110 protein-coding genes and 1 pseudogene are annotated in these 113200 nt (G+C 68.1%); 65 read left to right on the forward strand and 46 right to left on the reverse strand.

Going from position 1 to position 113200, the window contains the following annotated elements:
- Positions 1-94: 94 nt before the first annotated feature.
- The 7 genes from pyrR to pyrF all read left to right on the forward strand — a co-directional run bounded on the left by pyrR (position 95) and on the right by pyrF (position 9182).
- Positions 95-727 carry a bifunctional pyr operon transcriptional regulator/uracil phosphoribosyltransferase PyrR gene (gene pyrR, locus BJ987_RS17960; protein WP_245366023.1) on the forward strand — a complete coding sequence of 211 codons (633 nt, stop codon included), beginning with the start codon at positions 95-97 and terminating at the stop codon, positions 725-727.
- Between the two features lie 64 nt (positions 728-791).
- The gene (locus tag BJ987_RS17965) at positions 792-1748 is read left to right on the forward strand and encodes an aspartate carbamoyltransferase catalytic subunit (protein ID WP_209891232.1); all 957 of its coding nucleotides are present in this window, start codon (positions 792-794) and stop codon (positions 1746-1748) included.
- Positions 1749-1765: 17 nt separating this feature from the next.
- Complete coding sequence (locus BJ987_RS17970) at positions 1766-3130, forward strand: dihydroorotase (protein WP_245367185.1); 1365 nt, start codon at positions 1766-1768, stop codon at positions 3128-3130.
- Positions 3131-3625 carry a PH-like domain-containing protein gene (locus BJ987_RS17975; RefSeq protein ID WP_209891235.1) on the forward strand — a complete coding sequence of 165 codons (495 nt, stop codon included), beginning with the start codon at positions 3131-3133 and terminating at the stop codon, positions 3623-3625.
- Entirely contained in the window at positions 3622-4764 is a 1143-nt protein-coding gene (gene carA / locus BJ987_RS17980; protein WP_209891238.1) for a glutamine-hydrolyzing carbamoyl-phosphate synthase small subunit, read from the forward strand. The genes BJ987_RS17975 and carA overlap by 4 nt, the downstream gene beginning before the upstream one ends.
- Entirely contained in the window at positions 4764-8156 is a 3393-nt protein-coding gene (gene carB, locus BJ987_RS17985) for a carbamoyl-phosphate synthase large subunit (RefSeq protein WP_209891241.1), read from the forward strand. The genes carA and carB overlap by 1 nt, the downstream gene beginning before the upstream one ends.
- Before the next feature lie 201 nt (positions 8157-8357).
- Positions 8358-9182 carry an orotidine-5'-phosphate decarboxylase gene (gene pyrF / locus BJ987_RS17990; protein ID WP_209891244.1) on the forward strand — a complete coding sequence of 275 codons (825 nt, stop codon included), beginning with the start codon at positions 8358-8360 and terminating at the stop codon, positions 9180-9182.
- Positions 9183-9257: 75 nt separating this feature from the next.
- Here pyrF and BJ987_RS17995 read toward each other — a convergent pair whose 3' ends face one another.
- Complete coding sequence (locus tag BJ987_RS17995; protein WP_209891247.1) at positions 9258-9599, reverse strand: hypothetical protein; 342 nt, start codon at positions 9597-9599, stop codon at positions 9258-9260.
- Positions 9600-10039: 440 nt separating this feature from the next.
- Between BJ987_RS17995 and mihF the strand changes: the two genes are divergently transcribed.
- The 6 genes from mihF (at position 10040) to BJ987_RS37330 (ending at position 16658) form a co-directional block, all read left to right on the forward strand.
- On the forward strand, positions 10040-10363 hold the full coding sequence (gene mihF / locus BJ987_RS18000; RefSeq protein WP_209891251.1) for an integration host factor, actinobacterial type: 324 nt from the start codon (positions 10040-10042) through the stop codon (positions 10361-10363).
- Between the two features lie 8 nt (positions 10364-10371).
- Positions 10372-10953, forward strand: a complete 582-nt coding sequence (gene gmk / locus BJ987_RS18005) for a guanylate kinase (RefSeq protein WP_209891254.1) — start codon at positions 10372-10374, stop codon at positions 10951-10953.
- A 71-nt stretch (positions 10954-11024) separates the two neighbouring features.
- Positions 11025-11300 carry a DNA-directed RNA polymerase subunit omega gene (gene rpoZ, locus BJ987_RS18010; protein ID WP_194813991.1) on the forward strand — a complete coding sequence of 92 codons (276 nt, stop codon included), beginning with the start codon at positions 11025-11027 and terminating at the stop codon, positions 11298-11300.
- A 45-nt stretch (positions 11301-11345) separates the two neighbouring features.
- Positions 11346-12623 carry a bifunctional phosphopantothenoylcysteine decarboxylase/phosphopantothenate--cysteine ligase CoaBC gene (gene coaBC, locus BJ987_RS18015; protein ID WP_372446874.1) on the forward strand — a complete coding sequence of 426 codons (1278 nt, stop codon included), beginning with the start codon at positions 11346-11348 and terminating at the stop codon, positions 12621-12623.
- Between the two features lie 278 nt (positions 12624-12901).
- Entirely contained in the window at positions 12902-14116 is a 1215-nt protein-coding gene (gene metK / locus BJ987_RS18020; RefSeq protein WP_209891260.1) for a methionine adenosyltransferase, read from the forward strand.
- 22 nt (positions 14117-14138) lie between these two features.
- On the forward strand, positions 14139-16658 hold the full coding sequence (locus tag BJ987_RS37330; RefSeq protein WP_307869900.1) for a primosomal protein N' family DNA-binding protein: 2520 nt from the start codon (positions 14139-14141) through the stop codon (positions 16656-16658).
- Positions 16659-16793: 135 nt separating this feature from the next.
- On the opposite strand, the gene BJ987_RS18030 is transcribed toward BJ987_RS37330, so the two are convergent.
- Positions 16794-17600, reverse strand: coding sequence for a GNAT family N-acetyltransferase (locus BJ987_RS18030; RefSeq protein ID WP_209891263.1), 807 nt, complete (start codon positions 17598-17600; stop codon positions 16794-16796).
- A gap of 63 nt (positions 17601-17663) precedes the next feature.
- Here BJ987_RS18030 and BJ987_RS18035 point away from each other — a divergent pair, with 63 nt between their 5' ends.
- The 3 genes from BJ987_RS18035 (at position 17664) to BJ987_RS18045 (ending at position 23430) form a co-directional block, all read left to right on the forward strand.
- The gene (locus BJ987_RS18035; RefSeq protein WP_209891266.1) at positions 17664-19250 is read left to right on the forward strand and encodes an N-acyl-D-amino-acid deacylase family protein; all 1587 of its coding nucleotides are present in this window, start codon (positions 17664-17666) and stop codon (positions 19248-19250) included.
- A 99-nt stretch (positions 19251-19349) separates the two neighbouring features.
- The gene (locus tag BJ987_RS18040; protein ID WP_209891269.1) at positions 19350-20579 is read left to right on the forward strand and encodes a helix-turn-helix domain-containing protein; all 1230 of its coding nucleotides are present in this window, start codon (positions 19350-19352) and stop codon (positions 20577-20579) included.
- Positions 20580-20790: 211 nt separating this feature from the next.
- Positions 20791-23430: a KR domain-containing protein gene (locus BJ987_RS18045; protein ID WP_209891272.1), complete on the forward strand. Its 2640-nt coding sequence runs from the start codon at positions 20791-20793 to the stop codon at positions 23428-23430.
- Positions 23431-23540: 110 nt separating this feature from the next.
- Here the strand turns inward: BJ987_RS18045 and BJ987_RS18050 are convergent, their stop codons facing one another.
- Both BJ987_RS18050 and BJ987_RS18055 read right to left on the reverse strand, forming a co-directional pair.
- The gene (locus tag BJ987_RS18050) at positions 23541-23906 is read right to left on the reverse strand and encodes a hypothetical protein (RefSeq protein ID WP_209891275.1); all 366 of its coding nucleotides are present in this window, start codon (positions 23904-23906) and stop codon (positions 23541-23543) included.
- Positions 23907-23970: 64 nt separating this feature from the next.
- Entirely contained in the window at positions 23971-24804 is an 834-nt protein-coding gene (locus tag BJ987_RS18055) for an NAD(P)H-binding protein (protein WP_209891277.1), read from the reverse strand.
- A gap of 76 nt (positions 24805-24880) precedes the next feature.
- Between BJ987_RS18055 and BJ987_RS18060 the strand changes: the two genes are divergently transcribed.
- The 6 genes from BJ987_RS18060 to BJ987_RS18085 all read left to right on the forward strand — a co-directional run bounded on the left by BJ987_RS18060 (position 24881) and on the right by BJ987_RS18085 (position 31201).
- Positions 24881-25453 (forward strand): TetR/AcrR family transcriptional regulator, encoded by a 573-nt coding sequence (locus BJ987_RS18060; RefSeq protein ID WP_307869661.1) that lies wholly within the window; start codon positions 24881-24883, stop codon positions 25451-25453.
- A gap of 148 nt (positions 25454-25601) precedes the next feature.
- Positions 25602-26261, forward strand: a complete 660-nt coding sequence (locus tag BJ987_RS18065; RefSeq protein ID WP_209891279.1) for a PadR family transcriptional regulator — start codon at positions 25602-25604, stop codon at positions 26259-26261.
- Between the two features lie 192 nt (positions 26262-26453).
- Positions 26454-27413: an esterase/lipase family protein gene (locus BJ987_RS18070; RefSeq protein ID WP_209898644.1), complete on the forward strand. Its 960-nt coding sequence runs from the start codon at positions 26454-26456 to the stop codon at positions 27411-27413.
- A 200-nt stretch (positions 27414-27613) separates the two neighbouring features.
- Positions 27614-28180 carry a peptide deformylase gene (gene def, locus BJ987_RS18075; protein ID WP_209891282.1) on the forward strand — a complete coding sequence of 189 codons (567 nt, stop codon included), beginning with the start codon at positions 27614-27616 and terminating at the stop codon, positions 28178-28180.
- Positions 28180-29103, forward strand: a complete 924-nt coding sequence (gene fmt, locus BJ987_RS18080) for a methionyl-tRNA formyltransferase (protein ID WP_209891285.1) — start codon at positions 28180-28182, stop codon at positions 29101-29103. The genes def and fmt overlap by 1 nt, the downstream gene beginning before the upstream one ends.
- A 778-nt stretch (positions 29104-29881) precedes the next feature.
- A complete protein-coding gene (locus tag BJ987_RS18085; protein WP_209891288.1) occupies positions 29882-31201 on the forward strand; it encodes an RsmB/NOP family class I SAM-dependent RNA methyltransferase in 1320 nt (439 codons plus the stop codon).
- A 6-nt stretch (positions 31202-31207) separates the two neighbouring features.
- Here BJ987_RS18085 and BJ987_RS18090 read toward each other — a convergent pair whose 3' ends face one another.
- The gene (locus tag BJ987_RS18090) at positions 31208-31579 is read right to left on the reverse strand and encodes a VOC family protein (RefSeq protein WP_372446875.1); all 372 of its coding nucleotides are present in this window, start codon (positions 31577-31579) and stop codon (positions 31208-31210) included.
- A gap of 122 nt (positions 31580-31701) precedes the next feature.
- Between BJ987_RS18090 and BJ987_RS18095 the strand changes: the two genes are divergently transcribed.
- The gene (locus BJ987_RS18095; RefSeq protein ID WP_209898650.1) at positions 31702-32049 is read left to right on the forward strand and encodes an MmcQ/YjbR family DNA-binding protein; all 348 of its coding nucleotides are present in this window, start codon (positions 31702-31704) and stop codon (positions 32047-32049) included.
- On the opposite strand, the gene BJ987_RS18100 is transcribed toward BJ987_RS18095, so the two are convergent.
- Both BJ987_RS18100 and BJ987_RS18105 read right to left on the reverse strand, forming a co-directional pair.
- Positions 32050-32964, reverse strand: coding sequence for an RNA polymerase sigma factor SigF (locus BJ987_RS18100; RefSeq protein ID WP_209891291.1), 915 nt, complete (start codon positions 32962-32964; stop codon positions 32050-32052).
- On the reverse strand, positions 32964-33383 hold the full coding sequence (locus tag BJ987_RS18105; RefSeq protein WP_209891294.1) for an ATP-binding protein: 420 nt from the start codon (positions 33381-33383) through the stop codon (positions 32964-32966). The genes BJ987_RS18100 and BJ987_RS18105 overlap by 1 nt, the downstream gene beginning before the upstream one ends.
- Positions 33384-33518: 135 nt before the next feature.
- On the opposite strand from BJ987_RS18105, the gene rpe reads away from it, so the two are divergent.
- Positions 33519-34172, forward strand: coding sequence for a ribulose-phosphate 3-epimerase (gene rpe, locus BJ987_RS18110; protein ID WP_209898653.1), 654 nt, complete (start codon positions 33519-33521; stop codon positions 34170-34172).
- Between the two features lie 52 nt (positions 34173-34224).
- Here rpe and BJ987_RS18115 read toward each other — a convergent pair whose 3' ends face one another.
- Positions 34225-34698, reverse strand: coding sequence for a hypothetical protein (locus tag BJ987_RS18115; RefSeq protein ID WP_209891297.1), 474 nt, complete (start codon positions 34696-34698; stop codon positions 34225-34227).
- Between the two features lie 474 nt (positions 34699-35172).
- Here BJ987_RS18115 and BJ987_RS18120 point away from each other — a divergent pair, with 474 nt between their 5' ends.
- From BJ987_RS18120 to BJ987_RS18135, 4 genes are all read left to right on the forward strand, one after another.
- Positions 35173-35796 (forward strand): riboflavin synthase, encoded by a 624-nt coding sequence (locus tag BJ987_RS18120; protein ID WP_209891299.1) that lies wholly within the window; start codon positions 35173-35175, stop codon positions 35794-35796.
- A 93-nt stretch (positions 35797-35889) separates the two neighbouring features.
- Positions 35890-37134, forward strand: coding sequence for a bifunctional 3,4-dihydroxy-2-butanone-4-phosphate synthase/GTP cyclohydrolase II (locus BJ987_RS18125; RefSeq protein ID WP_209891301.1), 1245 nt, complete (start codon positions 35890-35892; stop codon positions 37132-37134).
- Positions 37135-37156: 22 nt separating this feature from the next.
- Positions 37157-37636, forward strand: coding sequence for a 6,7-dimethyl-8-ribityllumazine synthase (gene ribH, locus BJ987_RS18130; protein WP_209891303.1), 480 nt, complete (start codon positions 37157-37159; stop codon positions 37634-37636).
- 4 nt (positions 37637-37640) lie between these two features.
- Positions 37641-38132: a PH domain-containing protein gene (locus BJ987_RS18135; protein ID WP_209891305.1), complete on the forward strand. Its 492-nt coding sequence runs from the start codon at positions 37641-37643 to the stop codon at positions 38130-38132.
- On the opposite strand, the gene ggt is transcribed toward BJ987_RS18135, so the two are convergent.
- The gene (gene ggt, locus BJ987_RS18140; protein WP_209891308.1) at positions 38129-40075 is read right to left on the reverse strand and encodes a gamma-glutamyltransferase; all 1947 of its coding nucleotides are present in this window, start codon (positions 40073-40075) and stop codon (positions 38129-38131) included. The two genes, BJ987_RS18135 and ggt, sit on opposite strands and share 4 nt — an antisense overlap.
- A gap of 219 nt (positions 40076-40294) precedes the next feature.
- Between ggt and uvrC the strand changes: the two genes are divergently transcribed.
- The 7 genes from uvrC (at position 40295) to tpiA (ending at position 48787) form a co-directional block, all read left to right on the forward strand.
- Positions 40295-42409: an excinuclease ABC subunit UvrC gene (gene uvrC / locus BJ987_RS18145; protein WP_209891309.1), complete on the forward strand. Its 2115-nt coding sequence runs from the start codon at positions 40295-40297 to the stop codon at positions 42407-42409.
- A 94-nt stretch (positions 42410-42503) separates the two neighbouring features.
- On the forward strand, positions 42504-43469 hold the full coding sequence (gene rapZ, locus BJ987_RS18150) for an RNase adapter RapZ (protein ID WP_209891312.1): 966 nt from the start codon (positions 42504-42506) through the stop codon (positions 43467-43469).
- Complete coding sequence (locus tag BJ987_RS18155; protein ID WP_209891314.1) at positions 43466-44512, forward strand: gluconeogenesis factor YvcK family protein; 1047 nt, start codon at positions 43466-43468, stop codon at positions 44510-44512. The genes rapZ and BJ987_RS18155 overlap by 4 nt, the downstream gene beginning before the upstream one ends.
- Positions 44509-45486, forward strand: a complete 978-nt coding sequence (gene whiA / locus BJ987_RS18160) for a DNA-binding protein WhiA (protein ID WP_209891317.1) — start codon at positions 44509-44511, stop codon at positions 45484-45486. The genes BJ987_RS18155 and whiA overlap by 4 nt, the downstream gene beginning before the upstream one ends.
- 273 nt (positions 45487-45759) lie before the next feature.
- Positions 45760-46779 carry a type I glyceraldehyde-3-phosphate dehydrogenase gene (gene gap, locus BJ987_RS18165; RefSeq protein ID WP_209891320.1) on the forward strand — a complete coding sequence of 340 codons (1020 nt, stop codon included), beginning with the start codon at positions 45760-45762 and terminating at the stop codon, positions 46777-46779.
- 4 nt (positions 46780-46783) lie between these two features.
- A complete protein-coding gene (locus BJ987_RS18170) occupies positions 46784-47998 on the forward strand; it encodes a phosphoglycerate kinase (protein WP_209891323.1) in 1215 nt (404 codons plus the stop codon).
- 3 nt (positions 47999-48001) lie between these two features.
- The gene (gene tpiA / locus BJ987_RS18175; RefSeq protein WP_209891326.1) at positions 48002-48787 is read left to right on the forward strand and encodes a triose-phosphate isomerase; all 786 of its coding nucleotides are present in this window, start codon (positions 48002-48004) and stop codon (positions 48785-48787) included.
- A 72-nt stretch (positions 48788-48859) separates the two neighbouring features.
- On the opposite strand, the gene BJ987_RS18180 is transcribed toward tpiA, so the two are convergent.
- Together BJ987_RS18180 and BJ987_RS18185 are read right to left on the reverse strand one after the other, a co-directional pair.
- Complete coding sequence (locus BJ987_RS18180; protein WP_209891329.1) at positions 48860-49678, reverse strand: META domain-containing protein; 819 nt, start codon at positions 49676-49678, stop codon at positions 48860-48862.
- 113 nt (positions 49679-49791) lie between these two features.
- Positions 49792-51204 carry a lipase family protein gene (locus BJ987_RS18185; protein WP_209891331.1) on the reverse strand — a complete coding sequence of 471 codons (1413 nt, stop codon included), beginning with the start codon at positions 51202-51204 and terminating at the stop codon, positions 49792-49794.
- 185 nt (positions 51205-51389) lie between these two features.
- Between BJ987_RS18185 and BJ987_RS18190 the strand changes: the two genes are divergently transcribed.
- Both BJ987_RS18190 and BJ987_RS18195 read left to right on the forward strand, forming a co-directional pair.
- Positions 51390-52055: a TetR/AcrR family transcriptional regulator gene (locus BJ987_RS18190; RefSeq protein WP_209891335.1), complete on the forward strand. Its 666-nt coding sequence runs from the start codon at positions 51390-51392 to the stop codon at positions 52053-52055.
- Between the two features lie 10 nt (positions 52056-52065).
- The gene (locus BJ987_RS18195) at positions 52066-52629 is read left to right on the forward strand and encodes a DUF3841 domain-containing protein (RefSeq protein WP_209891338.1); all 564 of its coding nucleotides are present in this window, start codon (positions 52066-52068) and stop codon (positions 52627-52629) included.
- A gap of 113 nt (positions 52630-52742) precedes the next feature.
- On the opposite strand, the gene BJ987_RS18200 is transcribed toward BJ987_RS18195, so the two are convergent.
- Positions 52743-53153 carry a hypothetical protein gene (locus BJ987_RS18200; protein ID WP_209891341.1) on the reverse strand — a complete coding sequence of 137 codons (411 nt, stop codon included), beginning with the start codon at positions 53151-53153 and terminating at the stop codon, positions 52743-52745.
- A gap of 82 nt (positions 53154-53235) precedes the next feature.
- On the reverse strand, positions 53236-53532 hold the full coding sequence (locus BJ987_RS18205) for a hypothetical protein (RefSeq protein WP_209891344.1): 297 nt from the start codon (positions 53530-53532) through the stop codon (positions 53236-53238).
- A 101-nt stretch (positions 53533-53633) separates the two neighbouring features.
- Between BJ987_RS18205 and BJ987_RS18210 the strand changes: the two genes are divergently transcribed.
- Together BJ987_RS18210 and secG are read left to right on the forward strand one after the other, a co-directional pair.
- A complete protein-coding gene (locus tag BJ987_RS18210) occupies positions 53634-55268 on the forward strand; it encodes an MFS transporter (protein WP_209891347.1) in 1635 nt (544 codons plus the stop codon).
- A 59-nt stretch (positions 55269-55327) separates the two neighbouring features.
- A complete protein-coding gene (gene secG / locus BJ987_RS18215) occupies positions 55328-55561 on the forward strand; it encodes a preprotein translocase subunit SecG (protein WP_209891350.1) in 234 nt (77 codons plus the stop codon).
- On the opposite strand, the gene BJ987_RS18220 is transcribed toward secG, so the two are convergent.
- The gene (locus tag BJ987_RS18220) at positions 55548-56225 is read right to left on the reverse strand and encodes a class I SAM-dependent methyltransferase (RefSeq protein ID WP_209891352.1); all 678 of its coding nucleotides are present in this window, start codon (positions 56223-56225) and stop codon (positions 55548-55550) included. The two genes, secG and BJ987_RS18220, sit on opposite strands and share 14 nt — an antisense overlap.
- Before the next feature lie 104 nt (positions 56226-56329).
- Positions 56330-57178, reverse strand: coding sequence for an SDR family NAD(P)-dependent oxidoreductase (locus BJ987_RS18225; RefSeq protein WP_209891354.1), 849 nt, complete (start codon positions 57176-57178; stop codon positions 56330-56332).
- A 53-nt stretch (positions 57179-57231) separates the two neighbouring features.
- On the opposite strand from BJ987_RS18225, the gene BJ987_RS18230 reads away from it, so the two are divergent.
- Positions 57232-58218, forward strand: a complete 987-nt coding sequence (locus tag BJ987_RS18230; RefSeq protein ID WP_307869662.1) for an alpha/beta fold hydrolase — start codon at positions 57232-57234, stop codon at positions 58216-58218.
- A 74-nt stretch (positions 58219-58292) separates the two neighbouring features.
- Positions 58293-58892 carry a DUF7691 family protein gene (locus BJ987_RS18235; RefSeq protein WP_209891360.1) on the forward strand — a complete coding sequence of 200 codons (600 nt, stop codon included), beginning with the start codon at positions 58293-58295 and terminating at the stop codon, positions 58890-58892.
- Positions 58893-58901: 9 nt separating this feature from the next.
- Here the strand turns inward: BJ987_RS18235 and BJ987_RS18240 are convergent, their stop codons facing one another.
- The 7 genes from BJ987_RS18240 to tkt all read right to left on the reverse strand — a co-directional run bounded on the left by BJ987_RS18240 (position 58902) and on the right by tkt (position 68456).
- The gene (locus tag BJ987_RS18240; protein WP_209891364.1) at positions 58902-59375 is read right to left on the reverse strand and encodes an SRPBCC family protein; all 474 of its coding nucleotides are present in this window, start codon (positions 59373-59375) and stop codon (positions 58902-58904) included.
- A 20-nt stretch (positions 59376-59395) separates the two neighbouring features.
- Complete coding sequence (locus BJ987_RS18245) at positions 59396-61861, reverse strand: thiamine pyrophosphate-dependent enzyme (protein ID WP_209891366.1); 2466 nt, start codon at positions 61859-61861, stop codon at positions 59396-59398.
- 114 nt (positions 61862-61975) lie between these two features.
- Positions 61976-62719, reverse strand: a complete 744-nt coding sequence (gene pgl, locus BJ987_RS18250) for a 6-phosphogluconolactonase (RefSeq protein WP_209891369.1) — start codon at positions 62717-62719, stop codon at positions 61976-61978.
- A complete protein-coding gene (gene opcA, locus BJ987_RS18255) occupies positions 62712-63620 on the reverse strand; it encodes a glucose-6-phosphate dehydrogenase assembly protein OpcA (RefSeq protein WP_209891372.1) in 909 nt (302 codons plus the stop codon). The genes pgl and opcA overlap by 8 nt, the downstream gene beginning before the upstream one ends.
- The gene (gene zwf / locus BJ987_RS18260; RefSeq protein ID WP_209891375.1) at positions 63617-65173 is read right to left on the reverse strand and encodes a glucose-6-phosphate dehydrogenase; all 1557 of its coding nucleotides are present in this window, start codon (positions 65171-65173) and stop codon (positions 63617-63619) included. The genes opcA and zwf overlap by 4 nt, the downstream gene beginning before the upstream one ends.
- A gap of 5 nt (positions 65174-65178) precedes the next feature.
- Positions 65179-66309 (reverse strand): transaldolase, encoded by a 1131-nt coding sequence (tal, locus tag BJ987_RS18265; RefSeq protein ID WP_209891378.1) that lies wholly within the window; start codon positions 66307-66309, stop codon positions 65179-65181.
- Between the two features lie 5 nt (positions 66310-66314).
- The gene (gene tkt / locus BJ987_RS18270) at positions 66315-68456 is read right to left on the reverse strand and encodes a transketolase (RefSeq protein ID WP_209891381.1); all 2142 of its coding nucleotides are present in this window, start codon (positions 68454-68456) and stop codon (positions 66315-66317) included.
- Between the two features lie 464 nt (positions 68457-68920).
- Between tkt and BJ987_RS18275 the strand changes: the two genes are divergently transcribed.
- The gene (locus tag BJ987_RS18275; protein WP_245367207.1) at positions 68921-69841 is read left to right on the forward strand and encodes a heme o synthase; all 921 of its coding nucleotides are present in this window, start codon (positions 68921-68923) and stop codon (positions 69839-69841) included.
- A 55-nt stretch (positions 69842-69896) separates the two neighbouring features.
- Positions 69897-70280 carry a nuclear transport factor 2 family protein gene (locus BJ987_RS18280; protein ID WP_209891385.1) on the forward strand — a complete coding sequence of 128 codons (384 nt, stop codon included), beginning with the start codon at positions 69897-69899 and terminating at the stop codon, positions 70278-70280.
- 6 nt (positions 70281-70286) lie between these two features.
- Here the strand turns inward: BJ987_RS18280 and BJ987_RS18285 are convergent, their stop codons facing one another.
- Positions 70287-71252, reverse strand: a complete 966-nt coding sequence (locus BJ987_RS18285) for a quinone oxidoreductase family protein (RefSeq protein ID WP_209898659.1) — start codon at positions 71250-71252, stop codon at positions 70287-70289.
- An 83-nt stretch (positions 71253-71335) separates the two neighbouring features.
- Between BJ987_RS18285 and BJ987_RS18290 the strand changes: the two genes are divergently transcribed.
- The gene (locus tag BJ987_RS18290) at positions 71336-71683 is read left to right on the forward strand and encodes a hypothetical protein (RefSeq protein WP_209891389.1); all 348 of its coding nucleotides are present in this window, start codon (positions 71336-71338) and stop codon (positions 71681-71683) included.
- A 176-nt stretch (positions 71684-71859) separates the two neighbouring features.
- On the opposite strand, the gene BJ987_RS18295 is transcribed toward BJ987_RS18290, so the two are convergent.
- From BJ987_RS18295 to mptB, 4 genes are all read right to left on the reverse strand, one after another.
- On the reverse strand, positions 71860-72828 hold the full coding sequence (locus BJ987_RS18295; RefSeq protein ID WP_209891391.1) for a COX15/CtaA family protein: 969 nt from the start codon (positions 72826-72828) through the stop codon (positions 71860-71862).
- A 67-nt stretch (positions 72829-72895) separates the two neighbouring features.
- The gene (locus tag BJ987_RS18300; RefSeq protein WP_209891394.1) at positions 72896-73717 is read right to left on the reverse strand and encodes an ABC transporter permease; all 822 of its coding nucleotides are present in this window, start codon (positions 73715-73717) and stop codon (positions 72896-72898) included.
- A complete protein-coding gene (locus BJ987_RS18305) occupies positions 73714-74643 on the reverse strand; it encodes an ABC transporter ATP-binding protein (RefSeq protein ID WP_209891398.1) in 930 nt (309 codons plus the stop codon). Before BJ987_RS18305 ends, BJ987_RS18300 begins: the two co-directional genes overlap by 4 nt.
- Before the next feature lie 73 nt (positions 74644-74716).
- On the reverse strand, positions 74717-76402 hold the full coding sequence (mptB, locus tag BJ987_RS18310) for a polyprenol phosphomannose-dependent alpha 1,6 mannosyltransferase MptB (RefSeq protein WP_307869663.1): 1686 nt from the start codon (positions 76400-76402) through the stop codon (positions 74717-74719).
- A gap of 82 nt (positions 76403-76484) precedes the next feature.
- Here mptB and BJ987_RS18315 point away from each other — a divergent pair, with 82 nt between their 5' ends.
- The 11 genes from BJ987_RS18315 (at position 76485) to BJ987_RS18365 (ending at position 86088) form a co-directional block, all read left to right on the forward strand.
- On the forward strand, positions 76485-77069 hold the full coding sequence (locus BJ987_RS18315) for a TetR/AcrR family transcriptional regulator (RefSeq protein WP_209891404.1): 585 nt from the start codon (positions 76485-76487) through the stop codon (positions 77067-77069).
- Between the two features lie 121 nt (positions 77070-77190).
- Positions 77191-78210, forward strand: a complete 1020-nt coding sequence (locus BJ987_RS18320) for a zinc-dependent alcohol dehydrogenase (protein WP_209891407.1) — start codon at positions 77191-77193, stop codon at positions 78208-78210.
- Positions 78211-78561: 351 nt separating this feature from the next.
- Positions 78562-79368: a helix-turn-helix transcriptional regulator gene (locus BJ987_RS18325; RefSeq protein WP_281070377.1), complete on the forward strand. Its 807-nt coding sequence runs from the start codon at positions 78562-78564 to the stop codon at positions 79366-79368.
- Positions 79365-80801, forward strand: a complete 1437-nt coding sequence (gene sufB / locus BJ987_RS18330; RefSeq protein WP_209891410.1) for a Fe-S cluster assembly protein SufB — start codon at positions 79365-79367, stop codon at positions 80799-80801. Before BJ987_RS18325 ends, sufB begins: the two co-directional genes overlap by 4 nt.
- Positions 80801-82006, forward strand: coding sequence for a Fe-S cluster assembly protein SufD (sufD, locus tag BJ987_RS18335; protein WP_209891413.1), 1206 nt, complete (start codon positions 80801-80803; stop codon positions 82004-82006). Before sufB ends, sufD begins: the two co-directional genes overlap by 1 nt.
- A gap of 38 nt (positions 82007-82044) precedes the next feature.
- Positions 82045-82812, forward strand: coding sequence for a Fe-S cluster assembly ATPase SufC (sufC, locus tag BJ987_RS18340; RefSeq protein ID WP_209891416.1), 768 nt, complete (start codon positions 82045-82047; stop codon positions 82810-82812).
- Position 82813: 1 nt separating this feature from the next.
- The gene (locus tag BJ987_RS18345) at positions 82814-84088 is read left to right on the forward strand and encodes a cysteine desulfurase (RefSeq protein WP_209891419.1); all 1275 of its coding nucleotides are present in this window, start codon (positions 82814-82816) and stop codon (positions 84086-84088) included.
- 23 nt (positions 84089-84111) lie between these two features.
- Entirely contained in the window at positions 84112-84609 is a 498-nt protein-coding gene (sufU, locus tag BJ987_RS18350; protein ID WP_209891422.1) for a Fe-S cluster assembly sulfur transfer protein SufU, read from the forward strand.
- Positions 84606-84983 carry a metal-sulfur cluster assembly factor gene (locus tag BJ987_RS18355; protein WP_209891425.1) on the forward strand — a complete coding sequence of 126 codons (378 nt, stop codon included), beginning with the start codon at positions 84606-84608 and terminating at the stop codon, positions 84981-84983. Before sufU ends, BJ987_RS18355 begins: the two co-directional genes overlap by 4 nt.
- A gap of 85 nt (positions 84984-85068) precedes the next feature.
- The gene (locus tag BJ987_RS18360) at positions 85069-85488 is read left to right on the forward strand and encodes a DUF4189 domain-containing protein (protein WP_307869901.1); all 420 of its coding nucleotides are present in this window, start codon (positions 85069-85071) and stop codon (positions 85486-85488) included.
- Between the two features lie 102 nt (positions 85489-85590).
- Positions 85591-86088: a DUF4189 domain-containing protein gene (locus tag BJ987_RS18365; protein WP_209891431.1), complete on the forward strand. Its 498-nt coding sequence runs from the start codon at positions 85591-85593 to the stop codon at positions 86086-86088.
- 62 nt (positions 86089-86150) lie between these two features.
- Here BJ987_RS18365 and BJ987_RS18370 read toward each other — a convergent pair whose 3' ends face one another.
- From BJ987_RS18370 to BJ987_RS18380, 3 genes are read right to left on the reverse strand one after another with little or no spacing between them, the layout of a single operon-like run.
- A complete protein-coding gene (locus BJ987_RS18370; RefSeq protein WP_209891434.1) occupies positions 86151-86813 on the reverse strand; it encodes a methionine ABC transporter permease in 663 nt (220 codons plus the stop codon).
- Between the two features lie 2 nt (positions 86814-86815).
- Positions 86816-87832 carry a methionine ABC transporter ATP-binding protein gene (locus BJ987_RS18375; protein WP_209891437.1) on the reverse strand — a complete coding sequence of 339 codons (1017 nt, stop codon included), beginning with the start codon at positions 87830-87832 and terminating at the stop codon, positions 86816-86818.
- Entirely contained in the window at positions 87829-88701 is an 873-nt protein-coding gene (locus BJ987_RS18380; protein WP_209891440.1) for a MetQ/NlpA family ABC transporter substrate-binding protein, read from the reverse strand. Before BJ987_RS18380 ends, BJ987_RS18375 begins: the two co-directional genes overlap by 4 nt.
- A gap of 131 nt (positions 88702-88832) precedes the next feature.
- On the opposite strand from BJ987_RS18380, the gene BJ987_RS18385 reads away from it, so the two are divergent.
- Together BJ987_RS18385 and BJ987_RS18390 are read left to right on the forward strand one after the other, a co-directional pair.
- Entirely contained in the window at positions 88833-89696 is an 864-nt protein-coding gene (locus BJ987_RS18385) for a MetQ/NlpA family ABC transporter substrate-binding protein (protein WP_209891444.1), read from the forward strand.
- 62 nt (positions 89697-89758) lie between these two features.
- Positions 89759-90382 carry a hypothetical protein gene (locus BJ987_RS18390; RefSeq protein ID WP_307869664.1) on the forward strand — a complete coding sequence of 208 codons (624 nt, stop codon included), beginning with the start codon at positions 89759-89761 and terminating at the stop codon, positions 90380-90382.
- Positions 90383-90411: 29 nt separating this feature from the next.
- Here the strand turns inward: BJ987_RS18390 and BJ987_RS18395 are convergent.
- Positions 90412-91161 (reverse strand): annotated as a pseudogene (locus tag BJ987_RS18395) (helix-turn-helix domain-containing protein); the annotation flags it as partial.
- Between the two features lie 88 nt (positions 91162-91249).
- Between BJ987_RS18395 and BJ987_RS18400 the strand changes: the two are divergent.
- Positions 91250-91651: a nuclear transport factor 2 family protein gene (locus tag BJ987_RS18400; RefSeq protein WP_209891450.1), complete on the forward strand. Its 402-nt coding sequence runs from the start codon at positions 91250-91252 to the stop codon at positions 91649-91651.
- 6 nt (positions 91652-91657) lie between these two features.
- Here the strand turns inward: BJ987_RS18400 and BJ987_RS18405 are convergent, their stop codons facing one another.
- Positions 91658-92215, reverse strand: a complete 558-nt coding sequence (locus BJ987_RS18405; RefSeq protein WP_209891452.1) for a GNAT family N-acetyltransferase — start codon at positions 92213-92215, stop codon at positions 91658-91660.
- 67 nt (positions 92216-92282) lie between these two features.
- Positions 92283-93230, reverse strand: a complete 948-nt coding sequence (ku, locus tag BJ987_RS18410) for a non-homologous end joining protein Ku (RefSeq protein ID WP_209891455.1) — start codon at positions 93228-93230, stop codon at positions 92283-92285.
- A 146-nt stretch (positions 93231-93376) separates the two neighbouring features.
- Here ku and BJ987_RS18415 point away from each other — a divergent pair, with 146 nt between their 5' ends.
- Complete coding sequence (locus BJ987_RS18415; RefSeq protein WP_209891458.1) at positions 93377-94228, forward strand: hypothetical protein; 852 nt, start codon at positions 93377-93379, stop codon at positions 94226-94228.
- Here BJ987_RS18415 and BJ987_RS18420 read toward each other — a convergent pair.
- The 8 genes from BJ987_RS18420 to BJ987_RS18455 form a co-directional block, all read right to left on the reverse strand.
- Entirely contained in the window at positions 94225-95295 is a 1071-nt protein-coding gene (locus BJ987_RS18420) for a lycopene cyclase family protein (protein WP_245366027.1), read from the reverse strand. The two genes, BJ987_RS18415 and BJ987_RS18420, sit on opposite strands and share 4 nt — an antisense overlap.
- A 19-nt stretch (positions 95296-95314) precedes the next feature.
- Entirely contained in the window at positions 95315-96079 is a 765-nt protein-coding gene (locus BJ987_RS18425; RefSeq protein WP_209891461.1) for an SDR family oxidoreductase, read from the reverse strand.
- Between the two features lie 121 nt (positions 96080-96200).
- On the reverse strand, positions 96201-96650 hold the full coding sequence (locus tag BJ987_RS18430; RefSeq protein ID WP_209891464.1) for a VOC family protein: 450 nt from the start codon (positions 96648-96650) through the stop codon (positions 96201-96203).
- A gap of 23 nt (positions 96651-96673) precedes the next feature.
- The gene (locus BJ987_RS18435) at positions 96674-97906 is read right to left on the reverse strand and encodes an FAD-dependent monooxygenase (protein WP_209891467.1); all 1233 of its coding nucleotides are present in this window, start codon (positions 97904-97906) and stop codon (positions 96674-96676) included.
- Between the two features lie 136 nt (positions 97907-98042).
- On the reverse strand, positions 98043-98999 hold the full coding sequence (locus BJ987_RS18440; protein WP_209891470.1) for a TetR/AcrR family transcriptional regulator C-terminal domain-containing protein: 957 nt from the start codon (positions 98997-98999) through the stop codon (positions 98043-98045).
- 130 nt (positions 99000-99129) lie between these two features.
- Positions 99130-100710, reverse strand: a complete 1581-nt coding sequence (locus BJ987_RS18445; RefSeq protein ID WP_209891473.1) for a multicopper oxidase family protein — start codon at positions 100708-100710, stop codon at positions 99130-99132.
- Positions 100707-101093, reverse strand: a complete 387-nt coding sequence (locus BJ987_RS18450; protein ID WP_209891476.1) for a hypothetical protein — start codon at positions 101091-101093, stop codon at positions 100707-100709. The genes BJ987_RS18445 and BJ987_RS18450 overlap by 4 nt, the downstream gene beginning before the upstream one ends.
- A gap of 3 nt (positions 101094-101096) precedes the next feature.
- Complete coding sequence (locus BJ987_RS18455) at positions 101097-102215, reverse strand: amidohydrolase family protein (RefSeq protein WP_209891479.1); 1119 nt, start codon at positions 102213-102215, stop codon at positions 101097-101099.
- Between the two features lie 183 nt (positions 102216-102398).
- Here BJ987_RS18455 and sigJ point away from each other — a divergent pair, with 183 nt between their 5' ends.
- Positions 102399-103316 carry an RNA polymerase sigma factor SigJ gene (gene sigJ / locus BJ987_RS18460; RefSeq protein WP_209891482.1) on the forward strand — a complete coding sequence of 306 codons (918 nt, stop codon included), beginning with the start codon at positions 102399-102401 and terminating at the stop codon, positions 103314-103316.
- On the opposite strand, the gene BJ987_RS18465 is transcribed toward sigJ, so the two are convergent.
- Positions 103274-104185 (reverse strand): endonuclease/exonuclease/phosphatase family protein, encoded by a 912-nt coding sequence (locus BJ987_RS18465; RefSeq protein WP_209891485.1) that lies wholly within the window; start codon positions 104183-104185, stop codon positions 103274-103276. The genes sigJ and BJ987_RS18465 overlap by 43 nt on opposite strands.
- A gap of 1 nt (position 104186) precedes the next feature.
- Positions 104187-105410: an NAD(P)/FAD-dependent oxidoreductase gene (locus tag BJ987_RS18470; protein ID WP_209891488.1), complete on the reverse strand. Its 1224-nt coding sequence runs from the start codon at positions 105408-105410 to the stop codon at positions 104187-104189.
- A gap of 99 nt (positions 105411-105509) precedes the next feature.
- On the opposite strand from BJ987_RS18470, the gene BJ987_RS18475 reads away from it, so the two are divergent.
- The 3 genes from BJ987_RS18475 (at position 105510) to BJ987_RS18485 (ending at position 108421) form a co-directional block, all read left to right on the forward strand.
- On the forward strand, positions 105510-106379 hold the full coding sequence (locus tag BJ987_RS18475) for a LysR family transcriptional regulator (RefSeq protein WP_209891492.1): 870 nt from the start codon (positions 105510-105512) through the stop codon (positions 106377-106379).
- 88 nt (positions 106380-106467) lie between these two features.
- A complete protein-coding gene (locus tag BJ987_RS18480) occupies positions 106468-107454 on the forward strand; it encodes an RNA polymerase subunit sigma-70 (protein ID WP_209891494.1) in 987 nt (328 codons plus the stop codon).
- 100 nt (positions 107455-107554) lie between these two features.
- Positions 107555-108421, forward strand: a complete 867-nt coding sequence (locus BJ987_RS18485) for an SDR family NAD(P)-dependent oxidoreductase (RefSeq protein WP_209891496.1) — start codon at positions 107555-107557, stop codon at positions 108419-108421.
- Between the two features lie 48 nt (positions 108422-108469).
- On the opposite strand, the gene BJ987_RS18490 is transcribed toward BJ987_RS18485, so the two are convergent.
- A complete protein-coding gene (locus BJ987_RS18490) occupies positions 108470-108856 on the reverse strand; it encodes a DUF6223 family protein (RefSeq protein ID WP_209891498.1) in 387 nt (128 codons plus the stop codon).
- A gap of 188 nt (positions 108857-109044) precedes the next feature.
- Here BJ987_RS18490 and BJ987_RS18495 point away from each other — a divergent pair, with 188 nt between their 5' ends.
- Together BJ987_RS18495 and BJ987_RS18500 are read left to right on the forward strand one after the other, a co-directional pair.
- Positions 109045-110145 (forward strand): sensor histidine kinase, encoded by a 1101-nt coding sequence (locus BJ987_RS18495; RefSeq protein WP_209891500.1) that lies wholly within the window; start codon positions 109045-109047, stop codon positions 110143-110145.
- The gene (locus tag BJ987_RS18500; protein WP_209891504.1) at positions 110142-110804 is read left to right on the forward strand and encodes a response regulator; all 663 of its coding nucleotides are present in this window, start codon (positions 110142-110144) and stop codon (positions 110802-110804) included. The genes BJ987_RS18495 and BJ987_RS18500 overlap by 4 nt, the downstream gene beginning before the upstream one ends.
- 7 nt (positions 110805-110811) lie before the next feature.
- Here BJ987_RS18500 and BJ987_RS18505 read toward each other — a convergent pair whose 3' ends face one another.
- Positions 110812-112017, reverse strand: coding sequence for a glycosyltransferase (locus BJ987_RS18505; RefSeq protein ID WP_209891507.1), 1206 nt, complete (start codon positions 112015-112017; stop codon positions 110812-110814).
- Between the two features lie 133 nt (positions 112018-112150).
- On the reverse strand, positions 112151-113107 hold the full coding sequence (locus BJ987_RS18510) for an alpha/beta fold hydrolase (protein WP_209891510.1): 957 nt from the start codon (positions 113105-113107) through the stop codon (positions 112151-112153).
- Between the last annotated feature and the right edge of the window lie 93 nt (positions 113108-113200).

Below are 113200 nucleotides of genomic sequence, written 5' to 3' on the forward strand. Positions count from 1 at the left end.
TGCCTGGTTAAGGCCCAGATTGGGGCGCTGTTAGGCTGCTAGCCGTAAGACATCCTTTAACGGACCGTTCAGTGAGGCGGGGAAGGAGGTCGGCATGGCTGTCCCTGGAGATCGGGCCGCCAAGTCCGGCGAGCAATCGCAACGGCATACCCCCGAGTGGGTGGCGACGGGGCGCGAGCTACTGTCGCCGTCTGACGTGAGTCGGACCATCGCGCGTATCGCGCATCAGATCATCGAAAAGACCGCCCTGGATTCCGACGATCCCGGCGCCCCGCGTGTGGTGCTGATCGGCATTCCCACGCGCGGCACCACCCTGGCGGCGCGGCTGACCGAGAAGATCGAGGAATTCTCCGGTGTCCGCCCGGCGCTCGGTTCGCTCGACATCACCCTCTACCGCGACGATCTGCGGACCCGCCCGCATCGCCCGCTGGAGCGCACCTCGGTACCCGAGGGCGGCATCGAGGACGCGCTGGTCGTGCTCGTCGACGACGTGCTGTTCTCCGGCCGCACCGTGCGTTCGGCCCTGGACGGCCTGCGCGACCTGGGCCGCCCCCGCTCGGTCCAGCTGGCGGTGCTGATCGACCGCGGCCACCGCGAACTCCCGATCCGCGCCGATTTCGTGGGCAAGAACGTGCCCACCTCCCGCTCGGAAGACATTTCGGTCCTGCTCACCGAACACGACGGCCGCGACGGCGTCTACCTGCGTCAGGAGGCTGAGGCCCAGTGAGGGAGCGTAGCGACGCAGTGCAGCCGTGGCGCACGCCGGAACTGAGCGTCAGCGAGGTGGAGGCGTGAGGCATCTTCTGAGCGTTACCGCTTTGGATCGTGCCGCCGCGGTCGCACTCCTGGACGAAGCCGAACGCTTCGAGCAGGCGCTGCTGGGCCGCGAAGTGCACAAGCTGCCCACGTTGCGCGGCCGCACCGTGATGACGGTGTTCTACGAGAACTCCACGCGCACCCGCGTGTCCTTCGAGGTGGCCGGTAAGTGGATGAGCGCGGACGTGATCAACGTCAGCGCCAGTTCGTCCTCGGTCTCCAAGGGTGAATCGCTGCGCGACACCGCGTTGACCTTGCACGCGGCGGGCGCGGACGCGCTGATCGTCCGGCATCCGGCTTCGGGTGCGGCCCATCAGATCGCCCGCTGGATGGACGCCTGGGCGGCGCAGGAAAACCGCCAGGGTCCCGCGATCATCAACGCCGGTGACGGTATGCACGAGCACCCGACCCAGGCGCTGCTGGACGCGCTCACCCTGCGTCAGCGGCTCGGTGACCTGGAGGGCAAGCGGGTCGTGATCGTCGGCGACATCCTGCACAGCCGGGTCGCCCGCTCGAATGTCTTCCTGCTCGGCACGCTCGGCGCCGAGGTGACCCTGGTCGCGCCGCGCACACTGCTGCCGATCGGCGTCGAATCCTGGCCCTGCCGTGTCGCGAACTCGCTCGACGCGGAACTGCCGGGCGCCGACGCGGTGATGATGCTGCGCGTCCAGCAGGAGCGGATGAACGGCGGGTTCTTCCCGTCGCCGCGCGAGTACTCGGTCAACTACGGCCTCAGCGAACGCCGGATGGCGATGCTCGACGAGCACACCGTGGTCCTGCACCCGGGTCCGATGCTGCGCGGCATGGAAATCGCCCCCGCCGTTGCGGATTCGGCGCGGGCGGCGATTCTGCAACAGGTCACCAACGGTGTGCACATGCGCATGGCGGTGCTGTTCCGCCTGCTGGTCGGCACCCAGGAGGCAGTCGCATGACTCAGAAAGGCGGCCCGATGGAACTGCTGCTCAGGGGCGTTCGGCCCTACGGCGAGGGTGACCCGGTCGACGTGCTGGTTCGCGACGGCGTGATCGCCGAGATCGGCACCGGCCTCACCACCGACGCCGAGGTCATCGACGCCCAGGGCCAGATCCTGCTGCCCGGTTTCGTCGACCTGCACACGCATCTGCGCGAACCCGGTCGCGAGGACACCGAGACGATCGAAACCGGTTCCGCCGCAGCGGCTCTCGGTGGCTACACCGCGGTGTTCGCGATGGCCAACACCAGCCCGGTCGCCGACTCGCACGTCGTCACCGATCATGTGTGGCGGCGCGGTCAGGAAGTCGGGCTGGTCGACGTCTATCCGGTCGGCGCGGTCACGGTCGGTTTGCGGGGCAAGCAACTCGCGGAAATGGGCACCATGGCCGCGGGTGTCGGTCAGGTCCGGATGTTCTCCGACGACGGCCACTGCGTCTACGACCCGCTGATCATGCGCCGCGCCCTGGAATACGCGACCTCCCTGGGCGTACTCATCGCTCAGCACGCGGAGGAGCCACGCCTCACCGAGGGCGCGGTGGCGCACGAGGGCCCGACCGCCGCCAGACTCGGCCTGGCCGGGTGGCCGCGCGCCGCGGAGGAGTCCATCGTGGCCCGCGACGCCCTGCTCGCCCGCGACGCGAACGCGCGCGTGCACATCTGCCACGCCTCCACCGCGGGCACCGTGGAGCTGGTGAAATGGGCCAAGTCCCAGGGTATTTCGATCACCGCCGAGGTCACGCCGCACCATCTGCTGCTCGACGATTCGCGCCTGGAAACCTACGACGCGGTCAACAAGGTCAACCCGCCACTGCGCGAGGCCTCCGATGCCGCCGCCCTGCGCCAGGCCCTGGCCGACGGTGTCATCGACTGTGTCGCCACCGACCACGCCCCGCATGCCGAACAGGACAAGTGCTGCGAGTTCTCCGCGGCCCGCCCCGGCATGCTGGGCCTGGAGACGGCGCTGTCGATCATCGTGTCGACCATGGTCGAGCCCGGCCTGCTGGACTGGCGCGGTGTCGCGCGGGTGATGAGCGAGCAGCCCGCGGCGATCGTCGGTCTGGACGAGCACGGCCGTCCGATCGAGGTGGGCGAGCCCGCCAACCTCACCCTGATCGACCCGGACGCGAGCTGGACGGTGCGGGCGAAGGAACTCGCCAGCATCTCCAACAACACGCCGTTCGAGGACATGACCTTCCCGGCGAAGGTGACGGCGACGCTGTTGCGCGGCCGGGTCACCGCACGTGATGGCAAGCCCGCGACGCGAGTTCAGGGCCCGGATGCGGTAGCGCGGCGCGACCACGCGGGGTCCGACGCGCGTCGCCGATCAGACGGAGTGGGCTAGATGGAGAGAACGCTGTGGGTCATCGGCTGCCTGGCGCTGTTCGCGCTGGCGCTGTGGCTGATGTACCGGAGCTGGCGGAAGCGGGCCGCCCGCCAAGCCGAACGCATCGGTGAACTGCCGCGGGTCCCCGCCGACCTCGGCGCGCAGGTGCTGGAACCGACCACCGGCCTCTACCTGGGCAGTACCTTCGCGCCCAGCTGGCAGGACCGGATCGCGGTCGGCGACCTGGGTTTCCGCGCCACCGCGGAACTGACCCGGTTCGACAAGGGAATCCTGCTCGAACGCGGCGGCGCCACGGCGCTCTGGATTCCGCAGGAGTCCATCACCGCGGTGCGGACCGAGCGCGGTCACGCGGGCAAGGTAATGACGGAAGATGGTGTGCTGGTAATTCGCTGGAAGCTGCCGACCGGAACCGAGATCGATACCGGTTTCCGAGGAGACGACAAGACGGTGTACCCGGCGTGGGCCAGGAAATCGACGGGAGACGACGAGTGACGAAGACAGAATCTGCCGCTCTCGTGCTGGAGGACGGTCGCGTGTTCCGCGGCACGGCCTACGGCGCGCTGGGCGAAACCCTGGGCGAGGCGGTGTTCTGCACCGCGATGACCGGCTACCAGGAGACCTTGACCGACCCCAGTTACCACCGCCAGATCGTGGTGGCCACGGCCCCGCAGATCGGCAACACCGGCTGGAACGGCGAGGACGACGAGTCCGGCAAGATCTGGGTCGCCGGTTATGTCGTGCGTGACCCGGCCCGCCGGGCCTCCAACTGGCGCGCGACCACCACGCTGCCCGAGGAAATGCGGCGTCAGAACGTGGTCGGCATCGCGGGCGTCGACACCCGCGCCCTGGTCCGCCACCTGCGCAGCCGCGGGTCGATGAAGGCGGGCATCTTCTCCGGCCCCGCCCTGGCCGACGCCGACCAGCTGATCTCGCGCGTCACCGGCCAGCCCTCGATGCTCGGCGCGGACCTGGCCGAGGAGGTCAGCACCGACGAGATCTACACCATCGAGGCCGGCGGGGCGGTGGGCGGGAAAGGCACTGCCGATCACCGCTTCACCGTCGTGGCGGTCGACCTGGGCATCAAGACCAACACCCCGCGCATGTTCGCCGAGCGCGGCATGCGGGTGCATGTGGTCCCGTCCAACACCACCCTGGATCAGATCAAGGAACTGCGCCCGGACGGCGTCTTCCTGTCCAACGGTCCGGGCGACCCGGCCACTCAGGACGGCGCGGTCGCGCTCACCCAGGGCGTTCTCTCCGAGGGCCTGCCGCTGTTCGGCATCTGCTTCGGCAACCAGATCCTGGGCCGGGCGCTGGGCCGTGACACCTACAAGATGAAGTTCGGCCACCGCGGCATCAACATCCCGGTCGTCGAGCACCGCACCGGCCGCATCTCGATCACCGCGCAGAACCACGGCTTCGCCCTGGAAGGCGAGCGGGGCGAGCAGTTCGACACCCCGTTCGGCAAGGCCGAGATCAGCCATGTCTGCGCCAACGACGGCACCGTCGAGGGCGTGCAGCTGGTAGCGGGCCGCGCGTTCTCCGTGCAGTACCACCCGGAGGCCGCCGCCGGCCCCCACGACGCCGCTTATCTCTTCGACCGTTTCGCCGGTCTCATGGAAGGAGCCTGATGCCCCGCCGCGAGGATCTGAAGCACATCCTGGTGATCGGCTCGGGCCCGATCGTCATCGGCCAGGCCTGCGAGTTCGACTACTCCGGGACCCAGGCGTGCCGCGTGCTCAAGGCCGAGGGCCTGCGCGTGTCGCTGGTCAACTCGAACCCGGCGACCATCATGACCGATCCCGAGTTCGCCGACTCGACCTATGTCGAGCCGATCACCTGGGAGTTCGTCGAGAAGGTCATCGCCAAGGAGCGCCCGGACGCGATCCTGGCCACCCTGGGCGGGCAGACCGCGCTCAATTGCGCGGTCGCACTGCACGAGCACGGTGTGCTGGAGAAGTACAACGTCGAGCTGATCGGCGCCGACTTCGAAGCCATCCAGCGGGGTGAGGATCGGCAGAAGTTCAAGGACATCGTCGCCAAGGTCGGCGGCGAATCCGCGCGCTCCAAGGTCTGCTTCACCATGGACGAGGTCCGCGAAACCGTCGCCGACCTCGGCTTCCCGGTGGTCGTGCGCCCCTCGTTCACCATGGGTGGGCTCGGTTCGGGCATGGCCTACAACCACGAGGATCTCGATCGCATCGCCGGCGGCGGCTTGGCCGCCTCGCCCACCGCGAACGTGCTGATCGAGGAATCCATCCTGGGCTGGAAGGAATTCGAGCTCGAGCTCATGCGCGACCGCAACGACAACGTGGTCATCGTCTGCTCGATCGAGAACGTCGACCCGATGGGCGTGCACACCGGCGACTCGGTCACCGTCGCCCCTGCCATGACCCTCACCGACCGTGAATACCAAAAGATGCGCGATCTGGGCATCGCCATCCTGCGCGAGGTCGGCGTCGACACCGGCGGCTGCAACATCCAGTTCGCGGTGGACCCGGCCGACGGCCGCCTGATCGTCATCGAGATGAACCCGCGCGTCTCGCGCTCGTCCGCCCTGGCTTCCAAGGCGACGGGTTTCCCGATCGCCAAGATCGCCGCGAAGCTGGCCATCGGCTACACCCTGGACGAGATCGTCAACGACATCACCAAGGAAACCCCGGCCTGCTTCGAGCCCACGCTCGACTATGTGGTCGTGAAGGCGCCGCGGTTCGCGTTCGAGAAGTTTCCGGGCGCCGACGCGACGCTGACCACCACCATGAAGTCGGTCGGCGAGGCGATGTCGCTGGGCCGCAACTTCACCGAGGCGCTCGGCAAGGTGCTGCGCTCGCTGGAGACCAAGGCCACGGGCTTCTGGACCCAGGACGACGCGCAGTGGGCTCCGGTCGCTGGGGGGACGGCAGGAGGCGTAGCCGACGGGGCGGGTGAGCACGGCGATGTCCGCGCGGCGATCGAGAAGATCCTCGACGACCTGCGCACCCCCACCGAAGGCCGGATCTACCAGGTCGAACGGGCCCTGCGCTACGGCGCGAGCATCGAGGAGGTCGCCAAGGCCTCCGGTATCGACCCGTGGTTCGTCGCCGAGGTCGCGGGCTTGGTGGAGTTGCGCCAGGAGATCCTCGACGCCCCTGTGCTGGACGAGGAACTGCTGCGCCGCGCCAAGCACTACGGCCTGTCCGATCGTCAATTGGCCGCGCTGCGACCGGAATTGGCGGGGGAGACCGGTGTGCGCGCGCTACGCCACCGCCTCGGTGTGCGTCCGGTGTACAAGACCGTCGACACCTGTGCCGCCGAGTTCGAGGCCAAGACCCCGTACCACTACTCGGCCTATGAGCTCGACCCCGCCGCGGAATCCGAGGTGGCGCCGCAGCGGGAGCGGGACAAGGTGCTGATCCTGGGTTCCGGCCCGAACCGGATCGGGCAGGGCATCGAGTTCGACTACTCCTGTGTGCACGCGGCGCTGACGCTGTCGGACGCCGGGTACGAGACCGTGATGGTCAACTGCAACCCGGAGACCGTCTCCACCGACTACGACACCGCGGACCGTCTCTACTTCGAGCCGCTGACCTTCGAGGACGTGCTCGAGGTCTACCACGCGGAATGCGAATCGGGCACGGTCGCGGGCGTGATCGTCCAGCTCGGCGGCCAGACCCCGCTCGGGCTCGCGCAGCAACTGACCGACGCCGGCGTCCCCGTGGTCGGTACCAGCGCCGCCGCCATCGACCTGGCCGAGGACCGCGGCGAGTTCGGCGACGTGCTGGTGGCCGCGGGCCTGCCCGCCCCGAAGTACGGCACGGCCACCACTTTCCCGCAGGCCAAGAAGATCGCCAACGAGATCGGCTACCCGGTGCTGGTGCGCCCGTCCTACGTCCTGGGCGGCCGCGGCATGGAGATCGTCTACGACGAGAAGTCGCTGGAGGGCTATATCTCCCGTGCGACCGAGATCAGCCCGGATCGCCCGGTGCTGATCGACCGGTTCCTGGAAGACGCCATCGAGATCGATGTCGACGCGCTGTGCGACGGCGACGAGGTCTACCTCGGCGGCGTGATGGAGCACATCGAGGAGGCCGGTATCCACTCCGGTGACTCGGCCTGCGCATTGCCCCCGATCACCCTGGGCCGCAGCGATATCGAGGCCGTCCGCCGCTCCACGGTGGCGCTGGCCAAGGGCATCGGCGTCAAGGGCCTACTGAACGTGCAGTACGCGCTCAAGGACGACGTGCTCTACGTGCTCGAGGCGAATCCCCGTGCCAGCCGGACGGTTCCGTTCGTCTCCAAGGCCACCGCGGTCCCGCTGGCCAAGGCGGCGGCCCGAATCACCATGGGCGCCACCATCGCCGAGCTGCGCAAAGAAGGCATGCTGCCGCCCGAGGGCGACGGCGGGCACGTCCCGTTCGACGCGCCGGTCGCGGTCAAGGAAGCGGTGCTGCCCTTCCACCGCTTCAAGCGTGCCGACGGCAGCGGCGTCGATTCGCTGCTCTCCCCGGAGATGAAGTCCACCGGTGAGGTCATGGGCATCGACGCCGACTTCGGCACCGCCTTCGCCAAATCGCAGGCCGCGGCCTACGGTTCGCTGCCCACCGAGGGCACGATGTTCGTCTCCATCGCCAACCGGGACAAGCGCGCCATGGTGTTCCCGGTGAAGCGCCTGCACGACCTGGGTTTCCGCATCCTCGCCACCGAGGGCACCGCGGAGATGCTGCGCCGCAACGGCATTCCGTGCGAGCAGGTGCGCAAGCACTCGGACCCGGAGATCGCGGCGGACGCGGAAGGCGGCACTCAGCCGACCATCGTGGAGATGATCCGCGACGGTGCGATCGACATGGTGTTCAACACCCCGTACGGCAACTCCGGTCCCCGCGTGGACGGTTACGAGATCCGCACCGCCGCGGTGGGCGCGAACATCCCGTGCATCACCACGGTGCAGGGTGCGGCCGCGGCCGTGCAGGGCATCGAGGCCGGCATCAACGGCGGTATCGGTGTGCGTTCCCTGCAAGAACTGCACTCCAAGCTGCGGGGCTGAAATGTTGGCAGCGCCTGCGGCGCTGCGTGTTCGCGGCCATTGATGTCTCGCTTCCGAGCGGTCGAGACTCGCGCCTTCGGCGCGTGCGCTTCGACCGCTCGGAAGCGAGACGGCCGCGAACGGTCGGTCGTAAGGCTCCCTCCGTGGGGCACGGTTGCGCGTGAAGTGATGTGCTGGTAATCGGTCTGATTCAGGAGAACCATGGCTACCTTTGGATACCGCTTGCAACAGGCGATGCGGCAGTTCGGCCCGGTCTGCGTCGGTATCGATCCGCATCCGCCGCTGTTGCGGTCCTGGGGTCTGACCGATGATGTGGACGGGCTCGCGAAGTTCACCGAGCTGTGCGTGGACGCCTTCATCGGCACCGTCGCGCTGGTCAAACCGCAGGTGGCGTTCTTCGAGGCCTATGGTTCCGCCGGCGTCGCCGTGCTCGAACACGCCATCGCGGATCTGCGCGACGCGGGCACCCTGGTGCTGGCCGACGCCAAACGCGGCGATATCGGCTCCACCATGGACGCCTACGCTCGCGCGTGGCTCGGCAACGGCCCGCTCGGCGCGGACTCACTGACTGTGTCGCCGTATCTCGGATTCGGTTCGCTGGCACCGGCGCTGGAGCTGGCCGAGCACAACGGTCGCGGCTTGTTCGTGCTGGCCGCGACCTCCAATCCCGAAGGGGCGCAAGTGCAGGGGGCGCGGGGTGCGGATGGCCGCAGCATCGCCCAGACCATTGTCGACGAGTGCGCGCAGCGCAACGCGGGCCGGGACATGGGTTCGGTCGGGGTCGTCGTCGGCGCGACGCTCACCGAGGCGCCGGATCTGTCCGCGCTGAACGGACCGATTCTCATGCCCGGCGTCGGCGCGCAGGGCGGTGGCGCGGAGTCGATTCGGGCGCTCGTGCCCGAATCGGTGCTGCCGCTGGTGGTGCCGAATGTATCCCGGGAAGTCCTGCGCGACGGTCCCACCGTCGCGTCGCTGCGCGCCAAAGTGAGTGCGCTGCAAGAGGATTTCGCTTTCCTGCGCGGGTAACCCGCGCGCAGTGCCCCCGTACCGGCCTCTGACGGCGTCCAGAACGAGTTCTGGACGCCGTCAGAGGTTTGTGACCTAGAGCCGGAAGATTCGCCCGCCGGAGCCCCACCCGGCGCTGGACCAGTTCGGGCCGAAACAGCCGACGGTCCCGGCCTGGCCGACCGGCAGATCCTGGCGCACCGTGTAGGGGCCGAGCGCCGGCGGGTTGAGGCTGTAGCCGAAGCAGTCGACCTCCAGCCGGTACATGCCTTCGCCGCCCTTGCAGACGCCGTTGTAGGCGAAGCCCGCGTTCATCGAGCCTTCGCATCCGTCGGGCCCTGGCGCGGCACTTGCCGTGCCGGGCGCGAGGCCGGTCAGTGCGGCCGCCATGAGCGGAGCCGCGAGGTACAGGGGGAGGGTTCGTGCCGTGATACGCAATGGAATTCCGATCGTTGGATGAACCGATGACTTGTGATGTGGACCGTATCGAGAAGCCCGGACGTTACATCGGCCCCGTGGACAAGTGTTCGATCCGACACGCGGGTGAAAGCGGCGACACGCGGAAAAATTCGAGAAACTTCCTGGTCGCGCGCGTGACGGTTTGCTACGCGGCCGAAACCGGGCGTCGCAACTATCCCGCTAACCCGGCTTGTCCATGAAAACCCGCTGGTACCAATGCTTTTCGGCGTTCTGCCAGCAAGATCGCCAGCGTGACCGGGGCGTCCTTCGCATCCACGCGCGCACACCCTTACGACATCGGCGAATCATGCGCTGACCTGGGGGGTGGGTTCGCAATCGCGGGCGGACGTGGGTACGGTCGCTGAGACTGCCGGGTTACTGGCAGGAGTTGATGCAATAAACGATGAGACGGAGGAACCGTGGCCCTTCCCCAGCTGACTGACGAGCAGCGCGCCGCTGCTTTGGAGAAGGCGGCTGCCGCTCGCCGCGCTCGGGCGGAGCTCAAGGAGCGCTTGAAGCGCGGCGGCACCGACCTGAAGAGCGTCCTCAAGGATGCCGAGACCGATGAGATTCTCGGCAAGATGAAGGTGTCGGCTCTGCTCGAGGCCCTGCCGAAGGTGGGCAAGGTCAAGGCTGCCGAAATCATGAGCGAGCTGGAGATCGCCCCCACGCGGCGTCTGCGCGGGCTGGGCGACCGGCAGCGCAAGGCGCTGCTGCAGCGATTCGACTTCGACGCCTCCTGATTACCAGGGTGATCGAACACACGCGGAAGGGTCGACTGGTTGTACTGGTCGGCCCCTCGGCCGTGGGTAAGTCCACGGTCGTGCGGTGCGTGCGGGAACGTCTGCCGCAACTGGTCTTCAGTGTGTCCGCGACTACCCGGGCCCCCCGGCCCGGGGAGGTCGACGGCCGCGACTACCGGTTCGTGTCCCGAGCCGAGTTCGACGCCATGATCGAGGCGGGCGAATTGCTCGAATGGGCGGACATCCATGGCGGGTTGCAGCGTTCGGGCACCCCGGCGGCCCCGGTACGGGAGGCCATGACAGCGGGATTGCCCGTACTCGTGGAGGTCGACCTGGAAGGCGCGCGCTCGGTGCGCAAGGCGATCCCCGAGGCGACACTGGTGTTCCTCGCCCCGCCGAGCTGGGATGAACTGGTCTCCCGGCTCGTGTCGCGCGGCACCGAGACACCGGAGGTCATCGAGCGCAGGCTCAGCACGGCGCGGATCGAGATGGCCGCCTGTGACGAGTTCGACATAGTCATCGTGAACGACGAGGTGACCAGCGCCTGCGAGCAGTTGGTATCCTTGTTCGTTAGCACAAATTCGAGATAGGCTCCGCCCTTTCGCGTGACCGCTCGAAGAACCCGCCGATTTCCATCGACTACCTCCCAGGAGCCTCCCTAGTGAGCGACACCAAAGTTGTGCCCGCGTACGACACTCCGATCGGCCTGACCAACCCGCCGATCGACGAGCTGCTCGAGCGCACGTCGTCCAAGTACGCCCTGGTCATCTACGCGGCCAAGCGCGCGCGTCAGATCAACGACTACTACAACCAGCTCGGTGACGGCATCCTCGAATACGTCGGCCCGCTCGTCGAGCCGGGTCTGCAGGAGAAGCCGCTCTCGGTCGCCATGCGCGAGATCCACTCCGATCTGCTCGAGCACTCCGAAGGCGAATAGCCTCCCAGAAGATCGTGTCCGTTGATCAGGCAGCCGGAGGGGCCATTGTCTACAGCATCGCGTAGCGATTCGGTGAGAGGCGGTGGCCAGGAAACGGGTGGGCCACGCATCGTCGTCGGAGTCGGCGGCGGAATCGCCGCGTACAAGGCGTGCGCGCTGGTCCGGCGGTTCACCGAGACCGGCCATCAGGTCCGGGTGATCCCCACCGCCTCGGCGCTGGAATTCGTCGGCAAGGCGACCTTCGAGGCGTTGTCCGGGAACCCGGTGCACACCGATGTCTTCAGCGATGTGCCCGAGGTTCCGCACGTGCGGCTCGGCCAGGAGGCGGATCTCGTGGTGATCGCCCCGGCCACCGCCGACCTGATGGCTCGTGCCGCGCAGGGCCGCGCCGACGACCTGCTCACCGCCACCCTGCTCACGGCGCGCTGCCCGATCCTGTTCGCGCCCGCGATGCACACCGAGATGTGGGAGCATCCCGCGACCCAGGAGAACGTCGCCACCTTGCGCAAGCACGGCGCGATCGTCATGGAGCCCGCGCACGGGCGGCTCACCGGCGCCGACACCGGCGCCGGGCGGCTACCCGAGCCCGAGGAGATCTTCGCGCTGGCCTCGCTGCTGCAGGAACGCGCCGACGCCATTCCGCGTGATCTCGAAGGCCGTCGCGTGGTGATCACCGCGGGCGGTACCCGGGAACCGCTGGATCCGGTGCGTTTTCTCGGCAATCGCAGCTCCGGCAAGCAGGGATACGCGCTCGCGCGCGTGGCCGCCCAGCGCGGCGCGCAGGTGACGCTGATCGCGGGCAACACGATCGAGATGGCGGCGCCCGCGGCCGTCGAACTGGTGCACGTGACCACCGCCGAACAGCTCAAGACCGCCGTCGACAAGCACGCCGTCGGCGCGGACGCGGTGATCATGGCGGCGGCGGTGGCCGATTTCCGGCCGACCAGCGTGGCCGCGGCCAAGATCAAGAAGGGCGCCGGCGAGCCCGACGTCATCGAGCTCACCAAGACCGAGGACATCCTGGCCGGTCTGGTGCAGGCACGCCGCGACGGCCGGCTGACCGATACCGCGATCGTCGGATTCGCCGCCGAGACCGGCGACGAACACGGCGACGTGCTCACCCACGCGCGAGCCAAGCTGGCGCGCAAGGGCTGCGACCTGCTCGTGGTCAACGCCGTCGGCGAGGGCAAGGCGTTCGAGGTGGACACCAACGACGGCTGGCTACTCGGGGCCGACGGTACGGAACAGGCTCTCGACCATGGTTCCAAGGCGCTGCTGGCGAGCCGGGTGCTGGACGCCCTCGGCCCGCTGCTACGGAAGTAGGCGCGGATGTTGTCGAGATACCAGCGATGTCGATGTTGCCCCTGCGAACGTCGTTGACTCGCTGAGCAATTAACGATCTGTGGCCGAGCCCGGCGCGATCGATACGAACGCGGCAAATGCTGCGCCGGAGACGACGGTTCACCGAATAGTCTCCTGACAGCGGTCCGACCTGGATCGCCGTGTCGATGGTTTGGAATAGTCTGAGAAGGATTGCGGTGTGCGAGCATCGCTGAATCGCCGTGATCCGAATACGACCCGTTGAGGGAGAGGGAACAACTGTGCGCACGACTGGCAGCCGCCTATTCACCAGTGAGTCCGTGACCGAAGGTCATCCGGACAAGATCTGTGACGCCATCAGCGATTCCATCCTCGACGCGTTGCTCGCCGAGGATCCCCGCAGTCGCGTCGCGGTGGAAACCCTGGTGACCACCGGACAGGTTCACGTCGCGGGCGAGGTCACCACCTCCGCCTACGCCGACATCCCGCACATCGTGCGCGAGAAGATCCTGGAGATCGGATACGACTCCTCCGCAAAGGGTTTCGACGGGAACTCCTGCGGCGTCAATATCGCCATCGGCGCGCAGTCGCCGGATATCGCCCAGGGCGTGGACACCTCGCACGAGGCGCGCGTCGGCGGCTCCGATGACGAGATCGAGAAGCAGGGCGCGGGCGATCAAGGCCTGATGTTCGGCTACGCCACCACCGACACCCCCGAATTGATGCCGCTGCCGATCGCGCTCGCGCACCGGCTGTCCCGGCGCCTGACCGAGGTGCGCAAGTCGGGCGTGCTGCCGTACTTGCGTCCGGACGGCAAGACCCAGGTCACCATCGAATACGACGGCGACAAGCCGGTCCGCCTGGACACCGTCGTCGTGTCGACCCAGCACGCCGCCGATATCGACCTGGACAATCTGCTCGCGCCCGATATCCGGGAAAAGGTGCTGGAGTCCGTGCTGGCCGACCTGGAACTGCCGAATCCGCTGGACACCGCCGAGGTACGCCTGCTGGTCAACCCGACCGGCAAGTTCGTCCTCGGTGGCCCGATGGGTGACGCGGGCCTGACCGGCCGCAAGATCATCGTCGACACCTACGGCGGCATGGCCCGCCACGGCGGCGGCGCGTTCTCCGGTAAGGACCCGTCGAAGGTGGACCGCTCGGCCGCCTACGCCATGCGCTGGGTCGCCAAGAACGTCGTCGCGGCCGGGTTGTCCGAGCGCGTCGAGGTGCAGGTCGCCTACGCCATCGGCAAGGCGGCTCCGGTCGGTTTGTTCGTCGAGACCTTCGGCACCGAGAAGATCGACCCGAGCAAGATCTCGGCCGCCATCGCCGAGGTTTTCGATCTGCGCCCGGGCGCGATCATCCGCGATCTGGATCTGCTGCGCCCGATCTACGCACCCACCGCGGCCTACGGTCACTTCGGCCGTACCGACGTGGATCTGCCGTGGGAGCGGACCGATCGCGCGGAGAAGCTGCGCGCCGCCGCCGGACTCTAAAAACACAGGCCGCGTGGACGAGATCGCGGATACGACAACGACAACAGCGGGACCCCCGATCGCTCGGGTGCTCCCGCTGTTGTCGCCTGCCCATCTGGATCGAGACTTCGATTACCTGGTGCCGCCGGAGTTCGACGAGATCGCGCAACCGGGAGTGCGGGTGCGGCTGCGGTTCGCGGGCCGCCTCGTGGACGGCTATCTGCTGGAGCGTCTCGAGAAGTCCGAGCACACAGGCAAACTCGTCAAACTCGAACGGGTGGTCTCGCCCGAGCGCGTCCTCACCCCGGAGATCCTGCGCCTCGCGGTCGCTGTAGCGGCCCGATACGCGGGTACCCGCGCCGACGTTCTGCGCCTTGCCATCCCACCGCGGCACGCGGGCGCGGAGACCGGCAAGAAGCCGAAGGCCGGGAAGAAGGCCGCTGCGGCAGCGCCCGTGAATCTGGATGCGGACGATGCCGGAGATGCTGCCGAGCCCACGGAATCGCGCGGTGCGGCAGCGGATTTCGGCGGGGCTGAAGCACATTCCGGTCTGCCTGCGCGCAGTACTTGGGCGGCAAAACCGGAATCCGCGGGCAGGCCGGAGAGTAGTGCGTCGGGGGTCGGGCAAGAACCTGCGGGCAGGCCGGAGAATGCGTCGGGGGTCGGGCAGGAACCTGCGGGCAGGCCGGACAGTGCGTCGGGGGTCCGGCAAGAACCCGTGGGCAGGCCGGACAGTGTGTCGGGGGTCCGGCAAGAACCCGTGGGCAGGCCGGACAGTGTGTCGGGGGTCCGGCAAGAACCCGTGGGCAGGCCGGAGAGTGCGTCGGGGGTCCGACACGAACCTGCGGGCAGACCGGACAGTGCGCTCGAGGCCCGGCATGAACCCGCGAGCATGTCAGAGACAGGGCCTGAGCGCGTAGCGGCACAGCCTTCGGGTGATCCAGAGCAGCCGACACTCGCGGCAATAGATCCCGCTGCCTGGAGCCGGTACGCGCATGGCGAGGCGTTCGTTTCGGCGCTGAGCCGGGGCAAGGGGGTGCGGGCCGCGTGGCAGGCGTTGCCGGGGGAGGATTGGGCGGCGCGACTGGCCGAGCTGGCGGCGACGGTGGTGGCGACCGGACGCACTGCGCTGCTGTTGGTGCCGGATCAGCGGGATCTGGATCGGTTGCTCGCCGAATGTGTTCGCCTGGTGGGGGATTCGGCGGTAGGCCTGTCCGCGGGATTGGGGCCCTCGGCGCGGTATCGGCGGTGGCTGTCGGTGCTGCGGGGGACCGCGCGGATCGTGGTGGGCACCCGGGCCGCTGTCTTCGCACCGGCGCGGGACCTCGGGCTGATCGCGATATGGGATGACGGCGACGACACCTACGCCGAGCCGCGCGCGCCGTATCCGCATGCGCGGGAAGTGGCGATGCTGCGGGCACACGAGAGCGGAGTGGCGTTCGTGGCCGCCGGTTTCGCCCGGACCGCGGAGATCCAGGCGGTGGTGGACTCCGGCTGGGCCCATGACCTGGTCGCCGATCGCGACGTGTTGCGGGCGGCCACGCCCCGGATCAGCGCGCCCGGTGACAGTGACTGGGCGCTGGAGCGCGATCCGATCGCCAACGCGATCCGCATCCCGGGTATCGCGTTCGCGGCGGCCCGAGCCGCCTTGAAGGAAGGCGCGGCGGTCCTGGTGCAGGTACCGCGCCGCGGCTATGTCCCCGCCCTGTCGTGTGCCAAATGCCGCACGCCCGCCCGCTGCCGGCACTGCAATGGGCCGTTGGCGTTACCGCAGGGACCGCGCGCCGACGAAGCGCACAGTCCGAGCTGTCGCTGGTGCGGCATCGTCGAAGCCGCCTACCGATGCCCGGCCTGTGCTTCGCGGGCCTTGCGCGCGGTGGTGATCGGCGCGGTGCGCACCGCGGAAGAACTCGGCCGGGCATTCCCCGGGGTGCCGATCCGCGGTTCCGGCGGCGGCACCGTCCTCGATACGCTCGAGCCCGGACCCCAAGTCGTGGTGGCCACCGTCGGGGCCGAACCGCTGATCCGCGGCGGCTATGCGGTGGCGTTGCTGCTCGATGGCTGGGCGCTGCTCGGCCGCGCGGATCTGCGCGCCGCCGAGGACGCGCTGCGCCGCTGGATGGCCGCCGCCGCCCTGGTTCGCGCCCGGGGTCAGGTGATCGTGATGGCCGAACCCGCCGTCCCGACGGTGCAGGCGCTGATCCGCTGGGATCCGATCGGGCACGCCCGGCTCGAGGTCGAGGGCCGCACCGAGGTCGGGTTCCCGCCCGCCGTGCGGCTGGCCGCCGTCGACGGCACCACCGAATCGATCGCCGAATTGCTCTCCAACGCAGAGCTTCCCGATGATGTGCAGGTCCTCGGCCCGGTCCCGCTGCCGCCCGGCGCGCGCAAACCCTTCTCCAGCGGCGACGATCCCGCCGAAGTCGAGCGCATGCTCTTGCGCGTGCACCGTCGCTCGGGCGCCGCTCTCGCGAAAGCGCTCACCACCGCGCAGGCCGTGCGCAGTACCCATCGTTCCGAAGCACCGTTGCGCGTGCAGATCGATCCCATCGATATCGGCTGAGGGTTTGCTGCCGTCCGGCGCGAGCCGGTCAGCTGGCCATGCGCCGGAAAACCCGCGTACCGTTGGTGTTTCGAACACGTCGTGGACGCGATCGGGGGCGATGCGACATGGCTGATTCCGGGCGGCTGCCGGTACTCACAGGGGATAAGTGTGGCCCGCGGTGAGTGGGCCGCAGACGAGTCGATAGACCGCCCGCCCGTCACCGGTCCGCCGGCAGGAAACCGCCCGATACCCGCCGGCCATCAGGTCGCGCACGATCGCGCACAGGTCGTGATGCAGTGCGGGGGTGGCGGAGCGGTATTCCCAGTCCTCCGGGATGGCGAGCAGCATCGAGTCGAAGTCGACGATGTGGTCGGGGACCGGGGCGCCGAGCACGAGTCCGGTCGGGGGTTGGGGCCAGTGCCGAGCGGGTGCGTCCAGATCCCAGCGGGCGACGATGCGGTGGGTCGGGAAGCCGCGGTCGCGTCCGGTGTCCTCGACGCCATACATGTTGTCGATGAATTCGTAACCGCAGGCCCCGATGACATCGAGGTAGAAGTGCGCGTTGGCGGCGCGCAGCGGATCGTAGGCCCAGTAGATTCGTTGCAGCCCACGGCGTATCGCGATAGCACGCACCTGGTGCATGAGGGTGCGCCCGATGCCGGAGTTCTGGCAATCCGGCCGCACCACAAGCAATTCCATGTAGTGGTAGGCCCGTTGCGCGTCGAGGTGCCCGATCGGGGCGCGGCCCGGAAAACCGTAGCTGAAGCCGACCAATTCCCCGTCCAGGTAGGCTCCGACAGCAATTCCGCCGTTACGGACCAGCGACACGAGCAGGCGCGGACTGGGCGCGGGATCGGCGGTACAGAGCCGAAAGACCTGGCGGTAAAGGGCAATTGGATCGCGCATGGTGTCGGCGCTGGTCAGTTCGCTGACCAGTACCTGCCGGACTACCGTGGTCACCCCCTCACCGTACCCACCTTGCCCGGCAATGGGCCACCCCCAACAGCTTCCAGTTTCCAGGGCGTGACCAACCGCCAAACTGTCGGCAATAACGTGACATTCGATGTCCTGGTGCGTGGCGGCATCGTCTTCGACGGCACCGGAAGGCCCGGCTATCGAGCCGATATCGGGATCGCCGACGGCCGGATCCGCGACATCGGCGACCTGGGAGCCGCGCGGGCCAGGGCGGAGGTGGACGCGACGCGGCGCTACGTCCTGCCGGGTTTCATCGATGCGCACGTCCACGGCGAGAACGCGGTACTGGACCCGCAGGTCCAGCTCGCGGCGCTGCGCCAAGGGGTGACGACATTCGTGCTGGGCCAGGACGGTCTGTCCTTCGCCCCGGCCTCGCCGGCCGCATTGCGCTGGGTCGCACGCTATTTCGCCGCGGTCAACGGGCCTGCACCCACCCTGGCGGCCTACTCGGGCAACGGTGTGACGGTCGCGGAGTTAATGGCCTGCTATCAGCACACCACCGCGATCAACACCGCGTATCTGGTGCCGCACGGGACGGTTCGCTACAGCGTCATGGGTGGTTCGCCGCTACCTCCGGACGCGGAGCAGCTGGCCGCGATGGTCGCGCTCACCGAGCAGGGCCTGGAACAGGGCGCGGTGGGTGTTTCTTCCGGATTGGGTTATCTCCCAGGGCGTTTCGCGGACGCGGAGGAGCTGGGTGCGGTCTGCGTACCGGCGGCGCGGCGGGGTCTGCCGTATGTCACGCACATGCGCACCTACGGCGACGCCGCCGACAAAGGCATGTCGGAGGCGTGTGCGGTCGGCCGGATCAGTGGTGCCGCCGTGCACATTTCGCACTACCACGGGCCGGGGGAGATGCTGGCGGGACTGGTCGATACCGCGCGTGCGACCGGACAAGATGTCACCTTCGACACCTATCCGTATCTCCGCGGTTGCAGCATTCTGGCCAAAATGCTGCCGGATTGGCTGGCCACCGCCGATTTGGACGGCACCCTCGAGGCGCTGTCGGATCGTGCCGTCCGGGAACTGCTCGACACCCAGATCGACGACAGTCTCTGGTCCGCGTTCATTCTCGCCCACGTCCCGGCCGCCCGATATCGGTGGGCCGAAGGCTTACCGCTCGACCGCGCGGCGGCGTGGGCCGGTGTTCGTCCCGCCGTGTTCTGTGCGGACGTGCTGGTCGAGTCGGGGCTGGATGTGGGCATCGTTTTCGACTATCCGGAACGCGCGCTGGAGGATTCGGTGCGCTGCCTGCTGCGTCACGAAGCCCACATGGGCGGTTCGGACGGCATCTACCTGGGCGGTCGGCCGCACCCGCGGGGTTACGGCGCGTTCGCGCGGATGCTCGCCCGGCATTGCCGCGAACTCGGCGACTGGACCTGGGCACAGGCCGGCGAGCACCTGGCCGCTCGTCCGGCCGCGCGGTTCCGCCTCACCGACCGGGGTGTCCTGGTTCGTGGCAAGGCCGCGGACCTCGTGGTCGTCGACCCGCACACCGTGCGGGACCGCGCCACCTACGCCGCGCCGCGCGAACCGGCCACCGGGATCGACGACGTGATCGTGGGTGGGGTGCCGGTGCTCGCGGGCGGGCGGCGCACCGGGCGATTACCGGGCACGGTGCTGTGCGCGTGCTGAAAGCTCAACGAGGCGAACGTGTTTCGGATACCGTTGGCCACAAGTCCCGCCCAGCCGAGGCGCTCAGCCGTCCTGGGCGCCCGCGAGGAAGGACTTGACGTGGCAACCACCGGGCGGCCGCTCACCGTCGGCGAGCGGATCGAGATCCGGCGGCGCAGACTCGGGCTTTCTCGCCGGGTCGTAGCGCAGTTGGCCGGTCGCAGCGAGGAATGGCTGCGGCAGATCGAGCGCGGGCATCGCGAACTCGACAGCATCGCCGCGCTCTACCGCATGGCCGAAGTGCTGCACCTGGATGACCCGACCGCGCTGCTCGGGCATCCCACCTCGAGCCGGTCGGCCGCGCGGGACATCGCGCCCGCGCTGACCTCGCTGAACCACGCGATCATGGATCACCCGACCGCGCGGGCGTTCGGGGTCGAAACCCCCGGGCCGCCACCGCCGCCGGAGCAGGTGCGCGCCGCGCTCGAACAGTGCTGGAGCTCCTGGCTCGGCGCACCCGACCGCTACACCCGCCTCACCACCCAGCTGCCCCTGGTGCTGCGATCCGCGCGTTCGCTGCGGGCGGCGACCCGGACCACCGCGAGCGGGTCGGCGCACGACGCGGGCCTGCTGCTGGCCGAGTCCTATCACCTGGCCCGCTTCCTGCTCACCCGCGTCGGTGACTACCACCTCGCGTGGCTGGTGGCCGACCGCCCGGTCGGCATCTTCGCCGATGCGAAGCAGCCGATCCTGGTCGCGGTCAGCGCCTGGCATGTCGCCGCGGCGCTGAACAATCTCGGATATCACGCCGAATGCCGGGATTACGCGCTGGCCGCCGCGCGCCGGCTGGCGTCGGTGCGCGCGGGCCGGTCGGTGCTCGGCGCGTTGCAGCTGGTCGCGGCGTACGGCGCGGCGGGCGTAGGTGATTCGATCGGCAGCCAGGATTTGGTGACGGCCGCGAGGGAGACCGCGGCCGGGCTGGACCCCGAAGCTCCGGAGCGGCGCGACGTCTGGTTCGGGGTCGCCGAGGTAGCCATCGCCGAGATCGATATCGCGGTGCGGCTCGGCCGGCTCAGCGACGCGGTGCGCCTGGCCGCGCAGGTGGAATTGGCCGACACCGCCTCGATCGAACAGCGAGTCCGCTACTACACCACCATCGCGCACGTCTACGGGCTGCTCGGTGACGACACCTCCGCGGTGGTCGCTCTGCAACGGGCTTGTCAAGCCTGCCCGGAGGACATCCGCTACGACTGGCTGGTGCACCGGACCCTGCAACGGTTGTCCCGTCGCGACCACCATCTGGTGCGCCGCGAGCTCACCGCGCTGCTCTCGGTCGCCGGGCTGGCCTGAGCCGCCGCCGCGCACCCCAACTTTTGTTGGATCGCGAATACCACGCGGTTTTGGACCCGAGTAAACGTCCAGCGCGACATCGCTTTCCGGCGGTCGAATGGCCGCCCGGCGATGTGGTGAACACGGCGGTGCGCGGAATTTATGGTCGGTCCACCCGACACCGGCACTGTGCCGGATGCCGCACCCACCCCGTCGAGGAACGGATGGACCGATGACCACACCGCAGACCGATTCCGCCGCCGAGCCCTTACCTCCGTTCAGCGGTGCTGCCGCCGCACCGGCGGAGTTCGTGCCACCCACACTCGGCGTCGCCACTCAGCCGCGCCCGGATCGGCTGGAATGGCCGTGTACGTTCGACCGCCGGCACCGATACCTGCTCGGCCATCTCGTCGCCGGTCTGCCGGTGCTGTCCGGCGCGGCCTATCTCGAGCTGTGGCACGCCGCCGCCCGGGAGCTGTCGGGCGCCGAGGAGATCACGTTGCGCGACATCCGTTTTCGTCAGCTGCTGTCGCTGTCCGCACTGGGCACGGGCCCGGTCACCCTGCGGATGGTCGCGCAGGCCGAACAGTACGCGTGGCGGTTGCTGGCCGTCGGCCCCGACGAGAGCGTGCTCGCGCAGGCCCGAGCCGATGACACCGCGCCCGGCACAGTGCCGCCCGCTCTCGCCCAGGCGCGGGCGCGTTGCCCGCGCCGCCGAGACGGGGGACGGTTCTACGACCAGCACCATCTGGCCGGTAATCAGTGGATCGGCGCGTTCCGTCGAATCGCCGAAATCTGGTACGGACAAGGCGAAACGGTGTCCCGGCTCCGCGGCGCGTCGGCCGGACACGCCGCCGTACCCGCGCTGGACGCCTGCCTGCAAACGATGCACACCCTCCTGCCGACCGCCGCCGACATCCCGATGATGCTGACAAGCATCGACGCGGTACGCCTCCGGGCCGCCCCGCTACGTCCGCAGTGGTGCTGGACGCGCGCCGTGCGCAACGACGACACCGGATTCGCCGGTGACATCACGGTGTACGACGGAAACGGCGCTGCCATCGCCGAACTCACCGGCGTGCGCGTCGGTCCCGGACACGGCCGCCGCACCATCCCACGGCCGCCCGCTCGCGAAACACCCCTGCGAGCGCTGCCATTCCATCCCCGCAGTGCCGCGGCTACCGACAGTGCCGCGGTTGTCGACAGTGGGGCGGTTATCGACAGTGGGGCGAGTGCCCGCAATGCGGCTGCTACTGGCAGTGCGGCGGTTGCCCGCAGTGCGGTGGGTACTGGCAATGCCGCTGCTACTGGCAATGCTGCGGCTGCTCGCAGTGTGGCTTCTTCTGGCAGTCTGTCTGCTGCTGGCAGTGCGGCGGCGACCCACAACGCCGAATCGCATATCGGGTTCAAGCCTGCGATCGCCGAATTCGGGACCGCCTGGCAGACAGTCGAACTGGGCAGTGGTGTGCAGGGTGAACCGGGCCGGGTATTGATCCGGCAGAGTGGGACCGAGCTCGATGCGGCAGTCATCGAGGCGCTGCGCCGCGCCGGTCATCAGGTCTTTCCCGTGGCGCCGCATGCCGGGACGGCCGAGATCCGCGCCGACCTCGGACCGGATCGGTCGCTGCGCGCGGTGCTGAACATCGCCGCCTTGGGCTCGGGGACGAACGCCGATTCCTCGGCCCGCGAAGTCTTGGCGACCTCGGTCGGGTTGTGTGCCGGTGCGCTGGCGACCGCGCGAGCCACGCCCGCGGGTGTACCCACGATCCTGGTGACCCGAGGTGCTCGATCGGCGGGGCCCGATCCACGTTGCGCGGCGCCGTGGCAGGCCGCGCTCTGGGGCTTCGGTCCGGTGCTCGGTCGTGATCAGCGGCGCGATGTAGTCCTGGTCGATCTGCCCGAAAGTGGGGAAACCCCGGCGGCCGAGGCGGCCGGGCTGGCCGCCGTGGCCCGGGCCGCGACCACCGAAACCCGGCTGGCGCTGCGCCGGAACCGCTGGTGGGCGCCACGTCTGGTCCCCCTCGACCGCGCTTACCGCCCGGACCCCGAGTCGATCTGCCGCGCCATCCGATCCGGGGTCACCTATGTGATCACCGGCGGACTCGACGGCGCCGGGGGACACTGCGCGCAATGGTTGATCGATCGCGGCGCGCGGTCACTGCTCCTGATCGGACCCGGGCTGGCCGAAGCCGAAGTGCCCCAGCGCCTTCGGCGTCCCGGGGTGACGATCGAACAGCACACGGCCGACATCGCCGACGAACATGCCGTCGCCCGGATACTGCACGCCGCCGATCGCCACTCGGCGCCGATCGCCGGGGTCGTGCACGCCGCGGCCCCGCTGGAGCTGAGTGGCGCCGACCCGACCCCCGCGGCCATCGAACGCGCACTGCGCGCGAAAGTAGCCGGTGGCTGGGCGCTGCATCGGCTACTCTCCGCCCGGACCTTGGATTTCTTCGTCCTGCTCGCTCCGCCCGCCGTCCGTTCGACGCAACACCCGGGCGCCGAAGCCGCATCCAATGCCTTCCTGGATGCCCTCGCCGACCACCGCCGCGCCCTGGGTCTCCCTGCGGCAGTGGTCAATTGGAGCACCGGGGGTCACCCCACCCCGGCCCCGCCCACCAGCGCCCACATCGACTTGGAGAACTATCTCCTGCGCCAACTCGCCCGCATGCTCGGCGCGGCCGTGGAAACCCTCGACCGCCACAGCCCCCTGATCACCATGGGAATGACCTCCCTGCACGCGGTCGACCTGTGCAACCACCTCCGCCGAGACCACGGCCTCGACCTCACCCTGCCCGACCTGCTCGACGCCGCGAACGTAGCCGAGCTGGCCCTACGTCTCATCACCGGCGCACTGAGTGGCGTGGCATGAGCGTCGTCTGGTCGGATCCGGCGGGAGCGATGCTTGGGATCCGGGAAGCGCCTACCCCCGGGATCCGGCGAAAGCCGTGCTTCCGGGTACCCGCAGGATTCGGCTCGGTCTTACGCAGCCACGACGGGATTGCCCTGCCAGTCGCATTCGTCCGGCAACTGTCCGGGCTCCGTGCACCAGGTGATGAATTCCGCGACGTTGCCCGGGCGTATCTCTCCGGGAAGTCCGAACGCTGGGCACCGATAGCTACGACCCGGTTGGGTGGTTCCCCGGAACTCCGGTCCGCGGACGAAGACGTGCCGGGCTTCCTCCGCTTGCGCCAAGACGTAGCTGACGAGGACACGTTTGTCGGTCGAAACGACCCTGAGTGTGGGTGCGCCCGGTGCGTCATAGTTGTCTCTGTCCTGGGTGACCCACCACAGGTACTCGCGGCCGCCGACCACGATCCTGCGCCGCCCCTTCTTGCTGATTGCCATGGGCTCACGCTAGAGCGCGAGTGTTGCTGTGCGCATCAGGTTTTCGCGGGGCGTGCGGCCGGACTCAGCGGAAGGCGGGCAGGTTGCGGGCAGCCCAGACGGCGTAGCGGTGCGGTGCTCGGCCGAGGACCCGCTCGATGTCGGGGCTGATCTGAAGTTCCTCGGCGGTGGGTGCGCCGAGGATGGACAGGGTGGTGTCGGCTACCTCCGGCGGCATGAATGCCAGCATTTGGGCACGCGCTTGCTCCGGCGTCTGGTCGACGAAAGACACTGTCTCGCCGAGGAGTTCGCTGAGTGCGCGGGTGCGGTCGCGGGGTGATTCCGGTTCCGGGCCGGTCAGCACATAGGTGTGGCCGGTGTGGCCGTCCTCCAGCAGAGCGGCCGCGGCCATGGCGGCGATGTCCTCCGGATCGACGAAGGGGATGGCGACGTCGCCGAAGGGAGCGGCGACCACCCGCCGCTCGCGGACCGACTCGGCCCAGGCGAGGGTGTTGGATTGGAATCCACTGGGGCGCAGGATCGTCCACTCGAGCCCCGAATTCCGCACCGCCATCTCGACGGACTTGCCGAATTGCCCGTGCGAGGCGCTGCCGGGCCGGGTGCCGACGCCCTGGGAAGACAGCAGGACTACCCGCCGCACACCGGAATCCTTTGCGGCGGTGAGGATCGCGGGCACATCGGCGGCGAACGAGCCGGGGGCGAAGAGCAGGAACAGTTTCTCCGCGCCGGCGAGGGGGAGGGTGCCGAGGTCGGTCACGTCGGCGCTGACGCCCTGGGCGTTCGCCGGGAGATCCGTGGGCAGGGTGCGCGCGACCGCCGTCACCTTGTCGCCAGCCTCGGCCAGCATCCGCACCAGCGGCCGTCCTACGTTTCCGGTCGCTCCGGTCACAACGATCATTGTTCGAACTCCTGAGTTAGTTGACTGACTAACAAGAAGCTAGCCGACGTTCGACGTGTTGTCTACAGTTAGTTGGGTGACCAACTCAGTGGCCGGCACCAAGCCCGGTAAGCGGGAGCGACTGATCGAGGCCGCCGTGCGCGTGTTCTACGAGCGGGGCGTGGAGAAGACGACCATCGCCGATATCGCGCGGGTGGCCGATGTCCCGGTCGGCAATGTGTACTACTACTTCAAGACGAAAGACCAGCTCATCGAGGCCGCGATCGGCGCGCACGCCCGCACGCTGGACCAGCTGACCGCGGAGCTGAATCGTCTTGATTCCCCGCGGGATCGACTGAAGCGGCTGATCGACGGCTGGGTCGAGGAGCGGGAGCTGGCGGCCCGGTACGGATGCCCGTTCGGTTCGCTGACGGCGGAACTGCACAAGCGGGACGATCCGCTCGAAGGCCGGGCCAGCGAGGTGATGCGCGCGCTGGTCGATTGGGCCGCAGGGCAGTTCGACGCCATGGGCCGCGCCGACGCCGAGCAGCTCGCGATCGCGCTCATCGCCTCCTATCAGGGTATTTCGCTGCTCACCAACGCGTTCCGCGATCCGGATCTGATGGTCGCCGAGGGTAGGCGACTCCAGGGCTGGATCGACTCGCTCTGATCCGCATCACCCATCGAGGCGCGTCCCCCAGCGGGGGGCGCGCCTTTTGTCGTGTGGACGGGAATTCTCAGCGCGGACCTTGCGTTGGATAGATTGCCGATATATCGTCGATAGCATGAGATACACACGAAAGCCTGAGGAGGCAATCATGGGAAACACCGAACACAGCGAAAACAGCGGCTTCGGCCGACGTGCTCGCCGGCATCGCCCCGGAGGCGGCGAATTCGGCCCCGAGCTGCACATGCACGCCCGGCACGGGCGGCGCGGCTTCGGTCCGGAATTCGGCCCCGGCGGCTTCGGTCCCGGTTTCGGCCCGCACTTCGGGCGTGGCCGTGGCCGCGGTGGTCGCGGCCGGCGCGGTGATGTCCGCGCCGCGGTCTTGCTGCTGCTCACCGAACGCCCGATGCACGGTTACGAGTTGATCCAGCAGATCCGCGAACGCAGCGAGGATGTCTGGCGTCCGAGCCCGGGCTCCATCTACCCCGCGCTCGCGCAGCTGGAGGACGAGGGCCTGGTGCTCATCGAGAAGGTGGCCGGTCGCAAGACCGCGCAACTGACCGAAGCCGGCACCACCTACGTCAGCGAAAACCGGGACGAGCTCGGCGATCCCTGGGCCGACGTCAAAGGCGACGTGGGCGATCAGGCGATCGATCTGCGAGCCCTGATCGGTCAACTGATGGGCGCGGCGGCGCAGGTGGCGGCGGCCGGCACCCCTGAGCAGGCGGCCAAGGCGGCCGAGGTACTCACCGAAGCGCGCCGGGCGCTGTACCGGATTCTGGCCGAGGACGACAGCCCCGAAAAGTCTTAGGCATGAATTAGTGCGCGAGCGCAGGCATTTCGGCCGAGTTCGTTAAATAATTGGGGAATGGAACAGCCTGAGGGCACGTGGGGTTGGGGTAAGTCACAACCGGGTCACAGATCCGAGGGGCCTGGCCCCGCGATACGGGAGGTGCGGGGGTCCACCTCCAGAGCGTGGGCTCGGTTCGTGCTGGCCGCCGTCATGGCCGGAGCCGGAATACTCGGCTCCGGCCTGGCGCCCGCCACCGCCGAGCCGGACCCGATAGCCGATGTGGCCCTTTACCGTTCACCGGACGTGCCGACCGTCCCCGGCCCGGTGCAATCCGATCACCTGGCAGCCGCCATCTACCAGAAGACGCATCCCAGCTCGGTGCCGTTGGGCGTCAACGACTTCGAATGTGTCCCGAGCGCCGCGCAGCCCCGGCCGGTCGTGCTGGCGCACGGCACCGATTCCAGTGCCTACTCGGACTATTCGGCCATCGGCCCCAAACTGGTCGCCTCCGGTCTCTGTGTCTTCGCGCTGAATTACGGTGGCGCGCCGGGTGCGAACACCTACGGCACCGAGGATCTGCGCGTCAGCGCCCGCCAGCTCGGCGAATTCGTCGACATGGTGCTGGCGGCGACGCACGCGACCCAGGTCGACCTGGTCGGGTTCTCCCAGGGCGCCAACGTGACTCGCTACTGGGTGAACCAACTCGGCGGCGCGCCGAAGGTCGGCCAGTGGGTCGGCCTGGCCTCGCCCACCTACGGCGGCGTGATGTACGGACTGGTGCCCGTGGTACAGGCGATCGGCATTCTCGACGTGTTCGTCAAGGTCACGTCGCTGGCGGCGGTGCAGCAGGTGCAGGGTTCACCGGTGATGACCGAGCTCAACGCGGGCGGCGACACCGTGCCCGGCCCGCGGTACGTGACCATCGGCAGCCGCGTGGACGAAATGATCCAGCCGTTCGACAATATCGCGCTACGCGGCGCGGGCGCTCGCAACCTCGTCCTGCAGGACCTGTGCCCCAGCGATCTGACCGGGCACTTCCACCTGGTCTACGACCCGTTCGTGCAGGATCTGCTGGTGCAGGTGCTGAATCCGGCCGGCCCCGCGCCGGTGTGCCGCTCGGTGCCGCTGGGCACCGGTATACCGCAGGTGATCATCGCCGGTAACTCGTGATTCGGGCGGCCGGGCGGAGGTAATGGACACCCCGCCCGGACCGCACCCGAGTTCTACCAGTTCCGCCGCCTCGGATCCGGGACATCCGGCAAGTTCGGCATCGGGCAGCGATTCGCCGCGGGTGGCGGTCGGGCGACGGGCGGACCGGTGCCGCTCTCTAGAATGGGACGACCGTATCCACCAGTTTTCCGGGAGCCGCCGTGACCATTCAGCCCGTTCGCCTGTTCGGCGATCCCATTCTGCGCGCCCGTGCGGCGGAGGTCACCGAATTCGATCGGGAGCTGCGCCAGCTCGTCGAGGACCTGACCGACACCATGTACGACGACGGTGGGGTGGGGATGGCCGCGCCGCAGATCGGCGTCGGTTTGCGGGTGTTCGTCTACGACACCGGTGACGCGCAGGGGCACGTGGTGAACCCGGTGTACACCGTCGAAGGCGACGAGGAACAGGTCGGCCCGGAAGGATGCCTGTCGATTCCCGGTGTGCGCTACGACGTGCGGCGGGCGCTGCGCGTGCGGGTGTCGGGGGTGGATATGAAGGGCAAGCCGGTCGAGTTCGACGCGACCGATCTGCTGTCGCGCTGTGTGCAGCACGAGAACGACCATCTGGACGGCGTGCTGTTCATCGACCGCCTTGACCCGGCCGACCGTAAGGAAGCGATGCGCACCATTCGGGAATCGGATTGGTTCACCGCCGGCATCACTGTTCGCGCGTCCCGGGGTGCGGGCGAGGCCGCGAAGCCGAGCCCGTTCGGGCGTGGTCGCTGATGCGCGTCGTCTTCGCGGGTACGCCCGACCCGGCGGTGCCGTCGCTGCGCCGGCTCATCGATTCGGCTCGGCACGAAGTGGTCGCCGTGGTCACCCGGCCCGACGCGGTCGCCGGCCGCGGCCGCAAGGTGCAGCGGTCGCCGGTGGGGCAGCTGGCCGACCAGCACGGCATCCGCGTGCTCACCCCGCGCCGCCCGTCCGAACCCGAATTCATCGACCAGCTCACCGAATTGGCGCCCGATTGCTGCCCGGTCGTCGCCTATGGTGCGCTGCTGCCGCAGCGGGTGCTCGATATTCCCCGCTTCGGCTGGATCAACCTGCATTTCTCGCTGCTGCCCGCCTGGCGGGGCGCGGCGCCGGTGCAGGCCGCGATCGACGCCGGTGACGAGTTCACCGGCGCGTCCACCTTCCAGATCGAGGCGGGTTTGGACACCGGCCCGGTCTTCGGGGTGGTGACGGAGAAGATCCAGGTCACCGATACCGCCGGCGCCCTGCTCGCACGACTCGCCGACAGCGGCGCGCGCCTGCTCGAAACCACTCTCGACGGTGTGGAAGACGGTGCGCTGCATGCGGTTCCGCAACCGAACGAGGGCGTCTCCTACGCCCCCAAGGTGGTCGCGGAGGACGGGCGCGTCCGCTGGGACCAGCCGGCCCTGAATATCAGCCGCCGCATTCGTGCCGTCACGCCGGCGCCCGGCGCCTGGACTGAAATCGGCGGCACGCGCCTCAAACTCGGCCCGGTGGAAATGGTCGAGGAGGAACTGCCGGCCCGCACCGTCGAAGTCCGCAAGACCGGCGTTTTCGTCGGCACGGCCACCACCGCGGTTCGCCTCGATCAGGTGCAGCCCCAGGGCAAGCGCATGATGGCGGCCCTCGACTGGGCCCGCGGCGCGCGACTGCAACCCGGCGCGGTGTTCGAGTGAAGAATCTGACCCCGGGCGCAGCTGCTTCGGCAGTCATGCCGGAACCGAGCAACAGCGAGGAGCGAGGCATGCCGAAGAGCAACGAGCCGATCATGGCCACGGGCGCGTCGGCGCCCGCACCGGGATCGAACGACAGCGAGGTGCGGGTTTGAGCGCCGAGGATCGTCGGCGGGCTCGCGAGCGGAACAACGCCGCCACCAGCGGGGACGACGGCAAACGCGGTGCGCGCGGAAACGCGGGCCCGCGCAAGGCGGCCGGATCCTTCGATCGTGGACCGGACAACTCGGCGGGTGGCCGGCCGCGGCGGGCGGGTGGCCCGGGTACTGGGCAAACGGATTCGCCGGCACGGGACCGGGCGCGAACGGGGAGTGGACGAGCCAACCGTTCCGACTCGGCAGCGCAGACCGGTGCACGCGCTGGCGCCGGGCGGTCGGACGTGCAGGGGCCGAAGTCTGGTGCGCGGGAGGGTAATCAGTCTGCCGGGCCGCAGAGCGAGGGCCGGACCGGGACGGGACGGTCCGGCGGTTCGAAAGCCGGTGCCGCGTCAAAATTCGGTGCGCCGAAATCTGGGGCCGCGTCGAAATCCGGTGCGCCGAAATCTGGGGCCGCGCCAAAATCCGATGCGCCGAAATCTGGGGCCGCGTCGAAATCCGGTGCGTCGAAATCCGGCGCCGCGTCGAAAGCAGGTGCGTCGAAAGCGGGTGCCGCGCCGAAATCCGCTGCCGCACCTAAGGATCGACCGAATTCGCAGCCAGGCAACCGCAGCGGGGTAGATCCGGTGCGTCTGGTCGCGCGGGATGTCCTGCGCGCCGTCCGCGAACGCGACGCATACGCGAACCTGGTCTTGCCGGCTCTGTTGCGGGAACGCGGCATTTCGGGTCGAGACGCGGCGCTGGCGACCGAACTCACGTACGGCGCGTGCCGATCCCTCGGCCTGCTCGACGCCGTCATCGAGGCCGGTTCCGGCCGTCCGGTCGACGAGATCGACGGCGGACTACTGGATGTGTTGCGGCTGGGCGTATATCAGCTGCTGCGTACCCGGATCGGCGCGCATGCCGCCGTGGACACCTCGGTGGCGATGGCCCGCAACGAATTCGGCCAGGGCCGTTCCGGTTTCGTGAACGCCGTACTGCGCCGGGCGGGGGAGAAGACCGCCGAGCAGTGGGTCGAGCAGCTGGCTCCCGCGGATCCGGTGGGGCGCTTGGCTTTCGAGTTCGCGCATCCGGTGTGGATCGCGCAGGCCTTCGCGGACGCGCTCGGTGTGCGGGCCGGAGAGCTGGGTGAGCTGCTGGCGGCCGACGACGCCCGGCCGCTGGTGCACCTGGTGGCGCGTCCGGGCGAGATCACCGCGGAGGAACTCGCTCTCGTCACCGGCGGGGCGGAGGGGAAATGGTCGCCGTACGCGGTGTATCTCGACGGCGGCGACCCGGGAAGGCTCGAGCCGGTGCGGGACGGGCTCGCGGGCGTGCAGGACGAGGGCAGCCAGCTGGTGGCGCTCAGCCTGACTCGCGCCCCGCTCGACGGCCCCGACGGCGGCCGATGGCTGGATCTGTGCGCGGGGCCGGGCGGCAAGGCGGCGTTCCTGGGCGCGCTCGCCGCGATCGACCGCTTTCGAGTCGACGCGGTGGAACCCTCGGAGCATCGCGCCGAACTCGTCCGCAAGTCCACCAAGGACCTTCCGGTCCAGGTGCACGTCGTCGACGGTCGCGACAGCGGACTGACTCCCGGGTACGACCGCGTGCTGGTCGACGCACCGTGCACCGGCCTGGGCGCGCTGCGTCGCCGCCCGGAGGCCCGGTGGCGGCGCACTCCCGCCGACGTCCGTGAACTGGTTGTCCTGCAACGCGAATTGCTCGCCGCCGCATGGGATCTCGTACGCCCCGGCGGCGTGGTGCTCTACTCGACCTGCTCGCCGCACCTGGCCGAAACGGTGTCCGTCGTCGGCGATTTCGTCCGCCGTTCGGCCGCGATCCAGCTCGACACCCGGGCCCTGCTCCCCGGCGTCACCGATATCGGCGACGGCCCGGGCGTACAGCTGTGGCCGCACCGGCACGGCACCGACGCCATGTTCATGGCCGCTTTGCGGAAACCGCTGTAACAGCGGCTAAGTGTGCGGCTGGAACAGCTCCACCGGGTTGCCCGAGGGGTCGTCGGCGACGATCTGTTTGCCACCGTTGCCGACGATCACCTCGCTGCGGAAGCCGACGCCTGCGGCGATCAGCTCCTTGACGTAACTGTCGAGATCGTCGACCTGGAGCTGGAAACGGTTCCAGCCGCCGGGCGCGGGCAGCCTGCCGTCCGGCATCGGCTGGCCCGCGCCTCCGGCTCCGGGCTGGTTGAGCATCAGCCGCAGGTCGCCGCGCGTAAGCATGGCGAAGGCCGGTGCGGGATGCGTGGCGACTTCGAAGCCGAGAATTTCGTAGAAGCGGATCGCCGCGTCGACATCCTCGACGATGTAGCGCATGGTCGCGGTCACGGGGACCTCCCTCGTCGCAGTCCTGATACGCCCGATGCTTCCACTTCGGCGCGGGCATCGGAAGGCGCATCCGGTTCCGAATGTCCAAGCCGGGCGGCCCGGCCGGGGGCAAACTGTGCGGTATGGGTATGACGTGGCAGGACGTCGTCGAGTTGGCCGTCGAGCTGCCGGAGGTGCGTGAATCCACCTGGTGGCGCAGTCCCGCGCTGAAAGTAGGCAAGAAGGGGTTCGCGCGGCTGCGGGACGAAGCCGAGGGCGGGCTGGTGTTGCAGTGCGAGATGGTGGAGAAGGAGGCGCTCCTGGCGTCGGGCGACCCGGCCTTCTACACCACCCCGCACTACGACGGGTATCCGTTCATCCTGATCGACCTCGACCGGGTCGCGCCGGACCAGCTTCGCGAACTCTTGGACGCCGCCTGGTGGCTGGCGGCCCCGGCGAAACTCCGGAAGCAGCGCGAACAGTCGAGGTGACTACTCCCGTTCCGACAGCTCCCGCAGGCGGGCCAAGGTCTTGGTCAGAATCCGGGAGACGTGCATCTGGGAGATGCCCATCTGCTTGGCGATCTGGGTCTGGGTCATCGACTCGAAGAAGCGCATGGTGAGGATGCGGCGTTCCCGCTCCGGCAGCCCCGCCAGCAGCGGCCGGATCGCCACGTACTCCTCCACCCGTTCGAACTGCCCTTCCTCCTCGCCGAGGGTGTCCAGCAGCGACGCGTCGGTGTCGCGGCCGAGGGAGGCCGCGTCGATCGAGCTCGGCTGGTAGGCGTTGCCCGCGATCACCGCCTGGGTGACCTCGTCGGGATCGACATCGAGGTGCGCGGCGATCTCCTTGGCGGTCGGCGAGCGCCCCAGCGTCTGGGAGAGCGCGTCGATCGCCGCGCCGATGCGCAGGTGAGTTTCCTTGACGCGCCGCGGGACTCGCATGGCCCAGGTGTTGTCCCGGAAATATCTGCGGACCTCGCCCATGATGGTCGGCACCGCGAAGGACAGGAAGTTGGAACCGCGGCTGGGGTCGAAGCGGTCCACCGCGTGCACCAGACCGACGCGGGCGACCTGCGTCAGATCGTCGAAAGGCTCACCGCGGCCGCTGAATTTGCGGGCGATGTGGTCGGCGAGCGGTATGCAGCGACTGATCAGTTCGTCGCGGATCGCGGTGTGTTTCGGGGTGCCCGCGGTCGCGGCGGCGAGCCGCTCGAACAGCGCGCCGAGATCGTCATATCCGGAGGTCGAACCGACCTCCTCGACGATCTCGGTGTCCTCCTCGGCGTCCCCGGGCTCCGGTTCCGGTTCCTCGGGCGCGGCCTGGGCCGCCGGTTCGGGTTTGTCGCTGGTGCCGGGCTGGGCGTTCTCGCGTTCGGGGTCGAACACAGTCTCCTCTTCCGCCACTACGCCTTCCCTCGGACCCGACGGAACTCCACCGTCGTCGGATATCCGGAGGCCGCCGAGTCGAAGGGGTCTTGCGTCGCCTGCACCGAATCGGTGAGGGTGCGTAGCACATGCCAGCCGAAGCTGCGCTGGTCCGGCAACCCCTCGGCCGCCGCGATCCCGCTGACCCGCACCAGTAGCTCGGTGTCACCGATGGTGAACCGGCAGTGCAGGCTGGAGCCCGGCTTCGCGACCGCGATCAGCGTCGAACACACCTCGTCGACGGCCAACCGGATGTCGGCGACCTCGTCCAGCGTGAATTCGCTGAGCAGCACGAGAGTTTCGGCGAGCCCGCGCACGATGGGCAGCTGCGTGACCGACGCGGCCACCCGAATCTCCACCGGGGAGCTGGTCCCCTGTTCCGCCGAAATATTGATCACCCTGAGAAGGCTACCCATTCCCGTGCCGCACAATCACACTTTGCCTGGTCTGGAGGCACGTTCGGGTCGCGGGACCGGCCCTCGGTACACTCCGGCGTTGTGTCCACACCGACGTTTTCGCGACCGGCCGAGCCGATGATCGCCCCCTCCATCCTGTCCGCCGACTTCGCTCGTCTCGCGGACGAGACCCGGGCCGTCGCGACCGCCGACTGGTTGCACGTCGATGTGATGGACGCGCACTTCGTGCCGAATCTGACGCTCGGTCTCCCGGTGGTGCAGAGCCTGTTGAAGGCGACCGACATCCCCCTGGACTGCCATCTGATGATCGAGGATCCGGGCCGGTGGGCGCCGCCGTACGCCGAGGCGGGCGCGCACAATGTCACCTTTCACGCCGAGGCGACCGACGATCCGATCGCGGTGGCGCGCGATATCCGCGCGGCGGGCGCCAAGGCCGGGCTCTCGGTGAAGCCGAACACCCCGATCGAGCCGTACCTGGAGATCCTGAAGAGTTTCGACACGCTGCTGGTGATGAGTGTGGAGCCCGGTTTCGGCGGGCAGTCGTTCATCCCGCACGTGCTGGAGAAGGCGCGCGTCGTGCGCAATCTGGTCGATTCCGGCGAGCTGCGGTTGATCGTGGAGATCGACGGCGGCATCAACGCCGACACCATCGAGCAGGCGGCGGAGGCGGGAATCGATTGTTTCGTCGCGGGTTCGGCGGTCTACAACACGGCCGATCCGGGTGCGACGGTCGAGACACTGCGGCGTCAGGCCGCGGCACACCGGTCGTGAACGCCGAATAGTGTTCGGGCGCTGAACTATTCAGCGCCCGGTCTTCGAAAGCTCAGTTGTAGTGCGGTTTCCGGCGGGTGCCGAGCGCCCGCGTGGCTTCGATGACCGCCTCGATGGGCGGCAGTGCGGTCGGATACTCGGGTTGCTGGACCCAGACGCGATAGCCGGTGCGTTCGTCCTCGGGGGAGGGCAGCACCACCTGGCTGCCGATGCAGGCGACCGTGGCGTAGAGCCGGAACAGTTCGGCGGAGACGTGCGCGGTGAGCGTCTCGGCGTGGGCCGGACCGGTGATGAAGGTCCACCGTCTGGCCCGGGGGTGGTGCACGACAGGCGCGGCAAGCTGGGCCTGGATCAACCGCTGCTGGACCTGTTCGCCCAACTCCGACGGCATGGTGATGGCGCCGTATTGCCGGCCGATGTGCAGCAGGATGTGCCGCGAGGCCGGATCGATCGAGGCCGGCATCTGAAATTCGCTGCGATACTGATCGCAGCGAATTTCCAGCGTCGCGTCGAGAAGAGTGGTCACGCAACACCCCCGAGGTGTGATGGATTTACCATGAAGGATCCGCTTCCAACTGCTGGTAGAAGGCCGTTCGTGCCTGGATCGAGAACGAGAATTGAACGGTCGGAATCAGGTACATAACAATATTGCATCCATTTCCGTCTGGATGCAAGGGAAATGCGTAGGCGTGTTTTCTGGTGGGTACCAGCAGGATTCGCTCCTGGGGGGCGATGGTCTTGATTGGTTCGTGATGCGCGGGAATTCTGGGCAGTCTGTTTAATTCACAGCGGTAAACGCCTGGCAATTACGTATCGCTGTACAGAAACTCGGGGCTGTTGCCGGTCTCGCGGTTGGTTCCGGTCCCGGCGCACCGCTGGACGGAACCGCGCTGCTCGCCTACGACCCCGCGTCGTTACCCTGGGTGCGAGCGTGGGAATAGCAGTCGTCTCCGGCTTGTTCCGCCCACCGACACACGAACGCGACCAGGGAGTGCAGCGCATGTTCACAGGCATCGTCGAGGAGCTTGGCGAGATCGTCGCCACCGAGCCGCTGGCCGACGCCGCGCGCCTCACCATCCGGGGCAAGCTCGTCACCTCCGATGCCGGTCACGGCGACTCCATCGCGGTCAACGGCGTCTGCCTGACCGTCGTCGAGGTGATCGACGGCGACAGCTTCACCGTCGACGTCATGCAGGAGACGCTGAACCGCTCCAGCATCGGCGGCCTCGGCGCCGGGTCGCGGGTCAACCTGGAACGCGCCGCCGCGCTGAACAGCCGCCTCGGCGGCCACCTGGTCCAGGGCCACGTCGACGGCACGGGCACCGTGCTCGCCCGCACGCCCTCGGAGAACTGGGAGGTCGTGCGCATTTCGCTGCCCGACGCGATCGCTCGCTACGTGGTGGAGAAGGGCTCGATCACCGTCGACGGAATTTCACTGACCGTCTCCGGGCTCGGCATCTCCGACGAGCCCGCCGCGGACGGCAATCGCGACTGGTTCGAGGTCTCGCTGATCCCGACCACCTTGGCCATGACCAACCTCGGCGCCGCTGCTGTGGGCACCAAGATCAATCTCGAAGTCGACGTGATCGCGAAATATGTCGAGCGATTGCAGCAGCGGGGTTGAGCGCGGGACCCACACAGGAGGGGCCGGGAACACGCAGCATCGCGGGCGCTGCAAAATAGACACCGCACTTCTTCGATATGGAGCACAGCTGACGTGACCAGGTTCGACACCATCGAGCGCGCCGTCGCCGACATCGCCGCCGGAAAGGCCGTCGTCGTCGTCGACGACGAGGACCGCGAGAACGAGGGCGACCTCATCTTCGCGGCCGAAAAGGCCACCCCCGAGCTGGTCGCCTTCATGATCCGCTACACCTCCGGTTACATCTGCGTGCCGCTCACCGGTGACGACTGCGACCGCCTCGGCCTGCCGCCGATGTACGCGCAGAACCAGGACAAGCACGGCACCGCCTACACGGTGTCCGTCGACGCGCGCGAGGGCATCACCACCGGCATCTCCGGCGCCGACCGCGCCACCACCATGCGCCTGCTGGCCGACCCGGACGCCAAGGCCGACGACCTGACCCGGCCCGGTCACGTTGTTCCCCTGCGCGCCAAGGAAGGCGGCGTGCTGCGCCGCCCCGGTCACACCGAAGCCGCCGTGGACCTGTCCCGGATGGCGGGCTTGCGCCCGGCCGGTGTCATCTGCGAGATCGTCAGCCAAAAGGACGAGGGCCACATGGCCCGCACCGAAGAGCTACGGATCTTCGCCGACGAGCACGATCTGGCGCTGATCTCCATCGCCGACATGATCGCCTGGCGGCGTAAGCACGAGAAGCAGGTCGTCCGGGTCGCCGAGGCCCGTATCCCGACCGCGCACGGCGCGTTCCGCGCCGTCGGTTACCAGAGCATCTACGACGACGTCGAGCATGTCGCGCTGGTGCGCGGCGACATCAGCGACGGCGAGGACGTGCTGGTCCGCGTGCACTCGGAATGCCTCACCGGCGACGTCTTCGGTTCGCTGCGCTGCGACTGCGGTCCGCAGCTGGACGCCGCGCTGGAAATGGTGGCGAACGAGGGCCGCGGTGTGGTGCTGTACATGCGCGGGCACGAGGGCCGCGGCATCGGCCTGATGCACAAGCTGCAGGCCTACCAGCTGCAGGACTCCGGCCGGGACACCGTCGACGCCAATCTCGACCTCGGCCTGCCGGCCGACGCGCGCGACTACGGCACCGGCGCGCAGATCCTGGTCGACCTCGGCATCCGCTCCATGCGCCTGCTCACCAACAACCCGGCCAAGCGCGTCGGTCTGGACGGGTACGGTCTGCGGATCACCGAGCGCGTCCCGATGCCGTTGCGCGCCAACGCCGAAAACCTCCGTTACCTGCGCACCAAGCGGGACCGGATGGGGCACGACCTGATCGGCCTGGACGAGCTCGACCTCGGTGAGACGGCACAGTGACTTTCTCGAAAGGCGGATTGCGATGAGCGGCACCGGCGTACCCAGTTTCGAACTCGCGGATGCCAAGGACCTCCGGCTCGGCATCGTCGCGTCGCGCTGGCACACCAAGATCTGCGACACCCTGGTGGCGAACGCCGAGCGAGTGGCCCGCGAAGCCGGCGTCCAGCATGTGACCACGGTGCGCTGCGCGGGTGCGATGGAGCTGCCGGTCGTCGCCCAGGAACTGGCGCGCACCCATGACGCGGTGGTCGCGCTCGGCGTCGTGATCCGTGGCGGCACACCGCATTTCGAGTACGTGTGTGACGCGGTCACCGCCGGGCTGACCCGCGTTTCACTGGACGCGGCGACTCCGGTCACCAACGGTGTGCTCACCACCAACACCGAGGAACAGGCACTCGACCGCGCCGGTCTCCCCGGTTCCGTCGAGGACAAGGGCGAGCAGGCCGCCCAGGCCGCGCTGGACGCCGCGCTCACCTTGCGCGCGCTACGAGAGTCGTTCTGAGCCGATGCCGGTCGTGCGTATGTGGCGTCGTGAGCAACCGGCCGCGGCCGCGCCGGAGTGGGATCTCGAGGTGCGTCCGCGTCGCTCGGTCCGCACCGCGTGGGTCTGCGCGACCGTGCTGGTCGTGGTCTTCACCATCGGCGGAGTCTGGCTGCGCTCCGGCTCCACCGGCGTGAACTTCCGGACCGTCGATCAGTTCGCCATGATCGGCGTCGGTCTGCTCCTGGCGGCCGGTGTCCTGATGCTGACCCGCCCACGGCTGCGGGTGGGCCCGCGGGGCGTCTCGGTCCGGAATGTCCTCGGCGACAACCTTTTCCGCTGGGAGCACATCCTCGGCGTCTCGTTCCCCGACCGGAAATCGTGGGCCCGCCTCGTACTCGTCGACGACGAGTACGTACCACTGCTCGCCATCCGCGCCAACGACAAGGCGCACGCCGCGCAGGCGATGGATCGCCTGCGCGAGCTCGGTGCGCAGTACACCGCCGAGAAGCCCTAGCGGGTATCGCCGAAGACCGCTCCCTCGCGACGCGGGTCGGCGCCGCCGATCCAGCCGCCGGCCGGGTCGAGTTTCAGGGTGCTGAGCCCGCTGACCTGGGGTGTCACCGATACCTGGTGGCCCATTTCGCGCAGGCGGATGACCAGCGGGTCGTTGTCGCCCTTGTTCGTGGCGTTGATGGCCGGGTGCTCCCCGCCGATGCCGGTGGACGTGCTGTTGCCCGCGCCGAAGGAGACCGCCGAGACCGCCTGTTGCGGATCCATGCCCCAATCCAGCAGTCCGACCAGGGTTTTGACGACGAACTGGATGATCACCGAGCCGCCGGGGGAGCCGGTGATGTGGGTCAGCGCACCGCGGGTGCCGTCGGGGGCGCGGTCGAAGACCAGGGTCGGGGCCATCGAACTGCGCGGACGCTTGTTCGGCTGGATGCGGTTGGCGACCGGCGCTCCGTCGGCGCCGAGCGGATCGGCGGCGAAGTCGGTGAGCTGGTTGTTGAGTACGAAACCGTCGACGACGTGGAACGAGCCGAAGGCCGATTCGACGGTGGTGGTCAGCGCCGCCGCGTTCCCGAATTTGTCGACCACGGAGATATGGCTGGTGCCGTGCTCGGGCGGCTGCTGGCCGACCCCGAGCGGGACCGGGCCGAAATCGCCCGGCTGGGCGGTGCCCATGCTGCGACTCGGGTTGATCAAGCCGGCGCGCTGCTTCAGGTAGTTCTTGTCGATCAGGGTCTGCATCGAGCCGCCGGGCAGCGGGATGAAGTCCTCGTCGGCGACATATTTGTTGCGATCGGCGTAGGCCAGCCGCTCGGCCTCCGAGATGAGATGCACCGCTTCGGCTTTCGGCTTGCCGCCGTTGGCGTCGAGTGCGTCGGGCTTCAGCGCGGCCAGGTCGAAGTTCTCCAAGATACCCAGGGTCGCGGCGACGGTGCTGCCGCCCGAGGACGGCGCGGGCATGCCGCAGATCTCGTGGGCCCGGTAGCCCGAGCACAGCGCGGTCCGCTTCTTCGGCTGGTATCCGGCAAGATCGGCCAGGGTGATCTGGCCTCCGGTCCGGCCACCCGCGGTGGAAGCGGTGGCGTCGACGATGGCCTGCGCGATGGCGCCGGTGTAGAACGCGTCCGCGCCCTCGGTCGCGACGGCGCTCAATGTCTTCGACATCCCCGGGTTGGTCAGCAGGGTGTCGGCCTTCTTCGGTGACCCGTCCGCGTTCAGGAAGTACGCCTTGGCCGCCTCGTCGGTGGCCAGATCTTTGGCGGACTCGGCGATCTGGCCCGCGAGGCGCGGACTGATCTCGAAGCCCCGGTCCGCCAATCCGATTGCCGGATCGAACAACTCGCGCCACGCCGTCTTTCCATGCTCGCGGTGCGCGAGCTCCAGCATCCGCAGAATCCCGGGTACGCCGATGGAACGGCCACTGGCCCGGGTGTTCGGTTTGGGCTCGGTACGGTCCTCGTCGCTGACCCACCGCAGGTAATTCTCGGTGGCGGCCGCCGGGGCGACCTCGCGCCCGTCATACGCCTCGATGTTCTTGCTCGCGGCGTCGTAGTACAGCAGGAATCCGCCGCCGCCGATCCCGGAGGCCTGCGGTTCCACCAGCCCGAGCACGGCCTGCGCGGCGATCAGCGCGTCCGCCGCCGTCCCGCCCTTGTTCAGCACCTCACACGCGGCCTTGGTGGAGATCGGGTTGGCCGTCGACACCGCGTAGGTCTTGGTCCGCACGGCTGTCATCCCGGACCGATATCCGGACGCGATCTCCGGATTCGTCGCGATATTCGTCGACCCGGTTCCGCTCGCCGGGGCCGCCGTGACGGGGGTTCCATTCGGCGATTCCCCACATGGCCCGGCGGCCTGTGCGTCATCCCCCGAACACCCGGTGACGATCCCGACTACAAGTGTCAACGCCGCCCCAGCGCCAACCCACTTACCACGTGTGCGCTTCATGCACGGACTGTATCGCCGATCACCGACAGCCGTGCGGGATCGCAGCCAAACGACCTCCGGCACAACCACTCTCCCGAGCCTGCGCAGGCGCTGGCTTGTGCTGGTCAGCGGGGCGAGCCGAACGCCTTCCGTTGGCCGCTGTCGAGATCGTCCCGGCCGCTTTCGCCGGTGCGAACCTGGGCGGCGGAGGCTGTCGGTGGCACTCGATAGGCTGTTCGGGTGGCAGATCCAGCGACGTACCGGCCCGGGCCGGGGACGATTCCCGTCGAGCCCGGGGTGTACAAGTTCCGGGACGCACATCGGCGGGTCATCTATGTCGGCAAGGCGAAGAGCCTGCGCAGCAGGCTGAATTCGTACTTCGCCGATGTGGCGTCGTTGCATCCGCGCACCCGGCAGATGGTCACCACGGCGGCCAGCGTCGAGTGGACGGTCGTTTCCACCGAGGTGGAGGCGCTGCAGCTGGAATACAACTGGATCAAGGAGTTCGATCCGCGCTTCAACGTGCGGTACCGGGACGACAAGTCGTATCCGGTGCTCGCGGTCACCCTCAACGAGGAGTTCCCGCGGTTGTTCGTCTATCGCGGTGCGCGGAAGAAGGGCGTGCGTTATTTCGGGCCGTACGCGCACGCCTGGGCCATTCGCGAGACCTTGGATCTGCTGTTGCGGGTGTTCCCGGCCCGCACCTGCTCGAACGGGGTCTTCAAGCGGCACAACCAGATCGGGCGGCCCTGCCTGCTGGGGTATATCGACAAGTGCGCGGCGCCGTGCGTCGGGCGGGTCAGCGCCGACGAGCATCGCCGGATCGTGGAGGATTTCTGCGACTTCCTGGCGGGCCGCACCGACCGCATGGTCCGGGAGCTGGAACGTCGCATGCAGGACGCGGCCGAGGATCTCGATTTCGAGAACGCCGCACGCCTGCGGGACGACGTGCAGGCCCTGCGCCGCGCGCTGGAGAAGCAGGCGGTGGTGCTCGGCGACGGCACCGACGCCGATGTGATCGCCTTCGCGACCGATGAGCTCCAGGTCTCGGTGCAGATCTTCCACGTCCGCGACGGCCGGGTGCGCGGTCAGCGCGGCTGGGTGGTCGACAAATCCGGCGATGCCGTCGACGCGCCCGAGGCCGGCGGCGAGATGGCGGCCCTGGTCGAGCAGTTCCTCACCCAGTTCTACGGCGAGCAGGTCGCGGTGGCCGAACAGTCGGCCGAGGAGCAGACGACCGTGGTGCCGCGCGAGGTGCTGGTCCCCGAGTTGCCCGCCGACGCCGAACAGATCCAGGAGTGGCTGAGCAAACTGCGCGGTTCCGGCGTCAAGCTGCGGGTGCCCCAGCGCGGAGACAAGAAGGCCCTCGCCGAAACCGTGCAGCGCAACGCGATGGAAGCGCTGGCCCAGCACAAACTCAAGCGCGCCGGCGATCTGACCTCGAGATCGGCCGCGCTGCAAGACATTCAAGACGCCTTGGAACTCGACACCGCGCCGCTGCGGATCGAATGCGTCGACATCAGCCATGTCCAGGGCACCGATGTCGTGGCGTCGCTGGTGGTGTTCGAGGACGGTCTGCCCCGCAAGTCCGAGTACCGGCACTTCACGATCAAGGAGGCGGCAGGGGAGGGGCGTTCCGACGACGTCGGCAGCATCCGGGAGGTGACCAGGCGGCGGTTCTGGCGGCTCCGCAAGGAACGCGAAGAGCTGGCGGCCGCCGAATCGCAGGCGGCGTCGAGGGTTCCCGGCGACGACGAACTCGCGAACCCCGATACGAGCGCGTTCGAAATCGATGAGGACGGCCTGGACGGCACCCTCGATCCGGACGATCTCAACCCGCCGCCCGGCATCGATCCCCGCACCGGCCGTCCCCGCAAGTTCGCCTACCCGCCCAACCTCTATGTCGTCGACGGCGGCGCCCCCCAGGTCGCCGCCGCGGCCGAGGCGCTCGACGATCTGGGTATCACCGATGTCGCCGTGATCGGCCTGGCCAAGCGCCTCGAAGAGGTCTGGGTGCCGGGCGAAGCCGACCCGGTGATCATGCCCCGCAACAGTGAGGCCCTGTTCCTGTTGCAACGCGTCCGTGACGAGGCGCACCGCTTCGCCATCACCTTCCACCGCAGCAAACGGTCCCGCCGGATGACGGCCTCCGCGCTGGATTCGGTCCGGGGCCTCGGTCAGTCCCGTCGCACGGCCCTGGTCACCCATTTCGGGTCGGTCGCCAAACTCAAGGAGGCAACGATCGAGCAGATCACCGAGGTCCCCGGGATCGGCGTCGCGACCGCGAAAGCGGTGCTCGCGGCCCTCAACGCGGACCAAACGGACACGACACGCGTGCCGGCGAGCGAGAATTGATGAATTCCGTGTCGCGTACGTTGTGTGTCTGCGCCCGATACGAGATCCGGTACGGGATGATCGAGAGGCAACCCAGACACAGATCCGGTAGGACATGACACGCGTCGAATCGAACAGCACTGCGGGCGGCCCCCGGTCGGCCGCCGATTCCGCCGTGCCCACCGCCGGTTCGCAGCAGGTCGAGGTCGTCATCGTGACCGGTTTGTCCGGTGCCGGCCGCGGGACAGCGGCCCGGGTGCTGGAGGACCTGGGCTGGTACGTCACCGACAACCTGCCGCCGGAGCTGATCGGCCGCATGGTCGAACTCGGCGCCTCCGCCGACCCCCCGATCCGCCGGTTGGCCCTGGTCATGGACGTGCGCAGTCGCTTCTTCACCGGTAATCTCTCGGTCGTCACCGAACAGCTGCGGGCGCGCGGCGTGCGCACCCGCATCCTGTTCCTGGAAGCCTCCGACGACGTCCTGATCCGCCGTTTCGGTTTCGCCCGCCGTCGTCATCCGCTGCAGAGCGAGAGCTCGGACGGCACGCTGTCCGCGGGCATCGCCGCCGAACGGATTCGCCTGTCGACCGTGAAAACCGCGGCCGACCTGGTCATCGATACATCGGAATTGTCGATCCATCAATTGCATCGCAAGCTCGAGGAGGCCTACGGCGGCGGTACACCCGCCGCATTGCAGCTGACCGTGCAGTCCTTCGGCTTCAAGTACGGGGTTCCGCTGGACGCAGACATGGTGTTGGATGTGCGTTTTCTACCCAATCCGCATTGGATACCGGAACTTCGGGAACATTCGGGACAGGAAGCGGTGGTCAGCGAGTACGTGCTGTCGCGCCCCGGCGCGGCCGACTATCTGCGTACGGCGCACCACCTGGTCGACCTGACGACGAACGGTTACCGCCAAGAGGGGAAGCGATACATGACGGTGGCAGTGGGCTGCACCGGAGGCAAGCACCGCAGCGTGGCGATAGCCGAGGCGCTCGGCGAACTGATGGGCGCGCAATTCGACGAGTCGGGCGAATCCGACGTCGTGCGCGTGGTGCATCGGGATCTGGGGCGCGAATGACAGGGTGGGAATCCAATCCCGCCATCGTGGCGCTCGGCGGCGGGCACGGACTGTATGCGACTTTGACCGCGGTGCGGCGGCTGACCCGCAAGATCTGCGCGGTGGTCACCGTGGCCGACGACGGTGGTTCCTCCGGCCGGCTACGCGCCGAGCTAGGTGTGCTACCCCCGGGTGATCTGCGAATGGCGTTGGCCGCCTTGACCGCTGACCCGGACAGCGTCTGGACTCGGACGATTCAGCACCGTTTCGGCGGCACCGGCGCGCTGGCCGGTCACTCGGTCGGGAACCTGATCCTCGCGGGCCTCACCGAGGTGCTCGGCAACCCGGTGGACGCGCTCGACGAACTGGGGAAGATGCTGAAGGTGACCGGCCGGGTCCTGCCGATGTCACCCATCGCCCTGGATATCGAAGCGGATGTGTCCGGGCTGGAAGCGGATCCGCGCGTGAGCCGCTGTATCCGCGGCCAGGTCGCGGTCGCCACCACGCCGGGCAAAGTGCGTCGCGTGCGTTTGATCCCCTCGGATCCGCCCGCCAGCCCGGAGGCCACCTCGGCCATCGAACACGCGGATGTCGTTGTGCTGGGCCCGGGTTCGTGGTTCACCAGCGTGATCCCGCATGTGCTGGTCCCCGAATTGCGTGACGCGCTGGTCTATACCCGTGCGCGCAAGGTGCTGGTGCTGAATCTGGCCGCGGAACCGGGCGAGACGGCGGGGTTCTCCGCCGAACGTCATCTGCATGTATTGTCCCAGCACGCACCGGAATTCGTGGTCGACGAGGTTTTGGTCGATTCGGGCTCGGTGCCGGAAGGCCGGGAGCGTGAACATGTGGCCAGGGCAGCCGAGCAGTTGCGGGCGCGAGTAACCTTTTCCGATGTCGCCGAAGCGGGAACCGACCGGCATCACCCCGGAAAGCTCGCCGCCGCACTGGATCAGCTGATCCGGCAACCTCGGCCGCAAAAGGCAGGGCTTCGAGTCGAAGGACGGCACATGGGCGCGGATGTGCGGTCCGGGTTGGGTGGAAAGGAGCGCGTCTCGTGGCAATGACAGCCGAGGTTAAAGACGAGCTGAGCAGGCTCACGGTTTCCCAGGTGAGTTCCCGCAAGGCCGAACTGTCCGCGCTGCTACGTTTCGCCGGAGGCCTGCACATCGTCGGCGGCCGGGTGATCGTGGAAGCCGAAGTCGATATGGGCTCCATCGCACGACGGCTCCGCCGGGAAATCTTCGAGCTCTACGGCTACGGCTCCGACGTGCACGTGCTCGGTGCGGGCGGTCTGCGTAAGACCTCCCGCTACGTGGTGCGCGTGTCCAAGGAGGGCGAGGCGCTGGCGCGCCAGACCGGTCTGCTCGATGTCCGTGGCCGGCCGGTGCGCGGACTGCCCGCCCAGGTGGTCGGCGGCAGCATCGCCGACGCCGAAGCCGCTTGGCGCGGAGCGTTTCTGGCACACGGCTCGCTCACCGAGCCCGGTCGTTCCTCGGCGCTCGAGGTCAGCTGCCCCGGTCCCGAGGCGGCGCTCGCGCTCGTCGGCGCGGCCCGGCGGCTCGGTATCACCGCCAAGGCGCGCGAGGTGCGCGGTACCGACCGCGTCGTGGTGCGGGACGGCGAGGCCATCGGCGCGTTGCTGACGCGCATGGGCGCGCAGGACACCAGGCTCACCTGGGAGGAGCGTCGCATGCGCCGCGAGGTGCGCGCGACCGCGAACCGGCTGGCCAATTTCGACGACGCCAACCTGCGCCGTTCGGCCCGCGCGGCGGTCGCCGCGGCGGCCCGCGTGGAGCGTGCGCTGGACATCCTCGGCGACGACGTGCCCGACCATCTCGCCGCGGCGGGCAAACTGCGCGTCCAGCACCGCCAGGCATCCCTGGAGGAGCTGGGCCAGCTCGCCGACCCGCCGATGACGAAAGACGCTGTCGCGGGCCGTATCCGACGCCTCCTGTCGATGGCCGACCGCCGCGCCAAGGAGCTGGGTGTCCCGGACACCGAATCCGCCGTCACCGCCGAGCTGCTAGACGAGGCCTGAGAGAAGAGACAAATCCCCGCCGCTCGGGTCGGAAGCCGGAGCAGCGGGGATTTCGTCTACCTCGCAAAACCCTGAAATGCCCTATGCTGACCGCACTCCCGGCCCCGTCCGGAGGGAGCCCGACGACCGACCCGTTCGTGGCCCGTCTCGCTGCCGAGCGGCCGAAGCGCATGCGCCGTAGGCGCGAGTCTCGGCCGCTCGGCAGCGAGACATAATGGGCCACGAACACCCAGCGCCGCAGGCGCTGGAAATTAGACACAGAGGAGCGATAACGTGACTGTCCGGGTAGGCATCAACGGCTTCGGTCGTATCGGACGTAATTTCTTCCGCGCGGTGGAGGCGCAGAAGGCGCTCGGCACCACCGACATCGAGATCGTCGCGGTCAACGACCTCACCGACAACGCGACCCTCGCCACCTTGCTGAAGTACGACTCGATCCTCGGCCGCCTGCCGCAGGATGTCTCGCTCGACGGCGACGACACCATCGTGGTCGGCGATCAGCGGATCAAGGCACTGGCCATCAAGGAAGGCCCGGCCGCGCTGCCCTGGGGCGACCTGGGCGTCGATGTGGTCGTCGAGTCGACCGGCATCTTCACCGACGCGACCAAGGCGAAGGGCCACCTGGCGGCCGGCGCCAAGAAGGTCATCATCTCCGCGCCCGCCAAGGGCGAGGATCTGACCGTGGTCATGGGCGTCAACGACAGCCAGTACGACGGCAGCCAGAACATCATCTCCAACGCCTCGTGCACCACCAACTGCCTGGGCCCGCTGGCGAAGGTGCTGAACGACACCTTCGGCATCGAGCGTGGTCTGATGACCACCATCCACGCCTACACGCAGGATCAGAACCTGCAGGACGGCCCGCACAGCGACCTGCGTCGCGCCCGCGCCGCCGCCCTGAACATCGTGCCGACCGGCACCGGCGCCGCCAAGGCCATCGGCCTGGTACTGCCCGAACTGCAGGGCAAGCTGGACGGTTACGCGCTGCGTGTCCCGGTCCCCACGGGGTCGGTCACCGATCTCACCGTGACGCTGTCCAAGGCGGCCTCGATCGAGGCGATCAACGCCGCGTACCAGGCCGCCGCCGAGGGCGCGCTGAAGGGTTTCCTGAAGTACAACGTGGACCCGATCGTGTCCAGCGACATCGTCACCGACCCGCACTCCTGCATCTACGACGCGCCGCTGACCAAGGTCATCGACGATCAGGTGAAGGTGGTCGGCTGGTACGACAACGAGTGGGGCTACTCGAACCGTCTCGCCGATCTCATCGGCCTCGTCGGCAAGTCGCTCTGAACGCATGGCTGTCAAGACTCTTCAGGACCTGCTGAACGAGGGCGTCGAAGGCCGGGGCGTGCTGGTGCGCTCCGACCTGAACGTGCCGCTCGACGACAATGGCGTGATCACCGATCCGGGCCGCATCATCGCCTCGGCGCCGACCCTGCGCGCGCTCGCCGAGGCGGGCGCCAAGGTCGTGGTGACAGCGCATCTGGGCCGCCCCAAGGGCGCTCCGGATCCGAAGCTGTCGCTCGCGCCGGTGGCCGCTCGGCTGAGCGAGGAACTGGGCCGCAATGTCCAGTTGGCCGGCGATGTGGTGGGCCAGGACGCGCTCGCGCGTTCCGAGGGCCTTACCGACGGTGACGTGCTGCTGCTGGAGAACATCCGCTTCGATGCCCGGGAGACCAGCAAGGACGACGCCGACCGGCTGAAGCTGGCGCGTGCGCTGGTGGAGTTGGTCGGTGACGACGGCGCGTTCGTCTCCGACGGTTTCGGTGTGGTGCACCGCAAGCAGGCCTCGGTGTACGACGTGGCGACACTGCTGCCGCATTACGCCGGTGGCCTGGTCGCGGCGGAGGTGGAAGTGCTGCGGAAGCTCACTACCGACACCGAGCGCCCGTACGCGGTCGTGCTCGGCGGCTCCAAGGTTTCGGACAAGCTGGCCGTCATCGAGGCGTTGGCCCCCAAGGTCGACACCCTGGTGATCGGCGGCGGCATGTGCTTCACCTTCCTTGCGGCACAGGGTCTTTCGGTCGGCTCCTCGCTGTTGCAGGAGGAGATGATCGAGACCTGCAAGAAGCTGCTGGACGAGTGGGCCGATGTCATCCACCTGCCGCGCGACATCGTGGTGGCGGACAAGTTCGCCGCGGACGCCGACTCGAAGGTGGTGCCCGCCAACGAGATTCCGGATGGCTGGATGGGCCTGGACGTGGGCCCGGAGTCGGCGGACCGCTTCGCGGCGCTGCTGACCGAGGCGCGCACGGTGTTCTGGAACGGCCCGATGGGCGTGTTCGAGTTCGAGAACTTCGCCGCCGGTACCCGCGGTGTCGCCGAGGCGATCGTGAAGGCCACCGAAAAGGGTGCGTTCACGGTGGTCGGCGGCGGTGACTCGGCCGCGGCCGTGCGCGCGCTGAACCTGCCCGACGACGGCTTCTCACATATCTCGACCGGTGGTGGCGCTTCTCTGGAATACCTGGAAGGCAAAGAGCTGCCCGGTATTTCGGTGCTGGAGGACTGATTCATGGCACGTAAACCGCTTATCGCGGGCAACTGGAAGATGAACCTCAATCACCTCGAGGCCATCGCCCTGGTGCAGAAGATCGCCTTCGCGCTGCCGGAGAAGTATTTCGCCAAGGTCGACGTGGCGGTCATCCCGCCGTTCACCGACATCCGTAGCGTGCAGACCCTCGTCGAGGGCGACAAGCTGCTGCTCACCTATGGTGCGCAGGATGTCTCGGTGCACGAGTCGGGCGCCTACACCGGCGAGATCAGCGGCGCCATGCTGGCCAAGCTGGGCTGCAGTTTCGCCGTCGTCGGCCATTCCGAGCGCCGGCAGTACCACAGCGAGGACGACGCCACGGTGCTGGCGAAGGCCAAGCAGGCACTCAAGCACGGGATCACTCCGATCGTGTGCATCGGCGAGGGACTCAACATTCGCGAGGCGGGCACGCATGTCGAGTACAACCTCGAGCAGTTGCGTGGTTCGCTGAAAGGCCTGACGGCCGAGGAGATCTCGAAGGTCGTCATCGCCTACGAGCCGGTCTGGGCTATCGGCACCGGCAAGGTCGCCTCGGCCGCCGACGCACAGGAAGTGTGCGGTGCGATCCGCAAGGAACTGGCCGAGTTGGCTTCCGCGGAGGTCGCGGCCGGTGTGCGCGTGCTCTACGGCGGTTCGGTGAACGCCAAGAATGTCGGTGAGCTGGTCGGCCAGACCGATATCGACGGCGCGCTCGTCGGTGGCGCTTCGCTCAAGGGTGACGAGTTCGCCACCCTGTCCGCGATCGCCGCGGGTGGCCCGCTGCCCTGATCGGTGATTGCCGCAATCGGCCCGGTACCGCCCGCGGTACCGGGCCGCTGTGCTTGCCGGCCGCCGATCGCGCTATTCCGCGCGGAGGGTGAGCCCGTGGCCGTTGGGATTCCTCAGGGTGAGCGTGCCGGCGTCGATGGTGGCGGTCATCGTGCCGGTCACCACTTTGAGCACGCCGGTCTCCACTTCCATCACGTCGGGCTGGCACACCATCTTGGTGGTACCGAGATCGTCGATGGTGATCGTGGTCTCGGTGCCGGTCTTCGTGATCGGAGCCTTGGCGGCCAGCTTGTTGCAGCCGGTGCTGCCGGAGACGCCGCTGTCCCGGAAGGTCAGGGTCGGCTTGGACTCGGCGATCGCGACCGAACTGATCCGGGCGTCCGGCGTGAGCAGTTCGGTGACGCGCCAGACGGTGCCCTCCAGGGGCCGGTCCGGGTCCGCGATCTTCTTGTCGAGCAGGGTGACGGTTTGCTCCTGATTCTTCAGCGTCAGGGTGTTGTCTTTCAGCTCCCAGGTGGGTCCGGAGCTCAGCAGTGCGGTCATCCATTCGTCGGCGCGGCCGCGGTCGCCCTCGCAACCGATCAGCGTGGTCGCCAGCTGACCGACCGCCAGGATGTGATCGTCGAGGGTGACCGGGGCCGAGCCGGTATTGCAGCCCGCGGTCGCGCTGACGCGGTCGCCGGTGAAGGTGAGAGAAAGCGGTCCGCCGCCGGGGATCTGCGGACCCTTGACCTCTTTGGAGATGTAGGTATGACCCAACGGTGTCGCCGGACTCGCCGGGGTGGTCGTTGTGGTCGTCGGGTCGGTGCTGCCGCTGCCGCCGCTGTCACACGCGGCCGCGGCGCAGGCGAGCAGCAGGATCGGAACGTATCGCACGAATTTGGCCGACATGTGCGCGATCGTACCGAGGTCGTCTCGATCGAGTCGGCGGCGCGCTGCGTACCCGGTCGAGCCGAAGTGCCGGAAAGCCCCGGGGCGGGGTTTGTTCCGGCACTCCCGCGCGATCAGATCGGCATGCCCAAGGCCGAGGCGAGCGTCTGACCGATGGCGGCGACGAAGGCGGCGAGCGCGCCGGGATCGGTCAGCTGGGTCGGCACGTCCCGGTTGCTGCACCCGGCGGGCGCGGGCACGCCGTTGAGCCGGTCGTTGAGCCACAGGACGGCCGATCCTGCACCCGCCACGGCCGCGATACCGTGCTCACTGAGCAGCTCCCGGGTGTAGAAAACGCTGGCGTTCGGGTCTTTGCAGTAGGTGTCGTAGGTGCGGTTGACCGCGTTCACCGGCATCACCTCGTCCAGTGGCGCTTCGTAGATATAGAGCGGGGCGCGCGGGGTGCCGCGGTGGCCCAGGGTCAGCTCGTCGAGCACGTGCTGGATCTCTGGCGCGCGCATCGGGTCACCGGGGTAATCGAACAGGCCCTTGATGTTGACGAACGGGAATCCGGCGAATTGCAGTGCCACACACTGGCCTTCGTGCACCACCCGGACCGCTTTGCCCAGTGGGTTCATATAGCGGTCGATGAAGGCATTGATCTCCGGGTATTCCCGCGCGACGCCGAACAGTCCGCCCAGGACCGCCCCACCGAAGGTGGAGGTGCCGTTGTTGTAGTCGATCGCCATGCGAATATCCGCGAGCAGACCACCGGCCGCGGACCCGACCAGGTTCAATTCCGGGGCGTAGTCGGCGTGCAATTCGGCGGCGTGCGCGGTCGGGATGGCGCCGCCGGAGTAGCCCCACAGGGTGGTCCGCGTGGCTGTCCCAGGCAGATCGGCCGGTGCGAAGTTCTGGGCCGCGCGGATACCGTCGAGAGTGATGCGCGCGCCCAGGGGACCGGCCGCGTAGGCGGCGTTGGGACCCTGATGGTCCGGGACGACGACTGCGTGTCCCAGTTGCAGCATGGCCTGGACTTCGACGAATTCCGCGCCGATCACCGGATTCAGCGGGTTCGGCAGCGAACCCATCTGCAGCGTGTACGACGGAGCGCAGTTGATCGAGAGCGAATCCTCGGCGAACTGGAACGAGACCAGGCCGCGCTGTCCGCTCGGCGCCGGGCGGTGCGGCACGATGATGGTCGCGACCGCGGGGATCGGCTCGCCGCGAGTGTTGGTGCTGCGGTAGGAGACCTGCCAGGCATTGGTGTTGAGCGGGATGAGCCAGAAGTTGGCCAGATTGACCTGCCGGGCCGAGAAGATCTCGCCCGGCCGGGCGGCGGCGACCCGGGCGGGATCCGGATTGTAGAAGGCCGGATCCAGGTAGGGCGGCGCAGGCGGCATCGGGAAGGGCAATGCCGGGGCTACCGGGACTGGTTGCGCGACAGCGTTATTCGTTAGGGCCGGATTGATCGCGATGGTCAGGCCCGCGGCCATGGCCAGGCAGATTTTGGTGACCTGCCGTCCCCGTGCGGTGGTCGTTCTCATGCAGATACTCCTCGACGAATCCGCCGGGCTGGCCGTGCTCAGCGCCACACCACGCGGGCATCCCAAAAAGGGAGTGACTATTTCCTAACTGGCGTCTCAGACTGTAAAGTGCTGGTATGCCCTGTGTCAACGGTCACCGGACCCGGCTTTTGCCGCCGCCGGAGCGCCGGGCAGGATGATCAGCCATGACCCCGAGCGCCGAGCGCGCGCAATCCGCGGAGCGCCCACCGGCCGGCTCCGCACGTCCGCGCCGCACCCAGTCCGAACGCCGGGCCGCCACCGTGGCCAAGCTCATGGACGCCACGATCGCCGCCATCGGCGAGGTCGGCTACCAGCGGGCCACGGTGCAGGAGATCTGCGGCCGCGCCGAGCTTTCCGTGGGTGCGATGTTCCGGCAGTTCGACAGCCGCCTCGACCTGATCGTGCGCACCTCCGAGGAAATCATCTCCCGGCAGATCGCGGGCTTCGGCGCGGTCATGGAACAGCTTGGCAGCCAAGCGGATTCGCTGGACACCGCGCTGCGTTTCCTGCGCGACGCGCAAGCCGGCAACCTCACCCACGCGTTGCGCGAGATCTACCTGGCCGCGCGATCGGACGCCGAACTGCGCACCCGCATCGCGCCGAATGTCGAGAACTACTACGAGCGCATCGTTTCCGAGGTGGAACGGACCCGGGTACTCGCCCGCTTCCCGGAGGACAAGCGCGAACCACTGTTCTTCCTTGTGCTGCACCTATTTTCCGGTCAGGCCGTAGTGCGCGGCGTAATCCCGAACCCGGCGATGGACGATGCCGTACTGGCGCTCATCGAGGACCTGCTCGTCACCTACGCCGAAAAGCACACCGGCGCATAGGCTCACCAGGATGAGACTGTGGACACTGCAGGCGCCGGAAGTCGTCCGGGCACTGCGGTCCGCCGGCAGCTATCAGGCCGATTGGGAGCTGGTGATTCCGAATTGGCGCCCCGCATTCCAGGACATGGTCGAGGAAATGCGCCGCCGCGGCATCGATTGTGCCGCGGCACCGCCGATCTGGTGCTGGCGCGGACGGGCCCGGCAGCGCCGCGCCGTGCGGTCGACAGCGAACTCGCTACTCGGAGACCATGAATGGGCGCACGGCCGGTGGCTGCTCACCCTGGACGTGCCGGACAAGCAGATCCTGGCAACCTCCTACGCGGCGTGGAACGACTACCTCGGTTTCCGCGGCGGCTACGCCACCGACCTCGTCGAGGGCCCGCACCGCATGGACTGGACAACGCGCCTCCATTCCCCTTGGGACGCCATGCAATACACGATTCCGGAGCTCCGCCTGGATTGGCTGGTCCGCGCCCGCGCCTACCCGCCCGATACCGCGACAACGGCACGGATCCTGGCCGACCCCTACTGCCGGGAGATTTTCGAACGGCAGAGGGCACCTGAACTGATCTGACACCCGGCCGGGAAGCTGGCCGGGTAGGTGCGTGGAGGGCAGCGGCCCGGACGTAGCCGTAGGGATTGACCGCATTGGGGTGAGGACTGACCGCTGTGGGCCGAGCGATTCGGTCAGGGGAGTACGTCGACGATGACGCGGGGGTCGAGCTCGCGGAGCTTGTCGGGGCGGTCGGTGAGGCAGGACCAGCCGCGGTTGACCGCTTCCAGGGTGACGTGGCCGGCGGTGACCATGGTGTCCGCGTCGCGGCGGCCGAGCAGGGTCGCGCCCACCTGTCTACTCGCGGGACCATCCAATCCGCGGATGACGGTATTCGGTAGGTCCAGCAGCGCGGACAGAATGTCGTGGCGGCGCACCGGGATCAGGGCGCGGGCCGCGATCAGCGCCGTCACCGGCACGAGCAAGGTGTTGCCCGCCTCCGACGTCGTCCACACCACGGATTGGGCGTACATCACCCGGTGCGCCCAAGCGGTCAGGGCCGCGGTGTCGAAAACAACGCCACTGAGTTCACTACGGTCCGTCACGACTCCGCCCCGCTAGCGCTCGGCCGACTCGAAACTGCCTTGTATGCCGCCCCCGCGGCTGTGATCCCCCGGTCGGAGGTTCTCACGCGGCACCGGGACGGCGCTCGTCGAATTCCTTCTGCGATAACGGAGGCAGGCCCTGCATCGCTCGGGCGCGGTTGATCATCTCCAGTGGCGGCGGGCCGCCGATCACCTCTTCGACTTTGGCGAGCGCTTCGACCCGATCGAGCTCGGCGCGATCCATTCGCGCCTTCACCGAATCCGCCACATACGCGGAGACAGAACTGATCTGACCGCGTGCTCGCCAAAGATCCAGTGTGGCCGCAATTTCCTCGGGAAGGGTGATCGTCACCTTCCGGGTTTTGCGCTCCGCCGTCATGGCGCGATTCTAACGGTGACATGCCGCTGAGCGGGGCGGTTGTGCCGAGTTGATCGAGCGGTTCACCCCGGTGTTCGCGGGCGGTCGCCGGCTCCGGCGATATGCTCACCCGAGTGACCACTGCCGACGCGACGACTCCCATTTCCACCTGGGCACCCCTGCAGTCGCGGATCTACAGGTCACTGTGGATCGCGCAGCTGGTTTCCAACCTCGGCACCTGGATGCAGACCGTCGGTGCGCAGTGGATTCTGGTCGACGAGCCGAACGCGGCGGCGCTGGTGTCGTTCGTGCAGACCGCGATCACATTGCCGGTGATGATGCTGGCGATTCCGTCCGGAGTGATCGCCGATCTGGTGGACCGGCGCCGGCTGCTGCTCGGGGCGCAGTCGGCGATGGCGGTGCTGGCCGCGGTGCTGGCGGTGACGACGGCGACCGGGCACACCACACCGGGCGTCCTGCTGACGTTGTTGTTCCTGATCGGCTGCGGTCAGGCGCTGACCGGTCCGGCGTGGCAGGCGATCCAGCCGGAATTGGTTGTGCGCGAGCAGATTCCGTCGGCCGCCGCGCTGGGCAGCATGAACATCAATATCGGCCGGGCAGTGGGGCCCGCGCTGGCCGGTGTGCTGGTGTCGCTGTCCGGGCCGACGCTGGTGTTCGCGCTCAACGCGGTCTCCTTCGTCGGGATCGTGGCGGCGCTCGCGGTATGGAAGCGACCGGCGACCGCCCGCAAACTGCCGACCGAACGCCCGCTGGCGGCGTTGCAGGCGGGGACCCGATTCATCCGGGCCGCCCCCGCGATCCGGCGGGTGCTGCTGCGGTCGATCCTGTTCATCGCGCCGGCCAGCGCGTTGTGGGCGTTGCTGCCGGTGATCGCGCGCGCGGAACTGGGGCTGTCCTCAGCGGGCTACGGCCTCATGCTCGGCGCGCTCGGCGTCGGGGCGGTGCTGGGCGCGCTCGGTCTGTCCCGAATCCGGGCGCTGTTGACGCCGACGCAACGGTTGACCGCGGCGGCGGTGCTGTTCGGTCTCGCCTCGGCCGGTTCGGCGGTGCTGCCCCGCTGGATGCAGGCCGCCGGCTTGGACGCGCTGTGCGTCCCGGTGGTGCTGCTGCTTCTCGTGGGCGCGGGCCTGGCCTGGCTGCTGGCGATGTCGACCATGAACGCGACCATGCAGCTGCTGTTGCCCGGCTGGGTGCGGGCCCGCGGGTTGTCGGTGTATCTGCTCGTGTTCATGGGCGGGCAGGCCCTCGGGTCGCTGGTCTGGGGTCTGGTCGCGAACGCCCTCGGGGCGGTGTCCGCGCTGGTCATCGCCGCCGTGCTGCTCGCGTGCAGCGCGATCAGCAGCGTGTGGTTGCCGATCCGGCACAACGCCGAGGAACTGGATCTGACCCCCTCCGCGCACTGGCCCGAGCCGGAACTGGTGATCGAGCCCGAACCCGAGGACGGACCGGTCCTGGTCCTGCGCAGCTACGACGTGCCCGCGGAGAACGCCGACGACTTCCTCGCCGCGATGGTGTTCGTGGGGCGGTCCCGGCAGCGCACGGGCGCGATGGAGTGGCGGCTGTACCGCGATGTCGGCGTGCTCGACCGATACGTGGAGGCGTTCGTGGTGCGATCCTGGGCCGAGCACATGCATCAGCACCAGGAGCGGCTCACCGCCAACGACTACCTGCGCGAGCAGGAGGTGTCGCGCTACACCGTCGGTGTGGATCGCATCACCCACCTGGTAGCCGTGTGACCACACGATTCCGCCGGGTCGATTAGGGGCTGGGGGCGGCACCCCATACACTGATCGCCATGCGGATGTTCCTGGATATCCTCCTTATCGTCACCAGCGTGCTGCTGGTGCTGTTGGTGCTGCTGCACCGCGCCAAGGGTGGAGGCCTGTCCAGCCTTTTCGGTGGCGGCGTGCAATCGAGCCTGTCCGGCTCCACCGTCGTCGAGAAGAACCTCGACCGGTTGACCATCTTCACCGGCCTGATCTGGTTGATCGCCATCCTGGGCATCGGCCTGGAGATCAAGTTCGCCTGAGTTCGGTTTCCGAGGTTCGGCGCTGTGCCGTTCTGAGTACAGCCCACTGGTAGTGCATCGATCCGCCGTCCCGCCAGGTCAGCCACTCTTCCAGGGTTCCGTGGCGCGCTAGCGTGGTGCGGAGGGTGTCGTCGGTCCGGATACTGAAGAATCGCGCCGGGCCGTGTGCGGAGCTGTCGTCCCAGTGGTACTCGCCGCCGGTCTCGTTGCCCCATAATCCGATCGCGAGCGGAGCGCCGGGTCGTAGTACTCGGATGATCTCCGCCAGCGCCGCATCCAAGTCCCCATCGGCGACGTGCAGCAGGGTGCTCATCGTCCACCCCGCTCCGAAGGTCGCATCCTCGAACGGCAGGTCCAGCACCGAAGCCACTCGGACGTCCAGGCCGAGCGAACGGGCGATCACGGCGCTCTGCGGGGCCAGGTCGACGCCGGTGTAGGCGAGTCCGGCCGCCGCGAAGACCGCGCCGTCCCGCCCCGGCCCCGCGCCGACTTCGAGCACGCTGTCCACCTCTTCGCGCAGCAGCAGGTCCACGAACTTCGTCCGCCGCGCTACCCGAGCAGTCGGCAGCGCGCGATCCGCGCGCTCGTGCAACTCGTTGTCGTAGTACGCGACCAGCTCGGCTTCTCGTCGCGCCCTGGGTGATTCGTCCATAGCGTCGATCATGCAGCGTGACGTACCTTCTCCCGCCGGTACACACACTTCCCGATCGACAAGACAGTGGTTCTGCGCGAAGGCGGCTCGTCGTACTCGTTGTGCGTTTCGTTTGCTCAGTCGGCGCGGGGCACGCGCCCGTCGACGTCTGTGAAGGAGTATGCCTCGGCGAGATCGGCTACCCGGAAGGCGTTGCCGCTGCGCGCCTTCCGATTCGGATCGGCGGCGAGGGCGACGACCGCGCGGCCGGGAAAGCGCGGGGTTTCGGCGTCGGCCAGGTCGTAGGTGCCTTCGCCGGGGAGCGTGACGAGGCGTTTGCCGTCGGCGTCGGCCGGAACGAGTTGCAGCAGTTCGGTATCCACGATGCCGGGCCAGAGGGAGACGACCGTGACGCCGGTGTCGGCGAGGTTGTGCGACATGTCGGCGGTGAGCCGGTCGAGGGCGGTCTTCGCGACGCCGTAGACGGCGTTGTGCATATAGCGCTCCGCGCCCGGGGACGAGATGTTGACGATCAGGCCCGCCGCCTCGATCAGCAGCGGCGCGGCGAAATAGCTTGCGGCATAGTGGGATCTGACTCCGATATCGAAGGTCTCGTCCCATGCCTTGGGCGGTACCTCCCAGAACGGTTTGCCGAGCCAGCGGGCGGCGGCGGGGGAGTTGTAGACGTTGTTGACCAGGACGTCGAGCTTGCCGTGGTCCTTCTGAACCTGGTCGAACAGTTCGCGCACGGCGTCGTCGTCGCGATGATCGCAGACGACCGGAACTCCGGTGCCGCCGAGTTCGCCGATCTGCGCGGCGGTTTCGGCCACCGTGCCGGGGAGCCGGCCCGCGGTCGCTGTGCGGCCGGTGACGTACACCGTGGCGCCCGCCGCCCCCAGTTCCAGGGCGATGCCCTTGCCGATGCCGCGACTGGCTCCGGTGACCACCGCGATTTTTCCGTCGAGCCTTTGCGCTATTCCACTCACGACTCCGAGACACTACCGTGAAAATGAGAACACGTTCTAGGTTTGGAGGCAGCGTGGTTGCAGAGCAGGGGCCGGCGCATCGGTTCGTGGAAACCGAGGGTGGGCGATTGCATATCGCCGAACAGGGCGAAGGGCATCCGGTGGTCTTCTGTCACGGGTTCCCGCATACCTGGTACATGTGGCACCGGCAACTCCCGGCCGTCGCGGCGGCCGGATATCGCGCCATCGCACCGGACCTGCGTGGTTATGGCCGCACGGAAGTCCCGGATGACCCGGACGCCTACACCAATCAGGCGGTCATCGGAGATCTGCTCGCGCTGCTCGACGACATCGGCGCTGACAAGGCGGTGTTCGTCGGCTTGGACTTCGGCGCGCAGTTGGTGTGGGAGCTGTCGTTGCGGGCGCCGGAGCGGGTCCACGGCATCATCGTGCTGAACAATCCGTTCGCGCCCCGCCCGCCCAAGGCGCCGTCGGAGTTGTGGGCGCGGGCGGCGAAACGGCATTTCCTGCATCTGGACTACTTCCAGCGGCCCGGTGTCGCCGACGCCGAGTTGGCGGCGAACCCGAAGGCGTTCCTGGAACGTGTCTACTTCTCCCTCAGCGCCGACTATCACTACCTCGACACCTGGCAGCATCCGGCCGAGGGCACCGGGTACCTCGACGTGCTCCCGCAAGCTCCGGCGCTGCCGTGGCGCTGGCTGGCGGAAAGCGATATCGACACTCTCGCAGCCGAATTCGATCGCACCGGCTTCACCGGCGGCTTGAATTGGTACCGTGCCCTGGACCGCAACTGGGAACTCACCGCCGACTACGCCGACGCGAAAGTCACCGTCCCGGCCTACTTCATGTACGGCGACCGCGATCCCGACATGGAAGGCTTCAGCGGCCGAGATCCATTGGGCACCATGCAGGCGCACGTGCCACACCTGCGTGCGGTCACCAAGATCTCCGACGCCGGCCACCTGGTCCAGCTGGAACGCACCGACGAGGTGAACGCGCTGCTCGTCGGTCACCTCCGGGAGTTGTTCGAACCCGCCTAGCGGCCGTGGAATCGGCTGTAGCTCATAAGGTTTCGATAAGCGAATCTGTCGGTCGCCCCGGATACTGTCGCGCCATGAGTTACAGCCTGAGCCTCTACCTGGTCGATCTCGACAAAGTCCGGTCCGCGATCGGATCCGGGGACGACGAGCTGCGGCGGAGGATCGTCGGACGGTTCGAAGCGCGGTTCGCTCACGACGACGAGTACTTCGCCGACGAGATCGCGGTGGGCGCGCCGAAGAAGTACGAGGCAGTGCGGGCGGTGCTCGACGGAGGCCCGTTCGACGACTCCTACGGGCATCTGTATGGCTATGCGTACCAGGCGATCTGTGAATTCCACGGGCGTTTCCTCGACAACAGTTCGTTCAGCCCGTTCCGCAGCGGCTGGCTCGAACTCGTCGACGAGGGCATGGCCGCGCTCGGTATGGACGCCCGGGTCGGCGACTTCTGGTACGGCAGTCTCCCCGCCGCGTTACCGCGCCCGGAATTCGTGCCGTGCTACGGCGAATGGACCGCCGACGAGTGCGCGAAACTGCTGGAGCAGTGGGCGGCGACGACCCCCGAGCAGTACGCGGACCTGGATCCGTATGTCCTCGAAGCCATCGAGTCCTGCGTCGGCTGGGCCCGCGCTGCCCGAGCCGAACCGGGCACGGGCGTCGCGGGTTTCTTCTTCTGACCGGTCGCGCTAGCGGTATTCGCTTGCCAACGGCGGATATTCGGACCAGTGCGGGAGTGGCTTGCCGGCCAGGTAGGCGGTGAGGCGGTCGAGGACGTACTGCCAGCGCGGGCCGACCTCGGGAGCCTCGGCGGGGCAGAGGTGGCGGCGGACGAGTTCGAGGTTGGTGAGGACGCCGACCTGAGTGAGGCGCAGTTCGACGACACAGCCGTCGAGATGGAGGGCCAGTTCGTGCGGGGCGACGCAGTGTTCCACCCGGACGGCGAGGGGGCCGGGCACGGGGCCGCCGAGCGGCTGGACGGTCAGGTTGCCGCCGTCTCCGGACACCGTTCCCAGCCAGCGGGACAGCTGGCCGCGGCCGGTGCAGGCGGACCAGACCTCGGGGACCGGCAGGCGGAAAGATCGCAGATAGTGCAGCAGGACGAGGTCGGCCTCGCGATCATGCTCGGGACGCACCTCGCCGAGCGTGGACATCGTGGTCATGCGGCTGTCCTTTCCATGCGCTAATCGGTGAGCAGTTTGCCCGCCGCGGTCTCGATGGCGGCTTCGTCGAGCAGGACGGTGGCGGCGGCGGGGCCGAGCGGAATGAAGCTGTCCGCACTGGTGACGCGGGCGATGCGGCCTTCGAAGTCGGCGTCGATCAGTGCGGAGCATATTGCCTCGGAAACGCCGCCGCTGCGGCGGGTTTCGTCCACTACCAGGACCCGGCCGGTGGCCCGGGCATGCTCGAGCAGATCATCGAGCGGCAGGGGAGCGAGCCAGCGCAGGTCCACGATGCGGACGCTGTGCCCGTGCTCGTGCAGGCGGTGTGCCACGCGTAGACACATCGGGACACCGTTGCCGAACGTGACGAGGGTGATGTCGGTGCCGTCCCCGTAGACCCGGGCACTGCCGAATTCCACATGCTCGCCGTCGATCGCCGCGGGCCAGGCATCGTCGCCGATGTGCACGTCGCGGGCGTGGTACAAAGCGATGGGTTCGAGGAAAACACACACGCGGCCATCGACCCGGGCGGCTGATACGCAGGTGCGCAGCATGGCGGCGGCGTCATCGGCGCGCGCGGGCACGGCGAGCACCAGACCGGGAATGTCGCGCAGGACCGCCAGCGAATTGTCGTTGTGGAAGTGCCCGCCGAACCCCTTCTGATAGGCGAGTCCGGCGATCCGCACCACCATCGGGTTGCGGTACCGGCCGTGCGAGAAGAACGACAGCGTGGCCGCCTCGCCGCGCAGCTGATCCTCGGCATTGTGCAGGTAGGCGAGATATTGGATCTCCGGAATCGGCACGAAACCGGCCAGACCGGCACCGAGCGCCGTGCCGAGCACGCTCTGCTCGTCGAGCAGGGTGTCGAAGACCCGGCGCGCCCCGAACTGCTTCTGCAAACCCTTGGTGACGCCGTAGACGCCGCCCTTGCGCCCGACGTCCTCACCGAACACGAGGACATCGGGGTCGCGCTGGAGCAGGTCGGCGAGCGTCCGATTGATGGCCTGCGCCAACGTCATTCGATTGTCGCCGCCCGAACCGCCGCCGCCCGAACGGCGCTGATCCGCTGCTGGACCTGTTAGGCGAGCGTGGGAGCCTGTCGGCGGCTGTTCACCCCGGACATCCGGGGCGTCGGGATCGGGCTGTGCCGTGGAGGTGTCCGTTTCGGCGGAGTCGGCGTGCTGTGCCGTGGACGTGGCCAGTTGCGAGGGTTCGGTGGGCTGTGTGCTGAAGTTCGCCGGTTCAGCGGGTGCGGCAGGCTGTGTGCCGGAGTTGTCCGGGTCGGGGGATTGCGCGCTGGAGGTGCCCGGATCAGCGTTTGCGGCGTGCTGTACCTGGTGCGCGTGGGTTTCGGACGAGCGCAGGACGTCGGCGCGCACCTCATCCGGATGGGTGGGGGCGAGCGGAGCGGTGACGGCGGCGGCCGAGGTCAGTTTCGGCTCCTCCGGTACCGATTCGGCCATGTCCGCGACTCGGCGGGCGATCTCGTCGTAGCGGGTGAGCACCTGCTCCGGAGTCGCGACACCGGCGGCGACGAGCATCCGGCCGGTCGCCAGGACCGGGTCACGGTCCAGGTCGGCGGCGATGTCGGCCGGGCGGCGGTAGGCGGACTCGACGTCGGAGCCCGCGTGGCCCAGCAGCCGCACCGTTCGCAACCGCAGGAAAGCCGGTTTCCGATGCTGTCGAACCCATTGCGCCGCAAGGGAAGCCGTGGTGAGCGTGTCGATCAGGTCGCAGCCGTCGGCATAGAAGTACTGCAAGCCCAGCCGGACACCGTAGGCCTGCTCGATCCAATCCGGGGGTGTCGGCACACTGATACCGATCCCGTTGTCCTCGCACACGAACAGGATCGGCATCGGAACGCCCTGGTGTGCGGTGTGGATCGCGGTATTGATCGCACCCACGGCCGTCGAGTGATTCGCCGAGGCATCCCCGAAACTGCACAGCACCACCGAATCCGCAGGCCACTCGGTCGAAATCCCCAAGCGCGCGGCCCGTTCCAAAGCGAACGCCAACCCGACGGCCCGCGGCAGGTGCGAGGCGATGGTCGAGGTCTGCGGGATGATGTTGGCGGCCTTGCTACCGAACACCTTGTGCCGGCCACCGGATATCGGATCCGCCTCCGCCGCAACCACTCCCAGTAGCACGTCTCGAATCGGATCCGAGCCCGGAAGCCCTCGGCACCGCTGCACGAAGAAGGCTCCCGATCGGTAGTGCAGCAACGCCGGATCGGTCACCCGCAGCGCCGCGGCCACCGCCGCGTTGCCCTCATGTCCCGACGACCCGATGCTGTAATATCCGCGCCGCTGCGCGCCCAGCTTCCGCGCCGCCAGATCCAGATGCCTGCTCGCGGCCTGCGATTCGAACAGCTCAAGCAGTTCGCCGCCGGTGAACCCACCCGTATCATCCGGACCCGCCTCCGTCGGCGTCAGCGCGGAGATCGCGGCGCGAAACCGCCCATCCAGATCGACTCGCTGTTCGGTCATGCAGCGATCATTCCCGACGAACGCCGCCCGGGTGGCCAGATTCCATGCCGATTCCGCGGAAATATCCCGACCGGTGCGCTTCGTACCGGAAGTATTCCGGTACGAAGCGGTCGGTCAGCTCAGGGCGGCGGCCGCGTCCTTGTCCAGGAGCCACAGGGTGGACTCCATGCCCTGCGCACCGGCGGCGGGGATGTCGACCGGTTTCGCGGCACCGATGGCGGCGGCGACCGCGTCGGCCTTCCCCGCACCGGCGACGACCAGCATCACCTGCCGGGAGCGGCGGACGGCGGGCAGCGTCAAAGTGACTCGCACGGGCGGGGGTTTAGGCGAATTCGTCACGGCGACAACGAGTTCGTGTGTCTCGCGGACCGCGTCGGTGTCCGGGAACAGCGAGTTGACGTGGCCTTCGCCGCCCATACCGAGCAGATGGAGGTCGAAGGAGCCGTGTTCGGCGAGATGGGCGTGTACGGCCGCCGAGTACTCCGCGGCGGCCTCGATCGGGTCGGGGTACTCGCTATCCGAAGCCGCGACCGGATGGACGCGCGACGGGTCGACGGGAACGTGGTCGAGCAGCGCCTCGCGCGCCTGGAGCTCGTTGCGTTCCCCGTCACCGGCGGGGACGAAACGTTCGTCGCCCCAGAAGATGTCGAGCTCGGACCAGTCGATGGCGCCGGGGGACTCGCGGACCCGTTCCAGCATGCTGATCCCGGTGCCGCCGCCGGTGAGCACGACCGAGGCCGAGCCGCGGGCGGCCTGGGCGGCGACCACGATCTCGACGAAACGGGCGGCGGCCGCGGTGACCAGGGCTTCGGCATCCGGATGGACTTCGACGGTGTCGGCGGGGGTGCGCTCAGTCATAGATCACCTTCTCGATTCCGGCGAGGGCTGCTACGTAGATCTCATCGGCGTCCAAGCGGCGCAGTTCCTCGGCGAGGCAGTCGCGGGTTTCGCGGCGGGCCAAGGCGATTCGCTGGTCGGGGTCGCCGGTGCGGGTCAGGGTCGCGGTGCGGCCGTGCTGCGGGCGCTGAATGGCGATGGACACCGAGGAACGGTGCAACTCCACCCGGAGTTCGCCGGTCTTGCGATGCACCGGACAGCCGAGCCGGCCGGCCAGCCAACCGGCCAGCATGTCCAGTGCGGGTTCCTCGCGCAGACCGGAGATCGTCACCTTCTCGATCGGCTCGTAGGGCGGTTCATCCAGTGCGGCGGTGAGCAGCGCGCGCCAATAGGTGATTCGGCTCCACGCCAGGTCGGTGTCGCCCGGTGCGTAGGAGTCCAGGCGCTTCTTGATGGTGGCCTGGGGATCCGGCGCGAAGGTGGCGTCGGTGATGCGGCGGGTGGCCAACCGGCCCACCGAATCCTTCGACGGGAATTCCGGGGCCCCGCGCGGCCACCAGGCCACCACCGGGGTATCGGGCAGCAGGAACGGGATCACCACACTGGATTCGTGGTTGATCAGCTCACCCTGCAACCGCAGCACGATGACCTCGGCCGCGCCGGCATCGCCGCCGACGCGGATCTGCGCGTCCAGTTTGGTCGGCAACTCCCGGTCACCGCGCGCCAGTACCACGACGCGGCACGGATGTTCCCGGCTGGCGTCGTTGGCGGCGTCGATCGCGTCTTCGGCTTCGGAGCTGTCCAGCGTGCACACCACGAGGGTGAGCACCCGGCCCATGGTGATGACACCGTTGCTCTCGCGCAGCTGCACCAGGCGTTTGGTGACCGCGCCGGTGGTGGTGTCGAGCATGTCGACGATCACGGGCGCCGCCATTCCCGGCCGGTGCGCGCCAGCATCTCCTCGGCGGAGGCCGGACCCCAGGTGCCGGCCTCGTAGGACTCCGGTTTACCGCCCGCGGCCCAGTGATCGATCACCGGATCGAGGATGCTCCAAGACAATTCGACCTCCTCGTTGACCGGGAACAGCGACGGCACCCCGAGCAGCACATCCAGGATCAGACGTTCGTAGGCTTCGGGGGAGGATTCGGTGAAGGCTTCGCCGTAGCTGAAATCCATATTGACGTCGCGCACCTCCATGCTGGATCCGGGCACCTTGGAGCCGAATCGCATGGTGATGCCCTCATCCGGCTGCACCCGGATGACCAGGGCGTTCTGGCCCAGTTCCTCGGTCATGGTCTGATCGAAGGGCAGGTGCGGTGCGCGTTTGAACACGATCGCGATCTCGGTCACCCGGCGGCCCAAGCGTTTTCCGGTGCGCAGATAGAACGGCACTCCGGCCCAGCGGCGGGTGTCGACCTCCAGGGTGATCGCGGCATAGGTTTCGGTGCGCGACTGCGGGTCGAAACCCTCCTCGTCGAGCAGCCCGACCACATGCTCGCCACCCTGCCAGCCTTCGGAGTACTGGCCGCGCGCGGTCGTCTCGTCCAGCGGCTCGACGAGTTTCGTCGCCGAGAGTACCTTGATCTTCTCGGCCTGCAACTGCTTGGGCTGGAAGCTGATCGGCTCCTCCATCGCGGTGAGTGCGAGCAACTGCAGCAGATGGTTCTGGATGACGTCGCGGGCGGCCCCGATGCCGTCGTAATAGCCCGCGCGGCCGCCCAATCCGATGTCCTCGGCCATGGTGATCTGCACATGGTCGACGTAGTTGGCGTTCCAGATCGGATCGAACAACTGGTTGGCGAAACGCAGCGCCAGCAGGTTCTGCACCGTCTCCTTGCCGAGATAGTGATCGATGCGGAACACCGTCTCCTCGGGGAACACCCGATTGACCAGGGAGTTGAGTTCGACGGCGCTCTCCAGGTCGTGCCCGAAGGGTTTCTCGATCACCACGCGCCGCCAGGGCTGGCGCCCGTCGGCGACCGGACCGGGGCCATGGGCCAGCTTGTGCTCGGAGAGCTGATCGAGCACCACCGGGAACATGTCCGGCGGAATCGACAGGTAGAAGGCGTGATTGCCGCCGGTGCCGCGTTCCTTGTCCAGCTGCGCCAGAGTTTCGGCGAGCTTGGCGAAAGCGGCGTCGTCGTCGAAGCTGCCCTGGACGAAGCGGAAACCCTCCGCCAGGTGATCCCAGACCTCTTGCCGGAACGGCGTGCGCGCGTGCGACTTCACCGCGTCGAGCACGACCTGCGCGAAATCTTCCTGCGCGTAATCGCGCCGCGCGAATCCGACCAGCGCGAAACCCGGGGGCAACAGCCCCCGGTTCGCCAGGTCATAGATGGCCGGCATCAGTTTCTTCCGGGACAGATCGCCGGTGACCCCGAAGATCACCATGCTGCACGGTCCCGCGATGCGCGGAACGCGTTTATCCCGCTCGTCACGCAGCGGGTTTTTGTTGACCTCTGCTGTGCCGGCCATCGCTGTCAGTTGCTCCCTGCTCCACGCAGTTCTTCGGTGGTGGCGGAAAGCAGTTCGCCCCAAGACTTTTCGAACTTCTCCACGCCTTCGCGCTCGAGCACCTCGAACACGTCGTTCAGGTCGACGCCGACGGCGGTGAGCTGATCGAAGACCTCCTGTGCCTGCTCGGCGGTGCCACTCATGGTGTCGCCGCGGGTCTCCCCGTGGTCGGCGAAGGCCTCCAAGGTCTTCTCCGGCAGCGTGTTCACCGTGTTCTTGGCGACCAGTTCGGTGACATAGAGCGTGTCGGAGTAGTCCGGGTTCTTCACACCGGTCGAGGCCCACAGCGGCCGCTGCCGGTTCGCGCCCGAGGCGGCCAGGTGCGCGTAGGTGGAGGTGTGCTTGCCGCCGTCGAAGACGTCCTGGTACTCGGCGTAGGCGAGGCGGGCATTGGCGACACCGGCCTTGCCGCGCAGCGCCAGCGCCTCCGGGGTGCCGATCGCTTCCAGCCGCTTGTCGATCTCGGTGTCCACGCGGGAGACGAAGAACGAAGCGACGGAATGGATCTTGGCCGGATCATGGCCCGCGCCCTTGGCCTTGTTGATGCCGTCGAGGTAGGAGCCCATCACCGCGCGGTAGCGGGCGACGGAGAAGATCAGCGTCACGTTGACGCTGATGCCCTCGGCGAGCGTCGCGCTGATCGCGGGCAGCCCGGCCTCGGTCGCCGGGATCTTGATGAACAGGTTCGGCCGGTCGACGGTCTTCCACAGGTCGATGGCCTGGGCGGTGGTCTTTTCGGCGTCGAACGCGAAGCGCGGGTCGACCTCGATGGAGACCCGGCCGTCGACGCCGCCGGATGCCTCGTACACCCCGGCGAGCACGTCACAGGCGGCGCGCACGTCGTCGGTGGTGATGGTGCGGATCGCGGCGTCCACGTCCACGCCCTGTGCGGCAAGCTCTTCGACCTGCTTGTCGTAGGCGTGACCCTGGCTCAGCGCGGTCTGGAAGATGGTCGGGTTCGTGGTGACTCCGACGACGCTGCGGGTGTTGATCAGCTCGGCGAGGTTGCCGGACTGGATGCGGTCCCGGGAGAGGTCGTCGAGCCAGACGGAGACACCGGCCGCGGAGAGGGCGGCGAGATTCTCGTTCTGCGACATTGGTTCTATCCCTTCACGTTATCGAGCGTGCGCTGCGCGGCAGCGACAACGGCTTCGGTGGTGATACCGAACTCGCGGAACAGGGTCTTGAAATCGGCGGAGGCGCCGAAGTGCTCGATCGAGACGATCTCGCCCGCGTCACCGACGAATCGGTGCCACGGCATCGCGATACCGGCCTCGACCACGACCCGGGCCCGGACCGCGGGCGGCAGCACCTCGTCGCGGTATGCCTTGTCCTGCGCGTCGAACCACTCCACACACGGCATCGAGACCACGCGGGTACCGACGCCCTGCGACTCCAGCGTAGTGCGCGCGTCGACGGCGAGCTGGAGCTCCGAACCGGTGGCGATCAAGATCACCTGCGGGGTGCCGGTGGAAGCCTCGGCCAGCACGTAGCCGCCCCGCTTCACACCCTCGAAGCTGGTGCCCTCCTGGATCGGCAGATCCTGACGGGTCAGCGCCAGCGCGGACGGGCCGTCCTGGTGCGGCATCTCCGACACCGAGAAGTGCGAGGTGTGCTCGGCGGAATCCCGCTCGAGGATGGTGCGCCAGGCGTAGGCGGTCTCGTTCGCGTCGCCCGGGCGGACCACATTGAGGCCGGGGATGGCGCGCAACGCGGCCAGGTGTTCGATCGGCTGGTGCGTGGGGCCGTCCTCGCCGAGGCCGATGGAGTCGTGGGTCCACACGTAGATCGCGGGCACGCGCATCAGCGCGGCGAGCCGGACCGCCGGGCGCATGTAATCGGAGAACACCAGGAAGGTGCCGCCGTACGGGCGGGTGGGGCCGTGCAGCGCGATGCCGTTGAGAATGGCGCCCATGGCGTGCTCGCGCACACCGAAGTGCAGGGTGCGGCCGTACGGGTCGGCCTTCCACATCCCGGTCGAGATCGTCTCCGGGCCGAAGCTCGGGGTGTCCGGCATGGTGGTGTTGTTGGACTCGGCGAGGTCGGCCGAACCGCCCCACAGTTCCGGCAGCACCGGCGCCAGCGCCGCGAGCACCTTGCCGGAGGCCTTGCGGGTGGCCATGCCCTTCGGATCGGCGTCCCAGGTGGGCAGGCTCTCGGCCCAGCCCTTGGGGAGATCACGCTTGGCGAGCCGGTCGAACAGCTCCTTGCGCTCCGGGTTGGCCGCCGCCCACGCGTCGAACTGCTGCTGCCATTGCTTGTGCGCCGCCTGGCCGCGCTCGATCACCTTGCGGGTGTGCGCGATGACCTCGGGGGCCACCTCGAAGCTCTGCTCCGGATCGAAGCCGAGGATCTTCTTGGTGGCGGCCACCTCGTCCGGACCCAGCGCGGCGCCGTGTGCGGCGCCGGTGTTCATCTTGTTCGGGGCCGGGAAGCCGATGATGGTGCGCAACACGATGATCGACGGCTTGGAGATCTCCGCCTTGGCGGCCTCGAGCGCCGACTCGATCGCGACGACATCCTCGCCGCCCTCGACCACCTGCACGTGCCAGCCGTAGGCGGCGTAGCGCGCGGCCACATCCTCGGTGAAGGCGATGGTGGTGTCGTCCTCGATGGAGATCTTGTTGTCGTCGTAGATCAGGGCCAGGTTGCCCAGCTGCTGGGTGCCCGCCAGCGACGACGCCTCGGAGGTCACGCCCTCCTCCATGTCACCGTCGGAGGCGATGACGTAGACGAAGTGATCGAACGGGCTCGCGCCGGGCGCGGCGTCCGGATCGAACAGGCCGCGCTCACGCCGCGCCGCCATGGCCATACCGACCGCGGAAGCCAGACCCTGGCCGAGCGGGCCGGTGGTGATCTCGACGCCGTCGGTGTGCCGGAACTCCGGGTGACCCGGGGTCAGCGAACCCCACTTGCGCAGCGACCGCAGATCGTCCAGTTCCAGACCGTAACCGGCCAGGTACAGCTGGATGTACTGGGTGATGCTGGAGTGACCGCACGACAGCACGAACCGATCCCGGCCGACCCAGCTCGGATCGCTCGGGTCGATGCGCATCACGCGCTGGTAGAGCGAGTACGCGAGCGGCGCGAGACTCATCGCGGTACCGGGGTGACCGTTTCCGGCGTTCTGCACCGCGTCGGCGGCGAGCACCCGTACTGTGTCGACGGCCTTGGTGTCCAGATCCGTCCAGTCGTCCGGGTGGTTCGGCTGAGTGAGGGCGCGGATGTCGTCTGTGACTGACACGACCGAGGTTCTCCTGACATTGGTTTCGGCTGGTCTGTTCGAGCGAGCTGCGAGCAGTCGCAAGCGATCTGGCAATGCGGCGTGTGGTGACAACCACCCGGACGCACTACTGCGACAAGACGTGTTCCGGGGATGTCCACACCACCCTAGATGTGCCCCATGACCGGCATGGCGGGAACCCGGGTTACCGCCAGGTATTGACGACTACCGAGCGGTCTAAACGCCCGCGCGCGGGCCTGCCGAGCGGGGGGCGCGGGCGGGGGTGCCACCGTCGAGGGTCTACCATCCTCTGTAGTAGTAGCCGCGCCGTTGGGGCCGCGCGCTGCGAATCCCATGGCCGGATGCGATGCACAAACGTGCGAGGAGAGACAGTGCGGATTGGGCAACAGCCGGGTGACAATCCCGCTCCTGCGCCGGGCAATATCGCGGACGCGCACGGCTCTTCGACAGCGCTCGCCGATCGGTTGCAGGGCGACGGGCTCGCTTCCCGACTACTGCGCCGTCCCCTCGCCTACATCGCGCTGACCAAGCCGCGGGTCATCGAACTGCTGCTCGTCGCGACGATTCCGACCATGCTGCTCGCCGACCGCGGCAACGTGGACATCCGCCTGGTGCTGGCCACGCTGTTCGGCGGCTGGATGGGCGCGGCCAGCGCCAACACGCTGAACTGTGTCGCCGACGCCGATATCGACAAGGTGATGAAGCGCACCGCCAAGCGCCCGCTCGCTCGCGAGGCCGTGCCGACGCGCAACGCCTTCATCTTCGGTGTGGTGCTCGGTCTCGCGTCCTTCGCGTGGCTGTGGTGGCAGGCGAATCTGCTCAGCGGCCTGCTCGTGGTCGCCACGATCCTGTTCTACGTCTTCGTCTACACGCTGGGCCTCAAGCGCCGCACCTCGCAGAACGTGGTGTGGGGCGGCGCCGCCGGCTGCATGCCCGCCCTGGTCGGCTGGTCGGCGGTCACCGGTGGCATCGGCTGGCCCGCGATCGCCCTGTTCGGGGTCATCTTCTTCTGGACGCCGCCGCACACCTGGGCGCTGGCGATGCGCTACAAGGAGGACTACCGCGCGGCGGGCGTCCCCATGCTGCCGGTGGTCGCCACCGAGCAGGTGGTCACCAAACAGATCGTCATCTACACCTGGCTGACGGTCCTCACCACGTTGGCGCTGGTCCCGGCGACCGGCGTCATCTACGCCGCCGTGGCCCTGGTCGCGGGCGCCTGGTTCCTGCTCATGGCGCACCAGCTGTACTCCGGTGTACGCCGCGGCGAATCCGTGAAACCCCTGCGGCTGTTCCTGCAATCCAACAACTACCTGGCCGTTGTCTTCTGCGGCCTCGCGGTCGACTCGGTGCTCGGCTGGGACACGATCGGCAGCTTCTTCAGCTGATCCCGATACGGTCGAGAATCGGCGAACGTACTGAGGCACCGCCTAGCATTGCGGGATGACCGGAGCGCCCGACCCAGCAGCGGAGATCCATGCGGTCGCGCGGGATTGGGCCGCAGCGATGGTGTCCAATGATCCGGAGCGGATCGGCGGGTTCATGGCCGATGAATGGGTGATTGTCTCCGACACCGGGATCAGCACCCGCGCGGAGTTTCTCGCACTGATCGGCTCGGGCGGGTTGACGCATTCGGCGATGGACGAGGTGGGGGAGGCGCGGGTCGAGGTGTATGGCGATACCGGCGTGTATACCGCCCGCGTGACGAATACCGCCCACTACCAAGGCAAACGGTTCGACGCCGACGAGTGGACGACCGATGTGTTCGTTCGCGGGGCGAGTGGCTGGCGTTGTGTGCACAGCCACGTCACCACCGTGCGGGGGTAGCTGGGGTCAGGGCAGCAGGACGATGGAGCCGGTTGTCTTGCGGCCCTCCAGGTCTCGGTGAGCCTGCTGCGCGTCGGCGAGGGGGTAGGTGGCGCCGACGCGGATCTCGAGTCGGCCCTCGGCGATCGCCTGGAAGACATCGCCCGCACGCCAGAGGATTTCAGCGCGGTCGCGGGTGAAGTCGTTCAGTTTCGGGCGCGTGACCACAAGGGAGCCGAGGCCGTTGAGGCGTTGCAGGTCGAACGGCGGGACGGGGCCGCTCGCCGCGCCGAAGAGGGCGAGCATGCCGCGCACGCGCAGCGAGGCGAGGCTGGATTCGAAGGTGTCCTTGCCGACGCCGTCGTAGACGGCGGCCACGCCGACGCCGTCGGTGAGTTCACGGACCTGAGCGCCGAGGTCGTCGGAATACCGCAGCACCTCGGCGGCGCCGGCCGCCCGGGACAGCGCTTCCTTCTCATCGGAGGACACCGTGGTGATCACACGCACTCCGCGCGCGGTGGCCAGCTGGGTCAGGATCAGCCCGACACCACCCGCTCCCGCGTGCACCAGCACCGTCTCGCCCGGTTCCGGCTTGTACACCGACTCCAGCAGATAGTGTGCGGTCATGCCTTGCAGCAGGGCCGACGCCGCGACGGGTGCATCCACGCCGTCCGGCACCGGAACCGCCACGGCCGCGCCGACCGCGACCTGCTCCGCGTAACTCCCCGGAGCGGCGCACCAGGCGACCCGGTCACCGACCTGGAAGTCCGTGACGTTCGCGCCGATCTCGGCGATCACGCCGGTGCCCTCCGAGCCGGGGATGTAGGGCACGGTCTGGGGGTACATGCCGGTGCGGAAGTAGGTGTCGATGTAGTTGACGCCGACCGCCTGGGTGTCGACCAGGAGCTGGTCCGGACCGGGCTTCGGGTCGGGCGCCTCGACGGACTGCAGGACTTCGGGACCACCGTGCTCGGAAACCTGAATGGCGCGCATGAGATTCAGTTCTAGCACTGACGCGGAGTGACCTGCACCCCGCAGGTATGGACTGAGGCCTACCGGTCGGTAAAGTAGGGCCCATGAGCGTTGAAGCCGCCACCCCCGTGCACCTGTCGGGTTCCGTCGTGAGCTCCGTCAAGAGCTTTGTCGCCGACCACGGCGGCTCCGCGACCGCCGTCCTGCAGCCCCTCGGCCGCATCGGCGTCCGCGTCACCCTGGTCGGCCAGGACGGCATCCTCGGCGACCGGGTCGTCGGCTCCCTCGCCGAAGCCAAGCGCCTCGTGGAAACCGTCGACGGCCTGACCGAGGCCGACGAATGGGACCGCGAACTCACCTCCGTCGTCACCCCGCGCAAGGGCCACTTCGCCCAGATGGCCGGCTGGGTCGCCCGCCAGACCCGCTTCCCGAAGGCCCGCAACGAGCGCTGAGCCCTCACCCGGGCCGAGACGCAGTATTGCGTGTCCCGGCAGCACCGGTATCGAAGACGCGCGGGTCGATCTGGCCAGGCTCCTCGACGGCCAGGGTGACCCCCTCTGGTCCAGCCTCGCCCTGACCTCCGTCATCTGATCGCCGGGCCCTTGGTCGCGTGGCCGACGCCGAGCGTTCAAGCGGGCTGGGGAGCAGGCGCCTCGGCGGGGACGGGTTCGCGGGTGCGCAGGGATGCCCAGAGGGCGGCGGTGGCGGCGGTGCAGGCGCCCGCGCCGGCGACGTGGATGGCGACCAGGGCGCCCGGCACGTCGGTGAAGTATTGGACGACGCCGACCAGGGCTTGGGCGCAGACCACGGCCAGCAGCACGAACAGGCGGGTGCGGACGTCCTTGGTGATGCCTACCGCGTAGAGGCCGAAGCCCAGGCCGACGAGCAGTGCCAGGTACCCGACGAGCAACTGCGAATGCAGGTGCACGAGGGTGGTGATTTCGATTTGCAGGCGGGCGACCGGGCGCTCGATGCTCTTGTCGCCCGCGTGCGGTCCGGCCGCGGTGACCAGGGTGCCCGCGATGAGGACACCGGCCAACGCGACGCCGCTGAGTGCGGTGAGCCAGCGCAAAGGAGCCGGGACCTGGACGGTTTCGATGCCGTCGTCGGGTTCGCAGATCTTCGCGTAGAGCACCATCGCCAGCCAGACCATCGCCATGGACGCGAGCAGGTGCACCGCGACGGTCCACCAGAGCAGGCCGGTGCGCACCGTGATGCCGCCGATGATCGCCTGCACCACGGTGCCGCCGGGCATCAGCCAGGCGTAGATCAGGACCTCGCGGCGACGGCGCGCGCGGGTCACGGCGAGCACGATGAGTGCGGCGAACAGCGTCACCACGAAGGTGAGCAGGCGGTTGCCGAATTCGACCGCTTGATGGAAGCCGGGCACCTCGGCGACGGCGACCGGGGTGAAGCTACCCGGGAAGCACTGCGGCCAGGTGGGGCAGCCGAGGCCGGAGGCCGTGACGCGGACGACGGACCCGGTGACGGCGATACCGGCCTGGGTCAGGACGACCGCGATGGCGGTCAGTCGTTGCACCCGCAACGAGGGGAGCGGCAGGCGGTCGACGACTCGCAAGAATGCGCGATACAGCACGGAGACGATGGTAGCGGCCGCTCCGGGCCCGCTTGCACCCGGTCTACTACAAGGTGTCGTGGAGCTGTCAGTGGAAGCGGAAGAACCGGGTGGCGAGGAACCCGCACACCAGCCCCCAGGCGGTGAGCACGATGAGCCCGAACCAGTCGACGCTGCTGCGCAGGGCCTGTTCGAGCGCGACCGCCAGCGCACCGGAGGGGATCAGCCGGGCGATCACGTTGACCGCGGTCGGCAGATCGTCGGAGGCGAACACGATGCTGGCGATGCCGAGCATGATGAACCACAGGATGTTCGCCAGTGCCAGCACGATCTCGGCCTTCAGGGTGCCGCCGAGCAGCAATCCCATGGCCGCGAAAACGGCGGTGCCCACAGCGATCACGAGTGCGCCCAGCAACAGCCCGCCCACCCCCGGCCGCCAGCCGAGCGCGAACCCGATGACGCCCAGCAGGACCGCCTGCAACACCACCACGATGAGCACCGCGGCGCTCTTGCCCGCGATGATGCCCCAACGTGGAAGAGCCGTCGCGCCAAGACGTTTCAGCGCACCGTAGCGCCGGTCGAACCCGACGGCGATGGCCTGCCCGGTGAACGCGGTGGACATCACCGCCACCATCATCACCGCCGGCACCAGCTTGTCGATCCGGTCCCGCCCGAGACTGCCGAACGGCAGCAGCGTCAAACCGACCAGCAGCGTGATCGGGATGAACATGGTCAACAGCAGCTGTTCCCCGTTGCGCAGCAACAGGGTCAGCTCCATGCGGGTCTGGGCGGCGAGCATGGCGGCGCGACCGGTCGGCCGCGGGTTCGGGGTGAAAGTGCCGGGCACGAAACGGCTTCCGTAGCGATTGCTCGCGGGGCGCTCGGAAGAGTCGGAAGCAGCTTGGGTCATCCGCGTAGGTCCCGTCCGGTGAGTTCCAGGAAGACGTCTTCGAGCCGGCGCTGATCGATGCGGATGTCGGTGGCCAGCACGTTCATCCGGGCACACCAGGCGGTGACGGTCGCCAGCACCTGCGGGTCGATCTCGCCCTCGATCAGATAGGAGCCCGGGTTGGTCTCGCGCGGTGCGAATCCTTCCGGCAGTGCGCTTTCCAGGAGCTCCAGATCGAGTTTCGGTGGGGCGGTGAAGCGTAGCTGTCCGGCGGCGCCGTGCGCGGTGACCTCGGCCGGGGTGCCGGAGGCGACGATCTTGCCGTGATCGATGATGACCAGCTGGTCGGCGAGCTGTTCGGCCTCGTCCATCATGTGCGTGGTCAGCAGCACGCTGACTCCGTCGCGGCGCAGTGCGTCGATCAGTTCCCACACGATCAGCCGGGCTTGCGCGTCCAGGCCGGCGGTGGGTTCATCGAGGAAGACGATCTCCGGTCGCCCGACCAGCGCGCAGGCCAGGGCGAGGCGTTGCTGCTGGCCGCCGGACAGCCGGCGGTAGGGCGTGCGCCGATTGTCTTGCAGCCCAAGGGTTTGCAGCAGCCACTCGGGATCGAGCGGGTCGGCCGAGTAGGCGGCGACCAGGTCGAGCATTTCGCCGGCCCGCGCCCCCGGGTACGCGCCGCCGCCCTGCAGCATCACGCCGATGCGCGGTCGCAGTGTGTCGGAGTCGGCGATGGGGTCGAGCCCGAGCACCCGCACCGAACCGGTGTCCGGCGCGCCGAACCCTTCGCACATCTCCACGGTGGTCGTCTTACCGGCACCGTTGGGCCCGAGCAGGGCGAGGACCTGGGCCCGTTCGACTTCGAAGGACAGGCCGTCGACCGCGAGGGTCTCGCCGTACCGCTTGACGACGCCGTCGACGCGCACGGCGGGCCCGGAGGAAGTCACAGCGCCGCCCGGCCGGTGCTCGGCTCCGCCGCGACTTCGCGTGCCGGCTCTTCGGATCGCTCGCTGCGCTGCCTCACGGAGAGACACGGTAAGCCGTGGGCTCGTGTGACGGAGCCGACACCCCCGCCTGCTGGGCGCGCCAGGGGAGCGCGTTTCGGGTGACCACGATGAACAGCACGCACACGATGGCGGTCGCGATCGCGGAGCCGACGATCTGGAAGACCTCGAAATCCCCGCCGCGCGGCATCTGCAGCACGCTGACGACCGCCGAGAACGCCACCGCGGGCCCGCGGAAGATCGGCCGGGTCGCCCAAGCCGCCAGCGGCACGATCGCCCACAGCAGATACCAGGGCTGCACCACCGGGAACAGCAGCACGATGGCGCCGAGCGAGACGCCGAGCGCTCCGACCGGATGCAGCCGCCCGGTGCCGGCGGCGACCAGCATGCGCACCGTCACATACGCCGCCACCGCCGCGGCGATCGGCCGGGTGATGCTCAGCAGCGCCGTGGTGTGGTCACCGAGCCCGAGCAGCACACCGCCGAATCCGGTGATGATCCCGATCGCGGTCGGCAGCGACATCCAGCTGCGCACCGCGTTCGCGACGCTGAGCGTATGGATCCAGCCGAAGCCCAGATCGCTCAGCGAACTGATGAGAGCCGTTACGCCCAAAGCTATTCCGCCCAGCATCGCCGCCGAGGTCACCAGCGTGCGCAGGCCACCGTTCCAGCGGCGGGCCAAGCTCACCCAGACGAATCCCATCACGATCATCGAGGTGACCTTGATCGATGCCGACAGCGTGATCACCACCGCTCCGGCGATCAGCAACGCGTAGGCCCGCCCGTCGAACTCCGGACTGTCATCGATCGCGCGCAAGCACAATTCCAGGCCCGCCAGCATCAGGCCGAGCATCAGCGCGTCGTTGTGGACACCGCCGACCAGGTGGAACAGCACTAGCGGGTTGGCCGCGCCGAGCCACAGCGCACTCACGGGCGCGACACCGCAGCGCACCGACAGCCGGGGCAACGCCCACACGATCAGCGCCACACCGCCGAGCGCGAGCAGGCGGTGCATCCACACCCCGAGCAGAATGTTGTCGCCGGTGAGCTCGGCGATGAACCGTCCGGCCCACAGGAACAACGGTCCGTAGGGCGCGGGCGTCTCCCGCCAGATATTCGGCACATTGCGGGTCAGCACATTGTCGTTGCCGAGTGCCTGGGACGGCCCCACCACGTACGGGTCGAGTCCGCGCGCGCTGATCTCGCTCTGTGCCAGATACGAATACACGTCGTTGCTGAACATGGGCGGCGCGATGGCCAGCGGCAGCACCCACAACAGCAACGTCCGGTCCATCTGCGAGCGGGTCAACCGGTGCAGCGGGTTACCGCCGAGCCCGCCGACGGCGAAGCGGCCCAACAACAGCCAGGCCAGCACGACGAGGGTGGTGCCGACCATGCACACGGCCAGCGACGCGGTATGCGCCCGCCCGAAGATCGCGAAGATCCGCATCCCGGACACGGGGTTCTGGAGCACCGGTTGCGCGCCGACACCGAGCGCGCTGATCACCATCAGCACCGACCCGGTCGCGCCCATCAACCGAATTCGGTTGAACTGCGACATCTCCCGCGCGTCGAGTTCGGGCACCGCCGTCTCGTCCCGGTGCAGTACCGCGACCGTGTGCTCGGAAGCGGGCACGTCGAGCCCCAAGGCCCGGCGCCCCACCGCCAATGTCCTGCGCCGCGCGCCCTCCAGTACCGCCACGACCCGAAGCCTAATGCGCGGGCCGGAACCAGCCGACCCGCAACCCGCCGGGCTCGACGGCGGACAGCGCACAATCGTGCACATGGTTTCGGAGTCCAGGCGGCGGATCGAAGTCGCGGCGGCGGGATTGCTGGCGCGGCACGGCTATCACGGGTTCGGGTTGAAGAAGTTGAGCGCGGCGGCGGGGTTGCCGTACGGGTCGATCTATCACCATTTTCCGGGCGGGAAAGAGGAGATCGCGGTGGCGGCGATCACCGGGACGGCGGTGTTGTCGAGCCGGGTGCTGGCGCAGGCGCCGGGGGATGTGTTCGCGTCGACGAAGACGATGTTCGAGTTCATGGTGGCGAAGCTGGCGGGGTCGGAATGGGCCGACGGGTGTCCGGTGGGGACGCCCGCGCTGGATGGCGGCAGCGATGTGGAGGCGATCCGGGTCGCGTGTGTGGCGGCCTTCGAGGTGATGGAGCGCGCCTTCGCGGGGCTGTTGACGGAGGTGGGTTTACCGGTGCGGGAGGCCGGAGAGCTAGCGGTCACGGTTGTCGCGGCTTACGAAGGGGCGACGATCCTGTCGCGGGTCCGGCGTTCGGAAGAACCGCTACGGACGGTCGCGGCGGGCATGGAGCGGTTGATCCGAATGACGTTGCGGGAGGCGGGCGTGGCGTCCGGGTAAGCCCTCGCGTAGACCCGGCATCAGGTCGCGCTCGGCGGAGAATTTCCGGAAGTTGGTGCTGGGCAGAGCGATTGAGTCGACCGCTATTGACTAGAAAGAACGTTCTAGCGAGACTCGATGGATGAAAAGCTTGATGCTGTCCGGTCCCGGTGCGCTCACCTGGGAAGACGTCCCTGAACCCGAGATCAGCACTCCTGAACAGGCTCTCGTCCGGCCGATCGCCCTGGCCACCTGCGATATCGATCCCGCGGTGCTGCGTGGGACGTTCCCGCTGCCTTGGCCGTATCCCTTCGGACACGAAGGCGTCGTCGAGGTGGTCGCCGTTGGAGAGGACGTGCGCGCGGTGCGGGTCGGCGATCGCGCCGTCGTCCCGTTCCAAATCTCTTGCGGCACTTGCCGACCCTGCTTGCGCGGGCATACCGGCAATTGTGCGAGTCATCCGCCGTTGTCCACCTTCGGCCTCGGCACTTTGGGCGGGCTGGCATGGGGCGGGCTGTGGGCCGACCTGGCATTGATCCCGCACGCCGACGCCATGCTCGTCCCGCTCCCGGCCGGAGTGGACCCCGCCACCGTGGCCAGCGCCAGTGACAACATCCCCGACGGCTATCGGGCCGTCGGCCCGCAGCTGGCCGCGGATCCGGGGGCGGAAGTGCTGGTCATCGGCGGTCCGGCGGCGCCGTCGATCGGGCTCTACGCGGCCGGCCTGGCCGTCGCGCTCGGCTCGGATCGTGTGGTCTACCTCGATGATGCGCCGGATCGGCTGGCGATCGCCGAGAAACTCGGCGCACAGGCCATCGAAGGCCGCCGGGATACCCGCGTCGGCCGGTTCCCGATCACCGTCGAAGCCGCGGGCGGAGCCAAGGCGCTCCGGGCCGCTGTCGACGCCACCGCCTATGACGGCTGGTGCACCAGCGTCAGCGTGCAGCTGTCCGACGTCGCGCTGCCGATCTTCGATATGTACAGCCGCTGTTGCACCTTCCATACCGGCCGCGCGCACGCTCGCCCCGTCATTCCCGCGGTGCTCGATCTCGTCGCGGCCGGTCGTTTCGACCCATCGTTGGTCACGAGCGTCACCGTGCCGTGGGACGACGCGGTAGCAGCGCTCCAGGAGACCCCGATGAAGCTGGTCGCCGTGCGCTGAAATTCGATCAAGTCCCATACCCGCGCGGCCGAGTGTGCGCCACATCGCAGAAGTACCGCCGGTGCGTTGTGCGGCGAACCTCTGGACACCCTGGAACAGGCTTCTGCACCGTCGCGCTGTGCCGAGATTACCGCCCATAATCCGGTTTGATGTGCGCTGATAGTCGTCCTGCAAGATTGTGCGATGGGTCACTTACGGCCCGGTGCGTACCCACCGCGAACCCCCGGCATCTCGGGTTATGCGTCCGTCGCGAGCCTGTGCATGATCGAATGCCGAGCTCCGGCGGTCTTTCCAAGGGGACCCTTATTAGATTTAGGGAACGAATTCCGCCACACTGGTGTTGTGAAAACCATGGGTTTGCGGAATGACGACGAAAGGGCCGGTCGCAGGGCTGGTACCGCGTCGGCGCCTGCGCCCGCCGCGGTTGGCACCGAGGGGCACACCCGCGCCGCCATCGTCCAGCTGCTGCTGGAGGACGGACCGATCACCGCGACCGCCATCGGCACCAGGCTGGGTCTCACCCCGGCCGGCGTGCGCCGGCATCTCGACGCGCTGATCGATTCCGGTCAGGCGCGGGCCAGCCGTTCCGCGCCGTGGCAGCAGAAGGGGCGCGGCCGTCCGGCCAAGCAGTACCAGCTGACAGCCGCCGGACGCGGCCGCCTCGGCCACGCCTACGACGACCTCGCGGGCGCGGCCATCCGCCAGCTCGGCGAGATCGGCGGCGAACAAGCGATCACCGAGTTCGCGCGGAAACGGGCCCGGACTATCGTGGCCGGGATCGACGCGGTCCAGGACAACGGAGTGGGCGGACCGACGGCCGAGCACACCGAGGCCAAGGCCGAGGAAATCGCGGAAGCCTTCACCGACGCCGGCTTCGCCGCCTCCACCCGCAAGGTGGGTTCGGGCGTGCAGATCTGCCAGCATCACTGCCCGGTCGCGCACGTCGCCGAGGAATTCCCGCAGCTGTGCGAGGCCGAACTCGAGGCGTTCCGCGACCTGCTTGGCACCCACGTGCAGCGGCTTGCGACGATCGCCAACGGCGATTGCGCCTGCACCACGCACGTACCGCTACTGCCGATAACGAAAAAGTCTGCTCCACAAACCGCCGCACAGCCCGCGACGGTACGAACGAACGACTCCGGAAGGAGTGCCGAATGACGACGACCACCGACCAGGTGCAACCGCTCACCCAGGAAGAAACCATTGCTTCGCTGGGCAAATACGGTTACGGCTGGGCCGATTCGGATGTGGCCGGCGCCGCCGCGCAGCGAGGTCTGTCCGAGGCGGTTGTCCGAGACATCTCGGCCAAGAAGAGCGAGACCGAGTGGATGCTCGAGCAGCGTCTCAAGGCCCTGCGCATCTTCGACCGCAAGCCCATGCCGAACTGGGGTTCCAACCTCGACGGCATCGACTTCGACAACATCAAGTACTTCGTGCGCTCCTCGGAGAAGCAGGCCGAGACCTGGGAAGACCTGCCCGAGGAAATCAAGAACACCTACGACAAGCTCGGCATCCCCGAGGCGGAGAAGCAGCGCTTGGTCTCCGGTGTCGCCGCGCAGTACGAGTCCGAGGTCGTCTACCACTCCATCCGTGAGGATCTGGAGAAGCAGGGCGTCATCTTCCTCGACACCGACACGGCGTTGAAGGAGCACCCGGAGCTCTTCCACGAGTACTTCGGCTCGGTCATCCCCGCCGGTGACAACAAGTTCTCCGCGCTGAACACCGCGGTGTGGTCGGGTGGCTCGTTCATCTACGTGCCGCCGGGCGTGCACGTCGATATCCCGCTGCAGGCCTACTTCCGGATCAACACCGAGAACATGGGTCAGTTCGAGCGCACGCTGATCATCGTCGACGAGGGCGCCTACGTGCACTACGTCGAGGGCTGCACCGCGCCGATCTACAAGTCGGATTCGCTGCACTCCGCGGTGGTGGAGATCATCGTGAAGAAGGGCGGCCGCTGCCGCTACACCACGATCCAGAACTGGTCGAACAACGTCTACAACCTGGTCACCAAGCGGGCCAAGGCCGAGGCGGGCGCGACCATGGAGTGGGTCGACGGCAACATCGGCTCCAAGGTCACCATGAAGTACCCGGCGGTCTGGATGACCGGCGAGTACGCCAAGGGTGAGGTGCTCTCGGTCGCGTTCGCGGGCGAGGGTCAGCACCAGGACACCGGCGCGAAGATGCTGCACCTGGCGCCGCACACCTCTTCGAACATCGTGTCGAAGTCGGTGGCGCGCGGTGGCGGCCGGGCCTCCTACCGTGGCCTGGTTCAGGTCAACAAGGGCGCCTACGGCTCCCGGTCGACCGTGAAATGTGATGCGCTGCTGGTCGATACGATCAGCCGCTCCGACACCTACCCCTACGTCGACATCCGCGAGGACGACGTGACGATGGGTCACGAAGCGACTGTCTCCAAGGTGTCCGAGGATCAGCTGTTCTACCTGATGAGCCGCGGCCTCACCGAGGACGAGGCGATGGCGATGGTGGTGCGCGGCTTCGTCGAGCCGATCGCCAAGGAACTGCCGATGGAATACGCGTTGGAACTGAACCGGCTCATCGAGCTGCAGATGGAAGGAGCCGTCGGCTGATGGCGACAGGTGTCATTGGAGCGGTGGAAGGCGAGAACGCCAAACCGATTCAGAACCCCGGCGCCGGAGCCGCGACCAACAAGGGCGAGGTCTTCACCTCGTTCGATGTGGACGCCTTCGAGGTCCCGTCGGGCCGCGACGAGGAGTGGCGGTTCACCCCGCTGCGCCGGTTGCGCGGCCTGCACGACGGCACCGCCGTGCGTGACGGTCAGGCCACCATCGAGGTGAACTCGGTCGAGGGTGTCACGGTGGAAACCGTCGGCCGTGACGACGCGCGTCTCGGCCAGGCCGGTGTGCCCGCCGATCGTGCTGCCGCGCAGGCGTATTCGGGTTTCGAGTCGGCGACCATCGTGTCCGTCGGCCAGGAAGTCGAGGTCGCCGAGCCGGTGGTGCTCACCGTCACCGGTCCCGGCGAGGGCAAGACAGCCTACGGCCACACGCAGATTCGGCTGGCCAACTTCGCCGTCGCCACCGTCGTGGTCGATCAGCGCGGCAGCGGAACCTACGCCGAGAACGTGGAATTCGTGCTCGGTGACAGCGCCAAGCTGACCGTCGTGCACGTCCAGGACTGGGCCGACGACGCCGTCAACACCACCGCGCACCATGCCAAGGTGGGCCGCGACGCCACGCTGCGCCACATCAACGTCACCCTCGGCGGCGACCTGGTGCGCCTGACCGCCGGTGTGCGCTACGACGGCCCCGGCGGCGACGCCGAACTGCTCGGCCTCTATTTCGCCGATGCCGGTCAGCACTTCGAGCAGCGCCTGCTCATCGACCACGCGGTCCCGAACTGCAAGTCGAACGTGCTGTACAAGGGTGCGCTGCAAGGCGATCCGAAGTCCGCGAAGGGCGATGCCCGCACCGTTTGGATCGGCGACGTGCTGATCCGCGCGGCCGCCGAGGGCACCGACACCTTCGAGGTCAACCGGAACCTGATCCTCACCGACGGCGCCCGCGCCGACTCGGTGCCGAACCTGGAGATCGAGACCGGCGAGATCGCCGGCGCCGGACACGCCAGCGCCACCGGACGCTTCGACGACGAGCAGCTGTTCTACCTGCGCTCGCGGGGCATCCCGGAGGACGCCGCCCGTCGTCTGGTCGTGCGTGGTTTCTTCCACGAGATCATCCAGAAGATCGCGGTCCCCGAGATCCGGGAGCGGCTGGAGTCGGCCATCGAAGCCGAACTCGCCGCGATCGGCGCCTGACAACACAGACCATCACCCCGCAAAGGAACGCACATCCGATGACCACCCTGGAAATCAAGGACCTGCACGTCGAGGTCGCTACGCCCGAAGGCGAAGCCAAGGAGATCCTCAAGGGCGTCGACCTCACCATCAAGTCCGGTGAGACCCACGCCATCATGGGCCCCAACGGCTCCGGCAAGTCGACCCTGTCCTACGCGATCGCCGGCCACCCCAAGTACACGGTGACCTCCGGCTCGATCACCCTCGACGGCGAAGACGTGCTGGAGATGTCGGTCGACGAGCGCGCCCGCGCCGGCCTGTTCCTGGCCATGCAGTACCCGGTCGAGGTCCCCGGCGTCTCGATGACGAACTTCCTGCGCACCGCCGCCACCGCGGTCCGTGGCGAGGCCCCGAAGCTGCGCCACTGGGTCAAGGAGGTGAAGGAGTCGATGAACGAGTTGGAGATCGACGCCGCCTTCGGTGAGCGCAGTGTGAACGAGGGCTTCTCCGGCGGTGAGAAGAAGCGCCACGAGATCCTGCAGCTGGGCCTGCTCAAGCCGAAGATCGCCATCCTCGACGAGACCGACTCCGGTCTCGACGTGGACGCGCTGCGCATCGTCTCCGAGGGCGTCAACCGCTACAAGGAGCGCGAGAACGGCGGCATCCTGCTGATCACGCACTACACCCGCATCCTGCGCTACATCAAGCCGGAATTCGTGCACGTCTTCGTGGGCGGCCGCATCGTCGCCGAGGGCGGCGCGGAGCTCGCCGACGAACTCGACGCCAACGGCTACACCAAGTTCCTTCCCGCGACCGCTGGAGCCTGAGATGACCGCTGTGGTCCATAACGCCCTCGACGTGGCCCGCGTCCGGGCCGACTTCCCGATCCTGGCCCGCACGGTCCGGGACGGGAAACCGTTGGTGTACTTGGACTCCGGCGCGACCTCCCAGCGGCCCCTGGTCGTGCTCGACGCGGAACGGCAGTTCCTGATCGAGAGCAATTCGGCGGTGCATCGCGGTGCGCACCAGCTGGCGGAGGAAGCGACCGACGCCTACGAGAACGCGCGCGCCGATATCGCGCGCTTCGTGGGTGTCGACGCCGGGGAGATCGTGTTCACCAAGAACGCGACCGAATCGCTGAACCTGGTTACCTACACGTTCGCCGACCCGCGGTTCCCGCACCATGTGGGCCCGGGTGACGAGATCGTCGTCACCGAGCTGGAGCATCACGCGAATCTTGTGCCGTGGCAAGAGCTCGCACGGCGTACGGGCGCGACACTGAAGTGGTACGGCGTGACCGAGGACGGCCGGATCGATCTCGATTCGCTCGAATTGTCGCCCGCCACCAAGGTTGTCGCGTTCACGCACCAGTCGAACGTGACCGGCGCGGTCACCGATGTCGCCGAAATCGTCCGGCGCGCGAAGGCTGTCGGCGCGCTCACCGTGCTCGACGCCTGTCAGTCGGTGCCGCACATGGCGGTGGACTTCCGGGCGCTCGATGTCGACTACGCCGCGTTCTCCGGGCACAAGATGTTCGGTCCCTCCGGTGTCGGTGTGCTCTTCGGCCGCCGTGCGCTGCTCGAGGAGATGCCGCCGTTCATCACGGGCGGCTCGATGATCGAGACCGTCACCATGGCGGCCAGCACCTACGCCCCGCCGCCGCAGCGGTTCGAGGCCGGTGTGCCGATGACTTCGCAGGTGGTCGGCTTGGGCGCGGCCGTGCGGTATCTCGAGGAGCTCGGCATGGACAACATCGCCGCGCACGAACACGCGCTGGTGGCGAAGGCGCTCGACGGGCTCGGCTCGATCGAGGGTGTGCGGATCGTCGGACCGACCGAGAACGTGGATCGCGGTTCCGCGGTGTCGTTCGTGGTCGATGGCATCCACGCCCATGATGTCGGCCAGATCCTGGACGACGAAGGTGTCGCCGTGCGCGTCGGGCATCACTGCGCGTGGCCGCTAATGCAGCGCATGAGCATTCCGGCGACAGCCCGCGCCTCCTTCGCCGCCTACAACACTCTCGACGAGGTGGACGCGCTGGTCGCAGCGGTGCGGAAGGCTCAGAAGTTCTTCGGCGTGAGCGCAGCGAGCGACGACAAATGAAGCACAGTGGAGTTGCATAAGACATGCGCATGGAGCAGATGTACCAGGAAGTGATCCTGGACCATTACAAGCATCCACACCACCGCGGGCTGCGGGAGCCGTTCGGCGCCGAGGTGCACCACGTCAACCCGACCTGCGGTGACGAGGTGACCTTGCGCGTGAACATCGCCGACGACGGCGAAGTCACGGATGTGTCGTATGACGGCCAGGGCTGTTCGATCAGCCAGGCCGCCACCTCGATCCTCGCCGATCAGGTCATCGGGCTGCCGGTGCAGCAGGCGCTGAAGGTGGTCGATTCCTACAGCGAGATGATCTCCAGCCGCGGCACCGTCGAAGGCGACGAGGACGTGATCGGCGACGGCATCGCCCTCGCCGGCGTCGCCAAGTACCCGGCCCGGGTGAAATGCGCGCTGCTGGGTTGGATGGCGTTCAAGGACGCGGTGGTGCGGATATCCGACTCCGAAGCGGGAAAGACCGCAATGGGCACCGACACTCCCTCCACGAATGGGGCGAACTCATGACCGAGACACCGGCCACCGAGACCGAGCAGACTGCTGCTCCGGTCGAACTCTCCGCCGAGGAGATCAAGCACCTCGAGGACATCGAGGAGGCGATGCGCGACGTCGTCGACCCTGAACTCGGCATCAATGTCGTCGACCTCGGGCTGGTCTACGGCATTTCGGTCGAGAACGAGGTCGCCAAGCTGGATATGACCTTGACCTCGGCCGCCTGTCCGCTCACCGATGTCATCGAGGATCAGACCCGCAACGCGCTGGTGCGCAGCGGCCTGGTCGAGGACTTGACGATCAACTGGGTGTGGATGCCGCCGTGGGGTCCGGACAAGATCACCGATGACGGCCGCGAGCAGCTGCGCGCACTCGGCTTCACGGTGTAGTTCCTTCGCACACTGGACAATTCGATACACGGCAAGCGAAGATCCTCCCCATACCACTTCAGGAACGGGGAGGATTCTCTTGTCTGTGCTCGGTAAGTCGGCTCTGCTCGCCGCTGTCACGTCCTCGGCAGCGGCCACCGTGTGGGCAGCCGCGCCCGCCGAGGCGGCGGGAAGGTACTTCGGCACTTTCGCCATTTCCTGGAGCACCGGGAAAGCGATTTCGGCGGTGGACCATCCGTCGAAGGTGACCGCCGACGCCAACGCCATTCGCGACTGCGGTGTCTACGACTGCGAACTCGTGCTGCGTATCGTCGACGGCTGCGGCGCCATCGCCCGCGGCGCGGACGGCAAATGGGGCTGGGCGGCCGGGGGCTCGCTCGAAAGCGCGGAGCAGGCCGCCGTGGCCTCGCTCGGCGAAGCTGCCCCGCCCTTCCCGGACCTCGGCAGTTCCCAGCCGCGCGCCGCCGCCGTCGTGACCTCCGCCTGTACCAAGAATATGCGCTGACCTCCGTCGCTCGGCCGGTCCGGATATTGCTTGGACAATCGGGGCCTTCTCGGCAATGATCTTGGCTGACATCATCTTTGAACCGGGGAGGATTCTTTGTCTTTGTCTCGTAAGGTTGCCGCGGGCGCGGTCGCGTCTTTCGCGACCGCGATCGTGTTGTCCGGTATGGGTCCCGCCAACGCGACCGCCCAGAGTGGCGTGGAAATCATGGAGGTCGAGGGTTACCACGCCACGTCCGTGGACGGCGGATTCACTGCCGCGCGCGGTGATCTCTATGGCGCGCTGGCGATTTCGCGGAGCACCGCCCGGGTGTCCTCCGCCGTGAACTACGGCAGCTGGGCCGCGGCCGAGAACGGCGCGCGGGCCGAATGCGGCCGTCGCGACTGCGATGTCGTGGTCACCTTCCGCAATGCCTGTGGTTCGGTGTCCCAGGGCGCCGACTACCGTTTCGGCTGGGCCTGGGCGGCCAACCGCGGTGAGGCCGAACGGCATTCGAACGAGGTGCTCGGCATGAGCGCTCCGCCGTTCCCGGATCCGGGTAGCGCTTCGCCGCGTCCGGCCCGGGTCGTCCTGTCCGCCTGCACGGCGAACGCGGGCTGACAACCGAGCACGCGAATGGGGTGCCCGGCTCACTCGAGCCGGGCACCCTTTTTCGTTTCTGGCTACCGGCGCAACACCTTTCGGGCCAGCCAGTTGCCGAGGAACTGGATACCCTGCACCCCGGCGATGATGATCAGCGTGGCCACCAGGGTGACCTGCCAGTCGAAGCGCTGATAGCCGTAGACCAGGGCGAAATCGCCGAGCCCGCCACCGCCGACGGTGCCCGCCATCGCGGACATGTCGACGATGGCGATCACCACGAAGGTGTAGCCGAGGATCAACGGGCCCAGCGCTTCCGGAATCAGCAGCGTGCAGATGATGCGCAGCGGGCCGGCGCCGACCGCGCGGGCGGCCTCGATCACACCGGGGTCGACGGTCACCAGATTCTGTTCGACGATACGGGCGATGCCGAACGACGCCGCCACGATCATCACGAAGGCCGCCGCCTCGGTGCCGATGGTGGTGCCGACCACCTCCAGGGTGATCGGACCGAGGGCCGCGAGCAGAATGATGAACGGGATCGGCCGCACCACATTGACCAGCACGTTCAGCACCACATTCAGCGGCGCGTTGGCCAACAGTCCGCCCTTGCGGGTGGTGTAGAGCGCGGTGCCGAGGAACAGTCCGATCACTCCGCCCACCACGAAGGTGAGCAGCACCAGATAGATGGTGGTGCCGATGGATTCGAGCAGGACCGGTTGCAGCTTGTCCCAATCCGTGTGCACGCCTACCCCTTTCCGGCTGTTTCGAGTTCGCCGATCACCTTGGCGACGGCGTCGTCCGGACCGTGCAGCGCCAGGGTCAGGCTGCCGAAAGTCTTGTCCTGCAGGGTTCTGACGCCGCCGTAGACCACCTCGAAGCGGACGTCGGCGTGCGTGGCGGTGGCCAGTGCCGCGCCGATACCGCGCTCGTCATCGATGGTGACCGTGACCAACCGGCCGCCGTGGCGCTCGGTCAGCGCCTTCCGCTCCGCGTCCGAAGGCTGGTCGTGCAGCACGGTTTCCACGAAGGACCGGGTGGGCGCCGCCCGCGGGGTCGCGAAAACCTCGAAGGTGCTGGCCAATTCGACTACCCGGCCCTCGGCGAGCACCGCCACCCGGTCGGCCACCGCGCGGATCACGTCCATCTCGTGGGTGATGACCACGATGGTGACGCCGAGCTCCCGGTTGATCTTGCGCAGCAGGCGCAGCACCTCGCCGGTGGTCTCCGGGTCCAGTGCCGAGGTCGACTCGTCGGCGAGCAACAGCGACGGTGAAGTCGCCAGCGCCCGGGCGATTCCCACCCGCTGTTTCTGCCCGCCGGACAGTTGATCCGGATAGCTGCGGGCCTTGTCGGACAGCCCGACGAACTCCAGTAGTTCGGCGACCCGGGCCTTGCGTTCGGCCCGCTTCCAGCCCGCCACCTTCAGCGGATACTCGATATTACCCGCGGCCGTGCGCGATCGGAACAGATTGAACTGCTGGAACACCATGCCGATGTCCCGGCGCAGCCGTCGCACTTCGCGTTCGGGCACCCCGGTGATGGGTGTGCCGGAGATCTCGATGGTGCCGCCGGTCGGCTTCTCGAGGGCGTTGATCAGCCGCACCAGAGTCGACTTACCCGCACCGGAGTAGCCGATGACACCGAAGATCTCACCCTTCTCGATGCGCAGATCGATGCCGTCCAGTGCGGTCTGGCGCTGCTCACCTTTGCCGAAAACCTTGCTGACCGAGCGGAATTCGACGGCCGGGACCGCGTCGCTCACTTGCCGTCGCGGGTGGTCTGCTGCACCCGGGTCAGGATCTGCGCCAAGTCCCCGGCCGGGCGGTTGACCGGCACGGCGGTGCCCTTGGTGACCTCGCTGTGCGCCTGCTGCACCGCCGGATCGCGCCAGATGTCGATGAGCTGGTTGTAGAGCGGGTTGTTCTTGTCCTCGGCCCGGGTGACGATCACATTGATGTACGGCTCGGCGGCCGGGTTGTTCGGATCATCCTTGTACAGCGCCGACTGCGGGTCCACGCCGGAGCGTTCCAGGAAGGTGTTGTTAATGATCGACCCGTCCACCGAGGCCAGCGACAGCGCCGTCTGCGCGGCGTCGACGGGAGTCACCCGTACCTTCGACGCACCCTTGTCGATATCGGCGGGGGAGGGCTGACGGGTGTCCGAGGACAGCTTCAGCAAACCGGCGGCCTGTAGGACGAACAGCGCCCGCGCCTGATTGGTCGGGTCGTTCGGGATGGCGATCTCACCGCCGGCCGGGATGTCGGCCAGGCTCTTGTGCTTCTTCGAGTACAGGCCCAGCGGCACGATGTAGGTGGAGCCGATCGGGGTGAGGGTGTCGTTGTTGGCGACGTTGTAGGCACCCAGGAATTGCAGGTGCTGGAAGAGATTCACGTCGATCTGCTTCTGCGACAGCGCCAGATTCGGCTGCTTGTAGTCGGAGAAGTTGGTGATCCGCAGGGTGATGCCCTTGTCCTTGGCCTTCTGTTCGAAGACCTCCCAGGCCTTGTCCTTGTCGGTCGTGCCGATGCGCACTACGGTGCCAGAGGAGCTCTCATCGGTACCGCAGGCGGTGAGGGTGAGGGCCGCGGTGGCTACGAGGACCGGGATCGCCAGTGCCCGAGTGAACTTCACAACTGCTCCTGATGCTTGTGGCGGATATGAACCCGGTAATCCAAGCGGGGGAGCACGGCGGCGGACAACAGTTCGAATTGTGCTGAGCAAAACTCTGGCGAATTCCTGGACGCACGTCTAGGTTGCCTGCAATGCGAAATCTGCGCCGAGTGCTGCTGATCCCCGTGCTGTTCGCCCTGCTCGTCTCGGCGGCCTGTGGCCGTGAACACAATGACGACGTGGTCCGAGTCGGTGTGAACGATCTCGCACAGCCGCACTGGAAGGTCTTCGAACGCAAGGCGGCCGAGCAAGGCATCGCGATCGAGTTCGTCAACTTCACCGACTACAACCAGCCCAACCCGGCACTGGCACAGCGGCGGATCGACCTCAACAAGTTCCAGCATGTGCGTTACCTGGCCAACTACAACGTCCGCAACAACGACACCCTGGTCCCGATCGGCGCGACCGAGATCTTCCCGCTGACGCTGTACTCGCGCAAGCACAAGTCCGTCAACGATATTCCGCGCGGTGGCCAGATCACGCTGAGCAACAATCCGGCCAATCAGGTGCGCCCGCTACTGGGTCTGGCCGCGGCCGGACTGATCGTGCTGAAGGGCGGCGCGAGCTGGGATTCCAAGATCGAGGACGTCGACGCCGTCGCCTCGAAGGTCAGCCTGAAGCCCATCGATCCCACGCTGACCGCGCAGTCGCTGGAGAGCGTGGACGCCGCTTTCGTCGACGACACCTTCGCCCGACCGGCCGGGCTGACCCAGGATCAGGTGATCTACACCGACGACCCCGAGCGTCCGGAACTGAAGCAGTACATCAATATCTTCGCCGCCCGCGCCGCCGACAAGGACAACCCGCGCTTGCTCGCGGTGGCCGCGCTCTACCACGATCCGGAGGTCGAGGCCGCGGTGCGCGCGGAGACCGGCTATCAGGGCACTTTCAAGCGCAACGATCCCGCTGATCTACAGGCGACGCTGAAAGAGCTGGAGGCCCGGTTCCGGCAGTAGTTCGCGAAGCAGCTGGCCCGAAACGGGTGTACCGGGCGTCCGCACCGGAGATGATTTGCGGTGTGGACGAGGCAAAGTACCGGGAGACCCGGGAGTCGTTGCACGGAGTCGCGGAGCTGCTGATCGCGGGGCCGCAGTATCGCGAGTTCGGGACCATCCGGCTACGTGTGGTGCTCGGCGGGTTCGGTGGCGCGAAGCTGCCGGTGTCGGTCCTGGGCACGGGGCTGGTGGGTCCGGGCGGCAGCCGGGTGCCGCTGGAGGGCACCTACAACGAGATCGCCAAAGCCGCCGGGATCGGTCCGGGAGCGCCGGAAGGGGTGTACGCCGACACCACCGGCCGGTCGCTGGACGACGAAGTGCGGGTAACCGCGGCGGCGGCCGCGATCATCGGCGATTGGTTCGCCACCGGCGACGCGGCATTGCGTTGCCTCGCGCCCGACGTCACCCCGGTGCTGTGGCCGGAGCATTTCGACCTGGCCAGCAGCCGGTCCGAGGTGAATTTCGGCGTCTCCCCGGGCGATGCCGCGCATCCCGGTCCGTACGCCTACGTCGGTCCGTGGACTCCGCGCACCGGTGAGTTCTGGAACGCGTCGTTCGGGGCGCTACGTCCACGCGAGGAACTGCCGACCGCGTCGAGCCTGCTGGCCTTCTTCGAGGAAGGGCGCGCTCGCGCGGAAGCGGACTGAGTCTGCGCCCATGCGTGCAGGTAGTCCGCGGTAGCGGTATCGGCCGGAAAATAGGCCTCGATCGCGATCTCGTCGAGGGTGACGTCGAAGGCCGCGCCGAACGTCATGATCGTGTTGAAGAAACGTAGCTCCGCGTCGCGGTGCCGGAGTTCGATCGTCATCGCGATCTCGGCGGGATCGATGCGCGCGCCCGCGGGTTCGGTGGCGAAGGAGCTCAATTCCTCGTACAACGCGATCAATTCGCCGTCGCCGGTCTGCGCGGCCTGCCGGGCGAGCCGGGGGAGCAGAAAGCCACGCAGCTGCGCCAGATTGCGCAACCGCGGCGCGAAACCACCCGGATGCAGACCCAGCCGCATCATGTTGATCGGCGGCCGCAGCAATTCCGGTTGGACGCCGTCGAGGAATATCTCGAATGCCGAATTGGCGAACAACAGATTCCACCGCCGATCCACGGCGAGCGCCGGATAGGGCTCGTGCGCCCGCAGCACGCGGTGTACAGCCGCGCGTGCTTCGGCCAAATCCGGGTCGTCCAGTGGCCGCTCCGGATAGCCGGGTGCGTGGCCCGCGGCGACCAACAGCCGATTCCGTTCGCGCAGGGGGATTTCCAGGTGTTCGGCGAAACGGTCGAGCATGCCGGGGGTGGGAGTGGTCCGCCCCGTCTCCACGAAGCTGATATGCCGCGTGGAGATTCCGGACCGCACGGACAGCGCGAGCTGACTGAGCCCGCGCCGCTCCCGCCAGTCGCGCAACAACCCGCCGATCGGGCGATCGTGATCCATCGGTCCGATCTTGCCGTGTCCCGGCGGCTCCGGCCATTACATGCCTGGTAATCGACAGGGCGGACGCGGCGCTGCCACAGTCGGCGTCATGACGAACGAAACCGAACTCGCTCCAGTCGAAACCGCCGCGCAGCGCAATAAGAATCTCGTCTTGCACGGGCTCGCCGAATTCGCCGCGGGCAATATCGAGATCCTGCGCGAGCTGCTCGACGAGAACTTCATCGAACACAGCCCGGGTAACCCCTCCGGCCGGGACGCCTTCATCGAATTCACCGCGAACGCGCCGGTCGCGCGGGCTCGGCTCGACATCAAACGGGTCATCGCCGACGACCAGTACGCGGTCGTGCACTATCTGATGACCGCACCGGGCGACGCGCGCGGCACCGCCGTCATCGACGTGTGGCGGCTGGTCGACGGGCGCATCGTCGAGCATTGGGATGTGGTGCAACCGGTGCCGGACGCGGAGCAGATCCCGCACGGCATGGTCTGACCGAGTTCAGCGCGTGCTGCCTCGCCCTTCACCGGCGAGGCGGCCGCGCCGGATCAGCGCGCGCTTGGTGCCCGGGGCGATGGGTGGCAGCGGTTCCTCGGTGACTTCTTGCGGCTCATCGGGATTCGGGCGGACGAACAGCGTCACGGTAGCGGCCGCGGTGAAGCCACTGCGGGTCATCAGGGCGGCCGAGGCGGCGTTGCGTTCCTCGACATCGGTGACGATCCGGCGCGCTCCGGCGGCGAACAGCGCCGCCGAGCACACGTCGACCAGGCGGCGGGCCAGGCCCCGTCCCTGCATGTCCGGCGCGACCGCGATCCACTCCAGATAGCCCCAGTCGTCGCGCAGTTCGAATTCCATGGAACCGAGCACGAATCCGACCACCCGATCCGAGTCGAGGGCGACCCAGCAGGCGTTGTCGTGGCTGTCCAGGTGTTCGGCGACGCTGGTCAGCGACCACGACGTGTACGGCTTGGCGGTGGTGTCGAAAACCTCGTGGCCGAGGTCGAGCACTTGGCGTAGGTGACCGAGGCCCATCGGGACGATCGCTATGGCGGAGTCCATGCCGCCAGTTTGCCAGGAGGGTGCGGCACCGCGCTCGCACCGCTCCAGGCGGGTTTGGGGTGTTTGCTCACGCTCCCTTGCGCGCGGCCGTCTTCTTCGCTGTCTTCTTGGCCGGCTTGTCGGCGGACTTCGCGGTCGACTTGGTCGCCTTCGCGGCGGCTTTCTTCGCCGGCGCCTTCTTGGCGGGCTTCTTCTCCGCGCCGTTGCCGGACGACGAACCGGATGCCGAACGGCGGCCGCTGGCCTCCAGGCTGCGCTGCAAGGCGGCGACCAGGTCGACGACCTCGGCGTCCATCTCCGCGGGCGCCGCCTCGGGCTGGCTCTGCACCTTGCCGGTGCCGCTGGCGATGGCCTCGTCGAGCAGCCGTTTCAGTTCGATCTGATATTCGTCCTTGTAGAGATCCGGATCGAAATCGTCGGACATGGTCGCGACCAAGGTCTCGGCCATCTTGATTTCCTGCGGACGCGGTTCGGCGGCGTCTTCCAGGGACTCGAATTCGACGGATCGGACCTCGTCCGGCCACAGCAGCGTTTGCAGCACCAGCACGCCTTCGCGGACCCGCAAGGCCGCCAGCCTGGTCTTCTGGCGCAGCGTGAAATGCACGAGCGCGGTCTGGTCGATTTGTTCGAGCGTCTTGGCGAGCAGGACGTACGCCTTGGGCGTATTCGAATCCGGCTCCAGGTAGTAGCTCTTCTCGAACAGGATCGGGTCGATCTGGTCGGACGGCACGAACTGCAGCACCGGTATCTCGTGTTTCTCCGCGGCCGGCAGCTTCGCGAAATCCTCGTCGGTCAACATGACCTTTTCGCCCTCGGGCGATTCGTAGGCCTTGTCGATATCGGCGTATTGGACGGATTTCCCGCAGACCGTGCACACCCGGTCGTATTTGATGCGCCCGCCGTCCTTGGCGTGCACCTGATGGAACCGGATGTCATGGTCCTCGGTGGCGGTGTACACCTTCACCGGGACGTTGACCAGCCCGAACGCGATCGAGCCCTTCCAAATAGCTCGCATCTCTCCATGATGGCGGAAGCGATTCGAATACGCGAGCGAAACCGGCTTCCGCGCGTCGCGGATCGGTATCCGGGCGGTAGGGTCGTAGCCAGCCAAGGCGCGCCCGCGTGGATGGGACGGACGGCCGTGGTGGAGGAAGGACAGCGATGACGTATCCGCCTGGGTTCGGTGGCGGACCCTACCCGCAGCGGGACCCGGACCGGTGGGGGCAGGAACCCGAATGGGTGTCCTGGCCGGATGATGCGCCGAAAGTGGATGTAGCGCCGAGTAATTCGGGTTTTCCGGCGGCGACGGCGTTCGCCGTGGCAGCCGATCCGACCAGCTCGGCTGCGGAAATTCCCGCGCTGGAGGCTGATTCGGGCCGTGGGCCCGGCCGGTTCGTCGCGCTCGCGCTGACCGTGCTGCTGGTGCTGACGGCCGGTAGCGCCTTCTTCCTGTTCCGGGGCAACGGATCGAGCACCGAGCAGGCTGCGGGGACCACGAGTTCGGTCTCGGGCGCGCCGAGTATGCCCCGCCCCTCGAAGCAGGTTCCGGTCCTGCCGGGCGATCGCTTCAGTTACGCCGAATTCGGCATGGCCGCTTGGAATTTCAAGTTCGGGAACATCGAGCTGCACGCCGACTGGGTCGACGGCCGCGACTACGAGAGCTGCCGCGACATCGAGCGGGACGCGAAACTGACCGCGCTCGGCTGCCAGTACGCCTCGGAGCTGGCCTACCGCACCGAGAACGACGGGTTGATGCTCACCCAGTTCGTGCTGACCATGCCCGACGAGGCGACCGCCGCGGCCGCCCAGGACAAGTTCACCGGCAAGGATCTGCGGTTGCGGCCCGGCTCCTACGTGCCCGATTACGCCGTCGGCAAGTGGAAGACCGAGGCCAAGAAGAACTTCCTGGTGGTCACCGTCGCGACCGCGACCGTCGCCGTCACCGAAGCCGTCGTAGACAAATATCTGCGCTACCGGCACACCGACACCGCGCTCGCCCTGATGTTCCGTTAACGGCGCGGGAGCACCGCCGCCGCCAGGGTGCGGCGCGTGCGCATCGGGACCGCGGCGAACAGCCGGGCCATCGCGGCCGCGGTGCCGGACAAGTCGGTGCGGCCGGACAGGTAGGCTCGCTGCGCCCGCGGCGGCAGCGTGAAGAAGGCATCGAAGAACAGCGGAATATCGTTGGGCGGCAAGGCGAGTAGCGCCCGCAGACCGATGGACCGCAAAGTGTGGACGGCACGTTCGGACAAGGGCCGCCCGGATTCGCCCGCCGCCAGCTCGTCCGCCGCCCCGAGCGCCGCCGCGACGCTGTAACCCGTTGCGGGATGGATGAATCCGCCCGCCGCGCCGAAAGCGCCGGGCCCGGGCCGACCGCCCTCGACCGGGAATCGGACCCGCTCGACGACTTCGTCACCGCCGAGTTCGATGTCGCGAACCCGCAGTCGGTGCAGCAGCCGGGTGCGCAACTCGGTCGAACCGAGTGCCGGACGCCCGGCCAGACAGGTTTCCTCCAGCAGTATCGAGCCGTTGCCGAGCGGCACCGCGTACAGAAATGACGGTGGCGCACCGGGATTCGCCCCGTTGTCGGTGCGCCAGTCCATGAACGACGGTTCGATTCCCGCCGCCCGCTGCCCGTCGACGATCACGCCGTAGGCGGTCTGCTCGGCCCGCGCCGGGGACCGCACGAGCCCCCGCGCGTCGATCACCCGTTCGCCGGGAATCACCGCGCCCGACGCCAGCGTCACCGAATGCCGCCCCACGTCGATCGCGCGGTCTCGAACAACTTGTGCCCCAGCGATATCCAGTGATCGCTGGAGCCGCGCGGTATCGAGCACCGTGTACGTCCGGTCCACTTCGTGCCGCCGGGTACCCCAAGCCACCGGACGGTCGATGGTCGCCACCGGGACAGCGGGATCCAGCCACCCCGGCAACTCGTCCAGCCAAGCCGCATAGGTGGCCGTCCACCGCCGATCCGGCGCGGGGTCGACCACCGTGACCGACAGCCCGCGCCGCAGCCCGCGATGCGCCAAGGCCCGGCCCGCCGGACCCAACCCGCACACCACCATGTCGACGGTCATGCGCGGGAGCCTAGTTCGCTCAGAGACCGCCGGTGGACAGCAGACCGCCGTCGACCCGGATGGTCTCGCCGGTCACCCAGGCGGCCTCGTCGGAGACCAGGAACGCGATCAGTCGCGCCACATCCTCCGGCGTACCGAGCCGCTTCATCGGGTAGACGCTGGCCGCCTTCTCCTCGTCCGCCGAATACAGCGCATCGGCGAACTTGGTCTTGATGACACCCGGCGCGACCGCGTTCACCCGGATCTTCGGCCCCAACTGCCAGGCCAGCTCGTCGGTGAGCCGGATCAGCGCGGCTTTGGACGCGCCGTACGCGGCGATCACGCCGGTCGAGCGGATACCGGCCACACTGGCCACATTCACCACCGCGCCACCGTGCGCACCCATCCAGGCCTTGTACGCCTCCTGCACATACCCCAGCGCCGCAACGACATTCACGTCGAAAATCTTGCGCACGGCATCCAGATCGGCTTCCATCAGCGACCCGTACACCGGATTGATGCCCGTGTTGTTGACCAGAATGTCCAGCGAGCCGAACTCCGCGACCACCCGCTGCACTGCAGCCGCCCGGCTCTCGGCGTCCCCGGAGTTGCCCGCCAGCGCGATCACCTGGCCCTTGTACCCCAGCTCCCGCAGTTCGGCGGCGGCTTGCTCCAGCGGCTCCGGCTTACGCGCGGTGATCAGCACATTCGCACCCCGCCGCAGCAACTCCGCCGCCACCGCCTTACCGATACCCCGGCTCGCGCCGCTGACCAGTGCACTCTTACCCAGGAGATCTTCGCTCATGTGACGGCACGGTACTTCAGTCACGTGAGGCGTGTGAATTCGCCCCAGTTGGGGCATATCGGCCCGACGGTACCGTCACTGCGGAACGGTTCTGCGGATCGAACCCGGTAGTCACGCGAGGTCACCTGTCGCGGGCCTCGATCAAAGCCTGTATCTCAATTTTCGTCATGGCATGTACGGCCTGCAGAATCCGGTCGGCCGCCGGCGGATCGGCCTCCGCCAGCAGTTCGGAAAGGGCTTTCGGGACGACCTGCCAGGTGACTCCGAATCGATCGGTCAGCGAACCGCCGGGGCCCTCCGCGCCACCTTCGGTGAGGGCTGCCCACGCGGTGTCCACTTCCTCCTGGCTGCCGCACTCGAGGTACATCGACATCGCGCCGGTGGAGGTGAATCGGGGTCCGCCGTTGAAGGCGATGTAGCGCTGGCCGCCCAGGTCGAACGTGACCGTGTGGACTCTGCCGTGCGCGTCGCGTTGCCGGTCGAGTATCGCGGAGCCGGCGACGAGATCGGTGTAGTGCTCGGCGGCTTCCTCGGCTCGGCCGTCGAACCATAGGAATGTGCTCGCTTGCATGGTCTTTCCTTTTCTGTGCGGGTTTACGGGTGTGCAACCGGGGTCAGATATTCGTCGAGTTCGACCGTGTCGGCGACCTTTTCCATGCCGCGCCGGACGAGCCGTTTCGGCAGGAACCGCAGCGTCCGGATCATCTGATTGCGCACTCGCATCTGCAGGTGTGAGTCGGGCATGAGTCCGCCGTCGCCGGCGCTGCGGGCGTATTTCTGGGCTCGGTCGGTGAACAGACGCATCTTCTGCTCGTAAACGGCGTAGGCACGGGTGTGCTCACCAGCCGCGGCGGCGAGTTCGCCGGCCAGGATGTAGGCGCCGACGAGTGCGAGGCTGGTGCCGATACCGGACATCGGTGACGCGCAGTAGCCGGCGTCCCCGAGCAATGCGGTCCGGTCGCTCGACCAGGTGTCCATTACGACCTGGAGCGTCCGGTCGAAGTAGAAGTCGGGCGCGTCCCAGATGGCGTCGAGCATCCAGGGGACTTCCCATCCGTCGTTCTCGAAGGCGCCGATCACGATCCGCTTCTGCGCGTCCGTGTCGCCCCGGGCATACCACCTCGGCGCCGAGCGCACGAAGAACCCGGTCAATGCGGTGCCCGGCTCCAGCTGTGGATAGAGGGCGGCTGTCCGGCCGGGGCGGCCGTTGCCCGCGGGGATGGTGTACATCAACCGCCACCCGTCGTGACTCAACTCGGTGGGGGCGGTGAACAGCGACATATATGACCCGAGGTCGCGCAGATAGTGTTCGTCCGGCCCGAACACCAACTGCCGGACGTTGGACCGCACGCCGTCCGCGCCGACCAGCAGGTCGAAGCGCCTCGGCCCGCCGTGCTCGAATCGGACGTGGACACCGTCACGGTTCTGGTCGACAGTGCGGATCGCGTCGCCGAATACGTACTTGACGTCGGCGCTCGTGGCGTCGTAGATGATCTGCGCCAGATCCGTTCGGCGAAGGGATAATTCGGCAACCGGACCACCCGAATGTCCGAAGACTTCGGTGCCCATCTTCGCGACCCGCTTGCCGGTTTCGTCGACGAACGCCATCCCCCGCGCCCCGGTGGTTGCCGCTCGAACCTGTTCGACGATGCCCATCCGGGCGGCCACCTCCCGGGCGGTGCCGCGGATATCGACCGCATGACCACCACGACGCGGCCCGGGGGCCCGTTCCACCACGGTCGGGTGGAAGCCGTACCGGTGGAGCCAGTACGCCAGGGCCGGACCGGCGACGCCGGCACCGGAGACCAAAATGCTCTGATTCTTCACTGATGCTCCTGCGAATGCGTACGGTGTATTACACCGCGGAACCCTATGCGGAACATGCTGTCGAGCACCACTTTTGCCGCTCAATAGTGCACTATTGCAGCGCGAAGTGAACTAGTTCATTCGAGCCGCCGTCCGATCATGCGTCCTTGCGTGCCGTCCGAGCCACCAGGACCGCGAACCCGTCGAGGTGCCGCCCGAGGCTGTATTCGAAGAGTTCGTCCAGGTCTACGGCGAGGTCATCCGAAATATCCGCCAAGAAGGGAAATCGCCCGCTGTCCAACAGTTCCCGAGCGCGTGACAGCTGCGCCAGCTGCCACCCGTCATACGAGATGCCCGTGTTCTGTTCGGTTTCGATTTCTTCGGCCGCGGACAACGCCATCGTGAGGACCAGCGCGTGCAGGGTGAGTGCTTCGCGTATCCGGACCGCTGTGGGTAACCCCAGTCCGTCGAGCGCTCTGAGTACCCACTCTGTTTGTGCCATCATGTTCGGCGCGAGCAGCGGCCGCGTGAACGACACGGTCCGCGGTAGCCAGAGGTGCCGCCGGCACAGCTGCCAATGCGCGCGGGCGTTGAGCTCGAGGTCCGCGCGCCACCCGCGCGCACCCGGTTCGGCGAGCTCGAGTTCACCGAAGGCTTCGTCGGCCATCCGGATAAGCAGCTCATCCTTGTTCGCCACATGCCGGTAGAGCGACATCGGCGCTGTATCCAGGGCGACCGCCAGCCGCCGCATCGACACCGCGTCGAGCCCCTCGGCATCGGCTATCTCGATAGCTTTGCGCAGCAACTGTTTTCGCTGCGAAACGTGCTCCCTGGCAGAAACCCGCCCGGAGTTCGGCGTCGCTGCCGCTGTTCGCTTCCTGTTGCCGGGCATGCTGACCACGGTGCCCGATCCGACCTTCGTCTCGACCAGTCCCTCGTCCCGCAGGGTCGCCGTCACCCGGGTAGCGGTCGCTACCGCGACACCCCAGCGCTGAACGATTTGCCGAATGGAGGGCACTCGATCCCCGGGACGCAACTGCCCACTCATGATGCGCGCGCGGATCTCCTCGGAAATCACCAGGTACGGCGAGGTCGGACGTTCCGATGGCGACATATTTCTCCGATCGTCTGCGCAATACACCGTACGCATTTCTACCTTCCACGACTCAACCGCACTGAGCGCGAGGCTAGATCGCACTAGGTCACTTTTTAATGCACCAGTCGGAGAAGACAAGGTGTAGCGGTCACTCCGTCACGAAATCCGCCATCATCGCCATGTCCTCGTGTTCGAGATTGTGGCAGTGCAGCATGAAGGGACCGGTGTAGTCGGTGAACCGGACGGCTACTTCGACTGCTTCGGCGGGGCGGACGTCGACGGTGTCCTTCCACCCGATGTCGTAACGGCTCGGGGGCCGATTGTTGCGGCTGATCACCTGGAAGGGGTCCAGGTGAACGTGGACCGGATGATGGAAATCGGTGATGAAGCGCCAGATTTCGGTGGTGCCGAGTCGGGGACGGGCGAGCGCGCGGCCGGGTTCGTAGGGGTGGCCGTTGATAGTCCAGCCGTGTTTGTTCAGCTGGAACAGGAAGGTGCGTTCGGTGACGGCGCGGCGCGGATCCAGTGTTTCCCAGTGGCTCAATCGATCCGGGATGGCGGATTCGTCCCGGATCGACGGGCCGGTGATATCGAAACGCATTATCTCGGCGGTGGGGCCGGCATCGAGCTGGTTGGTCAGGCGTACCCGGGTGCCGCGGGGATAGCGCGCGAAGTCGATCAGCACATCGAATCGTTCGGCCGGCGCTATGTCGAGGGTTTCGTGCCGCACCGGACGCTCCAGGAGGCCGCCGTCGCTGCCGATCTGCACGAAGCCGTGACCGCCCGGCGGTGGCGGGTCGAGTGCCAGCCGGTAGCGACGAGCATTGGCGCCGTTGAGAATTCGGAAGCGATAGCGGACGGGGTCGACGTCGTGACGGGGCCACGGGGTGCCGTTGACGAGGATGACATCGCCGAGGACCCCGTCCATGAACGGTTCGGTGACGCCGTGGGTCACCATCGCCGGATCGGCCAGGGGGTAGGCGAACGAGCCGTCGGCGGCGAAGGATCGGTCGGCGATCATCAGTGGGATATCGCGGTCGCCCGAGGGCAGCGGGAGGGCTGCCTCCTCGTCGTCTCCGATGAGATGGAAACCGGCCAGACCACGCCACACCGCGGGACCGGTGAACCCGTGCCGATGGTCGTGATACCAAAGCGTCGCGGCCCGTTGCACATTCGGATAGGTGTAGTCCCGCGTCCCGTGCGCGATGTTGCTCGTCGCGGCGGACGATCCGTGTCCCGTCGTATGGGACGATCCGGCCTGCGGGGCGGCGGTCGACCGGCCGCCGACGGGCAGGATGAAGTCCATCGGATAGCCGTCACTGTCCGCGGGTGTATGACCGCCATGCAGGTGCACTACCGCGGGATGCGGCAGTTCGTTTCGGTGCCGCACCACGGCACGACGCCCGGATTTGGCGTGGATGGTCGGACCGGGGAAACTGCCCTGATAGGTCCAGGCGCGGGTGCGGAGACCGGGCAAGATCGCCAGATCCGTTTCGCGCTGGACGATTTCGTAGTAGTCGGTGGTGTCGTCGCGGCGTACCGGGTCGAGGACCGGCGGGACGATCAGACGCGTTCGGTAGGGCTGCGGTAAGGGAATCCCACTGCGCAACAGGCGGCCGGGCTGACCTGGGGTGATCAACCGGCCACCGCCCAGCCATCCGACCGCGGCTGCCGCGCCGAGACCTGCTCCGGCGCGCAGGAATCCACGCCGGGTCGTCTGCGCCGTCATCGCTCCCACCGCCAGGCCCACGTCGTGAGCAGTGCGGTGCCGACGGCCAGTCCGACCGCGACCGGGATATGGAGCGCCAGCATCCGTGCCTCGCCGAGTGGAATGAGGCCGGCGGCGATCACCAGCTGGATGACGCTCGTCCGCACCGGCCAGGAGGGTGCACCGGCTCTGCGCCACAACAGAATCGCGGTGACCGTCTGCGCGAGCAGGGCCGAGGCGACAATGCCGCCGTTGCGGGCGTGCAGCGCCAGCGATTCGAAGCGGCCGGACAGAAAGTCTCCGGCCAGCATCGCCTGGGTCAGGACCAGCGTGGTCACCAGCGTCGTGCTGAGCCGGAACAACGCGCGCGGCCACCTGTGCGTCGATCGAAGGGCGGTGGTCACGGTTCACCGAGCCTGACGCACGCCACGCCGCCAGACCTCGGCGATGGCATGGGTAGCGGTGATATCGGTGGTGGGGTCGCCGTCGACCAGGAGCAGGTCGGCTCGCAACCCCGGCGCTACTCGTCCGCGGTCGGTGAGGGCGAAGTGCCGGGCGGGGACGCTGGTGGCGGCGGCGAGCGCCTCCTCGCAGGTCAACCCGGCGACGGTGAGCAGTCGCAGTTCCCGATGCAGGTCCGCGCCGTGGGCCGGGACGAACGGGGTGGCGTCGGTTCCCGCCAGCAGCGGTACGCCGGCCTGGTAGAGCAACCGCGCGATCCGTGCGGCGCCGGCCGCGGTGCCGGGCACCGCGCAATCGGGCGCGGCGACGGTCTGCTGGGTGATCGCCTCGAAATAGACCAGGGTGCTGATCACGAAGATGCCGCGGGCGGCTACCTCGGCGACGAGGTCGGCGGCGCCGGTGTCGTCGGTCCAGACGTGCGCGAGTCCGTCGACGCCGGCATGCAGTGCGACGCGGACCTCGGCGGCGGTGATCGCGTGCGCGATTACCAGCAGGCCCGCCGCGTGCGCCGCGTCGACCAATGCCCGTGCGGTCTGCTCGCTCAGGACCGGCAGTTCATGTCCGTGTACGGCACCGTCGTCGATGACGATCTTGAGATAATTCGCACCCTCGGCCAGCCGATCGCGGACGAAAGCCGGTGCCTGCTCCGGGCTTTGGATGGTGTCGAACGGCGCCAGTCCGAGCTCGGCGATGCCCGGTGCGGACATGAGCTGGCTGGGATGCCCGCCCGGCGCGGTGGCGAGGGTGCCCGCGCTGCGGAAGTCGGCGATATCGTCACGGTGGTCCGCGAGCGCGCGCTGGGTGGCGAGATGTGCCGGCAGACAGAACATGTCGAGTTCGGTGGTAACGCCATGCGTGAGTGCCGCGGCCAGATCGCTGCTGTCGAACGTGTGGGTGTGGGCATCGATCAAGCCGGGAAGCACGGTGCGGCCGGCTCCGTCGATCTCGATATCCGCTGGGCCGTGGTCGTATTCGGCAATGCGGTCGTCGACAATCAGAACGGTGGCACGTGTGGTGGTCTTCTCGCCGTCGAACAGCCGGACATCGCGAATGACTGTGCGCATGGTCTCTCCTGTGGTCGCTTCGGCGGCTGATCCGCCGGCTGCAACAAGGAGGCCCGCGGGCCGCCAGCCGTCACACCGCGAGCCCACGGCAGTGAGATGGATCACGCCGGACGCATCGGGTGTTACGCCGCGGCGCCGCACGCTCTCTCATAAGTGACACTCGTGAATCGATAGAGGAGCGCGATGACCGACACCGAAGGGCCGCGGCGGCGAACGGCCGACATCGACGAGGCGACGCAGGTGTTCGTCGGGCATCGGGAGCTGTTGTTCTCCGTCGTGTACAACATGCTCGGCACAGTCGCCGACACCGAGGATGTGCTGCAGGAGGTCTGGCTGTCCTGGGCCGGCCGCCGGACGGCCTCGGCAGAGGTCGAGAATCCCCGTGCCTACCTGGTGCGAATGTCGTTGAATCAAGCGCTGGCCAAGCGGGCAGTGCTGAGCAGACGCCGGGAAACCTATGTGGGCCAATGGCTTCCGGAACCCGTGGTCGACCACTCGGTAGTCCCCGACGCGGCGGAGGGGGTGGTGCGCACCGAAGCCGCTTCGATGGCGCTGCTGGTGGTGCTGGAAACCCTTGCCCCGGTGGAGCGTGCGGTATTCGTGCTGAACGAGGTGTTCGGTTATACCCACGCCGAGGTCGCCGAGATGATCGACCGCAGCCCCGCTGCCGTCCGGCAACTGGCCTACCGAGCCCGACGGCACGTCCAGGCGCGCCGACCACGCCGTGCCGCCGACGCCCGCGTCCAGCGCGAGGTCACCGAGCGGTTCATCGCGGCAACGCTGAGCGGGGACGTGGCGGGCCTGCTCTCGGTACTCGCTCCGGAGGTGACGCTCTGGACCGACGGCGGTACGAAAGGACCCGCGCACAGTCTGCTGCCCGTGCACGGCTGGGAACAGGTCGCCAAGGTCTTCGTGGACATCTCCCGGGGCTCGCACCCGGACTACGAGGTGCGGTGGCGCACGATCGGCGGTGATCCCGGCGCTGTCGTCTTCGACGGTGCCACCCCGCTGGCGGTGGTGGTATTGGACGTGGCACCGGACGGCCAGGTGCACGGCATCTACTCGGTTACCAACCCGGACAAGCTTTCTCGCGTCGGCTGACCACCTCGCCCGTCTCCCACGCCGCCGCTGATCTCGACGTCGACGACCACGCCGTAATGGTCACTCGGCCATACGCCGTCGGTGGGTTGGTCGAAGGCCAGGTGCGCGGCGCGAATCTCGCAGCGCCCCTGCGGATGTGCGTGCCAGGAGCCGGTGAAGACATAGTCGAGCCGACGGCGGTGCCCGGGTTGCCGCACGATCTGGTCCAGCAGGGCGGCCGCGTTCGCGTTGTCGGCGCTCCAGGTGTGGCCGGGTCCGTTGCCCGCGACCTCCCAGGCGTCGTGATAGTGCGCGCTGCGGCCGGAAAGCGATTGCCGGCCGGTGAGATAGCGGATGCTGGCGGCATCGGGGGACGCGTTGAAGTCGCCCGCGATAATGGTGGGCAGGCCGGTGCGGTGCCGGGCGTCGAGATCGGTCAGCGCCAGGGCCTGTTGCTCGCGAACGGCTTCGGCGTCCAATCGCCATGCGGCAGTGGCGGAAATGAAGAGCACCTCTCCTTCGCCGGGCAGCGGCACCTTGACCGCCATGGAGCACCAGGGGACGTCCCCGGCTCCGGCGAGGCGAAGATCGAGGACTTCCACGACATGGTGCGGCCATCTGGTGGCCACCGCATTGCCGCCGTAGCGCTCGACGAACGGCGGCGTGTAGGCCATCGCGCCGGACTGATGGGTGCCGTGTAATCCGGTGCCGTCCAGCAGCGCGCTGAGGTGTTCGTCATCGATGACTTCCTGCAGGGCGACGAGATCCGGCGCCAACCGCCGCAACTCGCGATTGAGCAGGCCCAGCCGGCGCGGGTCGCCCTCGTTGTTCTGGACGTTGATCGTGACGATTCGCAGACGCATGGGCTGCTCGCTCTGGTTGGATTCCATGTCAGCCGACGATCGTGGCCAGATCGACCGTGGGATCGGTGAGACGGTCGACATCGGTGTAGGGGTGGTCACGGATGATCCGATGCAACTGCTCGAATTCACCGCTGCGGCCGACACACGCGGCGGCTACCAGGCGATCGTCTTTCCAGAACAGCGCGGAGAAGTCCAGCGACTCCGGTTCGCCGCGGACCGAGGAGCCGCGCTCACCGTAGACGTCGGCGGCGTCGGGCCACCCGCAGATCTCCAATCGGGTGCCGAACTGCTCGGAGGTCGCGGCGGGGACCGGTGCATAGGAGGTGTTCGCGCCCAGCATGTTTCGCGCCGCGGCGACCGCCTGTTCGAGAGCGTTGCCGTAGTGCTCGATCCGGTACGGGCCGCCGAGCAACGGGTGGGTCTGGGCGGTGACGTCACCGGCCGCGAAGACGTCCGGGGCCGACGTGCGGCACCACTCGTCGACGACGATGCCGCCGTCGACCGCGAGTCCGGCGCGTTCGGCCAGCTCGGTCGCGGGGACCATTCCCAGCGCCGCGACCGCCAGGTCCGCCGGCCAGGTCCGCTCGCCCGCGCTCGCCACCACCCCCGTGGCGGTCTCGACCAGCCGGTCCAGTCGCACACCCAACTCGAGCCGCACTCCATTGCGCCGGTGCAGCGCGGCGAACAGCCCGCCGAGCCAGGGCGGCGCCACGCGACCCAGCGGAGTCCCGGCGGCTTCCAGCACGGTGACCTCGCACCCGAGCGAGCGTGCCGTGGCGGCCAGCTCCAATCCGATCAACCCGGCTCCGACGACCAGCAGTTCGGGTTTCTCACGCAGCTCCGCGCGCAGCGCCAGCGCTTCGGGCAGGGTCCGCAAGGTCCGCGCGCCCGCCAGATCCGGCACCTGCCGGGCGTGGCCACCGGTGGCCAGCAGAAGCTGGTCGTAGGGCAGCAGCGTCCCGTCGTCCAGGGTCAGCGTCCGGGTGCCGGGATGCAGGTCGCGCGCACCGACTCCGGTGCGCAGCTCGATGTCGCTGTCGGCCCAGCTGTGCGGCGGCGCGACGGCGATGTGCTCGGGCTCCGCGAACCCGGCCATCAGGCCTTTCGACAGCGGCGGCCGCCAGTACGGCTGCTGCGGTTCGTCGCCGATGACGACGAGCGGGCCCGCGTAGCCTTCGGCGCGCAGCGTCTGGGCGGCGGTCGCGCCCGCCAGTCCGGCGCCCACGATGACGATCGGTTTCGGTGAGTTCATGGCCGAACGCTAACTCTGGGCTGCTCATGCCTTCCAAGACCAGTTCTGCCATAAACTCATGCCTGACCAAGCATCAGCGAGGTCGCAGGGAGGAAGCGGATGGACTTGCTGCAACTGCGCTATTTCCAGGCGGTCGCCCGGCGTGAGCACATCAGCCAGGCGGCCGAGGAGCTGATGGTGGCCCAGCCGTCGGTGAGCCGCACGATCGCCCGGCTGGAGAAGGAGCTCGGCGTCCCGCTCTTCGACCGGGTGGGACGCCAGGTGCGGCTCAACGCCTTCGGCGTGACGTTCCTGCGCCGCGTCGACCGGGCGCTGGCCGAGTTGGACGACGCGCGTACCGAATTGGCCGACGCGGCCGGGCTCGACCATGGGCGCGTCACAGTAGCCGCGGAGACCCTGCTGACGATCACCGGATTGCTGGCCCGCTTCCGCGCCGAGCATCCAGGTGTCGATGTCCGGCTGTTCCAGTCGAATGCCGAAACGATGGTGCGGCAGCTGGCGGATCGCGAGGTCGATTTGTGCTTCGCCTCGCAACCGCTGGCCGGTCCGGCATTGCGTGCTGTCGAATTGTGGCGCGAGGAGGTGCTGTTGGCCGTCCCGCTCGCACATCCGCTGGCGGCGCGCGAGCGAATCTCGATCGCGGAGTTGGCCGGTGAGCATTTCGTGACTTGCCGACCGGGATACTGGCCCCGGACGCTGCTGGACCGCCTGTTCACCGCCGCCGGACTGCGCCCGCTGATCTCCTGCGAGGGCGACGAACCGGGCGCGACCGGCGACCTGATCAGCGCCGGACTCGGCATCGGGCTCGTCCCGGCCGGGTCGCGCCAGGCGGCGCCCCGGCATCCGGTGGCTTGGCTGTCCGTCGACGACCCGGGGTGCGAGCGGGTGCTGAGCTTGGTCTGGCGCACCGACACCTATCTGTCCGCGGCCGCTCGGAAATTGCGCGACGGCGCACCCGGTTTTAGCTAGCGCGACGAGTTTCGCCCGGTTCGGCGGTCATAGCTGTCGAAGGCGTTCTCTGCGAGCGCACCGGCACGCCATTTCGAGGAGCAACCGCATGAACACGAGCCCAACCCTGGCCGCGTCGTCGCTGGAGCGGGAACTGGAGCTGCTGCGGCCGCAGCTGCTCGGCTATTGCTACCGGATGCTCGGGTCGGCGCTGGAGGCCGAGGACGCGGTGCAGGAGACGATGATGCGGGCTTGGCGATCCGCGGCCCGGCTGGCCGACCCGGCGGGACTGCGGCCGTGGATGTACCGGATCGCGACCAACGTCTGCATCGACGCCACCACGGATCGACGGCGGCGGGCATTGCCGATGGATCTGGTCGCGGCGGCGGACCCGGGTGCGGGCCTGGGTGCGCCGCTGCCGGAATCGGCTTGGGTACAACCTTTTCCGAGCGCCACCCGCGAGGCCGCCGATCCCTCCGATCAAACCGTCGCCCGGGAATCGGTGCGGCTGGCCTTCGTCGCCGCCCTGCAGTATCTGCTGCCGCGTCAGCGGGCCGTGCTGATCCTGCGGGATGTGTTGTGCTGGAAGGCCGCTGAGGTCGCCGAACTGCTCGATACCAGTGTCGACGCGGTCAACAGCAGTCTGCGCCGCGCGCGGGCGGCGTTGCGGCAGGTCGATTCGAGCGCGGCCCCGGCCGGGCCGGTCGACACCGCGCTGCTGGAGCGATTCGTCGCTGCCTTCGAACGCTTCGATATCGAGGCCATCGTCGCGCTGCTGCGCCACGACGCCGTGATCGATATGCCGCCGGTCGCGTTCTGGCTCCAGGGACGCAACGCCTTTCGTCGCTGGCTCATCGATTCGGAGGAGGGCTGCCGGGGCAAACAGCTGGTGCCGATCGAGGCGAACGGCTCGCCGGCCGCGGCGGTGTATCGCGATGGCAGGGCTTTCGCGATCCAGGTGCTCGATTGCGTGGACGGTGAGATCGCGGCGTTGCACGTCTTCGTGCAGCCGGAGCTGTTCCGCGTGTTCGGACTCCCGGACGAACTGCCCGCCGGCGACCTGTCCGCAATCCCCGCTTTGGTGCTTTCGAACTGAGAGCGACAAGGAGTACCCAGCCCTGTTTCGCGAGATGCGCTGGGGCCGCATCGATTTCAGCACTATGCGGCATCGGTTTCATAACTTAGCATTGCATCCCATGCTGGAAATCCAGGAGTGGTTTCACAAGATCACTCGCTGCCTGGACACCGAATTGAGCCTGACGCGATTACGTCAGCACGAGACCCTCGACGAGGTGGTGGCGGGCCGGACGGTGCTGATCACCGGTGCGTCCTCCGGCATCGGCCGAGCCGCCGCCCTCCGGTTCGGTGCCGCCGGGGCGACTGTCGCGCTGGTGGCGCGCCGGGAAGCGGAGCTGCGTCAGGTCGCGGCCGAGATCGAACGACTAGGTGGTAAGCCCTACGTATACCCTTGCGACCTAACCGATTTCGGGGCGGTGGATGCGATGGTTGCCCAGGTGCTGAGCGACCATGCCGGAATCGACGTGCTGATCAACAACGCGGGCAAGTCGATTCGCCGCAGGCTCGACGAATCCTACAATCGCTTCCACGATTACGACCGCACCATGCGGTTGAACTATCTCGCCCCGGTGCGTCTCATGCTCGCCTTCGTGCCCGGTATGCGGGAACGCTCCTACGGCTCGATCGTCAATATTCTCTCGATCGGCAACCTGGCGGGCGGCCCCGGCTACTCCGCCTACACGGCCTCCAAGGCGGCGCTGGACGCGCTCTGTGCCAACTTCCAGGTCGAAACCCGTTCGGACAACGTGCGTTTCACCGCGGTGTTCATGCCGATGGTGCGCACCGCGATGCTCGCCCCCAACGAGATCTACCGGGACATGCGGGCGCTGACGCCGGGGCAGGCCGCCGAAGCCATCGCCGACGCCGTGATCGGCCGCCCCCGGCGCATCGCCCCGATCCTCGGGCGGTTCACCGTTCTGCTGGACCAACTGATTCCGGAGACGCTCGACGACATCCGCGCGAAGTTCTATCAGCAGGGCTTGTAGAACTCACCGACGGACGCTGTCGCGGGCTGCGGCGCCGCCCGTTCCCGTCTAACCATGTGTGCCGGTGCGCTTCCATGCGAGGCTGCCCAGGACCAGGGCTACCAGGCCGAATGCTATTGCACCCCAGGCTCCCACGATGCCGTTGCCGGTGCCGGGCCCGCCGTCCGCGGTGATCGCGAACACCGTGCCCGCGACCGTGCTGATCAGGCCCAGCGTCAAGGCGGCGAGAGAGGTGCGGGTCGCGGTGGAGCGGAGCGCCAGGACGCCGAGTCCGATTCCGGCCAGACCGACCAGCGCGGTGAGCGTGGGGCCGAGCCGTCCGGAGGTCATACCGGACTCCGCTTGAAGCGTGGCCTGGGCGACCGCCGGGCCGGCGAGGGCGGCGCCGGTGAGCAGAAAAGTTGTTGTGGCACCGAGTATCCGACGGATGAACATGCGTACTCCTTCATGGACGACGTGCCCTCAGCATGTCCGCCGGACGGCCATCCGGTCGTCGTCCACGAGCAGACACTTCACGCTGCCGCCGACGGCGCGGGAAACCCGGAGAACTACCGCGTTCGCGGTAGTCCGGGATCATCCGGGCGCGGGTTTTGCCCAGGTACGTGCCGGGCTAGGGTTCAGCCATGAAGGGACAGGTCGGGGATTGGGCGATCGCGGTCGCTGTCGCGGCTGTTGTGCTGGTCGCCGGTCTGACCACCCGCCATTCGCCCGGCGGCCTCGATCCGCTGGGCTACGGGCTGCTGATTGTCAGCGGTCTGGCGCTGGCCGGGCGTCGCCGAGCCCCGATACCCGTACTGGCGGCGACGGGTTTGTGCGCATTGGGATACCAGGCCATCGGTATCGATGTGCCCGCCGTGGCGTTCGTCTTCGCGGTGTACGCCGGGGTGCGGGCCGGTCATCTCCTGACCACCGTGGTCGCCTCGGTCTTGGTGCTCGCGGCGCTGCCGCTCGCCGCCCTGGCCTCGGTGCACGACACCGGAGAGGCGTTCGCGCAGGCCCGCGGCGCGCTGGAGATCGCCTGGCTGATCGCGGCCGGTGCGGCAGGGGAGGCGCTGCGGCAGGCGGAGCGGCGCGCCGACGAGGCCGAACGCACCCGCGAGGAGACCGCACGCCGCCGCGCCGACGAAGAACGCCTGCACATCGCCCGCGAGTTGCATGACTCACTGACGCACCAGATTTCGGTGATCAAGGTGCAGTCCGAGGCTGCCGTGCATGTGGCCACCAAACGCGGTGAGGCGGTGCCGGAGCAACTGCTGGCGATCCGGGAGGCCGGTCGGGAGGCGGCGCGCGAACTGCGCGCCACCCTGGAGGCATTGCGCGACGACGGTACCGCCCCCCGGCCCGGCCTCGACCACGTCCCGGAACTCGTGCGACGGGCTCGCGCAACAGGTGTGGACGCGACCCTGACGGTCGAGGGCCGGCCGCACGACGTGCCGATCGCGGTGGACCGCACCGGTTACCGGATCGTGCAGGAGTCGCTGACCAATATCGCCCGGCACGCCGCCGCGGCGACGGCGTCGGTGCGGATCGACTACCGCCCGGACGCTGTGATCATCCGAGTCGACGACGACGGCAAGGCGAGCCCGGACGCCGCGCCCAGGCACGGCGTCGGACTGCTCGGCATGCGCGAACGCGTTACCGCCCTCGGCGGACGGCTGCGGGCCGAACCCCGCGCCGAGGGCGGTTTCTCGGTGTGCGCCGAATTACCCGTGGAACCGGCGTGATTCGCGTGCTGCTGGTCGACGACCAGCCACTCATCCGCAGCGGCTTCCGCGCGCTGCTCGAACTGGAGGACGACATCGAAGTCGTCGCCGAGGCCGCCGACGGCAGTGCGGGCCTGGAACTGGCCCGCCGCCACGTCCCCGATATCGCGTTGATCGACATCCAGATGCCGATCCTCGACGGCATCGAGACGACCCGCCGGATCGCCGCGGACCCCGCTCTGGCGGACGTGCACGTCGTCATTCTCACCAATTACGGTATGGACGAATACGTCTTCCACGCGCTGCGTGCCGGTGCGGCCGGTTTTCTGGTGAAAGACATCGAACCCGAAGACTTCCTGCACGCCGTCCGTGTCGCGGCCCGCGGCGATGCCCTGCTCGCTCCCTCGATCACCCGCCGGCTGATCGACCGCTACGTCGCTCAGCCGCTGGACACCGGGGTGATCCCCGGCTTGGCGGAGCTGACCAACCGCGAACGCGAAGCCGTCGGGCTGGTCGCGCAGGGCCGGTCCAACGACGAGATCGCCGCCCACATGGTGATCAGCCCACTCACCGCCAAGACCCATGTGAACCGGGCCATGACCAAATTGCACGCGCGCGACCGGGCCCAATTGGTCGTGCTGGCTTACGAATCCGGCTTGGTGACCCCGCGCTCGCGGTAGCCGGGTGTCAGGCGTCGAGCAGCAGTTTCGCGGCCACCGTCGCACCGTCGGTCCGGATGGTCCCGGCCACGTCCCGCGCTCGTATTCCGATCTCTGGCGTCAACGCCGCCGCGATTGCGGCGGAGAGTGATTCGACGGTCGGCGCCGGGCCGTCATGGCCCACGCCGATGCCCAGCTCGCTGACTCGGGCCGCCCAGTAGGGCTGGTCCGCGATCTGCGGAACCACCACCTGAGGTGCGCCGGCGCGGGCCGCCGTCGTGGTGGTACCCGCCCCGCCGTGGTGCACCACGGCCGCCACTCGGCGGAACAGCGCCTGCTGATTGACCTCGCCCACGACGCAGCAGTCCTCGGCGTCGTCGATCGGGGCCAGGTCGGCCCAGCCGCGGGCGAGGACAACCCGACGGCCCCGCGCGCGGACGGCGTCGATGGCCACCGCGGCGATGTCTCGTGGAACGTGGGCGGCGATGCTGCCGAAGCCCACGTACACCGGCGGCTCGCCCGCGTCGAGGAAGGACGCCAACTCGTCCGGGAGCGGGCGGTCGTCGGGCAACAGCCACGCCCCGGTCTGGACGAGGTCGAGGTCGGTCATGCCTGCCGACGGGCACAGTGTCGGGTCGGCCGCCAGCCAGGGCTGTTCGGTGAAGGCGTAGTCGCGGACGTTGTCCACCGGCGGCAGGCCGAGCGCCGCCCGATGACTGTTCAGCGCCGCGCCGTACAACGCGTTCACTCGCTGGGCATCCTCCGCCCAGAGTTTGCGATTGTCGGTCTCCCCCAGCGCGGACTGCTTGCCCGGCCGCGCTCCTGGAGCAAAATGCCGTGACGGTAGTCCGAAGAGCTGAAAGCACGCGAAAACGTAACGGAGGCCGAGGGTTTCGGCAACGTCGCGGGCACCGGCCGGCATCAGCCCGGTCGCCAGCAGCACGTCACATCCCCGCGCCGCGGTGCTCAGTACCTCGAACCGCGCGGCCACGAGTTCGCGAGCGAACCGGAACGCGTCCTCGGCAGTCGGCGGCTTCGGTCCCGCGACGACCGAGCGCACCGACGGGCCGAGCGGCGTCAGCGGCACACCGACTCGCGCCAGCAACGCCGCGAAATCCTCGTCCGGCGGCGCGCACACCCGCACCTCGGCACCGCGTTCCCGTAACCGCGACGCCAACGCCGCGATCGGTTCGACATCTCCGCGCGATCCCACCGTCGTCAACAACACACGCATTCGCGGCCTCATTTCTGCAGGTTATGGCTGTGGAATCGCCGATTCTGCGCTACCACCCGGGTCTTGCCGCAAGCCCCGGGGTGCGCTATATGTTGAAGAGGGCAAGGAGTGTGGACTCCTTGCCTTCGGTGTTTTACGCGACAAGCGTGAGATGCGCGCCCCTCGCCTCGCCGCGCCCGCCCGCTCGGGCCATGAGGCGGCCGAGGGCTCGAGCGACCTGCTGTGGCTGCTCGAGGATCACCGAGTGGCCGGCGCCCTCCACCAGCACCAGGTCCGAATATTCGACGGCGGCGGCCATCGCGATCGAATGCGACGGCGGAGTCATCAGGTCGGCGGACCCGCAGAGCACCAGCGTCGGAATCGTGGGCAGCAGATCCAGGGCGTCGGTCCGGTCGAAGGTCATGAAGGCGCTCAGGAAACTCGCCATCGTGACGATCGGGGTCTGGTTGTGCATCGCGTTGGCGAGGGCGAGGACGCGCGGGCTGACCTTCCGGTCGCCGAATTCGGCGAGGCGAATGATCGGCGCGAAAACCTTGGCCGCCAGCAGTTTGGCGTGCCGCATCGAGTTCGGGGCCACGCGCACCGCGGCCTGGAAGAGCGAAACGGCCGGGTTGCGCAGCAGGCGGCCGAAACCCGCGTCCGCGAGCCCGCTCGCGGCGGTGGCGATGAGCGCCACGCCGGCGACGCGGGTGCCGATCTCGTGCGGATACTGGGCGGCGTAGTTCAGCGCCGTCATGCCGCCCATCGAATGGCCCACCAGGACAACAGGTCCGGTGGGAGCCACGGCGTCGAGGACGGCGCGCAAATCGTGGCCGAGCTGTTCGAGCTGATAGGTCTGCCGGGGAGCCGCGGCGGAGTCGCCGTGGCCGCGGTGGTCGTAACAGACGATCCGGGCGCCGGGGTAATGGCGGCGCATCGCGTCCCGGACGTAGGTCCATGACGCGGCGCCCAGGCAATGACCGTGCAGGAGAACAACTGTCAGGTCCGCCGCACGCGGCCCGTATTCCCGGACCGCGAGCAGCACGCCGTCGTCGGCCCGCACCGTGCCACGACGTTCCGCCGAGTCGGCGATCGTGCTGCGGTTCGACATGGGATGCTCCGGTTCGCTGGTGTTCCCTCAACTTTCCGCTGTGCGGGGCGTCGATCCCAGAGCCCCGAGTACTGAGGCCGGACACCCGGAGGG

Origin of the sequence: Nocardia goodfellowii (assembly GCF_017875645.1) — a bacterium.
GTDB lineage: Bacteria > Actinomycetota > Actinomycetes > Mycobacteriales > Mycobacteriaceae > Nocardia > Nocardia goodfellowii.

Excerpts from the sequence above, each read along its gene's own strand:
- BJ987_RS18220 (WP_209891352.1), bottom strand. The coding sequence starts at position 56,225 with ATGATCGACGCTATGGACGAATCACCCAGGGCGCGACGAGAAGCCGAG.
- whiA (WP_209891317.1), top strand. The coding sequence starts at position 44,509 with ATGACAGCCGAGGTTAAAGACGAGCTGAGCAGGCTCACGGTTTCCCAG.
- BJ987_RS18480 (WP_209891494.1), top strand. The coding sequence starts at position 106,468 with ATGAACACGAGCCCAACCCTGGCCGCGTCGTCGCTGGAGCGGGAACTG.
- rpe (WP_209898653.1), top strand. The coding sequence starts at position 33,519 with ATGATCGCCCCCTCCATCCTGTCCGCCGACTTCGCTCGTCTCGCGGAC.
- sufB (WP_209891410.1), top strand. The coding sequence starts at position 79,365 with ATGACGACGACCACCGACCAGGTGCAACCGCTCACCCAGGAAGAAACC.
- BJ987_RS18405 (WP_209891452.1), bottom strand. The coding sequence starts at position 92,215 with ATGGACTCCGCCATAGCGATCGTCCCGATGGGCCTCGGTCACCTACGC.
- ribH (WP_209891303.1), top strand. The coding sequence starts at position 37,157 with ATGAGCGGCACCGGCGTACCCAGTTTCGAACTCGCGGATGCCAAGGAC.
- BJ987_RS18475 (WP_209891492.1), top strand. The coding sequence starts at position 105,510 with ATGGACTTGCTGCAACTGCGCTATTTCCAGGCGGTCGCCCGGCGTGAG.
- ggt (WP_209891308.1), bottom strand. The coding sequence starts at position 40,075 with ATGAAGCGCACACGTGGTAAGTGGGTTGGCGCTGGGGCGGCGTTGACA.
- BJ987_RS18095 (WP_209898650.1), top strand. The coding sequence starts at position 31,702 with ATGGGTATGACGTGGCAGGACGTCGTCGAGTTGGCCGTCGAGCTGCCG.
- BJ987_RS18430 (WP_209891464.1), bottom strand. The coding sequence starts at position 96,650 with ATGCAAGCGAGCACATTCCTATGGTTCGACGGCCGAGCCGAGGAAGCC.
- BJ987_RS18470 (WP_209891488.1), bottom strand. The coding sequence starts at position 105,410 with ATGAACTCACCGAAACCGATCGTCATCGTGGGCGCCGGACTGGCGGGC.
- sufU (WP_209891422.1), top strand. The coding sequence starts at position 84,112 with ATGCGCATGGAGCAGATGTACCAGGAAGTGATCCTGGACCATTACAAG.
- BJ987_RS18425 (WP_209891461.1), bottom strand. The coding sequence starts at position 96,079 with ATGAGCGAAGATCTCCTGGGTAAGAGTGCACTGGTCAGCGGCGCGAGC.
- BJ987_RS18415 (WP_209891458.1), top strand. The coding sequence starts at position 93,377 with ATGACGTATCCGCCTGGGTTCGGTGGCGGACCCTACCCGCAGCGGGAC.
- BJ987_RS18290 (WP_209891389.1), top strand. The coding sequence starts at position 71,336 with ATGAGCGTTGAAGCCGCCACCCCCGTGCACCTGTCGGGTTCCGTCGTG.
- BJ987_RS18195 (WP_209891338.1), top strand. The coding sequence starts at position 52,066 with ATGAGACTGTGGACACTGCAGGCGCCGGAAGTCGTCCGGGCACTGCGG.
- BJ987_RS18320 (WP_209891407.1), top strand. The coding sequence starts at position 77,191 with ATGAAAAGCTTGATGCTGTCCGGTCCCGGTGCGCTCACCTGGGAAGAC.
- sigJ (WP_209891482.1), top strand. The coding sequence starts at position 102,399 with ATGACCGACACCGAAGGGCCGCGGCGGCGAACGGCCGACATCGACGAG.
- BJ987_RS18180 (WP_209891329.1), bottom strand. The coding sequence starts at position 49,678 with ATGTCGGCCAAATTCGTGCGATACGTTCCGATCCTGCTGCTCGCCTGC.
- BJ987_RS18355 (WP_209891425.1), top strand. The coding sequence starts at position 84,606 with ATGACCGAGACACCGGCCACCGAGACCGAGCAGACTGCTGCTCCGGTC.
- BJ987_RS18315 (WP_209891404.1), top strand. The coding sequence starts at position 76,485 with ATGGTTTCGGAGTCCAGGCGGCGGATCGAAGTCGCGGCGGCGGGATTG.
- secG (WP_209891350.1), top strand. The coding sequence starts at position 55,328 with ATGCGGATGTTCCTGGATATCCTCCTTATCGTCACCAGCGTGCTGCTG.
- BJ987_RS18300 (WP_209891394.1), bottom strand. The coding sequence starts at position 73,717 with ATGACCCAAGCTGCTTCCGACTCTTCCGAGCGCCCCGCGAGCAATCGC.
- BJ987_RS18185 (WP_209891331.1), bottom strand. The coding sequence starts at position 51,204 with ATGAGAACGACCACCGCACGGGGACGGCAGGTCACCAAAATCTGCCTG.
- BJ987_RS18505 (WP_209891507.1), bottom strand. The coding sequence starts at position 112,017 with ATGCGTGTGTTGTTGACGACGGTGGGATCGCGCGGAGATGTCGAACCG.
- BJ987_RS18245 (WP_209891366.1), bottom strand. The coding sequence starts at position 61,861 with ATGACCGAACAGCGAGTCGATCTGGATGGGCGGTTTCGCGCCGCGATC.
- BJ987_RS18400 (WP_209891450.1), top strand. The coding sequence starts at position 91,250 with ATGACGAACGAAACCGAACTCGCTCCAGTCGAAACCGCCGCGCAGCGC.
- BJ987_RS18440 (WP_209891470.1), bottom strand. The coding sequence starts at position 98,999 with ATGTCGCCATCGGAACGTCCGACCTCGCCGTACCTGGTGATTTCCGAG.
- zwf (WP_209891375.1), bottom strand. The coding sequence starts at position 65,173 with ATGGCCGGCACAGCAGAGGTCAACAAAAACCCGCTGCGTGACGAGCGG.
- BJ987_RS18240 (WP_209891364.1), bottom strand. The coding sequence starts at position 59,375 with ATGACCACGATGTCCACGCTCGGCGAGGTGCGTCCCGAGCATGATCGC.
- BJ987_RS18045 (WP_209891272.1), top strand. The coding sequence starts at position 20,791 with ATGACCACACCGCAGACCGATTCCGCCGCCGAGCCCTTACCTCCGTTC.
- BJ987_RS18065 (WP_209891279.1), top strand. The coding sequence starts at position 25,602 with ATGGGAAACACCGAACACAGCGAAAACAGCGGCTTCGGCCGACGTGCT.
- BJ987_RS18485 (WP_209891496.1), top strand. The coding sequence starts at position 107,555 with ATGCTGGAAATCCAGGAGTGGTTTCACAAGATCACTCGCTGCCTGGAC.
- BJ987_RS18465 (WP_209891485.1), bottom strand. The coding sequence starts at position 104,185 with ATGGAATCCAACCAGAGCGAGCAGCCCATGCGTCTGCGAATCGTCACG.
- BJ987_RS18445 (WP_209891473.1), bottom strand. The coding sequence starts at position 100,710 with ATGACGGCGCAGACGACCCGGCGTGGATTCCTGCGCGCCGGAGCAGGT.
- BJ987_RS18325 (WP_281070377.1), top strand. The coding sequence starts at position 78,562 with ATGGGTTTGCGGAATGACGACGAAAGGGCCGGTCGCAGGGCTGGTACC.
- fmt (WP_209891285.1), top strand. The coding sequence starts at position 28,180 with ATGCGCGTCGTCTTCGCGGGTACGCCCGACCCGGCGGTGCCGTCGCTG.
- carB (WP_209891241.1), top strand. The coding sequence starts at position 4,764 with ATGCCCCGCCGCGAGGATCTGAAGCACATCCTGGTGATCGGCTCGGGC.
- BJ987_RS18210 (WP_209891347.1), top strand. The coding sequence starts at position 53,634 with ATGCTCACCCGAGTGACCACTGCCGACGCGACGACTCCCATTTCCACC.
- BJ987_RS18510 (WP_209891510.1), bottom strand. The coding sequence starts at position 113,107 with ATGTCGAACCGCAGCACGATCGCCGACTCGGCGGAACGTCGTGGCACG.
- sufC (WP_209891416.1), top strand. The coding sequence starts at position 82,045 with ATGACCACCCTGGAAATCAAGGACCTGCACGTCGAGGTCGCTACGCCC.
- ku (WP_209891455.1), bottom strand. The coding sequence starts at position 93,230 with ATGCGAGCTATTTGGAAGGGCTCGATCGCGTTCGGGCTGGTCAACGTC.
- rapZ (WP_209891312.1), top strand. The coding sequence starts at position 42,504 with ATGACACGCGTCGAATCGAACAGCACTGCGGGCGGCCCCCGGTCGGCC.
- BJ987_RS18155 (WP_209891314.1), top strand. The coding sequence starts at position 43,466 with ATGACAGGGTGGGAATCCAATCCCGCCATCGTGGCGCTCGGCGGCGGG.
- BJ987_RS18050 (WP_209891275.1), bottom strand. The coding sequence starts at position 23,906 with ATGGCAATCAGCAAGAAGGGGCGGCGCAGGATCGTGGTCGGCGGCCGC.
- BJ987_RS18205 (WP_209891344.1), bottom strand. The coding sequence starts at position 53,532 with ATGACGGCGGAGCGCAAAACCCGGAAGGTGACGATCACCCTTCCCGAG.
- BJ987_RS18490 (WP_209891498.1), bottom strand. The coding sequence starts at position 108,856 with ATGTTCATCCGTCGGATACTCGGTGCCACAACAACTTTTCTGCTCACC.
- BJ987_RS18345 (WP_209891419.1), top strand. The coding sequence starts at position 82,814 with ATGACCGCTGTGGTCCATAACGCCCTCGACGTGGCCCGCGTCCGGGCC.
- BJ987_RS18385 (WP_209891444.1), top strand. The coding sequence starts at position 88,833 with ATGCGAAATCTGCGCCGAGTGCTGCTGATCCCCGTGCTGTTCGCCCTG.
- BJ987_RS18455 (WP_209891479.1), bottom strand. The coding sequence starts at position 102,215 with ATGCGCACAGTCATTCGCGATGTCCGGCTGTTCGACGGCGAGAAGACC.
- BJ987_RS18280 (WP_209891385.1), top strand. The coding sequence starts at position 69,897 with ATGACCGGAGCGCCCGACCCAGCAGCGGAGATCCATGCGGTCGCGCGG.
- tal (WP_209891378.1), bottom strand. The coding sequence starts at position 66,309 with ATGTCGCAGAACGAGAATCTCGCCGCCCTCTCCGCGGCCGGTGTCTCC.
- BJ987_RS18190 (WP_209891335.1), top strand. The coding sequence starts at position 51,390 with ATGACCCCGAGCGCCGAGCGCGCGCAATCCGCGGAGCGCCCACCGGCC.
- BJ987_RS18420 (WP_245366027.1), bottom strand. The coding sequence starts at position 95,295 with ATGACCGTCGACATGGTGGTGTGCGGGTTGGGTCCGGCGGGCCGGGCC.
- BJ987_RS18170 (WP_209891323.1), top strand. The coding sequence starts at position 46,784 with ATGGCTGTCAAGACTCTTCAGGACCTGCTGAACGAGGGCGTCGAAGGC.
- BJ987_RS18070 (WP_209898644.1), top strand. The coding sequence starts at position 26,454 with ATGGCCGGAGCCGGAATACTCGGCTCCGGCCTGGCGCCCGCCACCGCC.
- BJ987_RS17975 (WP_209891235.1), top strand. The coding sequence starts at position 3,131 with ATGGAGAGAACGCTGTGGGTCATCGGCTGCCTGGCGCTGTTCGCGCTG.
- BJ987_RS18055 (WP_209891277.1), bottom strand. The coding sequence starts at position 24,804 with ATGATCGTTGTGACCGGAGCGACCGGAAACGTAGGACGGCCGCTGGTG.
- BJ987_RS18235 (WP_209891360.1), top strand. The coding sequence starts at position 58,293 with ATGAGTTACAGCCTGAGCCTCTACCTGGTCGATCTCGACAAAGTCCGG.
- BJ987_RS18120 (WP_209891299.1), top strand. The coding sequence starts at position 35,173 with ATGTTCACAGGCATCGTCGAGGAGCTTGGCGAGATCGTCGCCACCGAG.
- BJ987_RS18495 (WP_209891500.1), top strand. The coding sequence starts at position 109,045 with ATGAAGGGACAGGTCGGGGATTGGGCGATCGCGGTCGCTGTCGCGGCT.
- BJ987_RS18285 (WP_209898659.1), bottom strand. The coding sequence starts at position 71,252 with ATGCGCGCCATTCAGGTTTCCGAGCACGGTGGTCCCGAAGTCCTGCAG.
- BJ987_RS17970 (WP_245367185.1), top strand. The coding sequence starts at position 1,766 with ATGGAACTGCTGCTCAGGGGCGTTCGGCCCTACGGCGAGGGTGACCCG.
- pgl (WP_209891369.1), bottom strand. The coding sequence starts at position 62,719 with ATGACTGAGCGCACCCCCGCCGACACCGTCGAAGTCCATCCGGATGCC.
- tpiA (WP_209891326.1), top strand. The coding sequence starts at position 48,002 with ATGGCACGTAAACCGCTTATCGCGGGCAACTGGAAGATGAACCTCAAT.
- pyrF (WP_209891244.1), top strand. The coding sequence starts at position 8,358 with ATGGCTACCTTTGGATACCGCTTGCAACAGGCGATGCGGCAGTTCGGC.
- sufD (WP_209891413.1), top strand. The coding sequence starts at position 80,801 with ATGGCGACAGGTGTCATTGGAGCGGTGGAAGGCGAGAACGCCAAACCG.
- BJ987_RS18135 (WP_209891305.1), top strand. The coding sequence starts at position 37,641 with ATGCCGGTCGTGCGTATGTGGCGTCGTGAGCAACCGGCCGCGGCCGCG.
- pyrR (WP_245366023.1), top strand. The coding sequence starts at position 95 with ATGGCTGTCCCTGGAGATCGGGCCGCCAAGTCCGGCGAGCAATCGCAA.